At 44.1% G+C, this 115,343-nt stretch carries 93 protein-coding genes (1 of these 93 cut by a window edge); 44 read left to right on the top strand and 49 right to left on the bottom strand.

Annotated elements, in window-relative coordinates; translation table 11 throughout:
• From FKN08_RS03625 to FKN08_RS03615, 3 genes are all read left to right on the top strand, one after another.
• Positions 1-628: the 3' portion of an MFS transporter gene (locus tag FKN08_RS03625; protein ID WP_114322429.1), read on the top strand. The gene continues 596 nt to the left of window position 1, outside the view; the window shows 628 of its 1,224 coding nt (coding positions 597-1,224); its start codon lies off the left edge, out of view; its stop codon occupies positions 626-628.
• An 89-nt stretch (positions 629-717) separates the two neighbouring features.
• On the top strand, positions 718-1,290 hold the full coding sequence (locus tag FKN08_RS03620) for a DUF1415 domain-containing protein (protein ID WP_053807305.1): 573 nt from the start codon (positions 718-720) through the stop codon (positions 1,288-1,290).
• Between the two features lie 110 nt (positions 1,291-1,400).
• Positions 1,401-1,976 (top strand): nucleoside triphosphate pyrophosphohydrolase family protein, encoded by a 576-nt coding sequence (locus tag FKN08_RS03615; protein WP_005377875.1) that lies wholly within the window; start codon positions 1,401-1,403, stop codon positions 1,974-1,976.
• A gap of 68 nt (positions 1,977-2,044) precedes the next feature.
• Here the strand turns inward: FKN08_RS03615 and btuD are convergent, their stop codons facing one another.
• The 8 genes from btuD to cobT all read right to left on the bottom strand — a co-directional run bounded on the left by btuD (position 2,045) and on the right by cobT (position 10,110).
• Positions 2,045-2,812, bottom strand: coding sequence for a vitamin B12 ABC transporter ATP-binding protein BtuD (btuD, locus tag FKN08_RS03610; RefSeq protein ID WP_170891363.1), 768 nt, complete (start codon positions 2,810-2,812; stop codon positions 2,045-2,047).
• The gene (gene btuC, locus FKN08_RS03605) at positions 2,799-3,794 is read right to left on the bottom strand and encodes a vitamin B12 ABC transporter permease BtuC (protein WP_031780659.1); all 996 of its coding nucleotides are present in this window, start codon (positions 3,792-3,794) and stop codon (positions 2,799-2,801) included. Before btuC ends, btuD begins: the two co-directional genes overlap by 14 nt.
• 82 nt (positions 3,795-3,876) lie before the next feature.
• A complete protein-coding gene (locus FKN08_RS03600; protein ID WP_006741645.1) occupies positions 3,877-4,905 on the bottom strand; it encodes a succinylglutamate desuccinylase in 1,029 nt (342 codons plus the stop codon).
• A 274-nt stretch (positions 4,906-5,179) separates the two neighbouring features.
• On the bottom strand, positions 5,180-6,976 hold the full coding sequence (locus FKN08_RS03595) for a M3 family oligoendopeptidase (protein ID WP_170891362.1): 1,797 nt from the start codon (positions 6,974-6,976) through the stop codon (positions 5,180-5,182).
• Between the two features lie 128 nt (positions 6,977-7,104).
• Entirely contained in the window at positions 7,105-7,719 is a 615-nt protein-coding gene (gene cobC, locus FKN08_RS03590) for an alpha-ribazole phosphatase (protein ID WP_145532213.1), read from the bottom strand.
• Between the two features lie 11 nt (positions 7,720-7,730).
• Complete coding sequence (gene cobU / locus FKN08_RS03585) at positions 7,731-8,264, bottom strand: bifunctional adenosylcobinamide kinase/adenosylcobinamide-phosphate guanylyltransferase (RefSeq protein WP_170891361.1); 534 nt, start codon at positions 8,262-8,264, stop codon at positions 7,731-7,733.
• A complete protein-coding gene (locus FKN08_RS03580; RefSeq protein ID WP_170891360.1) occupies positions 8,261-9,067 on the bottom strand; it encodes an adenosylcobinamide-GDP ribazoletransferase in 807 nt (268 codons plus the stop codon). The genes cobU and FKN08_RS03580 overlap by 4 nt, the downstream gene beginning before the upstream one ends.
• Positions 9,067-10,110: a nicotinate-nucleotide--dimethylbenzimidazole phosphoribosyltransferase gene (gene cobT, locus FKN08_RS03575; RefSeq protein WP_170891359.1), complete on the bottom strand. Its 1,044-nt coding sequence runs from the start codon at positions 10,108-10,110 to the stop codon at positions 9,067-9,069. Before cobT ends, FKN08_RS03580 begins: the two co-directional genes overlap by 1 nt.
• A gap of 247 nt (positions 10,111-10,357) precedes the next feature.
• Between cobT and FKN08_RS03570 the strand changes: the two genes are divergently transcribed.
• The 7 genes from FKN08_RS03570 to purT all read left to right on the top strand — a co-directional run bounded on the left by FKN08_RS03570 (position 10,358) and on the right by purT (position 17,960).
• Positions 10,358-11,047: an NAD(P)H-binding protein gene (locus FKN08_RS03570; protein ID WP_005397784.1), complete on the top strand. Its 690-nt coding sequence runs from the start codon at positions 10,358-10,360 to the stop codon at positions 11,045-11,047.
• Positions 11,048-11,247: 200 nt separating this feature from the next.
• Positions 11,248-12,621, top strand: a complete 1,374-nt coding sequence (locus FKN08_RS03565) for an L-cystine transporter (protein ID WP_170891358.1) — start codon at positions 11,248-11,250, stop codon at positions 12,619-12,621.
• A 156-nt stretch (positions 12,622-12,777) separates the two neighbouring features.
• Positions 12,778-14,199 carry an exodeoxyribonuclease I gene (gene sbcB, locus FKN08_RS03560; RefSeq protein ID WP_170891357.1) on the top strand — a complete coding sequence of 474 codons (1,422 nt, stop codon included), beginning with the start codon at positions 12,778-12,780 and terminating at the stop codon, positions 14,197-14,199.
• A gap of 55 nt (positions 14,200-14,254) precedes the next feature.
• Positions 14,255-14,629 carry a CidA/LrgA family protein gene (locus FKN08_RS03555; RefSeq protein WP_005397786.1) on the top strand — a complete coding sequence of 125 codons (375 nt, stop codon included), beginning with the start codon at positions 14,255-14,257 and terminating at the stop codon, positions 14,627-14,629.
• A 1-nt stretch (position 14,630) separates the two neighbouring features.
• Positions 14,631-15,308, top strand: coding sequence for an LrgB family protein (locus FKN08_RS03550; RefSeq protein ID WP_164666165.1), 678 nt, complete (start codon positions 14,631-14,633; stop codon positions 15,306-15,308).
• A gap of 443 nt (positions 15,309-15,751) precedes the next feature.
• Positions 15,752-16,639 (top strand): cytidine deaminase, encoded by an 888-nt coding sequence (gene cdd / locus FKN08_RS03545; RefSeq protein ID WP_005397788.1) that lies wholly within the window; start codon positions 15,752-15,754, stop codon positions 16,637-16,639.
• A gap of 145 nt (positions 16,640-16,784) precedes the next feature.
• Positions 16,785-17,960: a formate-dependent phosphoribosylglycinamide formyltransferase gene (gene purT / locus FKN08_RS03540; RefSeq protein WP_104974217.1), complete on the top strand. Its 1,176-nt coding sequence runs from the start codon at positions 16,785-16,787 to the stop codon at positions 17,958-17,960.
• A 71-nt stretch (positions 17,961-18,031) separates the two neighbouring features.
• Here the strand turns inward: purT and FKN08_RS03535 are convergent, their stop codons facing one another.
• The gene (locus FKN08_RS03535) at positions 18,032-18,682 is read right to left on the bottom strand and encodes a thiopurine S-methyltransferase (protein WP_046874957.1); all 651 of its coding nucleotides are present in this window, start codon (positions 18,680-18,682) and stop codon (positions 18,032-18,034) included.
• Between the two features lie 316 nt (positions 18,683-18,998).
• Here FKN08_RS03535 and FKN08_RS03530 point away from each other — a divergent pair, with 316 nt between their 5' ends.
• Positions 18,999-19,778, top strand: coding sequence for a RelA/SpoT domain-containing protein (locus tag FKN08_RS03530; RefSeq protein WP_006741655.1), 780 nt, complete (start codon positions 18,999-19,001; stop codon positions 19,776-19,778).
• Between the two features lie 124 nt (positions 19,779-19,902).
• On the opposite strand, the gene ihfA is transcribed toward FKN08_RS03530, so the two are convergent.
• Positions 19,903-20,199, bottom strand: coding sequence for an integration host factor subunit alpha (gene ihfA / locus FKN08_RS03525; protein WP_005377899.1), 297 nt, complete (start codon positions 20,197-20,199; stop codon positions 19,903-19,905).
• 533 nt (positions 20,200-20,732) lie between these two features.
• Between ihfA and FKN08_RS03520 the strand changes: the two genes are divergently transcribed.
• Entirely contained in the window at positions 20,733-21,614 is an 882-nt protein-coding gene (locus tag FKN08_RS03520) for an AEC family transporter (RefSeq protein ID WP_006741656.1), read from the top strand.
• A gap of 216 nt (positions 21,615-21,830) precedes the next feature.
• Here the strand turns inward: FKN08_RS03520 and pheT are convergent, their stop codons facing one another.
• The 12 genes from pheT to thrS all read right to left on the bottom strand — a co-directional run bounded on the left by pheT (position 21,831) and on the right by thrS (position 36,195).
• Positions 21,831-24,236 carry a phenylalanine--tRNA ligase subunit beta gene (gene pheT / locus FKN08_RS03515; RefSeq protein ID WP_170891356.1) on the bottom strand — a complete coding sequence of 802 codons (2,406 nt, stop codon included), beginning with the start codon at positions 24,234-24,236 and terminating at the stop codon, positions 21,831-21,833.
• Between the two features lie 18 nt (positions 24,237-24,254).
• The gene (gene pheS / locus FKN08_RS03510; RefSeq protein ID WP_005385470.1) at positions 24,255-25,238 is read right to left on the bottom strand and encodes a phenylalanine--tRNA ligase subunit alpha; all 984 of its coding nucleotides are present in this window, start codon (positions 25,236-25,238) and stop codon (positions 24,255-24,257) included.
• A gap of 192 nt (positions 25,239-25,430) precedes the next feature.
• Positions 25,431-26,606 carry a hypothetical protein gene (locus tag FKN08_RS03505; RefSeq protein ID WP_170891355.1) on the bottom strand — a complete coding sequence of 392 codons (1,176 nt, stop codon included), beginning with the start codon at positions 26,604-26,606 and terminating at the stop codon, positions 25,431-25,433.
• A gap of 10 nt (positions 26,607-26,616) precedes the next feature.
• Positions 26,617-27,408: an outer membrane lipoprotein-sorting protein gene (locus FKN08_RS03500; RefSeq protein WP_170891354.1), complete on the bottom strand. Its 792-nt coding sequence runs from the start codon at positions 27,406-27,408 to the stop codon at positions 26,617-26,619.
• 18 nt (positions 27,409-27,426) lie between these two features.
• Positions 27,427-29,805 (bottom strand): MMPL family transporter, encoded by a 2,379-nt coding sequence (locus tag FKN08_RS03495; RefSeq protein ID WP_170891353.1) that lies wholly within the window; start codon positions 29,803-29,805, stop codon positions 27,427-27,429.
• A 246-nt stretch (positions 29,806-30,051) separates the two neighbouring features.
• Entirely contained in the window at positions 30,052-30,840 is a 789-nt protein-coding gene (locus FKN08_RS03490) for a TetR/AcrR family transcriptional regulator (protein WP_005395898.1), read from the bottom strand.
• Between the two features lie 489 nt (positions 30,841-31,329).
• Positions 31,330-32,139: a helix-turn-helix domain-containing protein gene (locus FKN08_RS03485; protein WP_046874836.1), complete on the bottom strand. Its 810-nt coding sequence runs from the start codon at positions 32,137-32,139 to the stop codon at positions 31,330-31,332.
• 354 nt (positions 32,140-32,493) lie between these two features.
• A complete protein-coding gene (locus tag FKN08_RS03480; protein ID WP_005377919.1) occupies positions 32,494-32,811 on the bottom strand; it encodes a heavy metal-binding domain-containing protein in 318 nt (105 codons plus the stop codon).
• 190 nt (positions 32,812-33,001) lie between these two features.
• Positions 33,002-33,355 (bottom strand): 50S ribosomal protein L20, encoded by a 354-nt coding sequence (rplT, locus tag FKN08_RS03475; RefSeq protein ID WP_004727974.1) that lies wholly within the window; start codon positions 33,353-33,355, stop codon positions 33,002-33,004.
• Positions 33,356-33,395: 40 nt separating this feature from the next.
• A complete protein-coding gene (gene rpmI, locus FKN08_RS03470; RefSeq protein ID WP_005377932.1) occupies positions 33,396-33,590 on the bottom strand; it encodes a 50S ribosomal protein L35 in 195 nt (64 codons plus the stop codon).
• Between the two features lie 121 nt (positions 33,591-33,711).
• Entirely contained in the window at positions 33,712-34,263 is a 552-nt protein-coding gene (gene infC, locus FKN08_RS03465) for a translation initiation factor IF-3 (protein WP_074191168.1), read from the bottom strand.
• Between the two features lie 3 nt (positions 34,264-34,266).
• Complete coding sequence (gene thrS / locus FKN08_RS03460; protein ID WP_005395892.1) at positions 34,267-36,195, bottom strand: threonine--tRNA ligase; 1,929 nt, start codon at positions 36,193-36,195, stop codon at positions 34,267-34,269.
• A 410-nt stretch (positions 36,196-36,605) separates the two neighbouring features.
• On the opposite strand from thrS, the gene FKN08_RS03455 reads away from it, so the two are divergent.
• Positions 36,606-37,583: a DUF3187 family protein gene (locus tag FKN08_RS03455; protein ID WP_006743321.1), complete on the top strand. Its 978-nt coding sequence runs from the start codon at positions 36,606-36,608 to the stop codon at positions 37,581-37,583.
• Positions 37,584-37,589: 6 nt separating this feature from the next.
• Here the strand turns inward: FKN08_RS03455 and FKN08_RS03450 are convergent, their stop codons facing one another.
• On the bottom strand, positions 37,590-38,333 hold the full coding sequence (locus tag FKN08_RS03450) for a sporulation protein (protein WP_005385491.1): 744 nt from the start codon (positions 38,331-38,333) through the stop codon (positions 37,590-37,592).
• A 247-nt stretch (positions 38,334-38,580) separates the two neighbouring features.
• Between FKN08_RS03450 and hutC the strand changes: the two genes are divergently transcribed.
• The 6 genes from hutC (at position 38,581) to FKN08_RS03420 (ending at position 46,060) form a co-directional block, all read left to right on the top strand.
• Positions 38,581-39,288, top strand: coding sequence for a histidine utilization repressor (hutC, locus tag FKN08_RS03445; RefSeq protein ID WP_005395889.1), 708 nt, complete (start codon positions 38,581-38,583; stop codon positions 39,286-39,288).
• Between the two features lie 128 nt (positions 39,289-39,416).
• On the top strand, positions 39,417-40,667 hold the full coding sequence (gene hutI / locus FKN08_RS03440) for an imidazolonepropionase (RefSeq protein WP_005395887.1): 1,251 nt from the start codon (positions 39,417-39,419) through the stop codon (positions 40,665-40,667).
• 1 nt (position 40,668) lies between these two features.
• Positions 40,669-41,679 (top strand): formimidoylglutamase, encoded by a 1,011-nt coding sequence (gene hutG, locus FKN08_RS03435; protein ID WP_005395886.1) that lies wholly within the window; start codon positions 40,669-40,671, stop codon positions 41,677-41,679.
• Positions 41,680-41,752: 73 nt separating this feature from the next.
• A complete protein-coding gene (hutU, locus tag FKN08_RS03430; protein ID WP_170891352.1) occupies positions 41,753-43,450 on the top strand; it encodes a urocanate hydratase in 1,698 nt (565 codons plus the stop codon).
• Positions 43,451-43,461: 11 nt separating this feature from the next.
• Complete coding sequence (hutH, locus tag FKN08_RS03425; RefSeq protein WP_170891351.1) at positions 43,462-44,997, top strand: histidine ammonia-lyase; 1,536 nt, start codon at positions 43,462-43,464, stop codon at positions 44,995-44,997.
• A gap of 337 nt (positions 44,998-45,334) precedes the next feature.
• On the top strand, positions 45,335-46,060 hold the full coding sequence (locus FKN08_RS03420) for a DUF3581 domain-containing protein (RefSeq protein ID WP_005395883.1): 726 nt from the start codon (positions 45,335-45,337) through the stop codon (positions 46,058-46,060).
• A gap of 110 nt (positions 46,061-46,170) precedes the next feature.
• Here FKN08_RS03420 and FKN08_RS03415 read toward each other — a convergent pair whose 3' ends face one another.
• Both FKN08_RS03415 and FKN08_RS03410 read right to left on the bottom strand, forming a co-directional pair.
• Positions 46,171-46,632, bottom strand: a complete 462-nt coding sequence (locus tag FKN08_RS03415) for an isoprenylcysteine carboxylmethyltransferase family protein (protein ID WP_170891350.1) — start codon at positions 46,630-46,632, stop codon at positions 46,171-46,173.
• 73 nt (positions 46,633-46,705) lie between these two features.
• Positions 46,706-49,741 carry an FAD-binding and (Fe-S)-binding domain-containing protein gene (locus FKN08_RS03410; protein WP_170891349.1) on the bottom strand — a complete coding sequence of 1,012 codons (3,036 nt, stop codon included), beginning with the start codon at positions 49,739-49,741 and terminating at the stop codon, positions 46,706-46,708.
• Between the two features lie 264 nt (positions 49,742-50,005).
• Here FKN08_RS03410 and FKN08_RS03405 point away from each other — a divergent pair, with 264 nt between their 5' ends.
• From FKN08_RS03405 to FKN08_RS03375, 7 genes are all read left to right on the top strand, one after another.
• Complete coding sequence (locus tag FKN08_RS03405) at positions 50,006-50,686, top strand: DUF3334 family protein (RefSeq protein ID WP_006742601.1); 681 nt, start codon at positions 50,006-50,008, stop codon at positions 50,684-50,686.
• Positions 50,687-50,895: 209 nt separating this feature from the next.
• Entirely contained in the window at positions 50,896-51,591 is a 696-nt protein-coding gene (locus FKN08_RS03400; protein WP_005395879.1) for a DUF2786 domain-containing protein, read from the top strand.
• Positions 51,592-51,808: 217 nt separating this feature from the next.
• On the top strand, positions 51,809-52,468 hold the full coding sequence (locus FKN08_RS03395; RefSeq protein WP_005377956.1) for an OmpA family protein: 660 nt from the start codon (positions 51,809-51,811) through the stop codon (positions 52,466-52,468).
• A gap of 76 nt (positions 52,469-52,544) precedes the next feature.
• Entirely contained in the window at positions 52,545-53,522 is a 978-nt protein-coding gene (locus FKN08_RS03390; RefSeq protein WP_170891348.1) for a J domain-containing protein, read from the top strand.
• Between the two features lie 177 nt (positions 53,523-53,699).
• On the top strand, positions 53,700-53,882 hold the full coding sequence (locus FKN08_RS03385; RefSeq protein ID WP_005377960.1) for a hypothetical protein: 183 nt from the start codon (positions 53,700-53,702) through the stop codon (positions 53,880-53,882).
• A gap of 413 nt (positions 53,883-54,295) precedes the next feature.
• Positions 54,296-54,688 (top strand): SulA-like leucine-rich domain-containing protein, encoded by a 393-nt coding sequence (locus tag FKN08_RS03380; protein ID WP_170891347.1) that lies wholly within the window; start codon positions 54,296-54,298, stop codon positions 54,686-54,688.
• A gap of 203 nt (positions 54,689-54,891) precedes the next feature.
• The gene (locus tag FKN08_RS03375) at positions 54,892-55,995 is read left to right on the top strand and encodes a phosphoribosylaminoimidazolesuccinocarboxamide synthase (RefSeq protein ID WP_170891346.1); all 1,104 of its coding nucleotides are present in this window, start codon (positions 54,892-54,894) and stop codon (positions 55,993-55,995) included.
• Between the two features lie 78 nt (positions 55,996-56,073).
• Here the strand turns inward: FKN08_RS03375 and FKN08_RS03370 are convergent, their stop codons facing one another.
• From FKN08_RS03370 to FKN08_RS03360, 3 genes are all read right to left on the bottom strand, one after another.
• The gene (locus FKN08_RS03370; protein ID WP_170891345.1) at positions 56,074-57,747 is read right to left on the bottom strand and encodes an alkaline phosphatase D family protein; all 1,674 of its coding nucleotides are present in this window, start codon (positions 57,745-57,747) and stop codon (positions 56,074-56,076) included.
• A 330-nt stretch (positions 57,748-58,077) separates the two neighbouring features.
• Positions 58,078-58,455, bottom strand: coding sequence for a hypothetical protein (locus FKN08_RS03365; protein ID WP_005377965.1), 378 nt, complete (start codon positions 58,453-58,455; stop codon positions 58,078-58,080).
• Positions 58,456-58,743: 288 nt separating this feature from the next.
• A complete protein-coding gene (locus FKN08_RS03360; RefSeq protein ID WP_170891682.1) occupies positions 58,744-61,098 on the bottom strand; it encodes a helicase-related protein in 2,355 nt (784 codons plus the stop codon).
• A 213-nt stretch (positions 61,099-61,311) separates the two neighbouring features.
• On the opposite strand from FKN08_RS03360, the gene FKN08_RS03355 reads away from it, so the two are divergent.
• From FKN08_RS03355 to FKN08_RS03345, 3 genes are all read left to right on the top strand, one after another.
• On the top strand, positions 61,312-63,000 hold the full coding sequence (locus FKN08_RS03355) for an NAD-dependent malic enzyme (protein WP_005395857.1): 1,689 nt from the start codon (positions 61,312-61,314) through the stop codon (positions 62,998-63,000).
• A gap of 154 nt (positions 63,001-63,154) precedes the next feature.
• Positions 63,155-63,889, top strand: a complete 735-nt coding sequence (locus tag FKN08_RS03350; protein ID WP_031780501.1) for an ElyC/SanA/YdcF family protein — start codon at positions 63,155-63,157, stop codon at positions 63,887-63,889.
• Positions 63,890-64,108: 219 nt separating this feature from the next.
• Entirely contained in the window at positions 64,109-65,479 is a 1,371-nt protein-coding gene (locus FKN08_RS03345) for a DASS family sodium-coupled anion symporter (RefSeq protein ID WP_005395853.1), read from the top strand.
• Positions 65,480-65,621: 142 nt separating this feature from the next.
• On the opposite strand, the gene FKN08_RS03340 is transcribed toward FKN08_RS03345, so the two are convergent.
• Positions 65,622-66,959: a GGDEF domain-containing protein gene (locus tag FKN08_RS03340; RefSeq protein WP_114322450.1), complete on the bottom strand. Its 1,338-nt coding sequence runs from the start codon at positions 66,957-66,959 to the stop codon at positions 65,622-65,624.
• 336 nt (positions 66,960-67,295) lie between these two features.
• Between FKN08_RS03340 and FKN08_RS03335 the strand changes: the two genes are divergently transcribed.
• The gene (locus FKN08_RS03335) at positions 67,296-68,120 is read left to right on the top strand and encodes a DUF2797 domain-containing protein (protein ID WP_170891344.1); all 825 of its coding nucleotides are present in this window, start codon (positions 67,296-67,298) and stop codon (positions 68,118-68,120) included.
• An 89-nt stretch (positions 68,121-68,209) separates the two neighbouring features.
• Here the strand turns inward: FKN08_RS03335 and FKN08_RS03330 are convergent, their stop codons facing one another.
• Both FKN08_RS03330 and FKN08_RS03325 read right to left on the bottom strand, forming a co-directional pair.
• Positions 68,210-69,445, bottom strand: coding sequence for a cysteine desulfurase-like protein (locus FKN08_RS03330; RefSeq protein ID WP_170891343.1), 1,236 nt, complete (start codon positions 69,443-69,445; stop codon positions 68,210-68,212).
• Entirely contained in the window at positions 69,429-70,085 is a 657-nt protein-coding gene (locus FKN08_RS03325; protein ID WP_005393193.1) for a 2OG-Fe dioxygenase family protein, read from the bottom strand. Before FKN08_RS03325 ends, FKN08_RS03330 begins: the two co-directional genes overlap by 17 nt.
• A gap of 359 nt (positions 70,086-70,444) precedes the next feature.
• Here FKN08_RS03325 and trxB point away from each other — a divergent pair, with 359 nt between their 5' ends.
• The 4 genes from trxB to FKN08_RS03305 all read left to right on the top strand — a co-directional run bounded on the left by trxB (position 70,445) and on the right by FKN08_RS03305 (position 76,537).
• Positions 70,445-71,404: a thioredoxin-disulfide reductase gene (trxB, locus tag FKN08_RS03320; protein WP_005393195.1), complete on the top strand. Its 960-nt coding sequence runs from the start codon at positions 70,445-70,447 to the stop codon at positions 71,402-71,404.
• A 103-nt stretch (positions 71,405-71,507) separates the two neighbouring features.
• Positions 71,508-73,295 carry a cysteine/glutathione ABC transporter permease/ATP-binding protein CydD gene (cydD, locus tag FKN08_RS03315; RefSeq protein ID WP_170891342.1) on the top strand — a complete coding sequence of 596 codons (1,788 nt, stop codon included), beginning with the start codon at positions 71,508-71,510 and terminating at the stop codon, positions 73,293-73,295.
• Positions 73,288-75,009 carry a cysteine/glutathione ABC transporter ATP-binding protein/permease CydC gene (cydC, locus tag FKN08_RS03310; RefSeq protein WP_170891341.1) on the top strand — a complete coding sequence of 574 codons (1,722 nt, stop codon included), beginning with the start codon at positions 73,288-73,290 and terminating at the stop codon, positions 75,007-75,009. Before cydD ends, cydC begins: the two co-directional genes overlap by 8 nt.
• A gap of 580 nt (positions 75,010-75,589) precedes the next feature.
• Positions 75,590-76,537 carry a helix-turn-helix transcriptional regulator gene (locus FKN08_RS03305; RefSeq protein WP_170891340.1) on the top strand — a complete coding sequence of 316 codons (948 nt, stop codon included), beginning with the start codon at positions 75,590-75,592 and terminating at the stop codon, positions 76,535-76,537.
• A gap of 40 nt (positions 76,538-76,577) precedes the next feature.
• Here the strand turns inward: FKN08_RS03305 and FKN08_RS03300 are convergent, their stop codons facing one another.
• From FKN08_RS03300 to FKN08_RS03265, 8 genes are all read right to left on the bottom strand, one after another.
• Positions 76,578-77,543 carry an OmpA family protein gene (locus tag FKN08_RS03300; RefSeq protein WP_170891339.1) on the bottom strand — a complete coding sequence of 322 codons (966 nt, stop codon included), beginning with the start codon at positions 77,541-77,543 and terminating at the stop codon, positions 76,578-76,580.
• A gap of 52 nt (positions 77,544-77,595) precedes the next feature.
• On the bottom strand, positions 77,596-79,533 hold the full coding sequence (locus FKN08_RS03295; protein ID WP_170891338.1) for a fimbrial protein: 1,938 nt from the start codon (positions 79,531-79,533) through the stop codon (positions 77,596-77,598).
• Positions 79,534-79,643: 110 nt separating this feature from the next.
• Entirely contained in the window at positions 79,644-81,518 is a 1,875-nt protein-coding gene (locus FKN08_RS03290; protein ID WP_170891337.1) for a fimbrial protein, read from the bottom strand.
• 68 nt (positions 81,519-81,586) lie between these two features.
• A complete protein-coding gene (locus FKN08_RS03285; protein WP_170891336.1) occupies positions 81,587-84,094 on the bottom strand; it encodes a fimbria/pilus outer membrane usher protein in 2,508 nt (835 codons plus the stop codon).
• Positions 84,095-84,166: 72 nt separating this feature from the next.
• The gene (locus FKN08_RS03280; protein WP_170891335.1) at positions 84,167-84,880 is read right to left on the bottom strand and encodes a molecular chaperone; all 714 of its coding nucleotides are present in this window, start codon (positions 84,878-84,880) and stop codon (positions 84,167-84,169) included.
• 88 nt (positions 84,881-84,968) lie between these two features.
• Positions 84,969-85,517, bottom strand: coding sequence for a fimbrial protein (locus FKN08_RS03275; protein ID WP_170891334.1), 549 nt, complete (start codon positions 85,515-85,517; stop codon positions 84,969-84,971).
• A gap of 713 nt (positions 85,518-86,230) precedes the next feature.
• A complete protein-coding gene (gene serC, locus FKN08_RS03270) occupies positions 86,231-87,325 on the bottom strand; it encodes a 3-phosphoserine/phosphohydroxythreonine transaminase (RefSeq protein WP_170891333.1) in 1,095 nt (364 codons plus the stop codon).
• A 138-nt stretch (positions 87,326-87,463) separates the two neighbouring features.
• The gene (locus FKN08_RS03265) at positions 87,464-88,732 is read right to left on the bottom strand and encodes a DUF945 family protein (RefSeq protein WP_170891332.1); all 1,269 of its coding nucleotides are present in this window, start codon (positions 88,730-88,732) and stop codon (positions 87,464-87,466) included.
• 186 nt (positions 88,733-88,918) lie between these two features.
• On the opposite strand from FKN08_RS03265, the gene FKN08_RS03260 reads away from it, so the two are divergent.
• The 3 genes from FKN08_RS03260 (at position 88,919) to FKN08_RS03250 (ending at position 92,191) form a co-directional block, all read left to right on the top strand.
• Positions 88,919-90,859 (top strand): ATP-binding protein, encoded by a 1,941-nt coding sequence (locus FKN08_RS03260; protein ID WP_170891331.1) that lies wholly within the window; start codon positions 88,919-88,921, stop codon positions 90,857-90,859.
• The gene (locus tag FKN08_RS03255) at positions 90,856-91,353 is read left to right on the top strand and encodes a response regulator (protein WP_012841921.1); all 498 of its coding nucleotides are present in this window, start codon (positions 90,856-90,858) and stop codon (positions 91,351-91,353) included. The genes FKN08_RS03260 and FKN08_RS03255 overlap by 4 nt, the downstream gene beginning before the upstream one ends.
• A gap of 289 nt (positions 91,354-91,642) precedes the next feature.
• Positions 91,643-92,191, top strand: a complete 549-nt coding sequence (locus FKN08_RS03250; RefSeq protein ID WP_005393208.1) for a hypothetical protein — start codon at positions 91,643-91,645, stop codon at positions 92,189-92,191.
• 190 nt (positions 92,192-92,381) lie between these two features.
• Here the strand turns inward: FKN08_RS03250 and FKN08_RS03245 are convergent, their stop codons facing one another.
• Positions 92,382-92,969: a TfoX/Sxy family DNA transformation protein gene (locus tag FKN08_RS03245; RefSeq protein WP_005393210.1), complete on the bottom strand. Its 588-nt coding sequence runs from the start codon at positions 92,967-92,969 to the stop codon at positions 92,382-92,384.
• 369 nt (positions 92,970-93,338) lie between these two features.
• Between FKN08_RS03245 and FKN08_RS03240 the strand changes: the two genes are divergently transcribed.
• The 5 genes from FKN08_RS03240 (at position 93,339) to FKN08_RS03220 (ending at position 99,048) form a co-directional block, all read left to right on the top strand.
• Positions 93,339-94,259: an HDOD domain-containing protein gene (locus FKN08_RS03240; RefSeq protein WP_005393212.1), complete on the top strand. Its 921-nt coding sequence runs from the start codon at positions 93,339-93,341 to the stop codon at positions 94,257-94,259.
• Positions 94,260-94,411: 152 nt separating this feature from the next.
• Positions 94,412-95,317: a lysine exporter LysO family protein gene (locus FKN08_RS03235; protein WP_047008634.1), complete on the top strand. Its 906-nt coding sequence runs from the start codon at positions 94,412-94,414 to the stop codon at positions 95,315-95,317.
• A 206-nt stretch (positions 95,318-95,523) separates the two neighbouring features.
• Positions 95,524-96,036, top strand: coding sequence for a hypothetical protein (locus FKN08_RS03230; protein WP_012841922.1), 513 nt, complete (start codon positions 95,524-95,526; stop codon positions 96,034-96,036).
• 199 nt (positions 96,037-96,235) lie between these two features.
• Entirely contained in the window at positions 96,236-97,882 is a 1,647-nt protein-coding gene (gene panP / locus FKN08_RS03225) for a pyridoxal-dependent aspartate 1-decarboxylase PanP (protein WP_006742621.1), read from the top strand.
• A 311-nt stretch (positions 97,883-98,193) separates the two neighbouring features.
• Complete coding sequence (locus FKN08_RS03220; RefSeq protein WP_005378021.1) at positions 98,194-99,048, top strand: MurR/RpiR family transcriptional regulator; 855 nt, start codon at positions 98,194-98,196, stop codon at positions 99,046-99,048.
• A gap of 78 nt (positions 99,049-99,126) precedes the next feature.
• Here FKN08_RS03220 and FKN08_RS03215 read toward each other — a convergent pair whose 3' ends face one another.
• Positions 99,127-100,371 (bottom strand): iron-containing alcohol dehydrogenase, encoded by a 1,245-nt coding sequence (locus FKN08_RS03215; protein ID WP_170891330.1) that lies wholly within the window; start codon positions 100,369-100,371, stop codon positions 99,127-99,129.
• 377 nt (positions 100,372-100,748) lie between these two features.
• Between FKN08_RS03215 and FKN08_RS03210 the strand changes: the two genes are divergently transcribed.
• Together FKN08_RS03210 and FKN08_RS03205 are read left to right on the top strand one after the other, a co-directional pair.
• The gene (locus FKN08_RS03210) at positions 100,749-101,015 is read left to right on the top strand and encodes a GrxA family glutaredoxin (RefSeq protein WP_005378026.1); all 267 of its coding nucleotides are present in this window, start codon (positions 100,749-100,751) and stop codon (positions 101,013-101,015) included.
• Between the two features lie 174 nt (positions 101,016-101,189).
• On the top strand, positions 101,190-102,872 hold the full coding sequence (locus tag FKN08_RS03205; RefSeq protein ID WP_006742623.1) for an aspartate:alanine antiporter: 1,683 nt from the start codon (positions 101,190-101,192) through the stop codon (positions 102,870-102,872).
• Positions 102,873-102,948: 76 nt separating this feature from the next.
• Here the strand turns inward: FKN08_RS03205 and fabV are convergent, their stop codons facing one another.
• The 8 genes from fabV to FKN08_RS03165 form a co-directional block, all read right to left on the bottom strand.
• Positions 102,949-104,151 (bottom strand): enoyl-ACP reductase FabV, encoded by a 1,203-nt coding sequence (gene fabV, locus FKN08_RS03200; protein ID WP_145532240.1) that lies wholly within the window; start codon positions 104,149-104,151, stop codon positions 102,949-102,951.
• Between the two features lie 174 nt (positions 104,152-104,325).
• The gene (locus FKN08_RS03195; RefSeq protein ID WP_048626250.1) at positions 104,326-106,608 is read right to left on the bottom strand and encodes an acyl-CoA dehydrogenase; all 2,283 of its coding nucleotides are present in this window, start codon (positions 106,606-106,608) and stop codon (positions 104,326-104,328) included.
• Between the two features lie 62 nt (positions 106,609-106,670).
• On the bottom strand, positions 106,671-107,315 hold the full coding sequence (locus FKN08_RS03190) for a TetR/AcrR family transcriptional regulator (RefSeq protein ID WP_005393225.1): 645 nt from the start codon (positions 107,313-107,315) through the stop codon (positions 106,671-106,673).
• Between the two features lie 724 nt (positions 107,316-108,039).
• Positions 108,040-109,191, bottom strand: coding sequence for a Na+/H+ antiporter NhaA (gene nhaA, locus FKN08_RS03185; protein ID WP_006742626.1), 1,152 nt, complete (start codon positions 109,189-109,191; stop codon positions 108,040-108,042).
• A 329-nt stretch (positions 109,192-109,520) separates the two neighbouring features.
• Positions 109,521-110,645, bottom strand: a complete 1,125-nt coding sequence (locus FKN08_RS03180; RefSeq protein ID WP_046874817.1) for a lipocalin-like domain-containing protein — start codon at positions 110,643-110,645, stop codon at positions 109,521-109,523.
• On the bottom strand, positions 110,645-113,098 hold the full coding sequence (locus FKN08_RS03175) for an ABC transporter permease (RefSeq protein ID WP_005393229.1): 2,454 nt from the start codon (positions 113,096-113,098) through the stop codon (positions 110,645-110,647). Before FKN08_RS03175 ends, FKN08_RS03180 begins: the two co-directional genes overlap by 1 nt.
• Positions 113,079-113,750 carry an ABC transporter ATP-binding protein gene (locus tag FKN08_RS03170; RefSeq protein ID WP_005393230.1) on the bottom strand — a complete coding sequence of 224 codons (672 nt, stop codon included), beginning with the start codon at positions 113,748-113,750 and terminating at the stop codon, positions 113,079-113,081. The genes FKN08_RS03175 and FKN08_RS03170 overlap by 20 nt, the downstream gene beginning before the upstream one ends.
• 188 nt (positions 113,751-113,938) lie before the next feature.
• Positions 113,939-115,315 (bottom strand): MATE family efflux transporter, encoded by a 1,377-nt coding sequence (locus tag FKN08_RS03165; protein ID WP_005393232.1) that lies wholly within the window; start codon positions 115,313-115,315, stop codon positions 113,939-113,941.
• Positions 115,316-115,343: the final 28 nt, after the last annotated feature.

Here is a 115,343-nt window from a genome sequence, read left to right as displayed (position 1 = left end):
GCGCCATCAAAATCGTGCGCTTATTGGTCATTTTAAAAACCAACGCGTGTGGTTCGCGATGCTGATAGGAGGACTCAACTTTGCTTTGTTCGTAAACCTTTACTCCGTCATGGGTTTCCGTCTGGTGAGTGAACCTCACAATGTGCCCGTCGGGTTGGCCTCACTGATCTTTATTTGTTACTTGGGAGGGACTTTCTCCTCTCGTTGTGCAGGCCACTGGAGTAAACGTTATTCCTCAATCCTCGGTATGTTCTTGGGCGCGATAGTGAGCATGACGGGGATGTGGATTGCTGCGGTTGAAAGCTTGACTGCAATGCTAGTTGGATTGTTGCTGATAAGTTTTGGTGCCTTCTTTACTCATACCCTCGCCTACGGTTGGGTCGGTCAGAACGCCACTCGCGCCAAAGCCACCGCGACAGCGCTCTACTTAGTACACTACTACGTAGGCGGTAGCTTAGGAGGATTCTTACTTCTTTATTGTTGGCAGCATGGTGGTTGGTCGAGTGTTCTTATGGGGGGAAGCGCAGTCTACCTAGCGATGTTTGCTGCGATTGCGTATTTGAAACACATTGCCGAAAGAAAGCATACTGACCAAACACCTGACGCAGCGAGTTTAAAGAGTAGCTAAGGTACGCTCATTTGCGTAATACCTCTCTGGTTACTTGGATAACCAACTCTGCTATGCTTGCGCTACTTTAATAAAAACCAGAAAGTCGTATGTCAACGCGTTCAACACAAAACACAGATATCGAAGCGATCACTCAACAGGTCGATCAATGGCTCAACGATGTGGTAATCGGACTCAACCTTTGTCCGTTTGCTGCCAAACCGCAACGTAATAAACAAATCAAAATCTTTGTTAGTGAAGCGACTCAAGAAGAAGCGCTTCTTGAAGATATTTTATTGCAGCTGATTGAGCTGAGTAACACAGAACCCGAACAACTTGAGACCACGTTGGTTGTGGTTCCCAACATGCTACAAGATTTCTGGGACTACAACTTTTGTATCGATTGGGTTGAAGGATTAATTAAGCAACAAAACTGGGAAGGCATTTTCCAAGTGGCGACTTTCCATCCTGATTACTGTTTTGGCGGCGCAAGACCTGAAGACGACGAAAACCTGACCAATCGTTCTCCTTACCCAATCTTCCATTTGATTCGCGAAGAGAGTATGGAAAAGGTACTAAAACACTATCCTGATCCTGAATCCATTCCCGATACGAACATCGCTCGTGTTTCCGCCCTTTCAGAGGAAGAACGTAAAAAGCTGTTTCCTTACCTATTTCGTTAAGCACTACCATTACCCAAAGGCAGATTTATCACCAGTTGGATTCAATGCCCTTGGGGTTCAAAGTGCGGTTTGGTATCATTGCCGCTTCAATCGATTCAATGGAAATTAGAATGCAACTGTCAAAGCTAACCCAAGAGATTTTTGATCACTTATACCGTGATATCACCGAGTTCCGTAGTACGTTCGACTTACCAGTCGCAGACGCTGCAAGCCTTGATACGCAAGCAGATACACTACACACCTCTTTGGCGATCGAAGAGCTAACAGAGCTAGCAGAAGCAGATTGTAAAACTGAGCAAGCAGATGCCATCGTAGACAGCGTGTATGTATTAATGGGCCGTCTCGTTCATCTTGGCCACAGCAAAGTAGAAGACAACCTGGCGATCAGCTACTTAATTGATCTTCTATTAAACGTTGCGGTAAACCGTGGTATCGAATTTATTCCTTGCTGGGATGAAGTACATTCAAGCAACATGAGCAAAGTATGCCGTAACGAGCAAGAGTACTCAGAAACAGAGGCATTCTACGCGGAACAAGGCATCAAGTTGATGGCGGTACAGAAAGGTGAATACATCATCGCAAAATGCGCCGAAGATTTCGTATCGGAAGGTAAAACCATTCGTAAAGGCAAAGTACTCAAATCAGTTTACTACCGCCCAGCAGATCTAAAACCGCTAACTCAGTAAGCGTTGAGTGTGGCTATCTCGATTAAAAAAACGACCTCAAGTAGGTCGTTTTTTATTGTCCCTAAATACTAATCAAAGATTAAATAAGGTTGCTCATCTACGATGACCTTTTTGACTTGAGTATTGAACACTTCCCCGAGAGCTTCTTCCGTTAGCACAGTATCGGCACTTCCTGATGAGTGCAGCACACCGTTGTTAAGCAGCAATACTTTATCTGCGTGCTTTAATGTGCGATTGAGATCGTGATTAGCAACCAATACTCCAATTCCCTGCGCCGCCATAGCGTTAATCAATTGATAGAGCAGACCCTCTTGCGCAATATCTAACGGTGCTGCTGGCTCATCCAAAATTAAAAACTGCGAAAAAGGATTAATGGTACGCCACACCTGCAAACATACACCTGCTAATCGGACACGCTGCCACTCACCACCGGATAATGTTTGAATACTGCGATGAAGCTTATCTTGCAGTTGTACCAGCTCCACCACCATATTGACGGCATCACGCACTTTAATATCCGCAATCTCAGCACCACTAGGCAGAGATAAAGCGAGATACTGAAACACATCAACATTAAACGCTGGGCGCGATTGCTGACACAAATAACCTCGCACATGAGCTTGCTCTGACAACGGTAAAGTAAGCAAGTTTTTGTCGCCAACGTACACTTCACCACTCATACCCTCTCGGTAGCTTAACGTACCAGAAATCGCAGCCAATAAAGTACTCTTACCTGAACCATTAGGCCCAACGACATGTACGATTTCGCCTGCTTTGCATTCAAAAGAAAGAGGCAATAATCGACTACCAACCGACATATGTTTAACGTGCATCATGACTCTTCACCAGCATCCAGATGAAAATAGGTGCGCCAATCGATGTTGTCATGACACCTAAAGGTAGCTCTGCGGCGTCCAATAACAGCCTTGCGCCGATATCCGCAAATACAAGTAACGCAGCGCCAGATATTGCAGAAAGTGGCAATAAATAACGGTTTTCTGTACCAAAAGCCAAACGCAACAAGTGCGGTACCACCAAGCCAACAAAGCTGATGATGCCACCCAAAGCGACTGAACTCCCCACCAAAACAGAAATGGCGAGGATCAGTTTCCAACGCATTTGATGTACATCGACTCCCAATTGGGTCGCATGAATCTCACCAAGCATCAATTTATCAAGCGACTTGCCTTTACAACACAACCAGATAAGCACCGGCAGCATCACCAAGGTAACGGTATGTTGATACCAACTTGCACCACCAATGCTGCCCATTAACCAATACATCAGTTGGCGTAGGCTAAGATCATCACTGAAGTAAAATGCCCACGTCACAATCGCGCTCGATAAAATACCCAATGCGACACCAACCAAAAGCAATCGAGCCGTCGTCAGATGCATTGCCCTTGCTATCGCCACCAAAACAAACGTGAATACCATCGAGCCTGCAATCGCTGCCAACATAAAAACAATCGGGGTGGGAAGAACAGGTGACGCGAACATGATTAAGACCATTGCTAAGCTTGCACCACCAGATATACCAAGAACGCCGGGTTCAGCCAAAACGTTCCCAAGCAACACTTGTAACGTCGCGCCAGATACCGCTAACGCAGCACCAATAATTGCCGCAGACACCAACCTCGGTAAACGCAAGTCCACCAGTAGCTTATGTTCAAATGCAGATAAAGATTGAAAAGGAGAAAGGAAAATTTCTCCGACCATCAAGTGGATGGCAGAGAGTACAGCGAGCACAATCGACATAACCATCAGGTTACGTTGCCAGCGTCGTTCCTTGTTCAGGATAAGTTGTTGAAAATCCATAGCGGCCGATAAAAACAAACGAGGCTTAACCTTACAGTTAAGCCTCGGTAAATTGCAATTAACTTCTCAAAGCAATGTTGGATTAATCGTAAACCAACTCGCCCTCTTCAAAACGGGTTTTCACTTCACAAACCATCAGAGCTGCACGTTGACCTATTGCGACATGGCGGTTCGGGAAGACAATCGCTTCGTTTTCGTTCTTCGCCATTAATGGTTTGTCGCCATCATGACCAAACACTTCGCCGTGAACAAATGAGGTGAAGTTTTCAACATTGTCGTCGAACATAAAGTCAAAGTCTTCGTTCAAACGAACGATTGTGCGACTTACGCGATACTTAATGCATGGTTTTGGTAGGTGTTCTGGCTTCGTTTCCGCAATCAAATTGCGTAAAGACAAATCAAACGCAGTCAGTTTATCGAGGTCATTTTCACCAATACGAGCCACACGACCAAGCTCCATCGTCAGAGCCTGCGCACCAAAGTTCTCGGCACTGTACCAGCTAAACGTACTCGATGGTGAGTTTGACAAGAGCACAGCTTCAATGTGTGCACTGTCCAAGAAATCGATTAATGCCTTGCTTCGCACAGGATGACGAGTCTTAGGACTCACTGCAAACGTATAGTGCTTCGAGCCTCTAATCGCGCAGTGTAAATCAAGGTGCCAGCGTGTTGTCGGGTCGGTATCTTGATAAAAGTCTCGAACAAGCAGCTTAAGCGTATCAGCGATGACAAGCTCTTTTGTCTGTTTGTGTTCTTTTTCGTCAAACAGACGGTTGAGGTTTTCTTCAAGGAATCGCGTGTGCGCCAGAGTGGATTCTGGGTGAGCGATAATGAACAGACAACGGGTATCGACCGTCTGGAACCCAGATTCTATGTCTTGAATAATGGAATCCACCAGCTCCATCGGTGCGGTTTCATCTCCGTGAACCCCACAAGAGATGATGACGTTCTTCGTATCCTGAGTATAGTTCTCAGGGATCACTTCTAGTACACCACGCTGATAGAGTTTAAGTTTTACACCGTTAGAAAGCACCTGCTCCGCTGGTGCAACATCGATATGAACATCTAACGTGTCAGTTAAAAACGATTGGCGAAAGAGAGACTTCGTCATGCGTTACTCCTTAATAGCACGGCGGGTATGTTAATAAATTGTACAAAGGATTTTTGTTGCTGCGATCTCACTTATGAGTAGAAATCACTATTTCCCTCGAAAATCCGATACCTTTTCGCGCCAGGCACTCAAATCAAGCATTGAGGCGTTTAATTTTTAAACAATTACAAAGTGTTAGGGCTGTGAACTTTACCACAGCCCTGATTAAGATCATTATGATTTGATCAAATTTTTGTAGCTATAAAGCAGATTATGCATCAACACTGCGAAAAACTTAGCCGCGCTGTGCGAGCAAACGCTCAAACTCATCGACTTTTTCACGCACTAGCTCAACGCTCTGCTGCCAAAACGTTGGTTGAGTTAAATCCATCGATAGATGCTTTTCGACAACACCTTCCGCCATCATGCAGCCAGTATCGCGCAGCAAATTGATGTAATCGGTGTAAAACGCTTCGCCTTTGGTTTCTCGCTGTGCATAAATACCCTTACTGAATAAGAAACCAAACAGGTATGGGTAGTTATAAAAACTCACACTATCGATAGAAAAGTGCAGCTTGCTTGCCCAGAAGTACGGATCCGGCTCGCTCATTACGTCGCCATACCATTCTTTCCAAGTTTCAGACATCAACTTACAGAATTCATCTGCGGTTAACTCTCCATCCTGGCGGCGTTCATAGAACGATTTCTCAAACTCATAGCGGACCGGAATGTTGATCATTAAAGCTAGCGCAGATGACAACTCTTCCCACAACATCTCGAGCTTTTCATCGACGCTCTCCGCTTTCGAAATCAAATGTTCACGAACGATGTTTTCTGCAAAAATAGAGGCGGTTTCTGCTAACGTCATTGGATAGTAAGTTTGGCAAAGTGGCAAATCGCGAATAACCCAGTTATGGAACGCATGGCCAAGTTCATGTGCCAGAGTCATCAGGTCTGAGCGGCTACCACTCCAAGTCATAAACACAAGTGGTGTTCGCGTTGCTGGTAGTTTGGTGCAGTATGCACCAAGGCGCTTGCTGGCATTTGGCGCGGCATCAATCCATCCGTTTTGTACCATCAAACGGACAAACTCCGACATCTCAGGGTTTACTGTTTCAAATGCTTCACAAATAACATCAATCGCTTCATCAAAGTCGTAAACCTTCGCTTCACCGCTCAAAGCAGGCATAGCCGCCAGATGATTCCAAGGTTTCATCTCATCCAGACCATGTACTTGCGCCATCAATAAACCCGCTTTCTGACCAATAGCTCGACTGTCTTTGGCTACTGTCATCATCGCATTTAAAGTTTCAGCTTGGATTCGGCTACCATGCAAACTCGGCTCGAGGAAGTGAACTTCACGCTTCGTCGAACGCTTTTTGTTTTCAGTTAAACGCCATCCTGCTAACGCATTCAAAATTGCAGCGAATGATTCTTGGTGCGTTTGCATTGCATCTTGTACGCCTCGCCACGCGGCTTCTTGACGCTCGAATTCAGAACCATAAAGAATGCTTGCCGCTTGAGAAAACCCAAGCTCTTCACTCTTACCATCTGTGTACTCAAGCTTCACTTTCAATGAGCCAGTCAGGTTATCATATAGGTTACCCCAAGCCGATTTACCATCCACACTCATCGCAGCCAGTAACTGTTCTTCTGCGTTGCTAAGACGAGTATCCGCCAACTTTCTGGAGTTCAAGATAGAAAAAGCTTGCCCACTGATATCAGGATTCTCATGATCTAACACGCGCAAGATAAACTCTTCGTCGGCATGCGTTAATGTCAAATCAAAGGGACTGAACGCTTGGGAAAGCTCCGAAAAGATGCGGGTCATTTTACCAAGTAACGATTTCGCTTCGGCGTTTGTTGCATCAACAGAAGCATAACAACTCGCAAAATTTGCAACTGTGCCCGCTAAACGACTCGCTGCTTCATTGGTCAAAATCGCATTTTGCATGATCTCTACGTTGCCACAATCTGCTGATTGTTTATTCAAAAGATCAATACATTGTTCAACAAGAGCAATATCGTCTTGAATTCGTGGGTCAGAAAGGTCGTTATAAACGATGGACAAATCCCAACTCGGCGTTGTCATTTCTATATTTCCTTTTTATGTAACTGAGTCAATTTTCGCTTCCTGCACCTAGCAGATGGGCTTCCACTGACATCTTCCGTGACTATGCCCGTAAGCAATATCGTTCTGGGCATTTTAATATTTATAAATTAACGAGTTAAAAGAGGTACGCCAATCGAACGCACCGAGGCGTAAATTTGCTCATCGATGGTCATTGTTATATGCGTGACAGAAGCGTTTCCTATCGACAACGTCGAATACCACTTGGGGTTACGCCAATCTAACTCCAATACATGAGCAAGAATCATACGAATGACGCCACCATGCGTGACGATAAGTAGATTGTCATTGATATCGTTGATGATTTGAGACCACACGCGACATATGCGCTCAGAAAATGTGCTTAAGCTCTCAGCGTTCGGCAACGTATGTTGTGCTGGCGATTGCCAAAAAGCATCTAGCTTTTTCCACTGCTCAGTGAGCATATCAAAAGGCATACCATCAAAATCACCAAATGCCATCTCTTGTAAAGATTCATCCGTCATTACTGGTAATAATTGCTGTTCAGCAATTATATTTGCCAGTTCTTGACAACGTGAAAGAGGAGAACAAATCACTCCACCCACACCTCGTCCACTCTCGATCCAAGCCCGAGCAATGCTTTCTTGGTCAGCAGGCGTAACTTTTACATCTGTTTGGCCATGGAGTCCTGGTGGAGCATCTACTTTTCCATGACGCACAAGATAGATATTGAGTGTTTTCATTTTGTTCCATCCTACTCTTTAAGAACCAACGGCAAACCAGCAGCAACAAAGGTAACACGATGGCAAACACTGGCTAGTTTTTGATTCATCCGTCCTGCATTATCCACAAAGTAACGACTAACCGCCCCCAAAGGCACAATACCCATTCCAACCTCGTTAGAGACGAATATTAACGTCGCATCTGAACCACGTACCACCTGTATAAGCTTTTCAATTTCTGCTTCTAGCTTCTCATTGGAACATTTATCACCTAACTCAAATATCCAATTATTGAGCCACAAGGTTAAACAATCGACCAGTACAACATCGGTGTTAGCGAAATTTGTCAGTAACTCAGATAAATGAAGGGGGCATTCATGCTCTTGCCACTCGCCCCCTCGTTGCTTCTGATGATGCGCTATTCGCTCTCGCATTTCTTGGTCAAATGGCAGCGCGGTTGCAACATAATGTAATGAGTGTTGAGAAGTGGTCGATAATTGCTTGGCTGTTTTTTCCGCCAAATGCGACTTCCCAGAGCGCGCGCCACCGAGTATCAATTGCTTCATGAGATGTGATAAAACCCAATCATAGTGAGATAAACAAGCAGTTCCGATAGCTGCTGCGCTGCGCCAAGACAGTCCCCCGTAAAGCCGCCAATTCGCTTGGTTAACCAACGTTTGAACATCAAACGAAATACCACGAGAACAAGCGATATAAAGATCGCCTGCGTGATACCAAGCACAAGCAATGTTATGCCACCAGTAAACAACAAAATGGAGACTTCTAAAGAAGACTGGCTATTTGCCAGCGGTTTACTTTTCGACGTATCACTGTCACTGACATAAGGCATGTCATAAATAAGCGTCGCGGCTAGTGCTCGGCTTGCGGTATAAGCGACGACAATGACCAACCAAAACTGCGGCAAGTTAGCCAGTTCACTCCAAAAAACATACTTAGCCAATAACGCCATAATGAGAGTGGCTGCACCATAAGTGCCAATGCGGCTGTCCTTCATAATAGAGAGGCGTCGCTCTACGGTCATGCCACCGCCAATGCCATCCGCCATATCAGTCAAGCCGTCTTCGTGAAATGCCCCTGTTAACAATAAGCTAAACACCATCGTTAATACTACGGCAACCGATTCTGGGAAAAGAATTGAGGTGAGCGAAAATACCAGAGCACAAAGCGCTCCAAGCACGAGACCAACTAACGCGAAATAACGTCCGGCCTGATTCATGCGTTCTTCACTGTATGGCAACGCTTGGGGTACGGGTAAGCGACTAAAAAAACTGATAGCTAATAGAAACAACTCCCACTGGTATCTTAACGATGATGGCGTGACGTTCTCAGAATTAGCAGGGACTGACACTATACTGTAACTCCTGCACTCTCAAAGCTCGCCATCTTGTTGTAAAACTGGGCAGCAGCTTTTAACAAGGGTAAGGCAAGAGCGGCTCCGGTTCCCTCCCCTAATCGTAAACCAAGATCGAGTAGAGGTTCTGCTTTTAGGTACTCTAATACAAACTTATGTCCATTTTCTTCGGAGCGGTGGGCAAACAACATGTATTCGCGTGCTTCTTCGTCTAGCAACGTTGCAATATACGCAGCAACCGATACGATAAATCCATCCACTAAAACTGGGGTTTTAAGCCGCTTGGCTTCTAAAAATGCGCCCACCATTTGTACGATTTCAAAGCCTCCAACCTGTGCGAGAATCGCTTTAGTATCAAGACCTCGACATCGGTTCACGCCCTGTGCCACTAGTTTATATTTACGGCTCAACTGCTGTTGATTGATTCCTGTACCGACACCAACACAATAATCAATATCTAATGAACTCAGCGCCGATAACAGTGCGGAAGCCGAACTGGTGTTACCAATGCCCATCTCACCGAACATCAATAGATTTGAGCCAGACAAAATGGTTTGCTCAGCAATCTTCGCACCATACTCTAAACCTAGCGCCACTTGTTCTGTGGACATCGCTGATTGTTTAGAAAAATTAGCCGTACCGTTACCCAACCGTTGTTCAACCAAGTTTGGATGAAACTTAAATTCTGGAACCAGCACATCAATAGGTGCCAACATGCCGCAATCTATTACTTTGAGTTGGATGCCATTGATGTCGCAAAAGCAGTTGATGGCTGCGCCGCCGGCGAGAAAGTTAGCCACCATTTGCTGAGTGACTTCGCTTGGCGCAATGCTTACGCCTTCCTCTGCAACGCCGTGATCTCCAGCAAATACCAGCATGCTCGGTTTACAGATAGCGATGGAATCAACTGGCTGAGGTTTATCCTGACTTTGAATAAGAGCTAGCTGTAGTGCCACCTTTTCCAATAAGCCTAAAGAACCGACGGGTTTGGTTTTGTTATCTATGCGCGCTTGTATCTCCGCTGCAAAAGAGTCATCCATTTTTTACGTTCCTTTGATGTTGTCTGGGTGAGAGGTGTTCCATTGATTAAGAAATCTTGCTCAGCCCCAGTTTTGAGCGTCCACTATTGTATACCCTTGCATCCGCTTGGGGCAGCGCTAATCAGATTTCTGTTAGGAAAGTCTACTGAGTTCGCAGAGCGTCTCACCTTTCGAGCATTCGATTATAAGTAACTCCTTGAAATCCGCTACAATAGCTTAGGCTATATTCCCATATAGGAGAAAGGACATGGATAACAACACCTGCGCCATCATCGCTGGGGCGACTGGCTTAGTCGGTTCAAAAGTCATTACAAACCTCATAAATCAATCAGGTGTTGGTACCTTATATTATCTTTCTCGCCGCCCACTCGATGGCGTCCTAGATGCGGACAATAAGCTTGTTCCTCTCATTGATGCCGACCTCTCTATCCACCAATGGGATGATAACCAACCAACACCGACCATCGGCTTTATTTGTTTAGGCACAACTCTTAAGCAAGCAGGCAGTAAGGATAATTTACGTAGAGTAGATGTTGATCTGGTGTGTAAAGTCGCCCAACAGATGAAAACGATCGGAGTCAAACGCCTTGCGGTTGTTTCTAGCCTTGGTGCAAATAGTAAATCACCATCCCATTACTTAGCCTGTAAAGGACAAATGGAACAAAGAATCGAAGCTATGGGTTTTGAGGAAATCGTGTTTGTTCGCCCAGGCCCGCTTGTTGGTCAACGTCAAAGCCCAAGAACGGACGAGAAGTTAGTGCAAACTCTGTTTAAGGTAATTCGCCCATTCATGCTTGGCAAACTGTCCAACTTTTTACCTATTCGAGCGGAAGATGTCGCCAAAGCGATGATTTATCAACTTTTCAGTTATCAAGAAGACTCGGTGGTTTACTTACAAAGGCAAGAAATGCGTGACTTACTGCATCACTACGAATAACCATTTTGTACATTTAACGTGCTAATTCACACTCTCACGCGACTTAGATCTCGTTTTTATATTCATTTTAGATCTAGCTAATACCCGTTTGTCATTTTTAAAGTTATATCGCGAGCGTTATCTTACGCCCCATAAACAAATCCGTATAAAACCCCGTATAAAAAACAACCGCCATTTCGGCAGGTTGATAAGGTCAGATTATGAATTTTGCAGTGATAGCCTCTCTAGCCGTTTTTGTTGGCATATTGTTCTTTCTATTTAACCAACAACAAAAGAAACACACACTTTCTGGTCTCGTTTTAATCGGTCTTGTTACTGGTTCTCTTTTTGGTCTTGCTTTGCAACTCATTCACGGTGAAGGCAACAGCGCAATTGCTCAAACACTTGAATGGGTAGGCATTGTAGGCAGTGGCTACGTTGGTCTACTGAAAATGGTCATCATGCCACTAGTATTGGTATCGATGATCTCTGCAGTTGTTAAATTGGAGAAAGGTGGATCATTAGGTAAAATTTCTGGCCTGACCATCTCTGTTCTTCTAGTAACGACTGCAATTGCTGCACTTATCGGTATCTTGGTGACAACAACATTTGGCCTGTCAGCAGAAGGGTTAACTGAAGGTGCTCGTGAAACCGCTCGTATCGCCGTTTTAGAAAGCCGTGCTGGTACAGTAAGTGACCTGACTATTCCTCAAATGCTAGTTAGCTTCATTCCAACCAACCCATTTGCTGATCTAACAGGTGCTCGCTCGACATCAATTATCGCTGTTGTGATTTTCGGCGTGTTAACTGGTATCGCCGCTCGTAAAGTGATGATGGAAAAAGCAGAGTTGGAATCACCGATTCGTACTTTCGTAGAAGCTGCTCAATCTATCGTTATGCGATTAGTGAAGATGATCATGGCCCTAACGCCATACGGCATCGCAGCACTGATGGCAAAAGTGGTAGCGACATCAAGCGCAGGCGACATCCTAAACCTACTTGGCTTTATTGTGGCGTCTTATGTTGCTATCGCACTGATGTTTGTTGTTCACGGCGTATTAGTCTCTTTTGTCGGCGTTAGCCCTGCGGAATACTTTAAGAAAATCTGGCCTGTACTGACCTTCGCGTTTACATCTCGTAGCTCAGCAGCAACAATTCCACTAAACGTAGAAGCGCAAATCACCAAGCTTAACGTTCCACCAGCGATTGCAAACCTATCAGCATCGTTTGGTGCCACTATCGGCCAAAACGGCTGTGCTGGTATCTATCCTGCAATGCTGGCAGTGATGGTAGCTCCGACAATGGGTATCAACCCTCTGGATCTTCACTTTATCCTGTCATTGATTGCGATTATCACCATCAGCTCATTTGGTATTGCAGGTGTCGGCGGCGGTGCGACGTTTGCAGCCTTGATTGTTCTTCCTGCAATGGGCTTGCCTGTAACCATCGCGGCACTGCTTATCTCTATTGAACCATTGATTGACATGGCACGTACCGCACTAAACGTTTCAGGTTCAATGACTGCGGGTACGATTGCTAGCCGAGTGCTGAAGTCACCAGAAAGCGAAACAGCATTGGAAGAAACACGAGCGTAAAGCTCAAACTACTTCCCAAGCTATAAAACGTAAAATATCAAGCCGATGGTTCGCCATCGGCTTTTTCATTTTCAAAAATTCAACTTGCATCTTTCGTTGCTAGTCAAGGCGTTGAATGGTCTAATACTGTCATCGGTTTTGTAAACGGTAAGCAGAATGCACCAAGATAATCAGCCCACTTTTTTCTTTTTTGATTATGAGACATGGGGAACAAACCCCGCGAAAGATCGCCCAAGCCAGTTCGCTGGTGTTCGTACAGATGAAAACTTTAATATCATCGGCGAGCCTTTAGTCATGTACTGCCAGCCACCTGCTGATTATCTTCCGTCTCCTGAAGCTGCGCTTATTACTGGTATTACTCCGCAAAAAACGGTTCAAGAAGGCCTTTCTGAGCCTGAGTTTATCGCTAAGATTCACGCTGAACTCGCGAAACCAAATACCACCAGTTTAGGCTACAACAGCATTCGCTTTGATGACGAAGTGACCCGTTATACTTGTTATCGCAACTTTATCGATCCATACGCATGGAGTTGGCAAAACGGTAACTCGCGCTGGGATTTACTCGATGTGCTACGCGCATGCCACGCCCTTCGCCCAGAAGGCGTAGAATGGCCAGAAAACGAAGATGGCTTCACTAGTTTTAAATTAGAGCACTTGTCTGTTGCTAACGGCATAGAACATAGTAACGCGCACGATGCGATGGCAGACGTGATTGCGACTATCGAAATGGCGAAAAAAGTCAAAGCAGCGCAACCAAAATTGTTTGACTACTTCTTTTCTATGCGCCAAAAGCGCAAGCTCAATGAATTAGTCGACATCGTCAACATGACGCCGTTGATGCACGTTTCAGGCATGCTAGGGCGCGAATGCCAGTACACTAGCTGGATTGTGCCTGTTGCTTGGCACCCAACCAATAATAACGCCGTTATCACTATCGATTTAGCGAAAGACCCTCAACCTATTCTAGAGCTATCCGCAGAAGAGCTACACGAAAGACTCTACACTAAGCGAGAAGATCTTGGTGAATTGCTACCAGTGCCTGTTAAGTTGGTTCATTTGAACAAATGCCCTATTCTCGCCCCTGCCAAAACGTTAACGGCTGAAAATGCGGAGTCTATTGGCATTGATCGCCAGCAATGTCTCGCTAATCTCGCTTTGTTGCGCCAACATCCTGAAATTAGAGAAAAGCTGATTAGCCTCTTTTCAGTCGAGCGTCAATTCGATAAAAGTGATGACGTCGATACGCAACTTTACGACGGATTCTTCTCTCCGGCCGATCGCGCAGCCATGGATATCATTCGCGAAACCGACCCGAATAATCTTGCCGCATTGGACATTGAATTTGATGACAAGCGCATTAAACCTCTATTGTTCCGCTATCGTGCGCGTAACTTCCCAGGCACATTAGACGAGCAAGAACAGAGACGCTGGGCATTACACTGTCGAGAAGTGTTTGAAAGCCAAATTGAAGAGTACATGCTGAATTTAGAAAACTTAGTTCACGAACATGAAAGTGACGAAAAGAAGATTGCGATATTAAAATCCGTGTACCGTTATGTAGAGAGCTTAGCTTCTTAACTCCTCCCAATACAAGCGCACCTTATGGTGTGCTTGTTGTTTATATACTGTCAAAATGATTAAAGAACGATTCTTACAACTGATCCAACTGCTCATTTCAATCTTCCTCATCATGGGGGCACTTGGCATCGGAATTACCATTCAAAAGTTCACTGGCGTTTCCGTCCCAGGAAGTGTCATCGGTATGCTCGTACTGTTTTTCTCCATGACTCTTGGGCTTGTAAAGGTCGATTGGGTCAAACCGGGCGCCACGCTATTTATCCGCTACATGATTTTGTTGTTCGTTCCTATTAGCGTCGGATTAATGCAACATTTCGATATGCTACTCGCTAATGCCCTCCCTATCATTGCTAGCGCAGTTGGAGGCTCACTCATTGTACTGGTCAGCCTCGCTTGGCTGCTGGACTACTTGCTAAAGGAGAAGCACTGATATGTGGTTAGTTGTTACCATTGCGGTTTTTCTTGTCGCGCGCCAAATCGCAATCAAACTGAATAATCCTCTAGCAAATCCTTTGCTGATCAGTATTGCAGTGCTCATTCCTTTGCTTACTTACTTAAATGTACCGTTTGAAACGTATTATGCGGATAACGAAGGGATCAGTTTTTTACTTCAACCAGCCGTAGTTGCTCTGGCTTACCCGTTATATGAACAACTACCACAAATTAAAGCAAACTGGCGAATCATCACTTTTGCTTGCACAGTAGGCAGTGTGATGTCGATGATGACAACCACCTTGATCGCAGTCGCTTTCAAAGCGGATATCAGTTTAATCGCAAGTCTAGTGGGTAAATCCGTCACTACGCCAATAGCAATGGAAATTTCGAGTCACCTCGGTGGTGAAGCTGCCGTTGCGGCGATCTTGGTTCTGATTGTTGGTTTATTGGGCGCGATTTTGGCATACCCAATTTACAACTTAATTGGAATTAAACACCCGATTGCACGTGGCCTAACAATGGGTACCGTGTCTCATGCCTTAGGCACCGCGACATGTGCAGAGAAACAGCCCATTGATGCCGCGTTCTCATCACTCGCATTGGTTTTATGCGGCATCATCACTTCTATTTTGGCACCAAGCTTTTTTGCTTTGGCTGTCTGGCTATATCAATAGTTAAGCGCTCTCGGTCTGCCCTCCTTCCGGCAGGCCGTGGCCTTCCCGTTTCTTCCTTATCCCTTCCAAAATTCTGTATTACCTCATCTAACAACCCGTTCTAGTAAGATCGTTAAGGCACTCTGACGAGATACACACTAATAACTTCAACATTCAGTGCAATATTACTGACTCAACGTTGCTTAGATATCTAGGAATAACGTTGTGTGGACATGTAGGCATCGTAATTAACATATCCCAGCGTCTTGGTCATATGAATATATACTGATATGGTTAATTGTGAGACGGAGATAACGCTTCACGTCAGTGCAATCGAATACATGTGTGAGCTCACTCTAATTATGTAACAGAATTATCAATTGCATTATTTATCGTGATCTAACGCACGGAACATTTCTATCCTTCACATAGAATAACTGTCCATGCAATAACAAGGATTCAACATGAAAAGTCGCATTGAACAGGCGCTAGCAGGCGCTCCAGAAGCACTTTCCAAACAACTTGCTCCTATCATCCAAGCTGATGATTTTGATGCTACGCTTTCAGTTCAACAGTTTGAGCAGTTGCTTTCAGCTACCGGTCTATCAGATAAAGAGCTTCGTGTTGCTCTACTTCCTTTTGCCGCAGCATATTCCTATGCTCCTCTTTCTGAATTTTATGTCGGTGCTATCGTTCGTGGTCTCTCAGGTCGCCTTTACTTCGGTGCCAACATGGAATTCTTTGGTGTTCAGTTAGGTCAAACAGTTCACGCTGAGCAGTCTGCAATTAGCCACGCTTGGATGAAAGGTGAACGTGGTATTAAAGATATCACTATTAACTTCAGCCCATGTGGTCACTGCCGTCAGTTCATGAACGAGTTATCTACCGCAAACGAGCTTAAAATTCAGCTCCCAGAACGCGAAGAAAAGTCGCTGCACGAATACCTACCTGAAGCCTTTGGACCAAACGATCTCGGTATCGAATCCGGCTTAATGGCAGAAGTAAAGCATCAGTTCTCATGCGATGATGAAGACACTCTAATTCAAAGCGCTGTTGAAGCGATGAACATGAGCCACTCACCATATACCAACAACTTGAGTGGCTTAGCATTAGAAATGGCTAGCGGCCGTGTATTCCAAGGTGCTTATGCGGAAAATGCGGCGTTTAACCCTAGCTTGCCGCCATTACAAGTTGCGCTGATCCAAGTACTACTTGCGGGTGAAACTTTTGACAATATCAAAGCCGCTGCTCTGGTAGAAAACTCAGAAGGCAAGATCAGTCATTTGGCTGATACGCAATCAACGTTAGAAGCGTTGAATCCAGATATTCCACTTAGTTTTGTCAACGTATAAGCGACAATTTCAGTATAAAAAGCTCTACGGCATGTAGAGCTTTTTTATTGCCTAAAAACCAAAAGCAAACGTTTGCTTTGTCATGAAACTTCAGTATGATCTCCTGCAATTTCTGTCTCACCACTCTATTTTGTAAGGGAACACTATGTTTGGCACTGCAACCAGCGCAAATGCTACCCGTGTATTACTTTTAGGCTCTGGCGAACTCGGTAAAGAAGTCGCAATTGAATGTCAGAGACTTGGTTTAGAAGTGATTGCTTGTGATCGCTATGCTAATGCTCCAGCGATGCAAGTTGCTCACCGTAGTTACGTCATCGATATGTTAGATGGAAGCGCCTTAGAAGAAGTTATTACAAAGGAACAACCTACTTACGTCGTACCTGAAATCGAAGCTATCGCAACCGACAAACTGGTAGAGCTTGAAGAAAAAGGGCTGAATGTTGTTCCAACCGCTAAGGCAACCAAGCTAACAATGAATCGTGAAGGTATCCGACGTTTGGCTGCAGAAGAACTAGAACTGACGACATCACCTTATCGTTTTGCAGATACTTTTGAAGACTTCAAAGCCGCGGTTGAGCATGTAGGCATCCCGTGCGTAGTAAAGCCAGTTATGAGTTCTTCAGGTAAAGGGCAAAGTGTCATTAAGACCGAAGACGACGTAGCAAAAGCATGGGATTACGCACAGGAAGGCGGACGTACGGGGGCAGGTCGCGTGATCGTGGAAGGTTTTATCGACTTCGATTACGAAATCACTTTATTGACCGTCAGAGCCGTTGACGGTGTTCACTTCTGTGCTCCAATTGGCCATCGTCAGGAAGATGGCGACTACCGCGAATCATGGCAACCACAAGCCATGTCAGAAAACGCAGTAAAAGCAGCAGAATACACGGCAGAGAAAGTAGTCAACGCACTCGGTGGCTACGGCATCTTTGGTGTAGAGTTATTTGTTAAAGGTGATAAGGTCATTTTCAATGAGGTCTCTCCTCGCCCACACGATACAGGCATGGTCACTATGATTTCTCAGGAAATGTCAGAGTTTGCTCTCCACGTACGTGCATTTACCGGAATGCCGATTAATAATATCGTACAATATGCTCCATCTGCGTCGGCCGTTATTCTTGGTCAAGGGACTTCTACAAACATTCGCTTTGACAACCTAACCAAAGCCTTAGCTCAACCTCAAACGCAAGTTCGTCTATTCGGCAAGCCAGAAATCGATGGTCGCCGTCGTTTAGGTGTTGTCCTTACGCGACGAAAAACCACCGAAGAAGCCGTTCAAGATGCTGTTGAAAGTGCTTCAAAAGTTAATATCACTTATTAAATACGAACCACTTATACAAAAATAGCGCAGCTCAAATTGCTGCGCTATTTCGTTTTACAAACCAAAAAAACCTATTCACTCTCGATTAGGTACACTTCTTCAGAGAAGCGACTTAAGCCTTTTTTCGCAATTTTAGGATGGTTTTCATCAGCTTCATCTACGTTCAAACAGGTAACTTTGTAACCTGAAAATAACTGCTCAATCTCTTCGACTGGCACACTAAATGGAGGCCCTGCCATCTCTTCTTGAGGATAGTTGAGTGTAACAAGCAAAATACGACCGCCTGGATTCAAAAGTTGCTTGAGACGCTCTACATACTCCTCTCGCATATCTTGCGGTAAAGCAACCAACGCGGCGCGATCATAAATGATATCGGCTTGAGATACTGGTGCAGTGAAAAAGTCCCCAGTATAAATAGAGAGCTCATCAAATTGATAAAGCTCGTGCATACCATTAACAGGCGTCACGGTTGGCGTATAAAAATGTTCAGCAAAAAAGGCACGAACAGCGATATGGCTCAGCTCAACACCTTCAACTGAATCATGCTTCATCGCTAACCAAATCAAGTCTTCTGACTTTCCACACAAAGGCACTAACACTTTGTCTTCACGCTTTGGGTTTGTGTGTTGCCAATATGCAGGTAATAGCGGGTTTACATCTTCCAAGTGAAATCCGATTTGATTACTGGCCCATTTATTATGCCAAAACTCTTGGTCTCTCATTTTACTTTCTACTTGTCGGCTGATTTTCATTTTGAGAAGTAAGACTAACGATTTTTTTCAATTTGTCTATGCCGTTCATCTTTGGTTAATACAGCGGTGATAGGATGTAAACGTTCTTATAGGAACCACGCCTTTATCTGATAAACAGAATAAAGAAAAGAGAAATGGTGATCTAACGCACGATTCCACTTCAAGACAAAACTGAAACCTTGGAATCTTTCGTAATGACCCCATTAATAAGTTAGTACCTGATTTGCCGAACTTAGCGACCTTTATGTTCCCTATTTTCTAAGTACAAGCAAGTTAAGGAGAGTGAATGAGCTTATTTCTTCGTACTACAGCATTGATGCTTTTGGTACTTAGCCGTGCACCGGCATTTGCCGCACTTCCAATTACCCCAGCGCCGAGTGGCGATCAAAATCGTTCAACAAGTCAAAACGAAGTTTGTTCGAAACTCTTTAAACATAGCCTTAGCGGCTTGTATGGTATTCAGTCAATCGACGCAACTCCAACTCAGCCATACACTGACTTCGACATTCTTTACAGCAAAGCTCACCAAGCACAATTTGAGCTTGAAACTATCTGTAAAAGTACCGCACTTCTTAATGATGCTCAGCCATACTTCGCAGGCGTAAAGTCCAAACAACGAGCAGAAGAAAAAATAGCTTTGGAGTTAGATGGAAAAGTCGAACGCATTACTGACCTAGCCCGTGCCACGATTGTTGCTGAAGACGTCGCGAGCTTAGTCTCCATTTATGAAACCTTAGAGCGTGAAACAACAATTGTTAAAGTAAAAAATCGCTTCAAAAAACCTGGTCCTTCAGGCTATAGAGACTTGAACTTACTCGTTCGTTTACCAAAGACAAATCTAGTTGCCGAAGTTCAACTGCACTTAAAAGCCATCGCAGATGTGAAAAGCGGTCCTGAACACGACCTATACGAAAAAATCCAGAAACTAGAACGCCAAGCGATGATGGAGAAACGCGAACTAAGCGAACTAGAACTCGCTTCTATTCGCAACATGCGTGCACAGTCTAAAAACTTGTACCAACAAGCATGGCAACCATACTTAACAACGCACCTAGAAGCAGCGTAATCCATATCATTAAGATATACTCAAAAACAGAAAAACCACCGCATTGCGGTGGTTTTCGTTTATATGCGACACAAGTTTTACGCAAAAAAAAAGACCACGCCTTAGCGTGATCCATTTATTCGGCTTACTGTACTTTCTTCAGGTTTTCTACACGAGCTTTTAACTTCTGACCCGGGCGAAAAGTCACTACACGTCGAGCAGTAATTGGAATATCTTCACCGGTTTTCGGGTTACGACCAGGTCGTTCATTCTTGTCACGAAGATCAAAGTTACCAAAACCTGACAGTTTTACCTGTTCGCCACTTTCCAGTGCCTTACGAATCTCTTCAAAGAACACTTCCACCGTTTCCTTGGCGTCCCGCTTACTAAATCCTAATTTATCAAACAGGTTTTCTGCCAGTTCGGCTTTTGTGAGCGCCATAAAACTTTCCTCAAAGCTATGTTAAACAATGCTACGTTAGTGTAGCGCCAGAGCAGTTTTACCCTACCAATTCAACAACATATCGGGGTTACATCAGGAAGTGTATGACAAGCTTATGATTTTCGCCAACTTTTTTCTTGGCGAACAAAAGGAATAGCACTATGTAAATTATTGTTAAACGCCAACATTTTGATATTTTTGTTTTTGTTTTCTCTTTAATAGGAAAAACATCCAGCTGATAAAACTAAAAGTAGTTAAAATATCAACATTAATCACTATTTAATAAAAATATCAGAGATTGGTTATTTAACAGACACTTGACATAGAACTTGTCGTAAATTCAGTGATTTGTATGTAACTCGATACGTAACAATTGAACTAAATGGTATGACCACCTGGCTTTGCAACTGTGCTTAGAAAGCTTGATTAAACCCACGCTTCTCACTGTTCAGCGATGACGCAATATATAAAGGTTGATAATGTGGTTCTTCATGTATCTCCACATTAGCTCCTTACACTTCATCTAGGCGACCATGATTAATCAAATCATAAATATTCTTTTCCCTGTTTTTGCTCTTGTCGGCGTCGGCTATTTGGTAGGTCGTTACATCAAGCCTGACTTTCGTCCAATCAACCGCATTAACATTGAGGTTTTCACACCTGCGCTGGTGTTTTCTTCGCTCGTTAGCATGCCGTTAGACTCGAATCAGGGACCACTCCTTTTTGCAGCAATTGTCGCGGTTTTGGTTCCCGCAATACTCATGATCCCTGTATGTCGATTGACGTCACTGTCGTTTAAAACCTGGGCACCACCACATATGTTTCGCAATAGCGGAAACCTTGCTATTCCTTTGTTTACCTATACGTTTGGAGAAATTGCGCTATCCTCAGCAGTACTGCTATTTGTCGTGTCAGCATGCTTGCACATTAGTTTAGGTGTAATGCTACTTAGTCATGGCAACCCTTTTAAGCAAATAGTCAAGATGCCAATCTTTTTAGCTGCGTCGTTGGCTCTGTTTCTCAACGTGTCAAATGTAGGGGCATGGGCACCTTTATACGAAACGACTGCTCTACTTGGGCAAGCGGCAGTACCCGTGATGCTTTTATCCCTAGGGGCGCAAATGTGTCATTTAAGAGTGGACGGTTTAAAGGTTGGTGTATTGTGTACCGTGCAGTCGCTTGCAACTGGGGCGGTTGCATTTGCACTTATTTATTGGTTAATTCCCCTTCCAACGATGCAATTGCAAATGATGGTACTCTTCACAATGCTGCCACCAGCCGTCATGAATTACCTATTTGCGGAAAGGCTGAATATAGAGCCCATGAAAGTGGCGTCAATGGTACTATTTGGCAACTTTTTCAGTATTCTTACGCTCCCACTTCTGCTTAGCTATACCCTCTCACTCGCCGCCTAGCTGCCAATAAACTTGCGTTAGCGTCTGTTGGCGGAAAAACGATATATGCCAAGTCTCGATTAAGCGTTACCTCGAGTTTGGTTCAGATTTTTGAGGTTGTTGGAGGTGACGTAAACGGCCTAGTACGTGAATCACAATAAGATAATGCTCAACATAAAAAACCCTGCCGATTTGACAGGGTTTTTAGTTTCTTAAGAGAGATAGTTCGTCTAACGCTTAGTCACGTAGAGACGCACCAAACTTCTCAGAAACGTGAGCAACGATAGCGTCAACCGCACCAGCTATATCTGCATCTTCAAGCGTACGCTCAACTGACTGTAGAGTCAGAGCGATTGCTAGGCTCTTCTTACCTTCTTCAACGCCTTTACCTACGTAAACGTCGAACAGCTTCGCATCTTTAAGGAACTCGCCACCTTGCTCTAAACAAGCATTAACGATGTCACCAGATGCTACCGCTTCGTCCACAACTACAGCGATATCACGACGGTTTGATGGGAATTTAGAAAGCTGAACCGCTTCTGGGATCACTTTACTGTTGATTGCAGACCATTCGATTTCGAATACGATAGTACGACCGTTTAGACCGAACTTACGCTCAAGCTCAGGGTGAACGGTACCGATCACGCCCACTTCTTTGCCATCTACGATGATTGCCGCAGATTGACCTGGGTGAAGTGCTGGGTTAGCTTTTTTGCTTTCAGGTGACAGTGCAGCGAAAGAGTACGCTTTTTCGTTCGCAGATAGCTCTAGAACTGCTTCTAGGTCGCCTTTAAGGTCGAAGAAATCAACAGTGTTAGTTTCGATATCCCAGTGCTCTTCACCACGAGTACCAGCAATAACACCTGCAAGCATAGGCTCTTGGCACATGCCGTTTTCTGCAGATTCACATGGGATGAAACGTAGGCCGTATTCGAATAGACGAACGCGTGGCTGTTGACGTTTCTGGTTGTGAACAACCGTGTTCAACAGCCCTTGGATAAGACCAAGACGCATTGCTGACATGTCTGCTGAAATTGGGTTTGGAAGCACTAGAGGCTCAACACCAGGTACAACTAGCTTTTGTTGCTCAGGCTCAACGAAGCTGTATGTAATTGCTTCGTGGTAACCACGGTCAACAAGAAGATCACGAACGCGTTTCAGTGGAAGATCCGCTTCAACGTGGTTGTGCATCTTAAGTGCTGCAGCTGGGTGTTGGTTAGGAATGTTGTCGTAACCGTAGATACGGCCAACTTCTTCAATCAGGTCTTGCTCGATAGCAATATCGAAACGCCATGTTGGCGCTACTGCCACCCAACCTTCTTCTGAAGCTTCAACAGTCAAACCTAGGCGCTCTAGGATTTCTACTACGTCAGCATCAGCAATGTGGTGACCTAGTAGGTTGTCTAGCTTCGTACGACGTAGAGCAACTTTGTTTGGCTTAGGTAGGTCTGCTTCAGACTCTACTGCAACAACAGGTGCTACTTCACCGCCACAAATTTCAACAAGAAGCTGAGTTGCACGCTCCATTGCGCTCACTTGCAGTGCGTAATCCACACCACGCTCGAAACGCATTGAAGAATCAGTGTGAAGACCGTAGCTACGAGCGCGACCACGGATGTGGTCAGGTGCAAAGAATGCACACTCTAGTAGAACGTCTTTAGTCTCGGTTGTTACACCAGACTCTTCACCACCAAAGATACCTGCGATTGCAAGTGCTTTGTTGTGGTCAGCTACAACTAACGTATCTGCGTTTAGTTCTGCTTCGCTGCCGTCAAGAAGTGTTAGCTTCTCACCTTGCTCAGCCATACGAACTACGATGCCGCCGTCGATCTTCGATAGATCGAATGCGTGCATTGGTTGACCTTGCTCTAGAAGCACGTAGTTAGTGATGTCTACTACAGGGTCGATAGAGCGAATACCACAACGACGCAGTTTCTCTTGCATCCATAGTGGCGTTTCAGCTTGAACGTTTACGTTCTTAACCACACGACCCAGGTAACGTGGACACGCTGCTGGCGCTTTCACTTCAATAGACACTTTATCGTCGATTGAAGGCGCAACTGCTTCTACTGATGGCTCAGTCACGTCAGCACGGTTTAGTACGCCAACTTCACGAGCTAAACCACGGATGCTGAAACAGTCAGCGCGGTTTGCTGTTAGATCTACGTCTACCGTTACGTCATCTAGACCTAGAAATTCACGGAAATCAGTACCGATTACTGCGTCTTCTGCTAGTTCCATGATGCCGTCTGACTCAACATCAATGCCTAGTTCAGTGAACGAACAAAGCATGCCGTGAGATGGCTGGCCACGTAGTTTCGCTTTTTTAATTTTGAAATCGCCTGGAAGAACAGCACCAACTGTTGCTACCGCTACTTTCAGACCTTGGCGACAGTTAGGTGCGCCACAAACGATGTCTAGAAGCTCTTCTTCGCCTACATCTACTTTAGTAACGCGAAGTTTGTCTGCGTCTGGGTGTTGACCACATTCAACAACGTGACCCACTTTAACGCCAGTGAAAGAACCCGCTACAGGAAGAACGTCGTCTACCTCTAGGCCGGCCATTGTAATTTGATGAGTGAGTTCGTCAGTAGTAACCGCTGGGTTTACCCACTCACGAAGCCATGATTCGCTGAATTTCATGTTGATGAACCCTCTGGATTACTTGAACTGTTTTAGGAAACGAAGATCGTTTTCGAAGAACGCACGTAGATCGTTCACGCCGTAACGAAGCATCGTTAGACGCTCAACACCCATACCGAATGCGAAACCAGAGTATTTTTCAGGATCGATGCCTACGCTACGTAGTACGTTCGGGTGAACCATACCGCAGCCTAGTACTTCTAACCATTTACCGTTTTTGCCTTTCACGTCTACTTCAGCTGAAGGTTCAGTGAATGGGAAGTAAGATGGACGGAAACGTACTTCTACTTCTTCTTCGAAGAAGTTACATAGGAAATCGTGCAGGATGCCTTTCAACTGTGCAAAATTTACGTTCTCATCAACCAGCATACCTTCCACTTGGTGGAACATTGGCGTATGCGTTTGGTCGTAGTCGTTACGGTATACACGGCCCGGAGCGATGAAACGGAATGGTGGTTTACCATTTTCCATCGTACGGATCTGTACGCCTGACGTATGAGTACGAAGCATCAAATCTGGGTTGAAGAAGAAAGTATCGTGATCAGTACGAGCAGGGTGATCAGCGGCAATATTTAGCGCATCAAAGTTGTGGAATGCATCTTCGATCTCTGGGCCAGCTTCGGTGTTAAAACCAAGTTCGCCAAAGAACTTCTCAATACGCTCTACAGTACGAGTTACTGGGTGTAAACCACCGTTCTCAATACGACGACCTGGTAGTGTTACGTCGATTGTTTCTGCTGCTAGTTTCGCTTCAAGCTCTGCACGTTGTAGTGCGTCTTTACGAGCTGCGATAGCTTGCTGAACGACGCCTTTCGCTTTGTTGATCTCTTGACCAGCTTCACGGCGTTCTTCTGGTGGTAGTTTGCCTAGGCTTTGAAGTTGAGCAGTTAGCTCACCTTTTTTACCCAGATACTGAACACGCACTTCATCAAGTGCGACTAGCGATTCGGCAGCTTCAATTGCAGTGCTCGCGCTAGCAATGATCTCTTCTAGATGTTGCATCGTTTCCTCATCTACCTGTTGGTAGTGTCCATAAGGGAGTGATTGGTTTTTTGATAGCTGTACATAGTAGCCAAACCGGGCACCAATGCCAAATTGAATTACGAAAAGAAGAGGTTATTGAATAAAAAGAGCACAAAAACGTCAAAAATGTCATCTTTCATTAATCTGCCGTTAAGTTGTGCCCTTTGTGTTTTAGAAATAGTATTGAATAGATAGCTCGATAAAATCGTCATCTCGGGCGAAATAGAGCAAATCGTTTGGCGTTTCATTTTGGAACAACCAAGCATCAATTTGCCACTTAAAGTTATTCGATATTCGGCTCGAGGCTTCTAACTTGGCATTGTAAACATCGGCGTTATCTAAATCCTTTGTGATTCCCGTCAACACTTCCGTTCCGTCCTCGTCGTTGAGCGCCCAACGAATGCCTGCAAACACATCATTTTGACCGATAGTTTGTGCGTTATTCCCACGACTGTCGTAGAGGTACTCACCAATCACACCCACATCCCAAACCGTGTCAAATGCGCCAACGAAGGTGTACTCAAATCCCGTCACAAGACCGACATGATTATCAGCACTATCTCGATAAACACTTTCCAGCTTCCATAACCAATCGCCAACGATTCCTTGTACATCGAGACCGACATGACTCATCAGAGCGTAGTAAGGCTTTAATTCCCCGTACTCAAAACGAAAGTAAGGATCCCGGTTTGTTCCATATAAATAGCTCAGGCCTACGTCCCAATCGCCAAGCATTTTCGAATATCGAAAAGCCACATCTACCTGCTTTTCTTCTCTGCTTGATTCATAGATAGCATCATCTGAGACAACAGGTTCGGTTCGCAAGCGCCCGTCAGTACCCGCAAACGTTCGTTCCCTAAAGTAAGGTAATAACATTGCATGGACAGTGCCCCAATCTTTGAATGAGGTAAAATGCAACATCGGCTGACCGAGTTTATCTTCACCATCGACGGCTTCAATGGCGTCTGTCTGGTTTACTACATCAACCAAATGGGCGGATTCCGTCACTCCCCAAAAGACCTTACTAATCCCAACTCGAAGCTCATAATCATCCCAATAAGTCAGATAAAGCGCCTCTCTTACGTCTCCATGACTTCGCTCATCGTCTAGGCTATCCAAACGATAGAAAGGTGTGAGGGTAAAGCTCGCATCACCATTTTGCATCTCCCAGTAAAATTCTGGCTGCAAAACCAATGACGTTTGCGCTTTGCTCTGACCCTGAGAGCCAGTTTCAAAAAACTGACGATGCTCAATATTGACTTGCCCTGCAAGCTCAACGGCGGCAAGAGGCATCGAGTAAAGAGAGGTTGCTGCGCTAAGCAACAACCCAACATTTGATCGGTTCATTTCTTCTCCACTACCTCACTCGCTTTAACACATTCTTATGAAAATCATTGTCTTCTAGCCCAGTGTTAAAGCGCATTTCACTTGTTGTTAGCTCAGTGCTTTTTCCTGTTTGATGGTTTGTCATCGCCATAGTGTGCGCTCGCCAATATTGGTTGAGGTACTGCTTGTAACCGGAAAAAGAAAGCGTTTTTAACAACGACCCTTTGCGATCGTAAAACTCAACTTTCAGTGGGCGGTAATGCGCTTTATCTAACCACACCGTTTGCTTGGTATAACCTGAGTTCTTATCGGTCGGAATTTGCTCTACGACGAAAACATCTTGCCCGTTTATGGTGTCATCTTTTAAGTAATTGAAACGATACTTTTCGATCTCAAAAGAACTGAGATCCTCATACGCAAATTCACTACCCATAAAAGGGCCTGATTTGTTACGCGAGGAAATACGTTTCACACGCTTCAGTGCTGGAAGGTAAAGCCACTGGTCATCGGCACCCACTGTATGAGAGTGGTTGAGAAACGCGGTGCCTTTCACATCTCTTGGTTCATCAAATATTGTGAGTCCTTTATCACCATCGTCCTCAACTTCGAGTGATTGGAGGCGCATTAAACGTGTGCTGCTTTCTCCTTGTGCGTTCCGCAGAATCATTTTCATAGTAGCAACAGAATCCCCCCACCCTTCATCACGGGCTTTGCGCTCTTGAGCAATTTCTAATCCTTTCGCTTCATCCGCTAACACCGCATGACTCATAAAAAGCGAGACAGAAAGTGCAGATACTTTTAAGGCATTTTTTAGTAAATTCATGTTCAATCCTTTGATTCGTTATGACTGAATAACAGCCGTGGTTTGAGAGTCAGTTGATTTAAGCTTGTTTCGGCGGTCCACCTCGTCGTAGACGCCTTTGTCAAACAACATCAGTAGAGTCGGTAGAAAGATGAAATCCACAACAAGAGCAATGAAGATAACAATGGCACTCAACTGCCCCATATCGGCATTTAAGCGGAAGCTCGACATCGCCAGAACGGAGAAACCAGCAACAAGCACGACAGTCGTAATCCAAAGCGCGCGCCCCACGGTGCGAAAAGCGTAACGAACCGCTTGTTCCGCGCTATGGCCATCTTTACGAGCGTGTTGGTATTTAGAGAGAAAATGAACGGCATCATCAACCACAACGCCAAGCGTCAACGTCACAACAACAGACAACCCCAAATTAATTTCACCAGAAACCAACGCCCAAATACCAAAACCAATAAGCGCAGGGGCGATATTCGGGACCAGGCTGATTAAACCGAGCTTGAACGAGCGTAAGGCAAAGATCAGTAATGCCGAAATTAAGACCAGAGTGATAGGCAAGGTTGACAGCATGCTAGCCATATTCGTTTCGCCAATATGCGCAAACATCAGTGATGGACTAGAAGCAACAACATCATACTGAGGCGCGTTTTCGTTAAACCATTGGTAAATACGATTTTCCAAATCAACAAGCTCGACGCTGCCCAAGTTCTCCACAGTGAGAACCATCTTGATTGACGACTTATCAACATTGATTTGGTTGTTCAAATCTAAGCCATACGGTAGTGACATTTCATAAAGCAGCAGATATTGAGCCGCTAATTCTCTGTCTTGAGGGAGCGAGTAATAAGCCTGATCATCTCCATGCATGTTCTTGTTTAGACGCTTATAAACATCGCTCAAGGTCGCAACATGGTCCGTTTCTGGCTGCAACCTTAGCCAGTCAGTAAATTTACCCACGGTATTGAGAAAATTAGGATCCGCAATACCCTGCGATTCGTTAGTTTTTATCGCGATACTGATGTTCGCCATGCCACTGATTCGCTCTTCCATAAAATCAGCCGCTCGACGAAATTCATTGCTATGACCAAAGTACTCGACGGATTCATCGTTGACTTTGTTCAGCGGAATCAAACTCGCACTCGCGACAATAACAAGCACCGACAACGGCAATAACGCATGTCGCTTTGACACCACGAAATCCCCTAAGTGATCCATAAAGTGCTTTCTTTCATCAGCAGTGTCTGACTTCACCCTAACAGGAAGGATATGAAGTAACGCCGGAAGTAATGTGATGGAAAGGAAACAAGCAATCATGACGCCAAGGGCTGATAGGTTGCCGAAATCTCTCAGGATTGGAGAATCCGACATATTCATCATTAAAAAGCCGATCGCGGTGGTAATGGAGGTAATCAGGATGGGCATGAAATTGAGCGCAATACTTCGTTCAATAGAATGGGCTTTACTAAAGCCGTTTTGCATAGACTGACGCATCGTCGCTATAATGTGTACACAGTCGGCGACGGCAAGCGTCATCACCAAGGTAGGCACATTAACTGTCGCCGTGCTTAAGAACATACCAGCCCATCCTGATAATCCCATTGTCACCATAACTGAGCCGATAATAACGATGAGTGTCGCGATGACGCTAAGCAATGAGCGCAACATGAGAGTCAGGAAAACCAATATCACTAGTAGCATGGTCGGCACTAGCGTCGCGCTGTCATCTTGAGCTGCGGTCATAAACGCGTAGTTCATTGCAATAATACCGGCTTTGTGGAACTCAGTGTCCGGGTACACTTGCTGATAACGCTCAATCATTCCGTTTATGTAGACAACCACTTCTTGTACTTCAGCGGTTTTATCGACCTCAGGGAGTTGGACCGTAATATTCACGACCGTGACATCCCCTTTTTCGGAAATCAGTGAACTTTTCAAAACCGGCTCACTCAACGCAATACTTTTGACTTTCTCGATTCGCTGAGGCGTCAATTCATATTCGCTATACAGTAAATCTTCGACAAGAAGATCATCTTCAAACGCTTCGGTATGCTGGTAGTTGGCAAGGGAATCAACACGAGTGGAGTATGGGACTTGCCACGCCTCGTCAGTGATCTGCTGAATAAGAGATAAGGTGTTAGGAGTAAAAACAGTGCCACTTTTTGGCGCTATGACCAAAGCAAGACTGTCAGATTTTGCAAAGGTAGTCTGAATTTCATCAAACGCAAGTAACTGCTCATTTGTTCCATCAAAAAAGATGTCGTAATCCCCTCTAAAGTAAAGATTTTTTCCTCCAATAGTTGCTATAACAATCAATAAAACGGTAGCAAGCACAACCAACACACTGTAATTCGTTGGTAGCTTTACCCAGCCGATTCGGGCTTGTTGTTGAACGTTGTGATGTGGCATCACACTCTCCTTTTGTGACGTTTCGTCAAATTTAAAAACTAAAAAACAGCGAATGCTGTGATAACCAGATAACTTCAACATATAAAAGTCAGATCGAATTTATTTGGTTATATAAGTTAGTTTTTGAGTAACTTCCTATACTTCTCGAGATCGGTAACTTGAGTACCAATCTCTAATTTTTTTGACGATTCGTCACAATGGTGTAATAAAAAAGCCAACTAAAATATTAGATGGCCTCTATAACGATTAGCGATTCACAGACTCTAAATAAGCAAGCTCTTCGCTGAACAATTCCTGTTCCACTCGACGCCACGTTTTACGGTAATCCCACTCTGTCGATAAAGGTGACCACCCTAAACCATCAAGTAACATATTCGCGTTATGCAGTACTGAGAATGGATCTTGAATTCGCTGAATACATCGACTGTTCGATGCATTTTGCGCTAGAGCGTTTGAACCGAAGGCAATAGACCAGTTAGCAAATACGATGGCATCAGAACCAATTGCGGGAGAGAACTTAAGGTCTCCACATTCCACCGCATTATTCACCAACGCATCAGCACCATCTATTACTTGTTCTTCTAAGTTGTTCAATTCATTCACACGCTTAGGCGAAGCTTTCTCTAGGACCCAAGGCGTCTTTGCAACAATCGCACAGGTTGATAGTACAGGCTCCATACGAGCGTAAATACGATAACCTACATGCATAGCAATGATTTTTTCTCTGGTATTGCCATTGAACTTAGCGGTACGTTCGAAAAATATTGCTTCGCTTCTCAGCGAGTGAATACAAAGCGCAAGAATCACATCTTCTTTGCTGCAAAAATGATTGTAGATCGTTCCCTTCGAGTAAGGGCTTGCCGCTGTGAGCTTGTCCATCGTTAAGTTGGCAAAGCCTTGCTCTTGAACCAGAGACTTAGCCAATTGAATAAGCTCTATTTCACGATCAGCAATCGCCTGTTGTTTTTTAGTTAGCCCTGAAGACGTACGACATCCGTCTTGCTTGCTATCTTTTTTACAGCGAAAGTTAAACATAATCCTTTGATCCGTATACCAACACACTCCCAATAATTGTAACACGATTCTTGAATACAGGAACGCCACTAAATTTGACGAACCGTCATAAATGACACTTCGTCATAATAGATCAAAAAACAAACATTGCAAGTGTGAATTTATAGCTAACCGAAAAATAAGTTTTAATTATATATAACCAAGTAACATCAAGATGCTTGGTTCAGCGAGAATGATTTGATTGTAAGGAAAGGCTAGAGTGGAGTGCGGGGACATAACCCCAAAAATCAGAACCTTAAAAATTGGACAACGAGTGATATTGAAATGATGTTATTCAAAAAAGCCCAAAACACTTAAAGTTTGGATTCAAAACAGCAACTGATAGATGCTCTATTTACAATAGTGTGCTCTGTCTTGGGCTTTTCTTTTACTGCTTCCTTTCAATATTAGAGCTGCAAAACTCAATAACATAGTGAGAAAGCGATTCTCTTTAAGTAAAAGACTGAATTTCTAAATCGAGAGGCTTGGTTTATCACCTGCAGATGCAATGGCATAACGAATATCGTCAATAAATCGCCCTTCTGTCTCGATAATTCCATCAGAGAATGTGACTGGTTGATGTGGCCCTGCAAGTAGAACAATATTAGTAAAATCAGAGACGTTGAAGTTCTCTGCCACAACATTTTGGGAATGAAAATCTATAACCGTTTTTGCGACTTGATCTTCCAATTGCAAAAGCTGCTCTTCGGTAATTTTCATGCGTGCCAAAGCCACACGAACGCATTTATCGTGGGTTGTTGTCTGTTCTTTTATGATTTCCGTATATTTATCATTGAGCTTGGAGTTTTCTGCATAGCTGTAATATAACGGCCCGTGCAACGTTATATTTTTATCTTCATCAACGTAAACAAGATCCAATAACTCCAAAGCTTTTAGGTAATCAGACATGCTCTGCTCAGACAAATCATACTTTTTCTTTAAAATGGAATATCCATCTTTGCCTCGCAGCATTCTCAATTCACGATAAAAATCGTAAAGATGGGGAAATTGAAAAAAGACTTCATCTTGCGTACGGCTAAAGTAATCCTCGTCTTCGCCTTGTAATTGATTTGCAAGCTTTTGTAGTTCATCTAACGTGCAATCAACAGCTCTACAATATTCAAGCAGTTTATCCAAAGCGAGATTTGTGCTTGTTAAGTGTCTCTTAAAAGTGGACAGCGGCATGCCCATTTTCTCAGATAGCTCTCGATATGTTAGCCCTTTTGTTTTAATCGCTTGGCGTAATGCGGCTAGCAAGTATTCGGGAGTCAGATCTCTCATCTACAATTCCTTTTGGCAATGTTACAGCTGTATAGTATTTGTAACAATTTAGAACCGCTTGGCAAGGTATAAGTTCATATTTTTATAAGAAAAACATGAATTAATATATCGAAATCAAAATTCACACGATAAATGGAAAATTTAATATGAATTCAATTTCATTATGAATATAAAATGATACACAAAACAAAAGTGAAGCAATTACTCTAAATTATTAGGATTAATTTTAATAGTAACGTAAAGTTAAGAATATAAGCCTATTCGCTCTGCGAAAATCTAGAATAATTAACCTAAAAAGAAAAAACGAAAAATGAATAAAAATTCACCATCCCTAGCAACGCTTTTCCTCGTATATTAGTCCGCCAGTTTCACTGCAGTACCAAATGCCAAAATTTCCGAAGAACCATCTACGATTGAGCTTGTGGTAAATCGAATCCCTACAATTGCATCGGCACCTTTAGATTCAGCGTCTGCTACCATGCGCTGTATAGCTATATCACGCGCGTCGGTCATCATTTCCGTGTAACCGCGAATTTCACCGCCAACAATGCTTTTGATACCCGCCATGAGGTCACGACCGATGTGTTTTGATTGAACAACATTACCAGTTACAACCCCTCTTATTTCAGAGATCTGCTTGCCCGGAATGCTTTCTGTCGTTGTGTAGATCATTTTTAGTCCCTTATAAACGTAAAATATATACCCAAGCCATTTTATTACCAACAGAGCAGTGATCACTAATCAAATCGGGAAGACTGATAGACAAGATTCTGAATGGCAAAACTGAAAAATATTTGGGTATATATTTTAGCAATAAAAAAGGAGAGCTAATGCTCTCCTTCTCTTAATCCTAAACTGCTAATTAAAGAGCAGCTTTCGCTTTTTCAACTAGAACTGCAAATGCAGCTTTGTCGAATACTGCGATGTCCGCAAGGATCTTACGGTCGATCTCGATAGATGCTTTCTTAAGACCGTTGATGAAACGGCTGTAAGATAGACCATTTTGACGAGATGCCGCATTGATACGTGCAATCCATAGTTGACGGAATTGACGTTTCTTAGCGCGACGGTCACGGTAAGCGTATTGACCAGCTTTAGTAACTGCTTGGAAAGCTACGCGGTAAACGCGTGAACGCGCACCGTAGTAACCTTTAGCTTGTTTTAGAACTTTCTTATGACGTGCACGAGCTTGTACACCACGTTTTACGCGAGGCATTATGCTTCTCCTAAACTAAACGATTGATAACTAAAAAGAATTAAGCGTATGGCAACATACGGATTACTGCAGCCACTTCACATTTTGGAAGGATTGCATTCGGACGTAGTTGACGCTTGTTCTTAGTAGTACGCTTAGTCAGGATGTGACGTTTTGTAGCGTGCTTGTACTTAATACCACCAGCAGTTTTCTTAAAACGCTTAGCAGCACCTTTGTTGGTTTTCATCTTAGGCATGATGAATAACTCCGCATTGAGTAGGTTTAATAAACAACGTAATTAGGGCGAACAAAACCCAGCCGTTATGCCTTTATCGAAAGGAAAGCGGCTAGGTTTTAATTACTTGATGAGCCGTTAATTACTTCTTTTTAGGGGCTAGCACCATGATCATCTGGCGACCTTCAATCTTCTTAGGGAAAGATTCAACCACAGCAAGTTCTGCAGTATCTTCCTTAAGACGATTTAGAACGTCAACACCGATGTCTTGGTGTGCCATCTCTCGGCCACGGAAGCGAATTGTTACCTTCACTTTGTTGCCTTCTTCAAGGAAACGCGTCAGGTTGCGTAGTTTTACCTGATAGTCTCCAATATCAGTTCCAGGACGGAATTTTACTTCCTTGATCTGGACCTGCTTTTGCTTCTTCTTCTGCTCTTTAGCAGTTTTGCTCTTCTCGAAGAGGAACTTACCATAGTCCATCACACGACAAACAGGTGGCTCGGCGTTAGGACTGATCTCAACGAGATCCATACCAGCTTCTTCAGCAGCTGCAATGGCTTCTTGAATCGATACAACACCAACTGATTCACCGTCAGCGCCTGTTAGTCGAACTTCACGAATACCACGAATTTCACCGTTGATACGGTGCGGGTTTTGTTTTACCGGCTGTTGGCCACGTCTTCCGCCTTTAATAGCTTATTCCTCCAGATTGAGCTTACGGCTAGAGATCTCGTCTTGGATGTATGCAATAAAATCATCCACTTTAAATTTACCAAGATCTTTACCTTTACGAGTACGTACTGCAATTTCGCCAGCTTCCATTTCTTGGTCACCAACAACAAGCATATACGGTACACGCTTCAAAGTATGTTCGCGGATTTTAAAGCCAATCTTCTCATTTCTCAAGTCCGCTTTAGCTCTAATTCCACTTTTTTGTAGTTTTTGTACTATTTCTTGAACATAACCTGACTGTTTATCAGTAATGTTCATAAGAACTGCTTGTTCTGGCGCCAACCAAGTTGGGAAGAAACCAGCATATTCTTCGATAAGGATACCAATGAAGCGCTCTAGTGAACCTAGAATCGCACGGTGAATCATTACCGGTACAAGACGTTCGTTATTTTCACCTACATAAGTAGCGCCTAGGCGACCTGGTAGGTTGAAGTCTAGCTGGACAGTACCACACTGCCAAGCGCGGTCTAGACAATCATATAGTGTGAACTCAATCTTAGGGCCGTAGAACGCACCCTCACCTTCTTGAATTTCGTATGGGATATCCATCGATTCAAGAGACTGCTTCAATGCTTCTTCAGATTGATCCCAGATTTCATCTGAACCTACACGTTTCTCTGGACGAGTAGACAGTTTCACTACGATGTTGTCGAAACCAAACGTTTGGTACGTATCGTACACCATCTTGATGCAGTTTGTTACTTCTTCTTGGATTTGGCTCTCAGTACAGAAAATGTGAGCATCATCCTGAGTAAAGCCACGTACACGCATAATGCCGTGTAGTGCACCAGATGGTTCGTTACGGTGACATGAGCCGAACTCTGCCATACGTAATGGTAGATCACGGTACGATTTTAGACCTTGGTTGAAGATCTGTACGTGACCTGGACAGTTCATTGGCTTAATCGCGTATTCACGGTTCTCAGAAGAAGTTGTAAACATTGCATCAGCGTATTTATCCCAGTGGCCAGAGCGTTCCCAAAGAACACGGTCCATCATTAGCGGACCTTTTACTTCTTGGTAACCGTACTCATCTAGCTTAGCGCGGATGAATACTTCTAGATCACGGAAGATAGACCAACCATTGTGATGCCAGAACACCATACCCGGTGCTTCTTGCTGCATGTGGAATAGGTCTAGTTGCTTACCAATCTTACGGTGGTCACGCTTCGCTGCTTCTTCTAGGCGAGTTAGATGTGCTTTCAGTGCTTTCTTGTCGTGGAAAGCCGTACCGTAGATACGTTGAAGCATTTTGTTGTCGCTGTTACCACGCCAGTAAGCACCTGCCACATTCAATAGAGTGAAGTGTTGACAGAAGCTCATGTTAGGAACGTGAGGACCACGACACATGTCGATGTATTCTTCATGGTGGTAAAGACCTGGACGATCATCACGAGATACGTTTTCGTCTAGGATTTCCACTTTGTATGGTTCGCCACGTGATTCAAACGTATCACGCGCTTCCTGCCAGCTTACTTTTTTCTTAACAACTTCGTACTTGGTTTTCGCTAGCTCTTTCATACGCTTTTCAATCTTTTCAAGATCTTCTTGCGTTAGAGACTCATCTAGATCGATATCGTAGTAGAAGCCGTTGTCGATGGTCGGACCAATCGCCATTTTAGCTTGTGGGTAAAGCTGCTTAAGAGCGTGACCAAGAAGGTGAGCACAAGAGTGACGAACGATTTCTAAACCGTCTACTTCATCTTTTACTGTGATGATTTCAAGGCTTGCGTCTTCTTCAATTAGGTCACACGCATCAACGCGGTTACCGTTTACACGACCAGCGATCGTTGCTTTTGCAAGACCAGGACCGATCGATTGCGCAACTTCCATAGTAGAAACTGGGTTGTCAAATTGACGCTGACTGCCGTCAGGAAGAGTAATAATAGGCATGCTATGTCCTTTACAGTGGTGTTGCACACCAAGCAACACATGTTATTCAAATTAGAAGCTATTTGTTGAAAATAGTTGAGAGTCAATAAAGGCCTCTCGGTAACACGAATACCGGACCGTTATCGAAAATGGGATTGTACCTAGCTCACATTTAGATTGCAAAGCGCGATTTTGTTTTATCATAAGAACTTAACCTCAGGCCCCGTCACGACAATCTGATGATTGTTCTTAAGGGCTCACATCATTTGTAAACGGAGTTACCCCCTCCCAATAGAACTTGAATACACAACTGGTATAATAGTTCCTGATACATATTAACCAACACAGGACCCAGCACACCTAGTTCCACCTCAAAGTGCAATTTAGGTATATAGTTGTTTTATTGAGTAGTTTGCATGTAGGTGTTCATCATGATCTATTTCAAATCGCGCTTTATGGGGCTTCTAAGCATTTCGATATGCTGTGTACCAGCCATGGCATCAGATGACCTGTATGGGCCGCTACGTTCTTACGCACAATCTCCGATGCAAGTGGTTAGCCATACCAATATACTGCGCTCAGGACATAGCCTTCCCTCTGACTTTGTCGAAACCTATGGCTCAGGAACCGTGGCTAGTGTTTGGGCTCATACTGATGAATACGCACTGGATTATTACCACAACCAAATCGAAATTGGCAGCAAGTGGCAAATCAATAGCCGTTGGCAATGGGAACTCAATTATCGGTGGGTTTTTGCCGCTGATAACCATTTAGATGGACTGACTAAAAGCTTCCATAACCTTTTCGGTATCGGACAGAATGGCCGAGACAAAGTAGACAGAGATCGTTTTTACATTTCAATGCCGCAATATGATGTGCTAGAAGATGATTTCGAAGGACAAACGCTTGCCAATAACTTATCTACTTATTTGCAATATCAAGTGTTTCAGAATGAACATCACGGCCTATCTATTGGTGGCAGCTTATATTTTAATGATGTTGCTCACGGGACTTTTCAAGGCAGTAATTTCGAGCAAGGTTTCCAAGTAAATTACAGTTATTTGAGTGACGCCCATGCATTTTACTCGATGGTTGGCATAACTTTTCGCTCAGATGATCGCGCCTTACTGGATCTACCCTATCGGCATAATACGATTGCCGTTGCAGCTGGGTACCGTTATGCGTTGGAAGATCACCACCACCTGATGTTTGAATACCATTGGTATCAAGGCTCAACAGAAGGACCCGCAGAGTTTGCTGATGCCTCTAATGAACTGGTATTAGGCTATCGATATCTAATGGAAAACTCCGCGCTTGAGTTTTTAGCCGTAGAGAACGCACGAAACATGGATAACAGTACCGATATCGCTTTCACAATAGGATATCGGTACATATTCTCATCAAGTTGATGAGAACTATAGATTTAGCGTTGGTGCAACCGCGGCAGCGACTTGAGCATCAGTTGCATTGATCGGCAACGTAAACGAGCGATATTGGTCACCAGCCAAGCTGAGCGAACGGTCAATCTCCGCCAAACAATGCATGACCTGCCCTTCCAGAATAAAAGAAAGCTCAATTTCTTTTGATGAGATAAAGCCGTTATTTCGGAACTCTAGCTCTTGATAAATTCCAGAGCGAGAAGCAAACGAGCCACCGCGCAAAAAGCCTTTTTCAACATCGGCTTTAACCATAGTGAAGCCAGCTTGCTCGATCGCTTGAATAACCCGAGATGCTACTGGTAGTGGTTTCACTTCAATATAGTCACGGTCACGCGGGTCAATCGCAAAATCAATATCTAACGTCGTTTCAACCCAAACATGGCATTGATTCTTAAGTGCGCTAACCGCCGTAATTGGCGTTTCATCATGCAGTTTTAACTCAAACGGAACCTGCTTCTCTTCATTAGGTTGAATCACAAAGGGGTCTACCGCCTTCAGCTGATCAATAGTGAACGTTTGGTAACTTACGCTATCATCCACTTCGACTTTCATCTCTGTGTTCAATTTAATCGTAATAGCATCAATTTGTTGTTCAACGTCTCCGCCTTTGATATGAACATGCCCTTTCAGCGTCGCTCCTTGAAACACGCTCATTTCGTCTAAAATCGTATCTACTTTTGCAGAACCGATCCCCAGTGATGCTTTCAATTTTTTAAACATGTTTTTCCTTTTTAGCGACTTTTCTTCTAATAATCGTTTGTTTACACAATTGTTTTATACTCTGCAAGCAATAGACCACAAGAAAATGTTCGAATTCCATCATCAATCCAAATAATACTCAGCAGCAAGAATTATTCAGCCCCACAATAGGATTGTTCTGTCACTAAGTGGTGCATTCGTCGAGAAATGTTTGCAATTTGTACCTAAATTAAGCAGTATTTGTATAGTCAAATAAAAGGGAATCATTATGTCTGCACCACTCTACATTCAAATCAAACAATTTATCCTCGATAAAATTGATTCCGGAGAGTGGATAGTCGGTCATCGTATCGCCACAGAGATTGAGCTTACCGAGCAATTTGGTGTCAGTAGAATGACAGTGAACAAAGCAATTCGGGACTTAGTTAATGAGGGCCGATTACAACGTCGTCCCCGCTTAGGTACGTTTGTGTGTGATCCTGGTGAAAAGTCAGAATCTCCTCTGTTAGACATTCGAAACATTGCCGAAGAAGTCAGCGACCGAGGGCGACAATATAGCAGTAAAGTGCTCAAACAAGTTGCCATAAAAGCAGATGACAGCATTGCGACAAAACTCGGCGTCATGCTTGGCACAACGGTGTTTTACAGTGAAATCATTCACTATGAAGACCAAACGCCTATTCAATTGGAACTCCGCTGGGTGAACAGCCAATATGCCCCGAGTTATTTAAATCAAGACTTCACACAAATCACTCCGAATCAATACCTGTCAGATAATTGCCCACTCAGCGCTATTGAACATACCGTAGAGGCAATTGTGCCTGACGGCCGTATTAAGCAAGACTTAAAAATGCAAGCCAATGAGCCTTGCCTTCTCTTGAATCGCAGAACGTGGAGCCAAGATAAGTTAGTCAGTACCGCCCTACTTTATCACCCTGGTAACAAATATAAGCTGAGCTCAAAAGTGCTCATTTAATGACAAGATTGGTCCTATAGATCTACGTTTGATCACATTTTAGCAACATCAATCTTGTCAGTGTTCTTATTTTGCTCTATTTATTTGTATATACATTTAATGATACAAATAAACACAGGGACACAAACATGGATTTGCTGATTGAAAACGCACGTCTGGTCACCATGCAACCGGGAGAGCGCGGTTATCTGCCAACGTCTCCTGCTCGTATTGGCATTCAATCTGGAAAAATCGTTGCGATCAGCACCTGTGCAATTGGTGAAGACGAACCGCAAACCGAGTCTCTGCTGTCTGCCCAACATTACGCTCAGAGTATCGACCTTCAAGGCAAGTTAGTTCTGCCAGGTTTGATCGACTGCCACACTCATCTTATTTATGCGGGCAATCGTGCCAACGAATTTGAAATGCGCTTAAACGGCGTACCATATCAAGAAATTTCCAAACAAGGCGGTGGGATACTTTCAACGGTGCATGCGACGCGTTCAGCAACCGAAGCGCAATTAGTTGAGTTAGCGTTGCCACGTTTAGACGGGCTACTCGCGAGCGGCGTCACTTCTGTCGAAGTGAAATCAGGCTACGGATTGACACTGAATGATGAAGTAAAAATGCTCCGTGCAGCCAAAATGCTTGAACAAGAGCGTAAAGTTAAAATCACCACTACACTTCTCGCCGCTCACGCCATTCCGCCAGAGTTCCAAGGCCGTGCAGATGATTATATTGAGCACATTTGTCAGGACATAATCCCTGTTGTCGCAAAGGAAGAATTAGCCACAAGTGTCGATGTTTTTTGTGAATCGATTGGTTTCAATCTTGAACAAACAGAAAAAGTGTTTGTAGCTGCAAAACGCCACGGCTTAAAGGTTAAAGGGCATACAGAGCAACTTTCGAATCTCGGTGGTACAGCCCTCACTGCGCAATACAACGGTCTGTCAGCGGATCACATCGAGTTTTTAGATGAGCAAGGTGTTAAAGCACTTGCTCGATCAAACACTGTCGCCACTCTATTGCCTGGCGCTTTTTATTTTCTAAGAGAAACTCAGTTACCACCGATTGAGTTGTTGAGAGAGCATAACGTGCCGATGGCAATTGCTACGGACGTCAACCCAGGTACATCACCGTTTTCTGATCTCACACTCATGCTGAATATGGCGTGCACACTATTTCGCCTTACACCGCAAGAAGCACTGCGTGGTGTAACGCAACATGCAGCCAAAGCTCTGGGTTATCAAAATTCACGTGGCGAAATCAAAGTAGGGTTTGATGCGGACTTCTCTATCTGGGATATCGAAAGCCCTGCAGATTTAAGCTATCAAGTCGGAGCAAAACGTCTGGTAGGTCGTATAGTAAATGGTGAATACATTTCACACGGAGGCCAATAATATGTCTCAATTCGACTTACACTCTCCCCTATTTCATTGGCAAGGCCGTCATGATGCCGAGGACGGCAAACTTGGTCAGCGAATTCATCACGTGGTTCAACGCCAGAAAGCAGATGAGTTGGGGGGCGTTGCGCATGGCGTCTCATTACTGGGTTTTGCTACCGACGCTGGCGTAGCCAGAAACAAAGGACGCATTGGTGCGAAAAAAGCGCCAGATTTAATCCGACGAGCACTAGCTAATTTAGCATGGCACCAAGACGTCCCACTATATGACTTAGGCACCGTGGTGTGCGAAGACGACTTACTGGAAGAGAACCAATCTCTATGTGCGGCAACCATTTCAAGCGCACTACCTCATACGCCAGTCATCGTGTTAGGTGGTGGGCATGAGATTGCGTGGGCCTCGTTTTCCGGCTTAGCGGAGTATTTTAAAGCGCACCATCCAGAAAAGAAGCCTAAAATCGGTATTATCAATTTCGATGCGCATTTCGATTTACGCGCATTCGAGAGCAGCATCGCCGACATCAAACCAAGCTCTGGCACCCCCTTCAACCAAATTCATCATTTTTGCCAACGTAACGATTGGGACTTTCATTACGCTTGCATTGGCGTAAGCCGCAGCAGCAACACTAAAGCGCTGTTTGAAAAAGCAGATGCGTTAAATGTTTGGTATGTAGAAGACAATCAGCTTTGCTACCTAAACCACAGTTATCACTTAACCCAGCTTCAACACTTTATTGACGACTGTGACTACCTCTATTTGACCATTGATCTGGATGTATTTCCTGCGGCAACCGCACCTGGGGTCAGCGCACCAGCAGCTCGGGGAGTTAGTTACGACACTATTGCCCCCTTTTTAGATCGAATTCTTCATTACAAAAATAAGCTCATGCTGGCTGATATCGCCGAATACAACCCTAATTATGACGTCGATAGTCAAACTGCACGCTTAGCTGCCCGTTTGTGTTGGGATATCGCCAACGCGATGGCGGAAAAGCAACACAAACCATAACGCATCCTAGATGCCACTTATTATTACGACCAAGCAAGTACTTGGTCATCACGAGAAACTAAAGGAGTCTGAAATGACACAGCGCCAGGGACAAGATCCACGACTTGATACAAGCAGAACAATTCGTGCACCTCACGGAGATAAACTGCGCGCAAAATCTTGGCTAACCGAAGCCCCTCTTCGTATGCTGATGAACAACCTCGATCCTGATGTTGCAGAACATCCACATTCGCTGGTTGTATATGGCGGCATTGGCCGTGCGGCACGAAACTGGGAATGTTACGACAAGATTGTTGAAGTACTTGAAAGACTCGAAGATGACCAAACGCTTTTAGTTCAATCAGGCAAGCCTGTTGGTGTTTTCCCTACCCATAAAAACGCCCCACGCGTGCTTATCGCAAACTCAAACCTCGTTCCTCATTGGGCAAACTGGGAACACTTCAACGAGCTCGATAAACAAGGCTTGATGATGTACGGCCAAATGACCGCTGGCAGCTGGATATACATTGGCTCACAAGGCATCGTCCAAGGCACATACGAAACATTCGTATCTGTTGCGAAAAAGCACTTTGACGGCGAAGCAAAAGGCCGATGGATTCTAACTGGCGGTCTTGGTGGTATGGGTGGTGCTCAGCCTCTAGCTGGTACGATGGCGGGCTTCTCCATGATTGCGGTAGAGTGTGATGAATCGCGTATCGATTACCGCCTACGTACAGGCTATGTCGATAAGAAAGCGACATCTTTAGATGAAGCGCTTGCTATCATCAAAGAATCAGACACACCAGTATCGGTTGGTCTACTAGGTAATGCAGCAGACGTTTTCTCTGAGTTGGTAGAACGTAATATCACGCCTGATGTAGTAACAGACCAAACATCTGCACACGACCCGCTCAATGGCTACTTACCACAAGGCTGGAGCATGTCTCACGCGGCAGAAATGCGTTTGCAAGATGAAGCAATGGTTGTTAAAGCAGCCAAAAAATCCATGGCAGTGCAAGTTCAAGCCATGTTAGAGCTACAAAATCGCGGCGCCGCAACACTCGACTACGGTAACAACATCCGCCAGATGGCCTTGGAAGAAGGCGTAGAAAGCGCATTTGATTTCCCTGGCTTTGTTCCAGCCTACATTCGCCCACTATTCTGCGAAGGTATCGGTCCTTTCCGTTGGGCTGCTCTCTCTGGCGATCCTGAGGACATTTATAAAACCGACCAAAAAGTAAAAGAGCTAATTCCAGATAATCCGCACTTACATAACTGGCTAGATATGGCTCGCGAGCGCATCCAGTTCCAAGGTTTACCTGCGCGTATTTGCTGGGTTGGTCTTAAAGATCGTGAGCGTCTTGGTCAAGCATTCAACGAAATGGTGAAAAATGGCGAACTTAAGGCGCCTGTTGTCATTGGTCGTGACCACTTAGACTCTGGCTCCGTTGCAAGCCCGAACCGAGAAACAGAAGGCATGATGGACGGTTCTGACGCCGTATCAGACTGGCCACTATTAAACGCACTACTCAATACGGCGGGCGGCGCAACTTGGGTTTCACTGCACCACGGTGGTGGCGTAGGTATGGGCTTCTCGCAACACTCAGGTATGGTTATCTGCTGTGACGGCAGTGAAGATGCCTCAAAACGTATTGCCCGCGTGCTGCATAACGACCCAGCAACAGGCGTGATGCGTCATGCTGATGCGGGATACGATATTGCTAAACAATGTGCAGCAGAGCAAGGGCTAGATTTGCCAATGCTCAACGAAGAACTGAAGAAGCTCAAGTAAGGATGAAAGAGATGTTAAATTTAACGCTAAAGCCAGGTCATATTAGCTTAAACGAACTACGCCAAGTGAGCCGCTCACCAGTCAACCTTACTTTGGATCCTGAAGCCATTCCGGCCATTGAAGAAAGCACGCAAGTCGTGGAGCGTGTCATCGCGGAAGATAGAACGGTTTACGGAATTAACACTGGTTTTGGTCTATTGGCTAACACACGAATAGCACCAGAAGATTTAGAAACTCTGCAACGCAGTATCGTTCTTTCTCATGCGGCAGGTATCGGTGAGTTTATGTCAGACGAAACGGTTCGTCTGATGATGGTATTGAAAATCAATAGTCTGTCTCGTGGTTTTTCTGGTATTCGCCTAAAAGTCATTAATATGCTGACCGACCTAGTTAACGCACAAGTTTACCCTTGTGTACCTAAAAAGGGCTCTGTTGGCGCATCAGGTGACTTAGCTCCTCTGGCCCACATGAGCACAGTATTACTAGGTGAAGGACAAGCTCGTCACAACGGTAATATCATTTCTGGGCAAGAAGCGTTAAAAATCGCAGGTCTAGAACCCATAACTCTGGCGCCGAAAGAAGGTTTAGCGCTGCTAAATGGTACCCAGGCATCAACAGCGTTCGCATTAGAAGGTCTGTTTATCGCGGAAGATCTTTTCGCTTCGGCTACAGTATGTGGGGCAATGTCTGTCGAAGCCGCTCTCGGCAGCCGACGTCCATTCGATCCGCGCATTCACCGTGTACGTGGTCATCGCAGCCAAATGGACGCTGCACTGGCCTATCGTCATCTATTGGATACATCAAGTGACATTGGTGATTCGCATACTAACTGTGAAAAAGTGCAAGACCCGTATTCGTTGCGCTGTCAGCCTCAAGTAATGGGGGCGTGTTTGCAGCAAATCCGCAACGCTGCAGAAGTATTGCAAGTAGAAGCGAACTCCGTATCAGATAACCCGTTGGTGTTTGCTGAAGATGACGACATCATCTCTGGCGGTAACTTCCACGCTGAGCCTGTTGCAATGGCAGCTGACAACCTAGCACTTGCGATTGCTGAGATCGGCAGCCTGTCTGAACGTCGTATGGCATTGCTTATCGATAGCGCATTATCAAAATTACCACCGTTCTTAGTTGATAATGGCGGTGTGAACTCTGGTTTCATGATTGCCCAGGTCACCTCTGCTGCGCTAGCAAGCGAAAACAAAACGCTCGCTCACCCAGCGTCAGTAGACAGCTTGCCAACATCAGCAAACCAAGAAGATCACGTGTCAATGGCAACATTCGCGGCTCGCAGATTGAAAGAAATGGGCGAAAACACTCGCGGTATTCTAGCGGTCGAATACCTCTCAGCAGCACAAGGCCTAGACTTTAGAGCACCAAACAAGTCCTCTGAGCGTATCGAGATTGCCAAACAAATGTTGCGTGAAAAAGTATCGTTCTACGATAAAGATCGCTACTTTGCGCCGGACATTGAACAGGCGAATACTCTGCTTAAGCTGGCTATCCACAACACGCTCATGCCAGAGAGTCTGTTACCAAGTATTCAGTAATCCAGCATTACCAGCACTTAATCTAAAAACCGGATGATAATTTGAAGGCTCCACGTTTCGCGTGGAGCTTTTTTATCTCCTCATTAAACGTATTCCCAGCGATCTTTATGAACACTTGCATATTGTTATTGCTATACTTTTAAAAATAGCCGACGTAATAAAGTCGCTGTTTATTGCTTTCACAAATAAAAGCGTTGCTAAAGTATGCGTTTTTAACGATTTATCCGCCGAAATAGTGTCTTATTGTTAGGATACGGTGAAGTTTTCACTGGATGGACCATTGCTACGTAGATATTCGCATATAATCCCACACAGTTTTGGTTACTACGTAAAAATTATGTTTCTAACACCTTATTTTTCAAACACTAATCACCAGTTTCAGTTCACTCGCGAACAAGCAAGCCACTTTGCAAAACGTGTCGCAGGTGACTACAACCCAATCCACGATGAAGACAACAAACGCTTTTGTGTCCCTGGGGACTTACTTTTCGCAGTGCTTCTTAGTAAAGAAGGCGTCAGCCAAAAGATGCGTTTTAACTTCTCTGGCATGGTAAACGATGGTGTAGCACTTCATATTGAAAATAAGTGTGAAAAAGAAAGCGCCGTTGTTGACGAGGCCGGTAAAGAATACTTACACATGTCCCGTGAAGGTGAGACTAACCACGATCCCGCATTTATTGAGCATGTCGTAACAAATTACGTGCAATTCTCTGGCATGAACTTCCCTCACATCATGGTTCCTCTTATGGAAGAGAAGCAAATGATGATCAACTGCCAACGTCCATTGGTTATTTATGAAAGCATGGAAGTTGAATTTTCACGCTTAGACCTTACGCATCCAGAAGTGGATTTCACTGGCGCAACGTTCGACGTGGAAGGTAAACGTGGGGTAGTCACCTTAAACTTTGCGTTCAAAGAAGACGGTGAAGTCGTTGGCAAAGGTATTAAGCGCATGGTTGCAAGTGGCTTGAAACCATATGACCAAGAAGCGGTTGACGACCTTGTACGCCGCTTTAATGAACGTAAGGATGCATTCCTAGCAAAGTTCGTTAAGGCAGCCTAGTCGACTGCCCTATCAGAAGCGCACAAAAAACGTGTTTACTAAAAGAAAGCCCAACGTCGATCGTTGGGCTTTCTTTTTATGTCTCATCCAAATAAAACTAAACGCAATGCTTAGATCCAGCGGCGGACGTGGTTTTTGTAATCCACATACTCTTCACCAAACAATCGCTCTAGAACACGTTCCTCTGGCTTGATTTGAAATCGATTCATATAACTGACAAATACAACGCTACAAAGCACCACACTCAAGTGCTGCCACCACAAACCAATTGCAATGATTAGAAGCAGTAGCGCCATATACATCGGGTTGCGCGAAAAAGAAAATACGCCAGTTCTCACCACGGAAGAGGCCGTGTCAGGCTTTACAGGGTTAACCGTCGTTTTTACTTTATGGAATTCATACACACCAGCAATGCCCATATAACCAGAGAGCAAAGTTAACCCGCCAACCACAACCTCGACAAAGGGCACACTAATATTCAGGCTCGGCACCAGAACTGTCAGTCCATACATGAGTAGTATGACTAACAAAAACACCACAACAGGTGGGACTTTGAGTTCAAGTTTTCTCAAGATTCATATCCTTTGAAAGGGTCTAAATACGGTTTCTAAAAAGCCCAGTAAAACTGGGCTTGATTTAGCCCGATTACAACAAAGTTAACAATGCTTGAACGGGATGCTTGGGCTTCGTTCCTTCAAAGCGTTTCACTTGGCTGCGGCAAGAATAGCCTGTAATCAAACATCTCTCGTTATCCAACTTATCTAAGCTTGGCTTCCAGCTTAAATTGTAAATGTCTTTCGACATCGACAACTTATCGACCTCGTGACCAAACGTACCCGCCATACCACAACAACCAACCGGTACCGTATTTAAAACCGCACCAAAGTGAGCAAAAATAGCGCCCCACTCTTTTTCCGCATTCGGCATTTTGGTTTTTTCAGTACAGTGCGCAAACAGATACCAAGGTTCCTGCGCGTTATGCTCTCCGCTTTCAAACGCTTCTAGTCTTGGGTAAAGCCATTCGTGGGCCGTTAGTACATCGAAATCACCTCGCTTACTGCCAAGTACTTCAGCGTATTCATCTCGATAACACAGCACCAATGCAGGGTCGACACCAACTAAAGGAATACCCAGATCCGCTACCATCGCCAAAAACTTCGCTGTATCGGCTGCTGTATCCTTAAACTGACGTAGAAAGCCTTTAATGTGTTGTGCTTTACCATTCGGCTTAAATGGCAGAAGTACCGGATTCATGCCCAGCTTTTTCAATAATTTAACGAAGTCTTCTACAACATCGGCGTCGTAGTAGCTAGTGAATGGGTCTTGAACAATTAAAACATGCTTGCTCTTTTCAGACGAAGACAAACCGCTGAGCGCTTGCAGATCATAAGGCGTTGTCAGCGACTCTACTCGTTGTTTCAATGTAGGTACTGATAACAACGGCGCATCGACATACCCAACTGTTGAAGCCGTTAAGCTCTTGACCCACGACTGCTTCAAAACACCGTTTACGACACCTGGCGCTTTCGCCATCATCGGCAGCATAGTCTCTATGTTCGCAACCAGATAATCTTTTGCTGGACGTTGGTAACGAGAGTGATAAATGTTTAAAAAGCGTGAGCGGAAGCTCGGAACGTCGACTTTAATCGGACACTGGCTCGCACACGCTTTACACGCTAAACAACCATTCATCGCTTCATACACTTCGTGGGAGAAATCGTATTCGTGACGACGATTGATAGAATGACGTACACGGTCAATCATGGTTTTGATTGATGTTCTGTTTTCTAGCGTTTGCTTTTCTAAGTCAAGAATATCAATGCCTTGTTCAGTGAGCTGACGCAACCACTCGCGAACCAAACCCGCACGACCTTTCGGTGAATGACGACGATCGGCTGTTACTTTCATCGATGGACACATTGGCGAGCTGGTATCGTAGTTAAAACACAAACCGTTACCGTTACACTCCATCGCTTGCTTAAAGCTGTCACGTACTTGAACGTCAATCTGACGATCGAAGTAACCACGTTTGGTATCGGTAACTTTTACTAACTCTGCATCACTATCAAGCGGCGTACAGATTTTGCCCGGGTTCATTTTGTTGTGTGGATCGAATGCCGCCTTCACACGTCTCAGCTCAGTAAACAACTCATCACCGAAAAACTCAGGGCCATATTCTGAACGGAAACCTTTGCCGTGTTCACCCCACATCAAACCGCCGTATTTCGCCACCAGCTTAACCACTTCATCAGAAACTTCGTGCATCAATGCTTCTTGGTGCGGGTCACACAAATCCAACGCAGGACGTACGTGAAGCACCCCGGCATCGACGTGACCAAACATGCCGTAATTCAGAGACTTGCTGTCTAACAGCTCTCGAAACTCTACAATGAAGTCCGCCAGGTTTTCTGGTGGCACACAGGTATCTTCAGCGAATGCGACCGGTTTAGCGCGGCCTTTTGCTGCGCCTAACAAACCCACCGCTTTTTTACGCATGTTGTAAATACGCCCGATACTCGCTACATCGTTACAGACTTGGTAACCGATGATGCCCGCTTCTTCTGTTTCCAGCATGGTATCAAGCTTGGCGGTCAGCGCTGCAACCTGCGCAGCAACTTCTTCTTCGTCCTGACCTGCATATTCCACCATATTGATGCCAAGCATCTCTTTATTTGGAACATCGGTAAGCAAATCACTCACGGTGTGCCAGACGATATCTTGCTTCGCGAGATTAAGCACTTTCGAGTCAACGGTTTCTACAGATAGCGCTTTCGCTTCGACCATCAACGGTGCATTACGGAGCGCAGAGTCAAAGCTGTTGTATTTAACGTTAACCAAAGTACGTGCTTTCGGAATTGGCGTCAGGTTTAGCTTCGCTTCGGTAATAAATGCCAATGAACCTTCCGCGCCACACAGCACTCGTGTGATGTCGAAACGGTCATCGTCTTCATTCAAAGCATTTTTTAAATCGTAGCCCGTTAAAAAGCGGTTGAGAGGAGGAAACTTATCTACGATCTGCTGGCGTTTTTCACGACATACGGATTCCGTTACACGTAGCGCCTTGGCAGCAAACTCGCCTTCTTTTGGGTAGCCGTTGGACAGATCTGATTCTAAAACTGAGCCATCAGCAAACACCGCTTGTAGCGACAAAACATGATCGGATGTTTTTCCGTATTTCAGAGAACCTTGACCAGAAGCATCGGTGTTGACCATGCCGCCAATCGTTGCACGGTTACTGGTAGATAAGTCTGGAGAGAAGAAGTAGCCATAAGGGCGAACCGCATCATTTAACTGGTCTTTCACTACACCAGTTTGTACACGAACCCAGCCTTCTTTCTCATTAATCTCAAGCACTTTGTTCATGTAGCGAGACATATCCACCACAATACCTTTGGTTAGAGACTGACCATTGGTCCCTGTGCCGCCACCACGAGGTGAAAAGGTGATTCGTTCGTACTTTTCTTTATTGCTTAGTTTCCCGAGGAGAGAAACATCTTCTGTCGTTTTAGGATGGACGACAGACTGAGGAAGTTGCTGGTAAACACTGTTGTCAGTGGCAACCGCGAGTCGGCTTGAATATTGGCTTTCGATATCACCAGTGAATCCGGCGTGCTCAAGCTCTTTCAGAAAACTAAGAACAAGAGGATCGACATCAGTTTGCGAGTGTAATCTTGGTAACATTTGCTTCCTGCCCCTACGACGCTGAATCCGATCAGCTGCGGGTTATGTAATTATTTGCTCACTTCTCATACAAGTTGGCGTTCAGCGAAACAAAACACCACAAAAGAGTAAGTGAAGTAATATTCTTTGAATTTCGTCACTTTACAACATTTAAAAAGACGAGCAAATCAGAATCTCGATACAATAATTAAACTTATGCTTTATTTTTTCACGCTTGATGCCTTACATTGGGGAACGAATCGCGTTTCTAGATGAGTTTTCAGAATGAAAAAAAATAAAATTGTGACCACTGAAGATATCCTTCTCAAACTTTGCCAGTCTGTTTCTGGCGTCCTTACTTCGGCGACATCTTCTCAAGTAAATTACTCTGCAATGGTGCAAAAAATCCACAAGACTAGCCTCAAGCCAGATTTTGGCTGTTTTGTTCTGTTTGATGGCGGGTTTACCGGGCTGGTCGTAATTAACTTTACGGCAAAAGCCGCATTAGAGATCTACACCAACTACATGCGTAATATGGGTATGCCAGAAGAAGAACTGGCAATATCTCATACTTCTGACGAGGTGGGAGATGTTCTGGGTGAGCTAATGAACCAACTGGTTGGAGATTTCACCAATAAAATTCGTAAAGAGCTGCAAACGAACATCACACAAAACCAGCCAAAAATGATGGCGCTGAATAAGCAAGTCATCCTACAAGTGGATACCAACCTTGATCGCCCTCAAGCTCGCCGAGTGACGTTCTCCACCGAAAATAACAACATTTTCTATCTGGAGTTAGCGATGGACAAAACTGAGTTCATCCAACTAGAAGAGTTTGAAATCGCAGAAGACGAAAATCCAGACGATATTTTAGAAGCAACACGTAAAAATATGGCTGAGAAAGAATCTAAATCGTCGAGTTCGAACGATGACGCCGATGATTTACTCAACCAGCTCGGATTGTAATTCCAACTAATCTTAATGAAGAATGGCTTCTTAGACACAAGTACGACTTCATACTGATTATGACGAACTAAAACGCCTAGCCTCGCCTTCCGCGGGGCTTCTTTTTATGTCCATAAACCACCTTCACTCCCACCTTGTATTTCGTTTTTATGTCAAAAAAGGTAATATGTCTGACTTCATAAATTTTCTGCTTTCGTTACTGGTTGTCGATGGATAAACAAAAAGCTCTGAAAAAAATCGCCAAGTGCTTAGAACTGGGCAATTCCGCTAATGTTAATGAGGCTGCCAATGCTATCAAAATGGCACATCGCCTCATGCTCAAATATGGTCTGGATAAAGACGATATTGAGTTTATCAGAATGGGGAAAACACAATCTTCCCACCTACTACCAGCGAATATCAGTTCTACCATATTGCGAGTGATTCGCGGCATTAACACTAAATTCGGTGTTGAAGCGGTGTTGTTGAATCACAAAGGGCTCAAACGTGTCGAGTTTATCGGTGAAGCAGATCGCGCGATTTTTGCTGCATTTGCTTTCGATATTATTTATCGCGAGATGAACGAAAGTACCGGACAATTCCGAAACAGCTTCGCAGGTACGGGCACCTCTTCTCAAGAGGTGACTCGCCGCGTGAACTCATTTGTATCTGGTTGGGTAGAGGGCGCGATAGAGAAACTTCCAGTCATTTCCCCAGACGAAGAGTCGGCCAACAAAATCAATGATTATATTGATAAAGAATTCCAAAACATTGACCGCGAAACCTTCAAGAAGCAACTGAAAGAAGCGATGAAAAACCTAACCGAAGACTACGAAGTGGGCTTGAAAAAAGGTAGAAGAGTCTCCGTTAACCGTGGTGTTGGCGGCGAGCAAGCGCGTAAAATGTTGGGCAATCCATCGAAATAACCAGAGCAGCAATTGATTGACGTAGGTTCCAATATTCCAATGTTATTGGGACCTACTTTTTGAAGTTGTGATAGTAACGATAAGAATTTTCTTACAGAAACTCTTATCAATCTTACTTTCTCATAACAAATATCAATGCTTACTTATTCATAATTCGCATCCCATTATGAGGCATGGTTTCGCCTCAGTTTTATACGGAGATTTTCCCTTGAAAAAGATGCCTATTGCACTAGCTCTAGTGCTAGCTCTTACTGGCTGTCAAGCCACTCAACGCCAAAATGCAACAACGGGTGAATACGAAACTAACTCAACCACGCAAGGCGCGCTTATTGGTGCTATCGCTGGTGCAGCAATCGGTCTAGCAACGGGCGATGACGCTAAAGAACGTCGTCAGCATGCACTCATTGGTGCGGCCGCAGGCGGAGCGACTGGCGCTGGCGTTGGTTACTACTTTGACCAACAAGAAGCAGAATTGCGTCGCGCTTTGCTAAACTCTGGTGTACAAGTTCAGCGTGTTGGTGAGAACCAGCTTTTACTGCGTATGGAAAATGGTATCGGCTTCTCTTCAAGCTCTTACCAGCTTGATGCTAGCATTCATAATACGCTACGCGGTGTTGCTCGCATCTTGGTTGAATACCCAGATACCAGCCTTGTTATCGACGGTTACACTGATAGCACGGGCAGTGAGTCATACAACCAAACGTTGTCTGAGCGTCGTGCAGAGTCCGTACGTCAATTCCTAGTATCTCAAAACGTTGCACCTGGTCGTGCAATTGCACGTGGCTACGGCGAACGTAACCCAATTTGCTCAAACCAAACTTCTGAAGGTCGTGCGTGCAACCGTCGTGTTGAAATCCAGATCTTGCCACTGAAGTAATTTGGTTGCACCATAGCGGTAATAATAAAAAATTACCGGAGCAGGCCTAACAATAATCGTTAGGCCTGACATATCAATGTCTGTCAAAACGTCTGCCCTAATCTGCTTATTTAGCCTCAGCTTTTCTGGTTACTCGCTTGCCTCTCAAGCTCCAATTGACCCCATCGAACAATATGAGTATGCACAGCAATTATTGGCATCAAACAAAGCTGAAGCCTCACCAGAAACGCGTTACTGGCTAGAGCAATCCGCCAACCAAGGTTACCTCCCTGCGCAAAAACAGCTCGCGAACGACTTTGCTAAAGGGATAAATGGCGAAAAAAATGAAACACAAGCGTTATATTGGCTAACCTCTATCGCACTCAATGATCCAACCGATCGGGGCTTTCTTCTCGCTAACTTTATTCAGCGCAATCAAGATAAGGTCACAGCTTCTCAATTGACTGAAGCTTTGTATCAAATGGCTTCTCAGCATAATCCAGCAGCAGAACAGGCTTATAATCAACTGTTAGAGCAGCGCTTCAATCAACTGCGAGCTAAACAAGTCTCGCAAATAAAGTCGCTCGATAAAAAGGCGGAGCAAACACAAGAAGAGAAAAGCACAACAATTGCAAAACCCAACGTAGAATACTCGCAGTTTTTATGGCTGATCTGGCTAGCGGCGATACTCATCATCAGCGGCTTAAGTTTTCTCGTAATCAAGAAACTTAAGCAGAATAGAAAAGCGCTTGAAGCCAAAGAGGAAAGCCAAAATCAACGAATGGCGAAAAAAATAAAAGAGCTAGAGTTTACGAACAAGCAACTGAAACGCCAGCTAGAGAAAGTATTCAAAGAATTTAAGAAATCCAAAACCCAGGCAGAAAACCATAAGCTAAGCGTCGCATGCGCCATGTTTGGCTACACACCACAACACATCCCTGATTTACAAGCAATCAAGCTACGCTATAGACAGCTATCAAAGCTTTATCATCCGGACACAAGAGGCAGTGAAGAAGAAATGAAGCGACTCAATCATGCCTTTAAGCTCGTCTCACAAAATGTTACAAAACAGTAAAAATAGGTCAGGATACTTTGGCTAGCATGCTTTTAGACCTATATAATCAAGCGCCGCAATCGATCTCCCTCTCAAACAAATTAACAGACATTTAACTTAAGTCGCGCTTTTATGCCATAATGCCCGGCGCAAAATAACACCTAACGACTCAAATTAATCTAGGTGGGGAGAAAATCAATGTTCACTGAAGAAGGCACCTGTGATTGGTGTAAAAAACCTAGTCTTGTAACTCGTCACGATTATTTAGATGGCAAGCACCATTACTCATGTAAAGCTTGTTACGACATGGCAAAAATCGACGTGCGCCTATTTAACCAAGGCGAATTGCAAATGCGCGAACGCTTGCAACGAGCGAGCTAAGCAAGACGGAATCAACGGAACTGATTTTCAAAGGCGCCTTTTAAGGCGCTTTTTTGATCGGCCAAGCCCTATTTCCAATCTCTATCTCGTATTCCCTCCTATCCTACATAGCATGTCGCATCGGTTATCAGCCCCCCTCCTACTGTATACAAACCACTTTCCATGAAAAAACACCTGTATATACAGTAGTGAACCCCTGTATGTATCTCGTCCAATTTTCTACTCATCTCACATTTTTAAATTGATGTTAGACATATCAGAAATGAAAAATAACCGAATAAATTCAACTATTTAAAATGAAATCCTTTGATTTTACTCTCAAAAAACCGCAAATAACTTTTGAGAAACGGGTTGATCAGGTCGTCAAAACAAACTACTGTATACACATACAGCATGTATAAAGGAACAGTAAGATGCAGTTACAAAGTCAATCCCATACATACTCTCGTTACAACGTATTGGCACAAGCAACTCAGCCCATGGCCGTTTCGGATCAGCTTCTATCTAAGCTGGCTGTTTTATCGCAGCAGAAACAATGGATTTTGTTTACAGCAGACTGCCCTCGCCCAGACTTTGAACAACTCACTGCTTCTAATATTTGCTGTAGAAACGTGATTCAAATGAAGCCTTCTCAACAGCTTTCAGAAGTCGAGATCGTGATCAAAGCCATCCGATCAGGCAATGCCAGTTCTGTTGTCGCATCAAATAAAATTGCACTTATGAATCAATCTATGTTGCGCGACATGGCGCAGCGCTATCAGTGTGAGGTTTTTTTCGTCGAAGGCAGAGTTAATAAGTACCACTAATAAGTTCGACGTTATCCATCCTGCATCTCGCCTCCTTTTTAAGGGGGCTTTTTTTGTATTAAAGAAAACAAGCAAACGTTTGCTTTTTCTCTGGCGAGTTAAAATAGTTCTGGTATGATGCCCACATTCGATTTATTCAGCGCCCACATTTTGCTGAATATCTTCTCTTTCTGACGTTTGATTAAGATGATAGGAATGTCGCAATGAGCCTTGCTAATCAAGTACTTGCCGTCAATGACGACCTGCCAATTCGCACCCATAAACCCGTTCATAGCGGAAAAGTTCGTTCAGTTTACTGGTTAACTGAAGAAGACAGCGCCCGACTGATCAAAGAAAAAGGATACGATGTCGCTCCTGATGCGCCTTTGGCTATCATGGTGATTAGTGACCGAATCTCTGCATTCGATTGTATTTGGCATGCTGAAGGTGGTCTTAATGGTGTCCCAGGTAAAGGGGCTGCGCTTAATGCGATTTCTAATCACTGGTTCAAACTGTTCAAAGAAAATGGCTTAGCAGATAGCCACATTCTAGACATTCCTCACCCTTTTGTTTGGATTGTACAAAAAGCCAAACCGGTAAAAATCGAAGCCATCTGCCGCAAATACATCACGGGTTCGATGTGGCGCGCTTACGCAAATGGCGAGCGCGAGTTTTGTGGAATCCAACTTCCTGAAGGGTTAGAAAAAGACAAAGCACTGCCAGAGTTGCTCATGACCCCATCCACAAAAGGCATTCTAAAAGGCATTCCCGGTGTGCCAGAAGCGGACGACGTGAATATTACTCGTCAAAACATCGTAGACAACTACGAAGCATTTAACTTCTCAAGTGCCGACGATATCGCACTCTACGAAAAACTGCTGAAAGAAGGCTTTAACGTTATCAGCCAAGCGTTAGAAGAAATCGACCAAATCTTTGTCGATACCAAATTCGAATTTGGTTATGTTCATGATGCTGCTGGCAATGAAAAGCTGATTTACATGGATGAAGTGGGTACACCAGATTCGTCTCGTATATGGGATGCTAAAGAGTACCAAGCAGGTCACATCGTAGAGAACTCAAAAGAAGGTTTCCGCCAGTTCCTACTTAACCACTTCCCTGACCCAGATATCATGCTAAACAAAGAACGTATGCCAGAGCGCGAAGCACTCGCTCGTGATAATGCTTTACCCGTCGAATCTTTGATGGCGATTTCGAGCACCTACATTGGTATTGCCGAGAAGATTACAGGCAAGCCGATTCATTTGAGTGAGAATCCGAAAGCGGAAATCATCGAAGTTCTGAGCAAAGAATACGGATTGATTGACTAGCACTGTCGCTAGATTGCTAAACGCTTTCCAATAAAAAGTCCGCACTAGCTTGCGGACTTTTTTCGTATTAGGCTCAGTTTAGCTGATGTTTAACGTAGTGCCATCTGTTGTAGAGGCTGACTTAGTCGTCACCTGATATGTTTTGTCTTTAATCGTTGATACGAAATACCAGGTCGACTCTGCTTTGTCGGGCGTAAAAGTAACGCGCATAAAGCCACGCTGTTTGATGTCTGCCCACTGTAATTCTGACACTAAGTGCGGCAGCGTGTATTCCATTTGAGCGATCGCGACAGGGTCTAACGCGAGGTAGGCCTCTAACCCTGGGGAACTCACAGAGCTAGTCGCAAACTCTACCCCGATAGGATGCTTAGATACGTCTTTAAGCTCACTTGCCCATGCGTTGTGCGTATCTCCGGCCAAGCAGACAAAGTTACCACTGCTGGCTTTGACCAGTTGATAAACTTTCTCTCGCTCAACGTAGTAGCCATCCCATGCATCTAGGTTATATGGCAAAGCAATGGTATCTAAACTTGGGTCAGAGAGATAACCCGTAATCGCAGAGTTTACCGCTAATAACGCCTCTGCTTTTTGTTCTTCAGTGGCAGTAAACAATTGAAACATCGCGGTCATAACCGAACTTGGCAACTCCATACGAGACATTAACACTTGTTGCCCTAGCACATTCCAAGTTGCGTCGTGCGTACTGAACGCATCCATCAGCCAAGCGAGTTGGTCACCGCCTAACAGCTCTCGGTCTTGACTGCGCGACTGAGCAACTAAACCGCCAATAGCTTCCATCGTTGGTGAGCTGAGCGAGAAATAATCCAACGGTTTATCACGCCCCACAAGTCGCGTGTCGAGCATCATCAAATTGACTAAACTTCCAAACGAAAACTGACGGTAAATCAGCATGTTTGAGAAAGTGTTTTCACGAACGGGCAACCATTCTGTCCACGCGGCAGCCGCAGCTGCACGACGATCATTAAAACTGCCTTCCTCTTCTTGATGGTTTTCCGCACCATTTTTCCAACTATCATTTGCAAGCTCGTGGTCATCCCAGACAGCAATCATTGGTAGGCTCGCATGTAACGCTTGCAGATCAGCATCTTGGCGATATTGCGCATACCGTTTTCGGTAATCATCTAAGGTAATGCATTCAGTGCCTTTGCTTGGCTCTCGCCCTAGTGCCTCAGCATCTTCACTAGCGTAGCCACCAGCACCATACTCATAAATGTAATCACCGAGATGAAGCACCACATCAAACGGGTCTTGCTCATGTTGATTTAAAATCTCTCGATACACATGGAAATAGCCTGCAGGATAGTTTGCACAAGATACAACCGCCATGGATGCCTTTTCTACACCATCCTCTGGTAATGTTTGAGTTTGCCCGACTTCGCTAGTGACATCTCCAACCATGAATCGATAGTAGTAGCGAGAATTTGCGTTGAGATTTTGAACATCGACTTTTACCGTGAAATCTCGGCTCGTGTCTGTGGCAAAAGTGCCACTTTGCACGATATCAGTAAAATTTTCGTTAGATGAAACTTGCCAGCTTACATCTGCGTAGCTTGCTGAGGTCGTAACACGAGTCCAAATGATTACTTGTGTTTGAGTAGGATCTCCACTCGCCACTCCGTGCTCAAAGGTAACCGCAACAGACTCACTAGCATCGCTACCACAGCCCACTAGCCCGGTAACAATCGCCGTTGAAGAGGCAACTTTCATAAAGTCTCTACGAGACAAAGACATATTGACTTCCTTTCTTATTGTGTTTGTTTTTATGCCCAAATGACGTGGTGACTCGATCATCCTTGTATGCCAATAATGGACGTTAATTTGAACTCACAGTACCAACCATTTAGTCGGTAATTTGTCCTAAAAACACAAAGTTAGAAGCTAGTTATGACAATTGCATTTCCAAACGTTACATTTTTGTTAATTTAAGTACAAATACTCTATATTCATCACATTTCCTAAGACCTGTGACAAAAACCTCAAAATAAAAAAGCGACCTACTTTGAGGTCGCTTTTCATCGCACCATTTTTAAGTGGTACATCAATGAAGCAGAAAGGTCCAAATTAAAACTTGATGTTCAGGACATCTTGTTCTGACGTATCCACCTTCAACTGACTGCGAGATTCTATGTACTCGATTTGCTGAACATCGAGCGAATATGGCATAACAACTCGCAATTCATTGATCCCTTCATGTTTAGCTAACTGGGTTAAGCGGACCAAATTGGATTCATCACTTTTACGAGAAGACATCGATTTTAATGCGGCATCCCACAACCGATCTTCAGGCTTGCTCAATTCCGCAATGTTCTGTTTCCACATCAAACCGAAAATAGGCGCGATGGTGGCAAATGCCTCTAAAAAGGTCCATTTTTTACTACCTGTCGCCCCTAAAAAGCTAGTGTAGTCGAATTCAATGCACGTCTTTCCTTGTTGATCCATTCTATGCCCCCGACACTCGAAAATGAGATATACCAAATATCGTTCAACTGTTTTGATATAGCAATGGGATATAAAACATTCGTCTTTTATGCACTAATTTACATGCAAAAGGAAATATTAAAACCAGCTTTGTAACAACTGATGTACAGCTTCGCCATATATAAGCATTCAATTGATTAATATTTCAATTAAGAAACTAAAAACAACACGTAAGTAACGCTATCAATATGAAATCATTATAGATTCACCAAAAAAATATCAATTCTTGTCACAACGTCATCCGCCTACCTACTTCACATCAATCACTCGACTGGCCTTTTTATACTGTATCTTCCAACCAGCCCAGCGTGGCAGCTCCCAACGCTTTGGATCCCCCTTACGGTTTCCCTCTCGATAAACGACCTGTACCAGCTTGCGAGACGCGTAATACTCAACATCCAGTTGGAGTTCTGGCAGCGCAAGTTCTAAAGGGTACTGCTCCGTGAAATCGTCGTATTCCCATTCTGGAACACCGTTAAATGTAAAGTCTTCCGGTTCAAACAACGCCATATCATCGACATTTTCAACGCCTAATGTTTCCAACTGATCCTTTAACCAGCTAGAAAATGTCAAGGAGGCCAAGTCGTTAACCTCTTCTCCTTCGACATTAAGGCCCAATGCGTTGTAGAGTTTCCAGTGCTGGATTTGTTGTTTTCTTTGAGAAGCAAAACCTGGTAACAGTGTCTCGTCTTCTATCATTTCGACAATAGACTGAACAGCAACATCACCTTGTAACGCTTGATGTTCAGAACAGATTGTTCGCCCGGCGTAGACCAAATGCATCGTTGCTCTTGGGGTCTCCTCTTCATAATTCGTCTCGCCTTGTTGCCACTCCCCTAGTTCAAGTTCGCGTAACAACGTCAGCGGGATAGGCATCATGACCGATGCGAGGTTTAGTGTTTGCTTAACGCCTCGTCCTGGCACGCTATGGCTATCTAGCACAATGGCCGCTTCTTCTTTATCAGGAAAGCGGCTGTTACGCCCAACCAGCATCTCGACTACGCCATTTCCTAGAGCATCTCTTCGACGAGCTCGTCGGACAAACACAAGCTCAGGGTGTAATGAGGCGATGGAGAAAAAGAGCGCTTCACGTTTATATCGAGAGGCAACGTCAAGTTCCGGTAATTCAAATACTTCTCGCATTTGTTTCGCTAAACCTTGTGCCTCTTCGAGTGCGCTGGCATCAATGACAATGCCCGGAAGTCGTTCCCCCCGAACCAAACGGATAAGCAAAGAGGCATCACATCCGTATGGTTCCTCTTGAGATAGAAGCTCAGCAACTTCACCACTTTGTCGCTGATAGAACTGCGCAGGCACAGATAAGGCGGCAGCCAAATCAATCATTGCTTCCTTCTCTGGCTTCGCTTGAATTCTGGTAACAAGATCGGCAAACAGTGCATCAATGGGTAGTGGGTATACTTTTCTCCCGTGCTGCGTGACATTGCCATCCTCATCAATCGCTTCCATAGATAACAACGTCGAATGAGATGCCTCTAGCGACTTTGGAGGAATTGAGTCGAGAAAATCGAGTGTTGAAAGACGGTATCCACAACAAGCCGCTGCCAGCATGGGCTCGACGAGCTCTTCTCTGTGCAATTCTGGAGGCGTCACTAATTCTAAAGGCGCGTGTTCACCATATAGACGAATACAAGCTCCTTCAGCAACACGGCCCGCCCGCCCCATTCGCTGCGCGGCGCTGGCCTTAGAAATGTGGGTCAGCGTTAACGCTGTGCGACCGTTACGTTGAATGGTTCGACGCTCTAAGCCGCTATCAATGACTACTCGGATGTTAGGTATCGTTAAGGAGGTTTCCGCAACATTGGTTGCCAATACGACTTTTCGTTGTTTTTGCGTAGTTAACGCGCGGTGCTGTTCTTCATCACTAACCGAGGCATGAAGTTTGACCACCATGACATCGCCGCAACTTTGTAACATCTGAGCACATTGGGTGATCTCTTTGCGTCCAGGCAGGAAAACAAGAATATCGCCATCTTCATCTTCCAATGCTTCTTTTACCGCTCTGAAAACCTCTTGTTCACATCCCTTCTTATTCGGTAAATAACGGCTGTCTAAAGAACGATGTGTCACCGTGACTGGAAAGCAACGCCCTTCAGATCGCAGACGCTTCGCATTCAGGTAACGCGCTAGCTTTTCGCCCTCCAGCGTAGCGGAAGTGACGATCAACCGATGCTGATTTTCTTGCTTCAAAATTGCGGTTAATAGATCAATATCCCAGCGTCGCTCGTGAAATTCGTCCACTATCACGATATCGAAGCCTGCTAGCTTGTTTTCCGCAAACCAACGCAGTGCGACTCCCGGAGTCACAAATACAACTTCGGTTTTTTCATCAAAGTAGGCATGAAGCTTGATCGCGTAACCGACTTTGCGACCTATTGGCTCACTAGATTGCTCCGCAAGAAATTCAGCCAGCGAGGTACAAGCAATTCGACGTGGTTCAATAACCAGAACGCGTCCGTGTTTTGCCGCCCACATGGGCAAGCGGGTAGATTTACCTGACCCGGTTTCGGCTTCCACCACGAGATGGTTTTGGTTCACATGTTGGTCAAACTCAGCTTGCAGGCTGTCGATAGGTAGTTGAAACATAGAAATTGGATTTGATTTGATGATGCAGAACATTATACCCAAGTAAAAAAATCCTGCTTTAGGTATCTCTAAACAACCAATATTGCCGATATTTTCGGCGGTATCTGAATTTTTTTGCGACATTACATTGATGTGCATCAACGCATGTTTACAACTAAATGGTGAACCCGTTAAAATTTGGTGCGCATCCTTCAACCCTACATAAGGCACCCAATGAACAACGATAAACGCCCACTATATATTCCATATGCGGGTCCGGCTCTTTTAGCAACCCCTCTTTTGAACAAAGGCAGTGCATTCTCTGCTGAAGAACGTAGTTCATTCAACTTAGAAGGCTTGCTTCCAGAGTCTACCGAAACAATCCAAGAGCAGGTGGAACGTGCCTACCAGCAATACAAGAGTTTCGAAAGCGATATGGATAAGCACATTTATCTGCGTAATATCCAAGACACCAACGAAACACTGTATTACCGCCTAGTGCAAAACCACATTTCTGAGATGATGCCTATCATCTACACGCCAACTGTCGGCGCAGCATGTGAAAACTTCTCTAACATTTACCGTCGTGGTCGTGGTCTATTCATTTCATACCCGAACCGTGACCGTATTGACGACTTGCTGAATAATGCAGCAAACCACAACGTTAAAGTGATTGTTGTGACAGATGGCGAACGTATCCTTGGCTTGGGTGACCAAGGTATCGGCGGCATGGGTATTCCAATCGGTAAACTGTCACTTTACACTGCGTGTGGTGGTATCAGCCCTGCTTACACGCTACCAATCGTGCTTGATGTGGGTACCAATAACCCGCAACGCTTAGCTGATCCAATGTACATGGGTTGGCGTCATCCTCGTATTACGGGTGCAGAATACGATGCATTTGTAGAAGAGTTTATCCAAGCAGTACAGCGCCGTTGGCCTGATGCCTTGATCCAGTTCGAAGACTTTGCTCAGAAAAATGCGATGCCTCTTCTTGAACGTTACAAAGATCGCGTGTGCTGCTTCAATGATGATATTCAAGGCACGGCGGCCGTTACTGTTGGCTCTCTACTTGCCGCCTGTAAAGCAGCAGGCACTCAGCTTTCTAAACAGCGTATCACCTTCCTAGGCGCAGGCTCTGCTGGTTGCGGTATCGCAGAAGCGATCATCGCACAAATGGTATCGGAAGGGATTTCTGACGAGCAAGCTCGCTCACAAGTTTACATGGTTGACCGTTGGGGTCTGTTACAAGAAGGCATGCCTAACCTTCTTGATTTCCAACAACGCCTGGTGCAGAAACATACCAATACGAAAGAGTGGGAAAATGAAGGAAATGGCTTCTCACTCCTCGACGTTATGCGTAACGCCAAACCAACGGTACTAATTGGTGTTTCTGGTGCCCCAGGCCTATTTAGCCAAGAAGTCATCGAAGAAATGCATAAACACTGTAAGCGTCCGATTGTCTTCCCACTGTCGAACCCAACAAGCCGCGTAGAAGCAACACCTAACGACATCATTCGTTGGACAAATGGTGAAGCACTGGTTGCAACAGGTAGCCCATTTGAGCCTGTGGTTCATGAAGGTCGCACTTACCCTATTGCACAATGTAACAACAGCTACATCTTCCCTGGCATTGGCCTTGGTGTACTTGCTGTAAACGCAAAACGTGTCACCGACGAGATGCTAATGGAATCAAGCCGTGCGCTCGCAACATGCTCACCTCTAGCAATCAATGGTCGTGGTGCGCTACTTCCACCGTTGGAAGAGATCCACTCGGTATCGAAAAAGATCGCGTTTGCTGTTGGTAAGAAGGCAATCGAGCAAGGTGTGGCGTTAGAAATTACTGATGAAGCATTGAACGTGGCGATTGAACAATCGTTCTGGCAGCCGGTTTACCGTCGCTACAAACGCACTGCGTTTTAAGCTTGAGACATTTCGTTTAATAATTAGCCCCTACCATGTAGGGGCTTTTATTTTTTTATCATCCTAACCAGATTTTGGCATAAATGGGCTTCTCTCTTTTTGTTTCTATCAGATATGATGAGAACTACATTTTTAGTTAAGGATATAAAACGTTTTGTTGTTTTCTCGCATAAGATCAAAGTGGAAGCTGAAATTTTCCTGGAAGCGACTTGCTTTGATTTTGTCGATCTCTGTACTTAGTCTGCTTGTTTCTGTTATTGCCATCGACCGGTGGGTGGTTTTACAAGCCAAAGAAAGCATTTTCACTGAATACGAACAAATACCTCAACATGAGGTTGCTGTGGTTCTCGGTACCAGTAAATACATCGGTAAGATCCTCAACACTTACTACACTCATCGCATTAATGCAGCGATTGAGCTTTACAACCAAGGCAAAGTAAAACAGTTTTTATTGAGTGGCGATAACGCCCATCGCTCCTACAACGAACCGTGGACGATGAAACGCGACTTACTTAAAGCCGGCGTGCCTGAGGAAGTGATTCACCTTGATTATGCTGGCTTTCGTACTCTAGATTCGATTGTGAGGGCGAAAAAGATTTTTGCTTCGGAGCGCTTTCTGATTGTGACTCAGCGCTTTCATTGTGAGCGAGCGCTGTTTATTGCCGATGCTTACAACATTGATGCGCAGTGTCTTGCGGTAGCAGGACCTACGACAAACAAACAAAAAACATCAATGCGTATTCGAGAGTTGCTCGCCCGTGTGAAAGCCTTTTTAGACCTCTACATTATTAATACGCAGCCCAAGTTTCTTGGTCCTCAAGAGCCTATCGTTGCAGTAAAAGAGCCTGAAAAAATCTCTAATGAGCCTCTGCAAGTTCCCGTCGAATAGAGGAATCACGCAGCTCACAAGGCTAATAACATTTCTATAAAACAAATGGGTAGTTTTCTACCCATTTCCAATTCTCAACATCACATTTTCTAATTTGCTCTACGATTCAGGCAAAACTCTTTTTTGCATTCCAAGTAACATTTAATCAATAAATAACTACAAGTCAGTTACTTTGCCATAAAAAAACCGACAAAAGGCAATGCAAAAGGAGCACTACCCATGACCGCACTCGCTGTGACATTGAAGAACTGGTTCTTCACTCGCAACAGCATGATTTTGAACGCGAATATCGTATTGTTCATTATCTTGTTTAATACCCTACCCTTTGAGCCACAAGTAGTAACCGGCCTGAGCATCTTAGTTTTTGTTGCTATTCTTTGGCTAACCGAAGCGATTCACGTCAGCATAACCGCGCTACTCATACCATTACTTGCGGTATTTTTAGGCGTGTTTAACACTCAGACCGCACTGAACAACTTCTCCAACTCCATCATCTTTCTATTCTTAGGTGGTTTTGCACTTGCTGCAGCTTTGCATAAACAGAAGTTAGACCAAGCTATTGCTGATAAAGTGCTGTTACTCGCACGAGGCAAAATGTCTGTCGCTGTATTCATGCTATTTGGTGTGAGTGCTGGCCTGTCAATGTGGATTTCAAACACCGCCACTGCCGCTATGATGCTGCCCCTTGTACTGGGTGTGATGACAAAGCTAGACGCGAAGAAAAATCACAATACCTTTTTGTTTGTTCTGCTCGGCATCGCTTACAGTGCTTCGATTGGTGGTATTGCAACGCTGGTTGGTAGCCCACCAAACGCCATTGCAGCAGCTGAAGTTGGCCTAAGTTTTACTGAGTGGATGAAGCTCGGTGTGCCTATCTCATTAGTACTAATGCCAATCGCTATTCTCGTGTTGTACACCATGACTAAGCCTGACCTTAGCCACAAGTTTGATCTTGACCATCAACCAGTCGAGTGGACAAACGGCAAAATGATTACGCTGGCGATTTTCTTACTGACGGTCACGCTTTGGATTTTCAGTAAGCCTATTAACGCTATGCTGGGTGGCTTCGCTAAGTTCGATACCCTTGTCGCAATAGGTGCGATCCTTCTGCTTGGGGCTTCTCGCGCTGTAGAGTGGAAAGATATTGAGAAAACAACCGACTGGGGTGTGTTAATCCTATTTGGTGGTGGCATCTGTTTGAGTAACGTCCTAAAAGCAACCGGAACAAGCGTATTTTTGGCTCATAGCTTGTCAGGCTTCCTTGAGCAAGCCGGTATTCTTCTAACGATTCTTGCAGTGGTTGCTTTTGTTGTCTTCTTGACTGAGTTTGCAAGTAACACCGCTAGTGCTGCACTGCTGGTCCCTGTATTTGCAACCATCGCAGAGGCCTTAGGCATGTCTCCGGTCATTCTCTCTGCATTAATTGCCGTCGCTGCATCTTGTGCATTTATGTTACCAGTTGCAACACCTCCAAACGCGATTGTGTTCGGTACGGGTCATATCAAGCAAAAAGAAATGATGCGAATTGGTTTCGTCTTAAACATTGCCTGTATTGCTGCACTAACGCTTTTCGCTTGGTTGTTCTGGTAAAAAATAGCAAGTTCGATTAGCACTACACTGCTGCTCACGGTAATCACATCGATGCCCCAAACTTCCCCCTAAGTGGTGTTCAGCAGTTTCCCTCTTGGTGGCCCGTTGGCCACCTTTTTTAATTCCTTTGAGTGACGAATCGTTAGGCTTGCTTCTTTTCGCAGGCAAGCAAACCATAATGAACCTCGACCCGGTTGCGACCATTGCGCTTCGCTTGGTAAAGCACTTCGTCTGCTCTCGCCATGGTTTCTGAGACGCGTTCATTTTGCATTTGGGCAACGCCAATGCTGCATGTTAATGATTCACCGTGTACCCACAAATGACTCTCCACATTTTTGCGAATCATTTCCGACTTCTTCACAGCTTGATCAATATTGGTGTCAGGGCAAAATACAACAAATTCTTCTCCCCCCCAACGAACAAGTCGGTCATCTGGGTAGATGGAACTAGCCACCACCATGACAAATTCGCGCAATATGTCATCCCCCATTTGGTGCCCAAATTTGTCATTCACCTTCTTAAATTTATCCAAATCCATATAAAGGATACTGAATGTACTATGCCCCCAGCGAACTTGGCGTGATTGCTGCTCAAGCCAGTGCTGAACTGCGTGACGGTTCATCGCTCCCGTCAACGCATCGCGATGCGCCAACTCTGCAAACTCATAGTTTTGAGCTCGCAACGTACCATTCACCTTCTCTAAATGACGATGACGTTTTTTCGCTTTTTCATAAGCGACTCGATTTTTTCGTAATTCGTGCAGCGAAAATGCAAGTCCAAGCGCCATCCAAGAGAGTAAGAGCGCATACAGTAACGTTTCTTGTGCAAGGTAAGCGCCTTCAAACTCAATTTTATCAATCACAATTTTGTGCTCGCCAAGTGCCGCACCAGATCCGGTCGCGATATCAATACGTGTGATGTTTGAAAATTCAGGTGCAGAGTGTTCAATCGCGACTTTGTTGTCTACTAACCACCACGTCATCACCTGTAAATTTTTAATCGGAATTTCGATGATGTCGTTTGAACCGGACGGAGAAAACTGCATGCCATTGTATTTAATAGTGTACTCGTCGTCTGGTTTGGAATACTCAGGGTTATAGTTGCGCAGATATAAACGCAAATCATGGCTCGGATTGGGCCCCACCCCCGCCTCTTCATATCTCACTTTCAATCGAATCGTATGGTAATTGGAAAGGTCAATCCCCTGTGTTGGCGTTGTGGAATCGGTATAAACAGAGATTCCGCAATAAGGCCAAGCATACGAGCTTTGCTTTAAGTCACAGCTGAGAACTAGGCTTTGCTTATCGTAAATAATATCAGCCTCACTCAAGCCACCTTCGCTGGCGTCTTTAGTCGCATAGATATTGAAATGTTCTGGTGTAATGGTCAGCTTTCGTGTATCGCCAAGAACACTATAAAGCGCAACCAAACTAATAGTGCAAATAGAGAGGGCAAAGATAAATTTATGGATCCACTTCATGGGCGAGTGACCTGCTCAGCTTATATACAACACAATGTACTCAATAATTTTTCGAACTTCAAACAAAGTCATTTATCAAGAAACAAAATTACTTTTAGTCTTCGTTCTTACTTTCGATACATGGTAACGTGTTTTGAACCGTTATCACGTTTTTAAATCTCTCAAAAATGCGGTTCACTTGTTATTTGCGAAGCATTTCACAGCCGTATTTCCTAACCCATGAAGGCCAGTGCATAACATTTCAGAGCGATACATTTCGCTTTAATGTGCCTGTCAACCCTGCATCTCATCACCACTTCGGATATACTGTGCAAAAACACAATAATGAGTAATGTCATGTCATTAATTGCAACTGGTACGCTAAATAAAATGCGTGCATCTCTGGACGGTGCTGTCAGTTACCGTCTACCTGTTGGTGAGGAAGAAATTGATCTATCGCCGTTTCTGGGTAAAACGCTCACACTGACTCACACGGGCAATATTTTTTGTTGCTCATGTGGTAAGAAAACGAAAAAGAGTTATTCGCAAGGCCATTGTTTTGTCTGTATGAAAAAGCTAGCAAGCTGCGATATGTGCATCATGAAACCAGAGACTTGTCACTACGACCAAGGAACTTGTCGCGAGCCACAATGGGGCGAAGAGAACTGCATGGTGGATCACTTTGTCTACCTATCCAATACATCCAGCTTAAAAGTTGGTATCACTCGTCATACGCAAATCCCAACTCGTTGGATTGATCAAGGTGCGACTCAGGGTTTGCCAATTTTTAAGGTAAAAACTCGTCATATCTCCGGTTTAATTGAAGTTGAACTGGCGAAACACATCGCAGATAAAACCAATTGGCGCACACTGCTGAAAGGCGATGGTGAACCAATGGCACTGCAAGAGCGTTTTGCTGAGCTATTGCCTTTAGTCAAAGACAAGATTGCTGAGATAAAACAGCAATTCGGTGAAGATGCAATTGAAGTATTAAGCGAAAGCATTACCGACCTTAGCTATCCGGTGCAACAGCACCCAACTAAGATCACCTCGCATAATTTCGATAAAAACCCGGTTGTTACTGGTACTTTGCAAGGCATCAAAGGTCAATACCTCATTTTTGACACTGGCGTGATCAACGTAAGAAAATTCACTTCCTATGAAGTGGAAGTAAGCGCCTAGTTTTATATGTAGCTGGTTTATTGAAATAAAAACGAAAAAGCTCGAGTTTGACTCGAGCTTTTGTTTTTCTATCAGGAAGATATGATCAGTTACGCATCAAGGATGTTTTCTAGTACATCGAACAACATATCGACTTCTTCTATTGTGTTGTAATGCATGCAACCAATTCGTACCACACCACCCGACTCTTCTAGACCAAGTTGACGAACTAAGCCCAGCGCATAAAAGTGGCCGTTCCAAACACAGATGTTGTGTTCACCCAGCGTTTTCGCGATGAATTCTGGAGAATATCGGTCGAATGTTAGCGCAAAAGTTGGTGTGCGGAGTTGGCTATCTTCTTTCGCAATGCCAAATAGATTGACACCATCTAGTGCACTCAGACGCTGTAAGAAACGCTCACTCAAGCGTTGCTCATGTTGTTTATACAATTGGTAACTTTGCTCCAATCGTTGACGAAGAGGTAGACCGGCTTCACCAAATTGAGCCAGATACTCAACCGCAGCAACGACACCAGCAAGACCTTCAAAACTTTGCGTTCCCGTTTCAAATCGGCCTGGGCCAATATTGGTAGCAGGCTCAACTTTGTACGGACGAATACTGTGCAGCCACTGGTCGGCAATGTAAGCAACACCAACGTGCGGTCCAAAAAACTTGTAAGCTGAGCAAGCTAAAAAGTCACAACCTAACGCTTGAACATCAACCAAATGATGAGGCGCATAATGGACGGCATCCACATAAACTTGTGCCCCAACATTGTGCGCCATGCTGACTACTTGCTGTACATCCACAATAGAGCCCGTCGTGTTCGATGCATAAGTCACAGCGACAAGGCGCGTTTTATCAGAAAGAAGGCGGCTTAAATGCTCCATATCCAGCGTACAATCTTCTTCGTTGATACGAACTTGATGAACCGTAACGCCTTTATCTTCTGCCGCTTGCTGCCAGCTGGATACATTTGAATAGTGATCCAAAGCGGAAACAATGATCTCATCTCCTGCTTGCCAATCTCGACTAATCGCGCGACTAAGCTGAAAGGTTAGTGAGGTCATATTGGCACCGAAGACAATATTGCCAGACGACGGCGCGTTTAGCAGAGCTTGCGCTGACTCGCGTGCATTTTGCATCACGTCAACCGTCTTTTGGCTAGAAAAATAATGCCCGCCTAAGTTGGCGTTGAAACGACCTAAATATCCCACCATGCTGTCTAGCACTGATTGAGGTACCTGTGACCCGCCTGGACCATCAAAAAACGTCACAGGTTTGTCGTTATGGTATTGAGCGAGCGCCGGAAACTGCTCCCTGATCAGATTAAGATTGAAGTTCATTGCGCTTATCCGTAGCCGTGAGTACAAACACATCCATATGACCCGCTTCATCATCAATGACAGAACGGATTGGGCACGCATTGTGCCACAGTTTACTGTCTGCCAATATTGCAACCTCACCCGTTTCTAACACCTTACGGAAAAATGGGGCTTGGTTATGACTGCTGTACAGCATGATGTCACCACCAATGATGTTATGACGTCCTACGCCAACCATTGCAATGTGATCAAAACCGTCTTGGTGCACACCTTCAGGTGCCACTTGAGTTTCTTCTTCTAGCGCTGTGATTCGGATTTGGTGAATTTCTATTTCCTGGCCGTTAGGCAAATGATTCGCATTGACAAACAATTCGCACATTTCTCGGAAACCATCACTGGTGAGAATATCCTTCTCAATCGGCTCAAATTGTCTTACAACATCACCTTGGAATCGGTTGATATCAGACGATTGAACAAAGCTGTTTTTGTTTAAGTCAATGACTTTGCCGTTATCAAAACCAACCACAGAATAACGTCTTAGTCGATACTGACCATCTGCATGCTCGGTACGAGGCAGTTCTTCAAACGATGGGGAAAGCTGCTCAATTGCTGCCATGCTGAGCTGTGTTAAATGCAGAGTATTCTCACGTGAATGTAACATCATTGTCTCCTTTAATGAGGCACATTAATTAACATTTAATTTACACACTAGGTTACGCAAATATTCTGTAATTGCCAGCTTTTAACGTTGATAGCTTCAACAAAACAACAAAAACAACACAACAAACCAATCCAAAGCAAAAATACAGAACCATGTTTCAGTTTTGCGCTTTGGCGATATTTGAAACTAGACTTCTCTACTACGAATAGAATTTTATGCTAGAAGTCAACGTTCTTTATCAATCTTTAGTGGGTTCTAATCTATAACCAATTATTCGATCACAATCGTTGTTTATGCTTTTAAAGCACTAAGAATTTCCATACAATCGAGGGAAATGTTCAGCCCTTTTTGGAGCCATAATGAGCGACGTAAAACATTGTAAACTATTAATTCTTGGTTCTGGTCCAGCAGGATACACAGCTGCCGTCTACGCAGCGCGTGCCAACCTAAACCCTGTGCTTGTGACGGGAATGCAACAAGGTGGTCAGCTAACCACCACTACTGAAGTTGAAAACTGGCCCGGCGACGCTGAAGGTCTGACAGGTCCTGCATTGATGGATCGCATGAAAGAGCACGCCGAGCGTTTCGAAACTGAGATCGTGTTTGATCACATCAACGAAGTAGAACTATCACAACGCCCATTTCGTTTAAAAGGCGATTCTGGCGAGTACACATGTGACGCATTGATTATTTCTACGGGTGCATCAGCAAAATACCTTGGCCTTGAGTCTGAAGAAGCATTTAAAGGTCGCGGCGTTTCTGCTTGTGCAACCTGTGACGGTTTCTTCTACCGTAATCAGAAAGTTGCAGTTGTGGGCGGTGGTAACACTGCTGTTGAGGAAGCACTTTACCTATCTAACATTGCGTCAGAAGTTCACCTGATCCACCGCCGCGATTCATTCCGTGCAGAGAAGATCCTTGTGAAACGTCTGATGGATAAAGTTGAAAGCGGTAATATCGTTCTTCATACCGATCGAACTCTCGATGAAGTACTTGGCGACGACATGGGCGTAACTGGCGTTCGTATTAAAGACGTCAACACAGGTGCGACTGAAGACCTTGAAGTGATGGGCGCGTTTATTGCGATCGGCCACCAGCCAAACACACAAATCTTTGAAGGCCAAGTAGACATGAAAGATGGCTACATCATCGTTAAGTCTGGCCTAGAAGGCAACGCTACACAAACTAGCATTGAAGGTGTATTTGCAGCAGGCGACGTTATGGACCATAACTACCGTCAAGCTATCACATCAGCAGGTACAGGTTGTATGGCGGCATTAGATGCTGAGCGTTTCTTAGACTCACTTGGTGACAAATAACTTTTCACATTTGTGTCATATCCTTAAAGCCCAGCGGTATTCCCGCTGGGTTTTCTTTTGTATACTACCGCCTCATTAAAACAATTATCATTAAGCCTTCACGATGGATAAGAAAAAGCAAAGCAGCTTGAATAAGTGGCTTAAGCAACAAAGTAAGTTAGCCAAGCGCTGGCTTATGATTGCGATAGGCCTAGGCGTACTTTCAAGCGTGTTTTTATTGGCTCAAGCAGCCCTGATCGCCTCCATTCTGCACCAGTTAATCATTGACCAAGTCGACAAAGCCGACCTCATTTGGCATTTTGTTGGGCTTGGTGGCACGGTTATCGGTCGAGCTGCTTGTACCTGGGGTCGAGAGCTTGCCGGTTACCGTTGCGGTGAGCAAATTCGAGTTTATATTCGCCAACTCATTTTAGATAAAGTTCATAAACTTGGGCCTGCTTACATCAAAGGCAAACCTGCCGGCAGCTGGGCGACGCTCATCTTAGAGCAGGTAGAAGATATGCAAGATTTCTTCTCTCGCTACTTGCCTCAGATGTCATTATCGGTACTAGTGCCTTTCATTATTTTGGTTGTCGTATTCCCAGTAAACTGGGCGGCAGGCTTGATCTTCCTAGTCACTGCACCACTGGTGCCTATTTTCATGGCACTGGTTGGGATGAAAGCCGCAGAAGCAAACCGTAAAAACTTTAAAGCGATGCAGCGTTTGTCCGGTCACTTTTATGACCGCTTGCAAGCAATGACGACCATTCGCTTATTCGATAGAACAAAATCTGAAACTGAAACTCTGAAGGGTGCTTCGGAAGTCTTTCGTACTCGTACCATGGACGTTCTGAAAATCGCGTTTCTATCTTCTGCGGTTTTAGAGTTTTTCACTTCCATTTCTATCGCAATTACCGCCGTCTACTTTGGCTTTAGTTATATCGGAGAGCTCGATTTCGGCTACTACGGCACTGGTGTTACGCTGTTTGCTGGTTTGTTCATTCTGATTCTTGCGCCAGAGTTTTATCAGCCATTACGTGATTTGGGCACTTTCTATCATGCGAAACAGCAAGCGGTTGGCGCAGCAGAAAGCATTGTCGAGTTTCTGGATTTAGAAGTCGATCAAGTCAAAGATGGCACCCAAGCGTTAGATAAGAGTAGTCCCATCCATGTTGAAGCGGACGAGTTAACCATTTTTAGTCCGGAAGGTAAGCAGCTCGCAGGTCCCCTATCCTTCTCTCTTGAAGCCAACAAAAGTACGGCTTTAGTTGGACCAAGTGGCGCAGGTAAAACAAGCTTGGTCAACACCATCCTCGGTTTCATGCCTTATCAAGGTAGCTTGAAGATTAATGGTTGTGAATTGTCACAACTGGATCTAGCCACATGGCGAGAGGTCGTAAGCTGGATTGGTCAAAACCCGATGCTATTACATGGCAGCATTCGAGATAACGTCACGTTAGGCAAACACAACATTCAAGATGCAGACGTTCATTCTGTTTTGAATGACTCTCATGCTGCTGAATTTGTTGAAATGCATGGGTTGGATTACCCGATATCTGACCGCTCTGGTGGTTTATCTGTCGGCCAAGCCCAGCGTTTAGCGTTGGCTCGCGCTATGCTACAAAATGGTCGTTTTTGGTTATTAGATGAACCGACCGCAAGCTTAGATGCTCGTAGTGAAAAACTCGTCATGGAAGGCATTAACAAGTACGCACATGCCACAACGAATTTGATAATTACTCACCAGTTGGCACCTTTACAAAGCGTATCGCAAATTCTTGTTATGCAGGACGGCCAGATTGTTCAATGTGGTGATTACGACACACTGTCGACAGAAGATGGCTTATTTAAAGACATGTTGGAAGCGAACCTCGCACAACGTGAAACAGACAAGGGGAACTTAGATGCGTGATTTACTCCCTTATCTAAAACTCTATAAGAAACATTGGTTTGGTCTTTCTCTAGGTATGCTATTGGCATTTCTGACCTTAGCTGCATCTATTGGCTTATTAACGCTATCGGGTTGGTTTATTTCAGCCGCAGCGGTGGCAGGCTTGACGGTTGCTCGTGAGACCTTCAACTACATGTTACCAGGTGCCGGGGTACGCGGCGCTGCAATGGCTCGAACCGCAGGTCGATGGGGAGAACGTGTCGTCAGCCACAATGCGACGTTCAAGTTACTTACCGATCTACGTATCTTCTTCTTTAAGAAACTTGCACCACTGATTCCGGGTCGTGTCTCTACGATGCGTGATGCTGATCTGCTCAACCGCCTAGTGGCGGACGTTGACGCGATGGATCACGTTTACCTTCGACTTATCAGCCCTGTCGTGATTGGCATTTTTGGCATATTGAGTTTAACGGCTGTCCTGGCGTTCTTTGATTGGCATCTCGCGCTGCTGCTTGGCTCGATTCTTACCGTCATGTTGTTTGTATGGCCAGTGTTGTTCTATAAACTTGGTAAAAGTAATGGCGAGAATCTCACTCATCATAAAGCGCAATTGCGAGTGGCGACTCTGGACTGGCTTCAAGGCTACAGCGAACTGAGTATCTTTGGAGCAGAAGAGCGTTATCGCAATCTCATTCTAGAGAAGCAAAAGCAGCTTTTGTCTAATCAGTTTGTGAACGCGAATTTAACGGGCATGGCTTCAGGCCTGCTTATGCTTGTGAACGGTCTTACACTGGTTGTGATGCTTTGGTTTGCTGCAGACGGCGTAGGAGGTCGTGCTCCTGATCCTTGGATTGCGTTGTTTGCATTTGCAACGATGGCAAGTTTTGAAATTTTGATGCCTATTGCGGGCGCGTTCCAGTACCTGGGTCAAACGTTGACTTCTGCTCGTCGTTTAAATGAAGTAATTTTGGCTGAACCTGACGTTGTCTTCCCTGAGCAATCAAAATATAAAGACACAACGTTAGACATTGAATTCGACAACATTGACTTCACTTACCCTGACGGTCAGCAAAAGGTGCTGAAATACTTGTCACTCTCACTACCGTTGGGCACTAAAACAGCGATTGTAGGTCAAACAGGTTCAGGTAAATCAACACTGATTCAGCTTCTTTGTCGCTACTGGGATGTAAACCAAGGTGAAGTTCGAATCGGTGGTACAAAGCTGCAAGATTGGAGCGAGTCTGACCTGCGAGAAGCAATGACAGTGGTAAGTCAACGCGTTGATGTACTGAATGGAACACTGCGTGACAACTTACTTATGGCCGCTCCAGAAGCAAGTGATGAGCGACTGTCTGAGATTCTTCAAAAAGTCGAACTTGGTGGCCTTCTTGAGGCTCCAGGGTTAGATGCTTGGTTAGGCGACGGTGGTCGTCAGTTATCTGGTGGTGAGAAACGCCGAATCGGTATCGCTCGCGCATTGCTACGTGATGCCCCAATCCTACTCTTAGATGAACCGACTGAAGGCCTCGATAAGCGTACGGAACAAAAAGTGATGGCGCTTTTCAATGAGCACTTTGCTAATAAGACAGTGGTATTCATTACACACCGACTTATAGAATTAGAAAACATGGATAGCATCTGTTTGATGGAACAAGGTGAGATCATCGAGCAAGGCGATCATCCAACGCTACTCGCTCAGAAAGGTCGTTACTACCAGCTATTACAGTCTCTATAACACCATTCCTACATTTAAGACAACTAAAGCCAGTAGCGACCCCTATCGTTACTGGCTTTTCTATCTTACTCCAGTATACCTGTGTGCTTATCACCGTGAGTTAAACTGCAGGACAACAGAGTTAACTATCCATCACAAAAAATCAAATTGTAATATAAATTTATCAAAAATCTGGTGTACTCTCAAACTTTTTCTGATCTACTTCTGAGCACTTATATACTACGATTAGTACACACAACTTAGATAACACTCCTTGAACTATGTCTCTAAGCGCATATATAGCCACAAAAAATTCTGCAATGCTCATCCAACTTGTACGACCACTTTCCTAGCTCATAGTTTCAAAGCTGAGAATAAATATAAATTTATTCTTCAAGACTTTTTATTTACAATAATATCATTAACTTAGACTCAAGACGTGCAAAAAAATACACTCAACAAAACCGTTAAAATACATAGACAATAATTAACAAGGTATAACAATCATTACTAACATAAAAACTACGCTTTACTTATAAATAACCATTCAGATAGAATCAAATAATTAAAGCCAGTTCAATTTTAAGTCAGAGTCATTTCTATGAAGTTTTCTTCTTTTATAAAAAAAACAAGAGCTAATCTTTCACTTTCACAAAACGAAATCGTAGATAAATTGATATCCGGACACAGTAAATTTTATAATTTAAATACGACGACCTATAACAGATGGGAAAATGATCACACAACACCTTCAACATTTAAGATATATTTAATTTTAAGAATATTAGAGTTGGACGTGATCGACTCTTATAAGAAGCTATCGTTAAGGTTATCAAATTCAAAATTAAAGCCATTCATTGATCTTATTAACTATTTAGATAATAACCAGAATCGATTTAGATTACTCTCCTCAACTCTCCCTCAACTTGAGGAGTTCAAAACATTTGATAAGAGCAACTATTCAGATAGCACCGAGCTTTTAACTAAAATCAAAGGTTCTATAAATAATATTATCCGTCAGTCTGAAACTAAAGCAAGTGAGAAAGACATAGAACATATTATAGAAATGCAGAAGGCAAGAACCATCGTCATTACTGCATGCAAAAACCATGATACCGATACCTATACTGCACAATGTGCATGGATATACTTAAATACCTCATTTGAAAAAGATTTTATATCTATTTTCAAAAAAAAAGAGTTACGATTAAGAGATTTAAATTTCGGAAATAGAGAACAAGAGTCATTCATATTTTCTATCCCAACATCTCTACACAGTGGTATTTGGAATCACTACTTTATAAAGGAGTTAATAAAAGAAACCATAAATAACCCTCCTAAAAGGATCTATGTTTTTTGCTTAAACTCTGAGGCATTAAGATTATACTTAAACTTGGGGTTTAAAACGGTAGCATCGATATCTAACCGAATTAAAATTAATAGTAACATTAATGAGATTGTTCAATATGGCAAGACATATCTATTGAGTATCGAATACGAAGATTTTATTTCTCACCACGGCGTAATCCAGTTTATCAAAGAATCATAACCACTCAAAAAAATAGCCCTCCATATGAGGGCTATTTTTATTAATCATTATATTTTGTTAAAATTTCAACATGCCTGTTTTTTTTGCGGCCACTTTTCGAATCGTTAGAATATTTAGGCTCTAATTCACCTTGGCCGACCGCAGTAATTAAACTCTCATCTAAGCCTAGCTCAACCATGTACGTTTTGACAGCCAGAGCGCGTCGCTCAGACAGTGTTTGGTTGTACTCTTCACTGCCAGAATTATCAGTGTGTCCAATAACACTGATTACCATACCCTGTTTTTTCGGCATTCTGCTAACAAAATCGCGAATGGTCTCTTTGCCCTGATCTGTCAGTTGCGCGCTGTCCAAATCGAAAACGGTATCTTCATGCAGTTCAACGAAGACATAACTATGAGGCAACACTTGTTCTTCGTGTTGCGCCAATGCATATGACGCCACTTTCTTGTTGTTATCAAACCCATAAGTTAATGACAAATTGATGCTGTGTGCGTCGATATCTAAGCTAGGAGCCGCTTCAACTCCTCTGGTGTATTGGTAGCTGACACCTGTTGACCAATTTTTGGACAGCCAGTAATGTCCACCGACTTCAATTAAAGGCACGATATTTGATGAGCGACTTGAACCTGAGATGGCACCACTTGTTTCTGTCCACGCATACCCTAAGCCAGCACGTGCAAACAAGCTGGTGTTTTGAGTAATGTAGTGATCATAACGAAGGCCGGTTTCGAGAATATCAACAGAATACTCTTTCTCATCCAATTGCGCATCGCCCCAATAATGATAACCGATATCCCAACTTACATTGTCGGTAAGCTGAAAGCCCGTAAAGACGCCTAGGTTGTAGGCATTAGGGCGAATTTGATGCGACTGGTCATCATCCAAAATCTGATAACCACTTTTTACGCCCACAAATAGATCATCAAAAAGAGAAGCGGTGTCATCTTTTGCCATCACATTGTTTGCCATCAGAGCAACAAGCAACGCCATGCTGTGTTTTGTCATACTTTATACCTGTTAGAAAAATAGACACCTCCCTCAGGAGGTGTCGTCGTGATTATGGATAGATAAGTTCGACTGTCATCTGTGCATCAAACTTGCCGGGCTTAATTGCGCCGCCCGGGTAAGCAGGTTTGAAAAAGGACGCCCAAAACTGCATTTTAGGTTTGGCATCCGCCGACAAATCAAAACTGAATAACTCCGCAATCGGCGAGTTAAAAGTCGGCACAGGCATCACCCCGTCTTTCCCATCAATAACAACAGAAACCGCAACATTGTCAGCGGCATTTGCGCCGTCGTTTTGATTCAGCAATAAGCCATGAGGTTTGCCGTCATAGACTTCGAAGGACGTCGCACCTGACGTGAAGAACTTCACCGTCGGTTTGTATGTCCCACTGACTCCGGTGCAATCCATACCGATTTCAAATGGTTTGGTGGTTGAAGGCAAAGGGCCTGTTGTTGAAAACTCTTTGGTGTGCACAGTACCAAGATCGACGGTTTGTGTCGGTTGGGTAATTTCACAAGATGCGGTCCAGCCCCCAAAGTTAGTGACAATGTAGTTTCTCGCCGCAGGTGAGCTCAGCATATGCACCAAATGCGTGCCACCGTCACCGCTGCCAACCGTTTTCCCGTTGTCGTGATACACAAACTTAAACGGGTACAAGTTATTACGAATGCTGTCTATTACATTGCGCGGAGCTGACGCTTTTGCTCCAGGCACTTTCTTCCAGGTGATATTGACATCTACGGGTAACGTCCCTTTATATAGCCCCGTACCTTTTGGCTTTTTACGTGTATTTTCATCTTTACACGTTCGGCTGCCGTCAGTAACCAGCGGGCCATCACCAACTTGATGCGCACCAGTTAAAAGCCCTCCGTCTGCACAAACACTCAAGAACTCACCAAAGTTAATGTTGTCCACTTTTCCTTGTTCAGGACTGAACACATGGCCTCGGAACGTGACTTCTGCTCGTACCGCCGCCTCTGGCACCAGCAGTTTGTTGTAACAATATTGCGTGCCATCAATCGCAAGCGGCTTCCATCCCATATCTTCTGAGCATTGCATTTCTATCCCCACACCTTGGGACTTAATCATGTACTCAGCCCATTCTGGTTTTGGTGTGTAAAACGCCGTTTGTGTACTTTGAGTTGTGCAGGCCTGAGTCACACCGGATGTCCAGCCCACTCTGCTGCCAGATGTATTGTGGTTGCGACAATCCGCACCATCGGGACTGGTCAGCAGTAGCGGCATATAGAGCTTATTCCCACCAAAGAGGATCTCGTTAATGCCGTTGACCAAGCTGCCTAATCCTCCGACCAAGCCACCTACAACATTATCGCCTAATGCATCACCCAAGTAGCCTAAACCATCTCCGATACCATTTAACAAATCTGTAACGGTCACGCCTAATGCTTGGGCAATTTCACCCAGAATGTTACCTAACCCACCCAAAACGCCACCTAGAATCCCACCGACTAAGTCACCTAAGCCCCCTAAAATGCCACGTGGGCCACCTAGCAAATCGCCTAGAATACGAAACTGCGCTTCCTCATTGGGCGCATTTTTTAGTTGCGTATACAGCTTTTGACGCTCCTGAGGGCTAAGAGAACGAATTTTATTTTGAACCATATCGATCAAGCGTTGCCGGAACTCGATCTTTTGTTCCACCGTTAAGCTTGCTGCCCATTCACGCAGTGCCTGACGTTTATCGCTGATGCTTTGACCAAGTGCTTTTTTAAGGCGAGCTTTATCTTCTTCAGGCAGTGTACGTAACTCCTCTACCACTTTGTGACGCAGCTTTTTCTTTTGCTCTGGCGTCAGGGATTCCAGCCTTTTCCTTAATTGCTGTTTGTCGTCTTTACTTAACGTTTGATATCGTTTCTGAAGTTTTTCCAGCTTAGATTGATTATTTTCCAACGCGAACGTGGTTTGAGATTGAAATATTAGCGTCATTGCGATTAGCAACGATGCCTTATAACGATTATTAATTTTCATAGACATTCTCAAAAATTATTTAAATCATTTTCGTTATTATAATTTTCGCCCCCTCTCCGATAAGAAGAGGGGGGATGATTTATAGGTAATTATATTTTATTTGTATCCGGCTATGGATAAACCATTTCTATGGTAATATCCGCTTCAAATTTACCGGTGGTAATAGGATCGGCGGGCCAGATTGGCTTATAAAATGCCGCTAAAAACTTCAAATTAGGGCTATCATCTTCTTCTAGATTAAATTCCTGAGGATATTCACTAGGCGGGCCATAAAACGCAACCGGTTTTTTCCCTGTTGGTAAATCATAATACACCGCGATACCGACGTTTTTTGCAGCATTGGCGTCGGTTAAACGGTTATGTAAATACCCTGTATTTTCACCATTATATAATTCTCCCCCAGTCGCCCCTGCTGAAATTATCCTTATCGCGGGTTTATAATCTTTTTGTGTTCCGGTGCATGACAAACCAATTTTAAATGGTTTAAACGTCGATTCTAACGGGCCCGGCGTTTTGAAATCTTTGGCATATACGGTGCCTAAATCGACCGTTTGTTCTGGTTGATTGATTTCACAGCTTGAAGACCAGCCCGGAAAACTGGTTACGATGTATCCTTGTGGATAGCCGGGATCGAGCATATTTACGTGTAGCACCCCACCAAACAACTCGTCTTTTCCATCTTGGTATTCGACCTGAAACGGGTGAAGGTTGTTTTTTGCGATATCATCAGCGGTGTTGCTCGTCGCCTTCCACTGGTAATATTTCATTGGGTCTAACATCTTCCACTCGACAGTTACATTAACAGGCAGATTACCTTTGTAATAGCCATCACCTTCATAACAGTCGCCGGATGTGCCCGCACCAGCGCAGTTATCATCAATCCACTGACCGCTGCCCCCAGTTAAGCCCGTCAAACCCTCAGCTTTGTACATTTCCCCCATGTCCATATCTTGCTGACCATTGTTCAATGTTAAAGAATAATGTTTACGACCAAAGGCCGTTTGAATTTCAGCTTTAACACCCGCGCCCGGAATGTCTGGGCTAGTACAATACTCACCTTGCTGAGTCCAGCCCGGAGCACAGCTCAGCTTGGCTTTAATATGTGCATAGCGCACCATATAAAGTGCCCAATCCGGGTAACGCACATACATGGCATTGGTGAAATCTTGTGTTCGGCAACTGATCGTTTGCCCTGATGTCAGGAGTTGCTGCTCACCACTTTCGTTAACACTGCGGCAGTCTGCACCATTTGGGTTACGCAACAACATCGGCATATATAAACGTGTACTGGTGTCTACATTCGTTACTTCGTTCAGATCAGCTGCGATATCACCTAAGCCTGTAAATAGTGCCGCTAACTCGCCGCCTAATAATGTTTCGCCGTATCTTTCCTCGATTTCTTGGCCAAGACTAGTGAATAGCTTCGACCATTGGTCAAGGGTCAAGTTATTTAATAGATTTAAAACCTCTCCCCCACTCACACCATAAGTAACATTGTCTAATCGGCCAATAGCGCTACTGATTAAAGCAACACGTTCTTTCGGTGATTTGGATTTTTTAATGTTATTATAGAGAGTGACACGTTGGCTTTCTGACAGTGCTTTTATTTTATCTTCAACACGCTGAAAAATTTGTTGTTTAATTCTAAATTTTTCTTCATTACTTAGTTTAGAAAACGCTTTAAACATTGACGACACTTTAGCTTCAGGCAAGTGAGCAAGGCCATCTAGTAAGCGTTTTTTATCTTCCGCAGATAATGTGTCAAATTTTTCTTTGAGCTTACCTTTAATATTTTCTTTTTGTTCTGGTGTTAAACTCTTTATTTTATTTTTTATGTGTTCTTTTTGCTCGGGAGTCAATTGCGATAGCTTTTCTTTGACGACCATCATCTGTTCATTATTCAATGGAGCAGAATGAGAGACAGACGTTACAGCGAGGCAACACAAACCCATTAATGCTAAAGCGCGACTTTTAACTAATATCATTAGCGACACCTAATACACGTTTATTTGTATTTATGGAGCCGGTTATCAGCTCCATATTCAACTAGAGGTTATTGACAATGAACGGTCTTTTTAACAATGCCTGATGAGTCTGCGTTTAACTCATTTGATAGGTCATAGTTAATTGTACAAATATCTTTGCCCCATAGAACATTCAATGTGCCTTGCTTCTCTAGTCCAGATAGATACACAACGCCATCGTTACCTACGTAAGATATTTCGTTATTCACATCTTCTGGTGTTTTAACAATCGAACCAAATGGAACGGCTTTCCCTTTATTCTCTACCGTGAATAGCGCTTTATAGCCTGTTTTAACGTTAAACTTGGCTTTAACAATCGCACCTGCCGTTGGAACAACTTTAGTGATTGTGTTTGTCGCTTCCATGTTTTTGCCTAGTGAATCAGAATCAATCGCGACCTCGTTCGCTTGATAACTGTTCACATAAGGGACCACCGCATAACCTGACCCATTGGTGTCAATGCCAGTGCCGTTTTCGATATGAACGTCTTCTGCCTGGTTCGTATCCACTAACACTACGCCATTGTAATCCGCGCTGTTAATCGGTTGAGACATGGTCACCCCGTCAGAGTGGACGATTACAGCACCGCTCGCACCATAGCTGACTTGAGTACTGTCTTTACGGTGGCTGACTGTCGCGTTCAGATCAGCATGATTACCAGTGTAACTGGTCGATGCCGAGATGCTGTCATTACCTTCGCCATCTTCTGCTGTTGCAACAATGCTGTAAGATAAATTGTCGTCCTCTAACGCTGTATTTGTGTACCCAGCACGCTGAATCGTATGATCATTGCTGTCGTTACTGATGGCGTAATCAACATAACCACCGTCGAACCATCCCTCAAGAGGAACACTTACATTCAACATTACTTGACTGTCATCAGAGTAAGCAGTCGAATCCATCATCGAGTAGCTTAATGAATATGAGACTCGATCAAAATTATTACTGTAGCTGGCCGTTAAATTACGGTCGATATTATCACTGTCCCAGTACTCTTGTTGGTAGCCGTAAACCGATAGACTACCCCACTCACCATCATTGATCTGTTGGTTAAAGCTAAGCTGTAATTTTTGTTTTTTACGCTCATCAAGGCCCCACCAGAAAGTGTTTGAGCCTTCATTTTCAATCAGTAGATCTTCTAGAGTGTAAAAATCCTCCGTTGAATAGCGATAACTAGCTAAGTTGAATGAAGCGCCAATCTCCTCAATGTCTTTCGAGTAGTTAATACTGTACGATTGACCTTGCGTGTAGCCTTGGCCTTCGACATCAGCAATGGAGTGTGTTACGTCGCCAGTTAATGCACCAAAACGCCCCAGACTCAAACCAAGCCCTAATGCAAAAGCGTTGTAATCTTCGGAGGTTTGTGCGCCACCATACACAGTCAAACCATTTGAGATACCATACATCGCACTTGCTTCAGCGACAATCGCATCAGAATCTACGCTACTCGCATCATATTGACCAGCAGCAACTGTGTATTTAAATTGACCTTCACGAACCATATTCGGAACGCTGGAGAATGGTTGAATAAACGTGCGCTCTGAACCATCTTCTTCTCTGATTGTGACAACAAGGTCACCACTTAAAGAGGTTGGGTAAAGATCATCAATCACGAATTGACCCGGAGACACAACGGTTTGATAAATGACCGAACCGTCCTGCTCAACGGTTACCTTAGCGTTGGAATTTGCGATACCGTGGATAACAGGAGCAAAGCCTCGTTGACTTTCCGGCAGCATGGAATCTTCAGTAACAAGCTGAGCACCAAGAATTTTGACGCTGTCAAAAATACTGCTACGAGTACTGATGTTACCTGCTTCAAATCGGCTGTTGAGACTTTTTACATCGTGAAATACTTTTGTTCCTAAGTCATTCCACTCTTCAGTATCGTTATACGCATCGTAGTTATAAGTACTATAATTACGAATACGCCAGCCTTTATAGTTAAAGCCTGTTCTTAAGTTCGCATAGTAACTATTATTTGTGCTCTCACCGTCATACCAACCATTAATACCTTGTAGGTTATAATTGAGCATGAATGCCGTAATACCATCATCCCAAGATTCTGGATTCACCCAACCTTGCTGCTCGCGTTCCATGTAGATCTGAGGAACATACAAATCCAGTCTTTGCTTTTTGGAGTTAAACTTATAAATAAAATTAGGAATGTAGTTTTCCCAATCTGTTATTGTTTGTTCATCTGCTATTTTTTTAGTCGAGGTAATATCATCAACTTTTACGCCAAAGTTTCTTAATGACTTTTTATTGATGATTGGTCTCAACTCTACCGAATCACTAATAGACTCAAATTCAATGTCAGTTGTCGATACATAATGATTATTTACATATAAGTCAACGTTATATACACCAGGCAACATACCACTATCGGCATTTAGAAACACTTCTAAGTTTTCCGCTGAAGTCACTGTATCATTTAATTCCAGAGCCCCTAAATTAAACCTCCCTACTTCAGCATAGGAAGATAAAGAATAGCAGCAAATTGCAACCGATATTGCAACCTGAGTCATTTTAAACATGATTTACTACCTTCGAAAAAGCACAACTAATATAGCTGTGCTGATTTTATATGACTTTACGATTATTATTAATTAAAGAACTTGTTCTTTTTCTTCGGTAATTGCACCGTAATCATTAATGGCTTTCCAAGTAACCTTGCTATTATTATTCACCGTATCGTTACTAATAGGAAATGCAATATGACCTTTTGGTGGTACCATTTCATAACTCGTATCAACGACGATACCATCCACTTTTAACTCAAAAAGTGACACATAAAACGGCGATGGATTGCTTATAACCAATTCATCATTTTTGTATTCAAATGTAATTTTTTCAAAACCGTCGCTGCCATTTGGATACTGTTCAATGAGCATAGCTGGACGATAAAATAATTTGACACGGCTCTTAACCGCGATATTAAGGCTATTTCCTGAGCGAGTTTCATGAACACGAGGAATAGACTTTACGTTAACCCAATAAACTGATTCTCTGTCCTGAGGTAAATCAGTTCCGGCTGCGACAACGCGTAATTCGTTTTTTGTTCCGGCTTCAGACTTTACTAACGGAGGAGTGACTAAGAACGGGGCTTTGGTTATTTCTTTTTCTTCACCCGACACTCCTTTGTTATCAACCCATGACTGAACTAAATAATCGCCATCTTCAGTGGAGTTGCTCACAACAAATTTTGTTTGATCTTGGTTCCCATCAAAAATAATACGGGTGGTGCCAACACTAAAACCACCGGCATACGTTAGCGAACTAAACAAAATCATAAATGCTGATATTAGTGTTTTACATTTCATCACATATTACCTTGAGTTATTTCGCCTCCATGCGAACAGTGTCTTCACTGACCAATTAAATAATTAAACTACTGAATATATTTCTATATTATTTGTAGTTGATTGAAAAAGTAGCGTCCAGATCAGCATGACCTGCTGTCATTTCAGAGCCTGCTTTAGTTGCAACGTATTGTGCGTTTATATCAACTGCACCAGTACCTGCAGTCACTGTGTATTCTTTACTTTCTTTACCGAACGCAATTGTATCACCAGCATCATCAGTCAGACGGATTGCCACACCTTTTGCACCATCAGCTTTATCTGTAATTGCGTAGTCGCCAGCAGAGTCAACAGACTCACCAACCACAGAAGTAACACGTACTGTCACAGCTTTGATAGACTCCGGACAGTCTGTAAGCTCTAGGTGTAGAGGTACTGACTGAGATAGGTCACCTGTTGCAGCAAAATCTGTTTTAATGAAAGTACCTAAGTCTAGGCTTTCTTCAAATGGGTTGTCTTGCGTGTTCACTTTACAAGCCGTATCCGTGATAAAGCCAGTAAAGTGCACTGAACCACCAACTGGAGCTACTGGCTCAGCCGCGAAAGCAGAAGTTGAAAGAGTAAGAGCGATTGCACTAGCAGTTAATAGAGTTTTCATTGTTTTTCCTCTTAAGGTGAAACTTTAAAAATGACTTAAATTAATCAAACAAGTTGGCAACTATAGTCATTGTCTTCTTCTCGTTATATTCGAGATTACAACCAATAGTTCTGTATAAGTTGCTTCCAAGTGGGACGAAGTTTCACATTAAAATTGAAAGAAAATATTATCACTTTTAAATTATTCACAAAAAGGTGATAAGTTCCTCTCAAAACAAACAATTTATGTTTCACAAAAGAGACAAAAAAAATAACCTTACGTGTTTTTTGCAAAGCAATGACAAATACACAAGTAACTCAAGGTGACTGACATTAGCCCAATAAAATCATAACCTTACAACCAAAAAACATGGAGTAAGCTTAGAAATTCATTTTAATAAACAGCTATGTCTGTATGGGTAAGCACTTCATAAATACATCTCTTTCCTAGATGGATCCAGAAATCGACAGTCCTTCTTAAGCATAACCCAATGCAATGTTGACGCATTGCATTGGGTTTCCAACGAAGCTTTTATCTTCGGAAGGCTCACCACTGCTGACTCAATAATTCAAAATGAAGAACTGGTTTCAGGAAAAGCCTTCATTCATTGGGTGGGGAGGAAAGCGTTTGAACCTATCCTGCTACTCGTTCTCTAAAATCATATACTCGATTGGTTACACACATAAAAAAGCGCCGCAATTGCGACGCTTTCATGAATAACAGTGAATTTGATTTTATGCGTAGTTTTTCTCAAACTCTTGCATAAAATCGATTAACGCTTGTACACCTTCTAGCGGCATGGCGTTATAAATGGAAGCTCGCATACCACCAACGGCTCGGTGCCCTTTTAGTGATTTCAGCCCTTTGGCATCTGCTAGTTCAAGGAACGTCGCATCCAGTTCAGGTTTCGCAAGTTGGAATGGCACATTCATCAAAGAACGGTTTGCTGAGTGCACGCCATTACGGTAGAAATCAGACTGATCGATGTAATCATACAGTAGTGCGGCTTTAGCGCGGTTCACTTGCTCGATCGCTTTTACCCCACCCTGCGCCTTTAACCATTTGAAAACGAGACCAGACAGGTACCATGCAAAGGTTGGTGGCGTGTTGAACATTGATTCTTTCTCAGCCAGAACAGTGTAATCCAAGATACTTGGCAGTACCTGCTTCGCCATACCTAACAAGTCGTCGCGCACGATAGCGATAGCAATGCCTGAAGGACCAATGTTTTTCTGAGCGCCCGCATAAATCACACCGTATCTCGATACATCAATCTCACGAGAAAGAATCGTCGAAGACATGTCAGCAACGATTGGTTTGTCGGTGACAGGAAGATCGTTAATCTCGATACCGTCAATGGTTTCATTTGGACAGAAATGCACGTAAGCCGCTTCTGGAGCAATTTTCCATTCGTTTGCAGGTAGAACGGCTACTTTTCCGTTGATTTCTGTTTTTGCATCAAATACGTCTGGCTCGCAGTATTTCTTCGCTTCAGCTACCGCACTTTCAGCCCAATAACCGCCGTCGATGTAAGTTGCCGTCTCGGCATCACCAAGTAAGTTTAGAGGAACAGCAGCAAACTGAGCACGAGCACCACCTTGGCAGAACAGCACTTTATAGTTGTCCGGAATATTCAGAAGATCACGTAAATCTTGCTCGGCTTCTTCTGCAACTTTGATGAACTCTTTGCTTCGGTGGCTGATTTCCATGACCGAAGTACCAAGACCTTGCCAATCAATTAGTTCCTGTTGTGCTTGCTGCATAACTGCTTTAGGCAGACCTGCTGGCCCTGCACTGAAGTTAAATACGTTGTCCGTATTTTGTTCCATGATGCTCATTGCTCCTGCTATGTAAATATTACGAAATTAATATCACGTTTTCGCAGCGATAAAAACAAGAAAAGAGGTCTTACGACCTCTTTTTAAAGACTAAGCGTTAAATTGGATTAATTCCGCAACAATACTTGGCTACTGTTGTTGCATCAAGGCAGGCATAAGTAGCGCCACCAATGGGAACTCATGTCCATTTTCGAACTTCAATTTGCCTTCACCGATTTCTGCTTTGAGTTGATAACCGCCCTCAACTTTCTCGATGAGCTCCATGATGAGAAGCTCATCGATTCCTTCTTGAATAAATGGGTAGTGCGTCACTAATTCGTCAGAGAAGTAAGTGCTGAGCTCACCAGTAGTCGCCGTCATCAACTTCATTGGGTCTTGAGTAATGTGGTCAGTACCTTCAGGAATGGACAATTGCCACTCGTTATGAAACTTACCGTCACCAAATGCAAGTGAAAGCTCATTCACGGATAAATCAAAACCTTTGCTAAACAGCGTGTCAACATGCGGCAATAAGCTCGCAATTTCCTGCTCGTCTAACATTGGAGAGCTTTGATAGATAGACATAATTTGGTCAAATGACTGGCTATCCACATCTGCAATTGAGAAATCCAACTTAAAGTTATCGACATCCGTACCATCAGTTAAACGCAGTTTCTTAGCATCTAGGTTCAGCTGACTGTTCAGCTTATCACCAGACTCATTCATCGTAGTGTTGCCGCGGTAACTTGCATTCTCAATCAAAAAGACAGGCGTTAAGTTCGAATCAACCACATCCAGCTTCTCTAGAGAAAAAGATTGCTCACCCAGCCAATAGCCTTTTGCTTGCTTACCTTTACCCTGACCTGTCAATGCATTCAGATGAAGCTCTTCACCGTTTTCAAAATCCACTTGAACAGAAGGAACAGAAACTTGGTAATTGAGATCACCCAATACCGTCACATCCCCTGTCACTTTTGCAGGGCTTGTAGAAACAGAAACACCTTGCGCTTCGTTACGATAATGCCAACTGTCTAGGTCAAGGGTGAATGCCGTATTGCCATTTAGTTGAGTCTGACTATGCATCGTGAGAGGCAAAAAGTCATTGTCCACCAATTTTGAATCTGCTGTTAGGCTTGTTAGACCGTGGCTTACATCACTGGTTACGTCAAACGTCGTTGGCATACCATCACGCTCTAGCTGCGTTTTAAGCTCAGTATCAACAACTGAATAACGAGTCAGCACGACTGAAGACAAATAGCCACGCTGATACTCAACCACCTCGCCTTTAATCATTTCATCATTCATATTGGTAATACCATCTTCAATGATGGACTGACCAATTTGTCCGACAGCCAATGGCCAACACAGCGCTAATGAGATAGCACCACCAATGGCGCCGATTTTTTTAAGATTTTGCATAACGTCACTTATTAGGTATTTTCGGTCAGTCTACCCCAAACCACCTGCGGAGAAAACATTGAGACAAATCAGACTATTGATGCTTATTCTAGTCCATTAATCAGGAATCATACTTGGCTCCCACTCATCATGTCCTTTTATTGTTAAAGTTTGCGTGGCGAAGTTTTAACCGGAGCTAAAACATCTGTGAATCGTTATGCTGTGTTGTGTCTCGACAACAACCCAATCAGTGCTGAACAGTTTCGATTGGAGCTGTCTGCCTTCTCAAGTAAGTTTGATATTTTTTCTGTCGAATCGATAGAAGAGGCTCAAAGCGCTTTAGAGTATCTAGAGGAAAGAGAGCAGACTGTTGCTTTAGTTATAGCGAGCCATCACGCTCATTTTAATGGCGTGGATTTTCTTATTGGTTTAGACCGGATGCCGCATACCGAGCAAGCAAGAAAAATTCTCATTAGCTGCTCGTCTGATATAGAGGCAATTCTCACTGCTGTTAATGAAGGCAGGCTCGACCACTGCCTCACAAAACCTTTGCCAGATCACGTCTTATTTAACACAGTGCAAAAAGAGCTGACCCAATTTATCTTGCGAAACGGTAAAGAAGACCTGCTAAGTTACAGTCAGATATTGGATCATCACAGCTTGTTGCGAGCGCACATCAATAATCAGATGAGCCATTATCAAGCGGGCTTTTTACACGACTACCACTCGATGTCTGATGCTGAGTTAGCCGAGCAAGTGATCTCCGCTCTCCAACAGTTTTTTAAAGACAATGACGAAACAAGAGCCTGCCGCACCTATTCAACTGAACACTTATTAACCGTAGAAGGCGAGCCAAATAGCTTCTTATGGTTTATCACCGATGGTGAAGTGGCTCTGTACAAGCGCGATGAACAAGGCATGCAGCGAGAGGTTGTACGCCATAACAAAGGTAATATTGTCGGAGGCATGTCGTTTGTTACTGGAGAATGTTCTTTCTCGACAGCCCTAACGCTGACAAAGACAGAGGTCATCAAACTCGATCGCAACGTATTCAATAAAGTGATGCAAAGCGACTCAAACTTGCTGCCTCTTTTTACAAACTTGCTCTTACGCCACTTCAACCGCCGATTACAAAGAAGCATCAATACCAAGTTGCAACTTCAAAAAACGCTCGAATCGCTGGAGTCTGCCCACCAGCAACTCATTGAAAGAGAAAAAATGGCGATGCTCGGCCAGTTGGTTGCGGGCGTAGCGCATGAACTAAATAATCCGATAGCAGCGATATTGAGGGGCGTAGAGAATTTAACGCATACGCTAGAAAGATTACTTAACGAAGTACCCAGTTCCGATATACAAACCAAAGGCATTGAGTTGTTGAGCAAAGCTCAAACCGTAAAACCCGCTTCAACCGCTGAGCTCAGATCACGCGTTAAAGCACTTAATCATGCCCTTCCAGACCGAACATTGGCAAAGAAAGTGGTGAACCTTGGGCTAGAGTCAGATCACGAGTTACTCACTCAACTAACGAAAAAACAGCAAGTATCTTCTCATGTTCTCGATACTCTTGAGCAATACCACAAAGCAGGTTCTACTCTTCGCTCAATTAACGTCTGTGCTGCGCGAATTGCAGATATGGTGAAAAGCCTTAAAGGTTACGCACGCTCAGATGATGAGACCCTGCAATATGCTGATATTCATGAAGGTATTGAAGACACCTTGGTGATCTTCGAAAACAAACTAAAAATGCATCAGGTTTCCACTGATTATGCGGATTTACCTCCTATCCTTTGTCAACCAATCGCACTCCAACAGGTATGGACGAATTTGGTCTCTAACGCCATTGATGCATTTCCGGAAAAAGGCGTTTTAAAAATACAAACACGTCTTGCAGAAAAAGATCATACACATTACGCCGTTATCTCATTTGAAGATAATGGGTGTGGCATTCCTGAATCGCAAAGAGATGCCATTTTCGAGCTCAACTTCACGACGAAAAAAGAAGGCAACTTTGGTTTAGGCATTGGGCTGTCCATCTGCCAGCAAATCGTGACCGCACATAAGGGATGGATTGACGTCGAATCAGAGCTCGACAAGTTCACACGAATGACAGTCTGGTTACCAGTCATCGAAAAAGGAGATGAAATATGACCAAGTATTTAATTTTATGTGTCGATGACGAACGAGAAGTCTTGGATAGCGTGCTCCAGGATCTCGCTCCCTTTGAGGAACATTTTATTGTCGAGGGAGCGGAATCAGTCACTGAAGCAAGGCAAGTGATCGAGGAGATGGCGGAAGAGGAAGTTCAGCTTGCGCTCATTTTATGCGACCACATTATGCCGGAGCAAACTGGGATTAGCTTCTTAATCGAACTCAGTCAAAATGGTGACACAAAAGCGGCCCGCAAAGTCTTACTTACAGGACAAGCCGGCTTAGAAGACACCGTTGAGGCCGTCAATAACGCAAGTCTGGACTATTACATAGCCAAACCATGGAGAGGTGAAGAGTTGAGAAAAGCAATCGTGTCTCAGCTTACTGCTTTTATGATTGCAAACGATGATAACTTATTATCTTGGACTCAAGTCCTTGATTCTGAGGCGATCCTCAATGCCATGGCTGAACGCAGAGCAAGCTTCGGCGAGTAATATGCGTGGCTCTAGCTTGAATGTCACCAAAGCCAGCTGATCCACGTTATTTCGCGCAATAGCGCGAGTATGGAAAAGCATCACTATTTATCCGATTGATGCTCTTAGACGTTATGTATATGGCGTAGTTTTTGCTTAAACCAACTAACTATTAAGTTAATTGACAAAACATCGACACATTTTTGTTGGTCGTGGACCTTCCTTTTTATTATGATGTCGGACAAATCAGATTACGGTTCAAGTGGTTGCTTGAATCCATGGAAATAATGAACAAGGTTTATCGTTAGTTATGCGTAAAACACTATTAGCCGCAGCCTTACTAGTGGCATCAAGCCATGCCCTAGCCGCAAACGACCGCAATGCGCCAGCAACTATGAGCAACTTTAGCTACGACTATTTCGAAGCACGTATTGGCGCAAGTCCTGTGACATTTGGTGCTGGATTCAGCAAATCAATTCACCCTAACGCACATGTTATTGCTCGTATCGACTCTGAGTTTGAAAGTGATTTTGACTCAGCCGCTGGTTTTGGCTTTCATTCGCCACTAAACAACTGGGCTGACCTTACAGGTGAAATGCTAATGCGCGTTGTACAACCTTCAAGCGATAGCAGCACTGACGTAGGTATGGAACTGAACTTAGGTGTTCGTCAATGGTTAGGTCCTCAATTAGAAGTAGGCGGCAAAGTCGGCTACGTATCTATTGATAACGATGACGACTGGACCGGTGCAGCATACGCTCGTTTCCACTCAACTGAGCTTTTCTCTCTAGGTGCTGAAGCGCGTATCAACGACTTTTATGGTGATCAGGTAATGTTCACCACGCGTTTTAAGTTTTAAGATTTGTGCTTTAAGAAAAGAGCAAATTAAAAAACAAAAACCGAGGCCCATGCCTCGGTTTTTTGTCTAATCTAATGACTAACTCAATGAAGTGGTCAAAAACTTCAATGTCCTTTTTCCGCTTTCAACACTTGCCTTTACGACCCGCTAACTCCATCAAAACGAGTCAATCATCGTGCGTTTAGCTTGCTTACTCACACAGCGCCAATAACTGCTTTTTACGCGGCTCTTGAATCAGTTTCCAATGAACACCGTCAGTTGCACCAGCGAATTTCCAAAGCAACTTAACATCAACGTCATTGCCATAAGCCACTTTAACTTTGTTGAAGACTTTTACAGGTCCAAGTTCTAAAAAGGTTTCTACGTCATCAACACCTGCTTTCTTGACCATTCGCTCAAGAGTTAACTGCATATTTGGCAGATCTCTCAAACGTCTACTGGCAGAAGACTTTTGATATTTTCGTTCCTTAATTGAGTATTCAATTGATTTTTGTACCAGTTCGTCGAGCCCTGCGTATCCGGATTCAAATAAATCTGTTACGTCATAATAATTTACGGTTGCCGTCGTCTGTTTTTTGACGTGCTTATATTTTTCGCAATTCAGTTGAGTAAACACTTCGTCCAATCCATTACCACCACGTAAGTAGCAGCAATCATTGCTAACAAGCGCAAACATAGCGTCATCGGTGAATAAACCGATACCACCGAACATAGAACGTTTTTGATACTCACTAAAGTTGCGTACATATTTAAAAAAAGCTTGGTCTGTCATGTCCATTGACCTCTTTAATCTGAATAAATTACCCCGATTAGCGATGTCACCAGATAAACAGCAGCTTATAGCGAATTATAAATGTCGATTTGTTGGCGATATTTTTGTGAGTTGTGCTCACCAACTTGCTTAATCATACTTAACGTTGAAAAATAAGTTAGGACATAGGTCACATATAAAAAAGTATATATTCAGCATACGTGATTAGTTTCACACTTATTATTCATGTGGTGATATTTTTTTGACGCACGGCATGCCCAAAACACGCCATCATTATGATCTCGCTGGCAATTACGAGCACGTGATACGCATTTAATTGATAAAGAATACGCTGTAAGGGTACACTGTACGAAAGATCTCAAGTACAGCGTCACAATGGAACATTTATCATTTTTTTGGCTGCCAAATAATAAAGATAAGCTTATAAACGCACTGGAATCCGAGTTTGCTCAGCTGGTAGAACAGTCCATCTCAACGGGTAAGATTTCATTACCCCCTATTCCTGATGTCGTGCTTAAAATTCAGCAGTTATGTGTCGAAGAACACACCACTATTTCAGATGTTGCTAACTGTTTGTTAGAAGATCCCGGCTTGGCGGCGGTCGTTCTGCGAGTAGCAAACTCTGTAATTTTCAATCGCAGAAACATTACCTGCAACGACTTAACCACCGCGGTATCTCGCCTTGGTATACTGCGCGTGCGTGATATTGTTACCGCACAAGCGATTGAACAACTTAAACATTCAGTAAATTTAACCAAAGAATGTAATGCTATCTTGGTGAAAAGTGCAGCGGTATCCCGAGAACTCGGTGCCGTCATGGTGATATTAGTTCAAGCGTTTCGTAAACACGAGCCAGGTACTTATGGGCACTTGGAGCAAGAAAAAGCATTGCTGGTTGGTCTGCTAGCCGATATCGGTTTGTTTTGTCTAATTAACGAGTACCACCTGTACTTAGATAGAGGCAATTACCTAGATCCTGAAATTGCGTTGCAAATCTTCCAAACTCGTTGTTCAGCAACAAGCAAACTGGTGCTCGAGCGCTGGGGATTTGACAATGACTTTAGAGAGGTCTCCTCAAACGAGAAGTACGAGCAAACGCGGCCGGAAGTGAGTTATTTAGACATTGCAAGAATCGCGCATCACCTATTGATGTTCCGCAATCATGATGAACGCATTGATGAACACGAAGTTGAATTCAACTTAACAGGTGCAGAGGTCTTGTATGAACTCAGCAATATGAGTGATACTGACTTCAATGACCAAATACGTGCAGTGCTAAGTGCTAGCGGCTTGTAATTTATCGTTTTCTCACATCTAATTCGCGATAAACGATTCGCTCAAGGCTGAGCAGCGTTTGGTATTTGGTAAAATATCTCTCTAATTTCAACCGATAAATAATTTGATTTATGTGTGTTGGTATTATCTCAAAAAAGGAATCATAGAGCTTTATGTTCTCAGGGATGCTATTTATTTTCGCTCCACTTGTTGTGGGGTATCTAATTCCTATATCTCGAGCCTCGTTACTGGAGAAGATCAATCAATCAACGTCCTACCTTATTTACGTCATTTTGTCGTTGATGGGACTTAGCCTAGCAGCGCTCGATAACTTAAGTAGCAACTTACAAAGTATTCTTCTCTATGCGAGTACTTTCTTTTTATGTTTAAGTACCTGTAATCTGTTGGCGCTGCCTATTATCGATAGGATTATTCCTCTCCAGACCAATCAGAATCAAAAGAAGCTGCCGCTATCCTCGATGGCTTTAGAATCAGTAAAGCTGATTGTTGTCGTTGGTGGCGGGCTAGTAGTTGGTCTGCTGTTACCCATCGATTTAAGTTGGGTGGATACAGCGAGCGAATGGATACTCTTCCTGCTCCTATTTTTTATTGGTATTCAGCTTCGCAATAGTGGTCTTACTCTTCGCCAAATTCTATTAAATAAACAAGGTATGGCCATTGCGGCAGTTGTGATCGCAACATGTATGCTTGGTGGCGTTATTGCAGCGATACTTTTGGACCTTCCTATCTATCAAGCCCTCGCGATGGCTTCAGGCTTTGGCTGGTATTCACTCGCAGGAATTTTGATGGGAGACGCTTTTGGCCCCGTGTTTGGGGGGGCATCTTTCCTGATCGAATTGATGAGAGAGCTGGTCGCGCTGGTAGCCATTCCTCTCTTTATTCGTAGCTATCCGTGCACAGCAATTGGTTATGCAGGGGCAACAGCAATGGACTTTACCCTACCTGTTATTCAGACTACAGGTGGTGTGCGTTGTGTCCCAGTTGCCATCGTTAGTGGGTTTATTTTGAGTTTACTGGTACCAGTTATGATGCTTTTCTTTGTATCACTTGCTAGCTAGATCTCAGGTTTTCGCTTTAACATCCATTACAATACGGCAAAAATTCAAATACCCAGTTAACGTCAAAGTGATCAAGATTTTGGCAATAATCCGCTTTCTTTTTATCAATTAGCCCAATGATTTATCACGACTAAAGAGAAAGAAGGGTGAAACATCAACTTATGTGCCTTGCGTTAATAAAGGGATAACAACCAGAAGGAAGAAGAATGAAACGCTTTGTCGTTGCAGCGCTCCTCGCTACAAGCTCAACTTTTACGTTTGCCGCAGATCAACAATGTCTTGCTAGCAAATACGACGGCTATGTTGATGCCTCACTACAGTGGTATCAAGATCTTGTTGATTTGACGGTTACCCAGTATCCAGATCTAAAAGAAGTTAGCCAGTGGTTCTTGGACGGCCGTAAACATCACTTTGAATTAAACCGTGAAGCAGTTCACTATTTTCTAGAGAACGATCCTAGCCGTGTTGCAACAGAACAGCCAATCGAAGCATGGCTAAAATTGGAACAACACGACGTTAAGCAGCTAGCAAGCCGAAGTGATAAGTTAGGTGAAGTCGCAAAACAAACGTTTAGTGACCGTCAATCGACTAACCATCCCAAAAACTACGAACTCCGTTCAGCATTCGCCGACCTGCTTAGCCATCCACAACAAATTGATACCGCGCTTAATAAGTACAATCAGTCAATAGAGAAGATTGAAAAGCAGAAGTGTGATTAATTAATCGTTGGGGATGCTCGAAAACACCGAGTGTTTTAACACATTAAAATCAACGATTTTTTAATGCGAAGATTGTAACCCTCACCTAAAATTTTCATTTCAGCAACATGGGTTTCAACAATTAAAACGGGACTTTGCGCCCGTTTTAGTTTAGATTGTGCCGCTCGCATTACCAAAATAACTACAAAGATTCTTTGCTATGGTTAAGGAACAAAAAACCGCTGACGTTAGCTTTGAGAGCTTGCTAAAGATCTTCACTGTCCCAGAAGGTCCTGACTCAACGTTAACCAAAATTGACGAGAGCCTCTCGCGAAATCTAAATCAATTTCTTCGTGAACACATCGTGGCAGAAGAAAAGCCTTTACGCGAAATCGAAAAAGACTTTTCTTCTGCTCAGATTCCTGAGCAGCCAGAGTTCGTGTCAGATCATACAGAACACTTACTCGACACTTTGGTGTCGCACTCCGTTCACACTTCTTCACCAAGCTTCATTGGTCATATGACATCGGCGCTGCCTTATTTCTTGATGCCACTGTCAAAGATCATGATCGCCTTAAACCAAAACCTGGTAAAGATAGAGACTTCTAAAGCCTTTACCCCGCTTGAACGTCAAGTTTTGGGCATGCTACATCGCTTGATCTATGGTCAGAGCGATACGTTTTACGATCAGTGGATGCATAGCGCAAACCACTCATTGGGCGCATTTTGCTCCGGCGGTACCATTGCCAATATCACTGCACTTTGGGTAGCACGTAACAAGGCGTTAAGAGCCAATGGTTCATTTAAAGGCGTTGAGAAAGAAGGCCTATTTAAAGCCATGAAGCATTATGGCTACGATGGCTTAGCGGTATTGGTGTCTGAGCGTGGTCACTACTCCCTTAAGAAAGCAGCCGATGTACTAGGTTTAGGTCAAGAAGGCTTGGTTGCGGTTAAAACGGATGCCAACAACCGTATTATTGTCGACGACCTTAAAGCGAAAATTGTTGAACTAGAGAAACAAAACATCAAGCCTATTGCTGTTATTGGTGTAGCTGGTACAACAGAGACAGGTAATGTCGACCCGCTACCTGAAATCGCAGAAGTCTGCCAAGCTCACGGTTGTCATTTCCATGTGGATGCCGCATGGGGTGGCGCAACACTTATGTCTAATCACCACCGTCACCTTCTTAACGGTGTGGAAATGGCAGACTCAGTAACCATTGATGCGCACAAGCAACTCTACATCCCGATGGGCGCTGGTATGGTTCTGTTCAAAGATCCTGACGCAATGAAATCCATAGAGCATCACGCTCAATATATCTTGCGTAAAGGCTCAAAAGACCTAGGCAGCCATACATTAGAAGGCTCTCGTTCGGGCATGGCAATGTTAGTCTATGCCGCAATGCACATCATCAGCCGCCCTGGCTATGAGCTGCTGATAGACCAAAGCATTGAAAAAGCTCGCTACTTTGCGGATTTAATCAAGCAGCAAGATGATTTCGAATTGGTTTCTGAACCAGAGCTTTGTCTCCTCACATACCGCTACTTGCCGCCATTCATCCGTGAGGCATTAGCAAAAGCGGAAGGTTCACAAAAAGAACAACTGAATGAACTGATTAATGAATTAACACAGTTTATTCAAAAGCGTCAACGTGAAACGGGCAAATCGTTTGTTTCACGTACAAGACTGAACCCAGACCAATGGCAGCGCATGAACACGATTGTGTTCCGAGTGGTTTTGGCAAATCCGCTGACGACCAAAGAGATTTTGAGTTCGGTGCTTGATGAACAGCGTGAAATCGCCAAGCAAGCACCAAATTTGATGGAAAGAATTCAGCAGGTGGTCACTGATATCCAATCGTCTTAATGACCCGAAAGAGTTACATCAATTTGAAATTTTTTTTCGTTTTGATGTAACTCAAACATCATTCTCGTGCGACTGGCGCAACAAAACATCGATTACACATCCAATTCTGTAGTTTTTACAACATTTTGTTTGAGGCCTGTCAAATTCTCACTAAATAGTATCCGTTATTGGTTTAGACTGATTGAAGATCAGGTTTATACTGATTCTATGGCGCTGGTTGTTTTCGTTAACGCCCCACTCTACTCTGGAATCTTCGTGTTTCCTTTCGTTAACAGAGCCAGCGAGTTGTTCTCTATACCCTCGTGAACACTATGAATACATTAGAAAAAATTCAAAAAAACCTGGAGAATTTCAGTAAGTCAGAGCGCAAAGTTGCGGAAGTAATTATGGCGTCTCCACAAACTGCAATTCATTCAAGCATTGCAACGTTGGCTAAAATGGCTGATGTTAGTGAGCCCACTGTAAACCGCTTCTGTCGTCGTCTGGACACCAAGGGCTTTCCAGATTTTAAGCTTCACTTGGCACAGAGCCTAGCCAATGGTACCCCTTACGTTAACCGTAACGTGGAAGAAGACGATGGCCCAGACGCGTACACCCATAAGATTTTCGAATCGACCATGGCGTGTTTAGATGTCGCGAAAAACAGCCTAGATCCAATGCAAGTGAACCGTGCGGTCGATTTGCTAACGCAAGCGAAGCGCATTTCATTCTTTGGCCTTGGTGCATCATCTTCTGTCGCCCGAGACGCACAAAACAAGTTTATTCGCTTTAACATTCCAATTACTTGTTTTGAAGACATTGTCATGCAGCGCATGAGTTGTATTAACTGCAGTGATAATGATGTTGTGGTTCTTATTTCTCACACAGGTCGAACGAAGAGTCAGGTCGAAATAGCAAACCTTGCTCGTGAAAACGGCGCGACGGTCATTGCGATTACAGCAAAGGACTCACCGCTAGAAAAGGCAAGTTCACTCGCTATTACGCTTGATATTCCTGAAGATACCGACGTTTATATGCCAATGGCGAGTCGAGTTGTACAGATGACGGTGATTGATGTACTGGCAACTGGCTTCACACTCCGCCGTGGTACAGGTTTCCGTGAGAACCTAAAACGCGTAAAAGATGCGTTGAAAGACAGTCGCTATGACAAGCTAAGTCAGTACTAAGTCCTGCTGTTTAGTGAAAGATTTAATAAAGGGGAGCTCGACGCTCCCCCTTTTTTCAATGTGCTTTAGATCAATACATCAACCCAAGTCGTTCACACTCGATAAGTCCGTTCTTGATTCAAGCACTTCTACAGAGCTCACGTGTTGTGTGCTCCCTGCCACACACTCTCCACTGCAATCACAGACTTGCTGCAATATGTATATCAAACGTTCTTGATTAAGGGGGAACGGGTTGCCTTTGATCGCCATCGACTTAAGCGCATCGTTCGCCACTTGTTCAAAAGAAGTTTGGCATACTCCGAATTGGCCAAGTAACGGCAACGCTAACTTATCTAACACCATATTTACCCAAAGAACCCCATCGTGCTCATTCGCGTTCGCACGATCGGTAACCAATTGGGCAAGTTTACGATAACGACTTATCACATCATTCCTGCCAGCGAGCTTCGCGGCGTTAATATTTTCCTGCATCACGTGCGGTGCAAGACGCGCCGTGATCACGCTGTGGGGTGCATCTAACTTACCTCCTAACGCCGACGCAAGCCCATGCGCAGCACCTAATTTGGCATTAGTTATGGCCATACCACCAAGCAACGCAGCGAACGATAAATCCGACCGAGCCTTATGATTATCTTGCTTACAAGCAGCAATCACTGAACGGCTTAAACGACGAAGTCCCTCTTCGCACACCATATCTGTAAGAGGGTTTGGCTCACCACACACATACGCTTCCATCAAATGAGTGAACGCATCCATCGCGCCACGCCCGGATGTGTATTGATCGGTTCCATATGTGAGCGTCGGATCCACAATGGCAACGTCTGCCAACATATCAGGGCTTCGAAGACTCACTTTCACTTTATCTTGTCCAGACTTCAACACCGCATTTCGGGTTACCTCTGAACCCGTGCTTGCTGTCGTAGGAATTGCAATAAAATGAAGAGGTTTTGCCTTTAATGGTACGTTTCTTCCTACCACCTCGACGTAGTCGTAAACATTGCCTTGATTAGGAATAATAGCGGCTAGAGCTTTACCCATATCGATGACACTGCCACCGCCAATAGCAATCACCATATCAGGCTGGAATTTTCTACCGAGTACCGCGGTCTCTTCTACCATTGTGATATAAGGTTCGCCATTGATTGCTACGTGTTGGTAACGCATATTTTGAGCTTTAAGGTAGTTAATGATGGGCGTGGCTCGTTGGGTATCCTTCCCGGTTACCAGCAAAACACTGTAGCCAAATTGGTTGATAACGGATAATGAAGACTGAAGTGCACCTTCACCAAATATAATCCTTGTTGCAGTCATAAACTGAAACATACACATCCTCCCAAAATAATATACCCAAATAACCTCTTGCCCTCTGATTTAACACTTATGTAAGAGTTGAAGTCATTTGCGTATAGCCAGATTAGATTGCTATGTTTTTGAATAAAAAAAATTGACCAATTCCACCTTGCCATCATTAACCCCTTAAAATGTATGTTTTTTATGCGTCACTTCACATACTTTAGAGCCATAGAATAAGGGAGCGCGTTTAGTTTTTATTCGATAGATTTCACCTATAGAACCAAGAGGTAATTGCCGCTTTATTTCCGTATCTGGATCGGGCATAGTTACTGCAACAAAAGAGAGCGCACTCAGCCGCTATGTTTTGTACGCTTTCAAAAAAGAATAGATTTAGGAGAAATAAGATTATGTTCGTTGTTATCTTTGGTCGCCCTGCATGTCCTTTCTGTGTTCGTGCAAAAGAACACGCAGAAACGCTAAAAGCGAAGCGTGACGACTTCAACTACCGTTACGTTGATATCCATGCTGAAGGCATTTCTAAAGCAGATCTTGAGAAAACAGTTGGTAAACCAGTTGAAACTGTTCCTCAAATCTTTATCGACCAAGAGCACATCGGTGGCTGCGACGAGTTCGAAGCATACGCGAAAGAGCACCTAGGTCTATTTGACGAATAATAAAGACAGTTTTTAAGAAAGCCGCTTCATGCGGCTTTTTTATTATTTTTCAGTTGGTTATTACCTTACGTCAACTAATGGTAAAACCTAAAAAAATTCACTTATCTTTTTGCTATATTTAGTTACAATTCGCAATTCTTAATCTTTTTGGCACACACTTTACCGAGCCACACAGTGAACATAGACGTCGTATACCTTCTTGAGCAAAACCCTATCCTTCTAATCTTCGTCGTATTAGCCATTGGCCTTGCCATCGGAAAAATCCGATTTGGCAAATTACAACTAGGCAACTCCATAGGCGTTCTAATTACCTCGTTGGTAATGGGTCACCTTGGCTTCTCATTCAATGCAGAAGCATTAACCATTGGCTTCATGCTGTTTATCTATTGCGTTGGAATTGAAGCTGGACCAAACTTTTTTGGCATATTCTTCAGAGATGGTAAGCATTACTTTATTTTAAGTATGACCGTTCTCGTGTCCGCAGTCAGCTTAACGTATGGCTTGAGCCACTATTTCGGCCTCGATTTTGGCTTGTCAGCCGGTATGATGGCTGGCGCGTTGACAGCAACACCAGTACTGGTTGGTGCACAAGACGCTCTAAACTCCGGCCTTGCTACTATACCGCGCAATATGGATTTTTCTTTGGTATTAGAAAATCTATCTGTAGGTTACGCGATGGCTTATCTGGTGGGCTTAATTAGCATGATCATGTTCGCGAAGCTATTGCCAAAACTACAGAAGCAGAACCTGTCTGATTCTGCGCAGCAAATTGCTCAGGAACGTGGCCTTGGAAATTCAAGCCAAAGAAAAGTGTACTTACCGATTATTCGTGCTTACCGAGTCGGTCCAGAATTGATTGACTGGACAGACGGCAAGAACTTGCGTGAACTAGGCATTTATCGTCAAACTGGCTGTTACATTGAGCGAATCCGCCGTAACGGTATTCTCGCCCATCCAGATGGTGATGCTATTTTGCAAGAAGGTGATGAAATTGCACTGGTTGGCTTCCCTGATAGCCATGCTCGCTTGGATCCTAGCTTCCGCAACGGTAAAGAAGTATTTGATCGTAACTTGCTTGATTTGCGCATCGTTGAAGAAGAAATTGTCGTAAAAAGTGACGCTATCGCAGGCAAGCGCTTATCGGATTTAAACTTGTCTGAGTTTGGCTGTTTCTTAAACCGCGTGGTACGTGCGCAAATAGAAATGCCGATGGACTTAGACATTGTTCTCGCTAAAGGTGACGTCCTTCAGGTGAGCGGCGAGAAAAGCCGAGTACATGGACTCGCGGAAAAAATCGGTTTCATCTCGATCCACAGTCAAATGGCCGATTTACTCGCTTTTTGCAGCTTCTTTATTTTGGGTATTCTGTTTGGCCTCATCACGATGACATTCGGCCAGGTTTCGTTCAGCTTGGGTAACGCGGTAGGTCTTTTGTTATCTGGTATTACACTTGGTTTCTTACGAGCAAATCACCCTACTTTCGGCTATGTCCCGCAGGGGGCGCTGAATATGGTCAAAGATTTGGGTTTGATGTTCTTTATGGTGGGAATAGGTCTAAGTGCAGGCGGAAAGATGTTCGAGCACTTGACTCAAGTTGGTCCAAAAGTGATTGGTTTAGCATTCATTGTTAGTGTTGTGCCTGTGGTACTGGCCTATTTAGTGGGCGCACACATACTCAAGATGAACCGTGCCCTGCTCTTCGGTGCCATTATTGGTGCCCGAACTTGTGCCCCAGCTATGGATGTCGTCAACGACTACGCTAAATCCACCATCCCAGCTCTTGGCTATGCGGGTACCTATGCGATTGCCAATATTCTGATGACGTTGGCAGGTACGATCCTGATAATATTAAGTTAATAACTTTGACTGATGAAAGCAAAAAAGGCGCTCTATGAGCGCCTTTTGTATATCGGTTGTCTAATCAGTCATTCGATTAGATTTGGATAAAATCAGCTTCAACCGCTGGATTTACATCCGCTTCGTAATCTACGCCTTCAACACCGAAACCAAATAGTTTCAAGAACTCTTCTTTGTACTCTACGTAGTCAGTCAGTTCTTTTAGGTTCTCAGTCGTAATTTGAGGCCATAGCTCACGACAGTGCTGCTGAATGTCGTCACGAAGTTCCCAGTCATCCAGACGTAGACGGTTCATCTCATCCACTTCTGCTGCGCTACCATCTTCTTTGTACAGACGTTGGCTGAACATACGGTAGATTTGTTCCATACAGCCTTCGTGTACGCCTTCTTCGCGCATTTTCTTGAATACCATTGCAATGTACAGTGGCATAACAGGAATTGCGGAACTTGCCTGAGTTACAACAGATTTAAGTACAGCAACATTTGCACTGCCGCCTGTCGCTGTTAACTTGTCGTTTAGCGCTTTCGCCGCACGATCTAGGTCCATTTTCGCTTTACCTAGTGCGCCATCCCAGTAGATTGGCCAAGTTAGCTCAGTACCAATGTAGCTGTACGCGACTGTCTTACAGCCTTCAGCAAGAACACCAGCATCAGACAGTGCATTGATCCAAAGTTCCCAGTCTTCACCGCCCATAACGGTTACTGTGTCTTTGATTTCTTCTTCTGTTGCAGGCTCAACACTTGCTTCGATGATCACATCTTTGTTGGTATCAACAGCAGTTGATGTATAAGTTTCACCGATAGGCTTAAGCGCTGAACGAACTAGCTCGCCAGTTTCTGGCATTTTACGTACTGGGGAAGCCAGTGAGTAAACCACCATATCGATCTGACCTAAATCTTCTTTGATCAGTTCGATAGTTTTCTGTTTCGCTTCATTTGAGAAAGCGTCGCCGTTTAGGCTTTTTGCGTACAGGCCTTCTTCACGCGCTAGCTTTTCAAAAGCAGCCGCATTGTAGAAGCCTGCCGTACCTGGTTTCTTCTCAGTGCCTTCTTTTTCGAAGAAAACACCGATAGTTGATGCACCGCCACCAAATGCCGCAGCGATACGAGAAGATAGACCGTAGCCACTTGATGCACCGACAACAAGAACGCGCTTAGGTGCGTTTTTGATTGGGCCTTGCGCTTTAGTGTACGCAATTTGTTCTTTTACGTTAGCTTCACAACCAACAGGGTGCGTTGTAGTACAGATAAATCCACGAATTCTAGGTTTGATGATCATATTCAACTTCCTTTAAAAAACCTTGTTAGGATAAAAGTTTCGTCGGGATTTCGCATCTAATTTCTGTAAAAATGCTCTGAAAAGGCAAGTGGTTGGAGCACTATCCCAACATCCACTCTGCAAGAACACAAAAAAGCACCTCATTGAGGTGCTTTTCTTAGTATTAACGGTTTACTATGCCGCCGGGTTCAAATGCGACTTTTTTGGGCAATCGGTTCGGACTTCAGAAAAGTCATGACTAAAGTGGTCAACTTGAATCGCCTTGTAACGCAATTTGTCTGCCGCCATTATTTGGTCAATTTCTTGCTCAGTTAACACGCCAGCTTCAAATGCTTGCTGCAGACGGTCGTGTAGCAGACCTTTACGAGCCACTTTCCCATCCTTCGCCGCCTTCATAAGCTTACGCTCTAATGGTTTGATTTCGTACATTGCGAGGAAGGCATTCTCCATTAAGCCTACGCTGTCGTCGTCGGATTTTCCGATGTAGCAAAGATGCGTGAGTCGATCGCGTTGTGCTCCTGGCGTCATCATCGCTTCCGCCAGATTCACACACAGTTCATCGCTTGGCTTATTAAAATGATTACCAAGTGGGAATAATAACCCTTTCAGCACACCGCCAACGTATTTCACAGGGAAGTTGGTATAAGCCTCATTTAATGACTTAGATGCGTTATGCAAACAGTGTTGAACAGCGTAATGAACGAAGTCCAGATCGCCTTGTTGACGTCCTTCATCTTCATACTTTTTCAGTGCGGCAGACGCCATATATAGATAGCTTAAGCCATCACCCAGACGTGCGGAAATCATTTCTTTACGCTTCAAATCACCGCCTAGTGTTAACATCGCGAAGTCAGCACTAACGGCAAGCGCTCGGCTTAATCTTGTGATTTCTTTATAGTACTGCTGTGTTGGGCCACTCATGTGCGCTTTTACAAACCGAGAACCAGTTAGCGCCGCGCCAAATGCACCAAATGTATTGCCTACCGCATGTTTGATGTGTTTAAAGAGCAAGTTGTCAAATTCTTTCGCCCCTTGTTCAGAATCTGGATTCGCCGCGGCTTCCATTTCTTTCAGTACATATGGGTGACAACGAGTCGCACCTTGACCAAAAATCATCAGGTTACGAGTCAGAATATTCGCGCCTTCAACAGTGATCGCAACTGGAATACCGAGATAATGTTTAGCAAGATAGTTCATTGGGCCATCTTGAATCGCACGACCTGCATGAATATCAAACGAATCATTTAGAATAGTACGCGCAATTTCCGTCATGTGGTACTTGGCAATCGCGGTTACAATCCCAGGTTTTTCTTTCATATCGAGAGAAGTCGTCGTCAGCGTACGCGTCGCTTCTAGTAGGTAAGTAAGACCACCAATACGCCCCATAGCTTCTGCGACACCCTCAAACTTACCGATCGACATACCAAACTGTTTACGTACGTAAGCATAAGCACCGGTTGTACGTGTAGTAAGGTGGCCAATCGCTGTGCCAAGCGCTGGGAGAGAGATACCACGACCAGCAGAAAGACACTCAACCAGCATACGCCAACCTTTACCTGCGTAATCAGCGCCACCGATCAACCAGTCCATAGGGATGAAGACATCTTCACCACGAGTCGGACCATTCATGAATGCAGAACCCAGAGGATCATGGCGCTCGCCTATCTCGACACCTTCATGATCAGCGGGGATCAGCGCACATGTGATTCCAACCTCTTTCTTATCACCAAGTAGCCCTTCTGGATCCTGTAGCTTAAATGCTAATCCGAGCACTGTCGCCACTGGCGCAAGTGTGATGTAGCGTTTATTCCAGCTAACTCGCACGCCAAGCACTTCTTTGCCTTCGTGAGTGCCATAACAAACTACGCCTTGATCTGGTATACCACCGGCGTCAGATCCCGCTTCGGGCCCTGTTAATGCAAAACAAGGAATGTCGGTACCATCAGCCAAACGAGGCAACCAGTAATCTTTTTGCTCTTGCGTGCCATAGTGCGATAAAAGCTCACCTGGACCAAGAGAGTTCGGTACCATTACCGATACCGCGGTACTGATACTTCGAGTCGCAATACGAGAAACAATGGTTGAGTTCGCTAAAGCGGAAAATTCACGACCACCATACGCTTTTGAAATGATCAGTGAGAAAAATCGCTCTTTACGTAAGTACTCCCATACTTCAGGCGGTAAATCCCTGTCTTCTTTGACAATCTTCTGGTCATCAAGCATTTCTAGCAGGGTTTCAAGCTCATTATCCATAAATGACTGCTCTTCTGCTGTCAGTGTCGGCGTTGGATAATGGTGCAATGTAGTGAAGTTAGGCTTGCCTGAAAATAGTTCGGCATCCCACCACACACTACCCGCTTCCATCGCCTCTTTCTCGGTGCTAGAGAGAGGTGGCAATACTTTTTTGAACACTTTAAAAGCTGGGTCACTAATCCATTTTCTTCGTAGAGAGCTCATAGTTCAGATCCTTTTGTTCACGTAACCGCTCTGGGCATAATTTTATTATTGGTTTAACTTTCTTATTTGTCTTGTGCCAACTGCTTCGCTGACATTCCTGCTGACAAATAGGGAATCAGTAAATCGACGACAGATTTCACATCGACTTCCTTTTCAAATTTACTTTCAGCAAGCTCCGAAAGAGCCTGGCTTGAAGCCATCGTAAATACGCAGGTACCTAGTGTGAAGTGCAGTCGCCAAAACAGCTGCTCCTCACATAGTTCCGGGTTTGCCTTCATTATCGAGAAGGTGAAGAGGTTAAGTACCTCTTCATATCGAGTGGTGATGAACCAACGCAGATGACCTTGTACGTCTGTGTAACCACGGCCAATTAACAACATGAATAATGCAGTACCATTGGGGCGCACATCATTTAATGTACGCAAAGGTAAACGCAATGACTCAAAGACGTCGTCCATGTCGTAGCTATCACGCGTGTTTAACTCTATTAGTGAGGTTTTAATGCTCGGCATGAGCGCTTCTAGGTATCTATCTAAAACCGCTCTAACTAGCGTTTTTTTATCGCCAAAGTGATAATTTACCGATGCTAAGTTGACGTTCGCTTTACCTGTTATCGTTCTTAGCGAAGTATCATTAAAACCATGTTCAGCAAAGAGTCCTTCTGCGACATCGAGTATTTTTTCTTTTGTTGATGTTCTCGGGGCCATTTTAATCACTCGTATTAAACAACTGTTTGAAAATATACTCCTGAAACTTTAGATTAACAAATGATTAACATCACACTTTCACCAATTGGTCTGACCAGAACTTAGAAGGTGTGATCTAATCTTTTGAATTTAAGTCTAATAAGCAAATGATGCTCGCCTGAAGAAAATGACCAAGTTTCGCAAACCATCGTATTTGAAACGCTAGCAATGTCGTTGGGCGGTCGGAGCAGGAGGTGCGGGTTTGAAATGCAATTTAAGTTTATAGCTACTATAGAAAAGAGGGCTATCGAGTTTCAAACCGCCATTAAGTTGGTTACGCTGTTCGCCTCTTCTCTTACTTCTTTACGATACAAGCGGGCAGAAAGAATTAAATCGAATTTTTTTGAAAAAAAATGGAACTGTTTGGAAAAGGCTCGGTCTGAATAAATGTAACAACTAGGGCATTTTAAGTTTCACTGGCCGTCAAACTTGTTTCCATCTAATTGTTACGTTGCTGCTTTTTTCTTATTAACTCCTATGTTTGTATCCGCCCAGTCAAATTTTCGGCTGGGCTTTTTTTCGCCCGCAGATCTACCAACCTACCTTTTTCGATGATTCCGTTCATCTCCATGGTCTAGACATCCGCTCAATACGAAAGTGTCGCTATTAAGTCGCTGATGTACTGAACTATGGGTATAAAAAAGCCTCCCGAGTGGGAGGCTTTACAAAATAGCGCATTTTTATCTTACGCTTGCGCTTTCTTAGGCAAAGAAAAGTGCAGCAAGGCATAGCCAAGTAATGCTGCTGTCGTCGAACCCATTAAGATACCGAGTCGAGCATAGGTATCAAATTCAGGACTTACATTTCCGAACGCTAAAGAGGAAATGAAGATAGACATTGTAAAGCCAATACCACACAACACAGATACCGCAAAGATATGCTTGAAGTTAACACCTTCAGGTAACTTAGCAACGCCCATTTTTACCGCTGCCCAGCTAAAGGTAAAGATACCTAGAGGCTTACCAACCAGTAGACCCAAAGCAATACCGAGTGGCAGCATTGAAGTTAGACCTGACATCGATACGCCTTCTAACGAAATCCCCGCATTGGCAAATGCGAATAGAGGCAGAATACCAAATGCCACGTATGGGTGAAGCGCGTGCTCCATATGTTTAAGTGGAGAATGTTCGCCCTGCTTTCCCTTTAGTGGGATAGCAAAACCAATCACTACACCTGCCAATGTTGCGTGAACACCAGATTTAAGCACCGCGAACCATAAGATCGCACCGACGATCATGTATGGCGTAAGTTTTGTTACTTCCTTCGCATTCAACATGAATAGGACACCAGTCATGATGAAGCCAACAAGCAACGCCATGGTCGACAGGTCACCGGTGTAAAATAGCGCGATAATAACAACCACACCCAAATCATCGATGATAGCAAGCGCTAGCAAGAACACTTTTAGGCTTACTGGTACACGCTTACCTAATAACGCCATGATACCTAAAGCAAAAGCGATATCTGTCGCCGCTGGAATTGCCCAACCAGAAATCGCCTCAGGATCGTTGGCATTAAAGGCTACGTAAATAAGAGCAGGAGCTAACATACCGCCAACCGCTGCAATCGCAGGGAAAATTGCGGTTTCTTTTGATTTTAACGCACCTTCAAGTAGCTCTCGCTTAACTTCAAGGCCAATGAGTAAGAAGAAAACAGCCATTAGGCCGTCATTAATCCAGTGAGAAACTGACATACCAAATACATAAGTATGCAGTACAGATTGATAAGTTTCGCCCAGCGGTGAGTTAGCAATGGTCATCGCAATTGCCGCGGCAATCACGAGAAGAATACCACCAGCTGATTCCATTTTGAAAAAGTCACGAATGACATCGTTCATGGTTTCGTCCTTATATTTATTATCTTAATAAACGATTAACAAAGAATGATAAGAGTGTATAGCGGTCGAAAACTTTAGAATAATCGCTTCTTCAGAGTATAAACTTCGATTTTTCCGATATGAAGTTTACTATACATCGTATTTTCCAACATAACACTCAATTTTGATCACAGCGCGTACTTGTGGTTATCGCGCCAAATGTTTATCAAGATTATGAGAAAATCAGCATAACATGGCATGTACTGTCATGATAACCCCATACTTTTGAGAAAAATTCAGGAAGTTTCATCCACTAAAAAACCACCCATTGGGGTGGTTTTTATCAGAATTTAATAACCAGTGAGCTGCATAAAGCCCCAAGCCTCGTTGGAGCCAGAAGCTAAGGTAGGACCTTCCCAATACGGTATAACAAAAGGAAGCCACATATCTGATTTGATAATACGAGTGGTCAAGTTAATTTGATGCTTTGGAATATTAATAATCCACTGCAAAGGCAGCCTTCTTCCATTTGATAAACTGGTCACTTGCATTGGTTTAATACTGATATCATCATCTGAGAGATTAATGACTTTACCTGAGCGTGTGGACAAGGTGCCAAACACGTGCGGTGTTTGTCCATGGTGGCGGTAGCGGCTGACAGTCAGTGCTCGACCATCATCTAAATTGAATACAAACCAATCCCAACCCTGTTGCCCTTCACCAATTAAGCCACTGCCCCACTCTTTCTGAGCCCAAGCAGAGCCAGCAACAGAGAAGCGTTTGCCATTAATGTTCAAACTCCCTTTCACCTTTAAAAATGGCGCACTAAAACTGAAAGAGGCAACAGATTGCAACGCGTGTTTAACCTGAAAACCTTTGTCTCCATTCACGACAAAGGGGCCATTTGTCATAGTATTGAGATCTAAACCAAACGTATCGGTAGTCACATTCAAGTTACCAGGGAAAGGCGTTGCACCAAGTGAACGCCACGTCCAATTATCAATCCATAACCTGAAAGGACGATTAGTCATGCCAGCTTGGCCTATCCCGCCTCTCGCTACACGTTGCTCTTTCCAGACGTGCGAACCATGGCTAACGACAACATGTGAAATGTACAGTTGAGGGTTTTGCCATCCGCTGGTTTCTCGCTCATCCGTCGCGACCCTGAAGTAGCTCCATTGAACATTGTATATTTTCCCTTGTTCATCTTTCAGTTTCGCAAAGTAGTGCCACCATTCATGTTGGTACTCAGGATGAAAGCGAAAGTCTGACGGTAAAGAGACATGCTCGTCAGGTAATACAGGTTCGAAAATCGTTTGATTTTCACGCGTTAGAATAGAATTAAGCTCGCTTTCTTGTGTCGCTGTCGCTTCCAACCAAAAAGTTGAGTAAAAAGCAGCCCCAGTCAAAAAGGCAAACGTAATAACAATGATCGTTGAAACTAACAAGCGTTTTTTAGAGCCCACTTTTTTCATTACAACGCGTCCCTTAATGACTTCATTGGCGTACTCTTAATCATTCTAATAACTGGCAATGCGCCGGCAATCATGATGGCAAGCATCGCCCAAGCAATAGTTTGAGCGTATTCCCAAGGGATCGTTTGAAGCTCCAGAGACCAACCGAATGATTGCTTAATGATAATATCAACGATCAAGTGTGCAAGTGCCAGACCAAGTGGCACCGCAATAATCGCGGAAATGGCCCCGAAGACAAACAACTGCAAACCACCCAATGCGACAAGTTCCTTTCCGGATACACCCATACATCTCAGCAAAGAGAAGTGCCGCTGCCGCGACAGTTCGCCCGCCAATGTCGCGAAGAATAAACCAAACACAGCAATAATCAGCGTGATGTTGCCCAAGGTTCCTGCAATAGCGAAGGTATGATCAAATACCCTCATTGCCTGACTATAGATATTACCATTATCAAACACACGGTCTTGCGGGAGGCGGAATACATTTTCTAAGCGATTTTTCAGCCCCTCCCCATTAACGCTATCTTTTAACACCACACCAAGGCCAACATTGCCCGTCCCTGCAAATGCATACAGCCAATTCCGGTGCGACATCATCACCTGGTTATACGGGTTTCCATAATCGTAATAAACACCAACGACTTGCCAGTCTCCACCCAGTGGTTCCTGCAAGTTAATGAAGTCTCCTGGGCGAATATCCAACTTCAAGGCCATCGATTCACTCACCATCAAGCTCTTGGTTGCGTGCAGTTGATACCAGTAATTCGGGACACCTAGTTTTACCGTCAGTGCATCTAGCTCACCTTCAGAAGAGCCTGTACTCACCACTTGCAAAGCACCATGCTCGGTTGGCATATCTTTTTCCCAACGCCACCAAACCGAGTTGACTTCTGGTTGGTTTTGCAGCCACGCACTCATCCGAGCTGCTGAGTTATTTGTCGGATAGATATAAATATCCGCTGCTAATCGCTGGCTGAGCCATTTATCGGTTGTATCCCTAAAGCTGCCTACCATCGTTTCTACGCCGATATTTGCCGCCAGTGCCAACATAAACGCCATTGTTGCCACACCGCGATAACTCATGCTCGCAGCCGCATCGGCAAAAAACCAACGTACACGTACCCAACGCATGGTGTAAGAAAAGCTCTGGAACATATGCCACATAATAAATGGCATGAACAAGGCCACACTAACCAACATCAGCGCAATAATGGCAAAGCCAGTTTCTTGTGTTTTCGGTGCTTGATACACTGCGATTGCCGCGACACAAAACGCACACGCAGCAAGAGCCTGCCAAGAGAACTCACGCCCTGCAAATCGCATTAATGACAGTCGAGAAGATAGACGAATTGGCTGTGACTTCAACAAACGAATCAATGGCCACAAACACGATATTAATGCGCCCATCGCTGCCATGATCAGACTATATAAGCTGGACTGCCAAGACCATCCTATTGTTAAGCCTACGTTGGCATCGTACAAATCGCTCAGGCTCGATGAGACTGCAGGGATCAGTTCATTTGCCAAGATCAAACCAAAAAAGTTACCACACGCCCACGCAATAAAGACGAGCAACGACAACTCTAACAACAATGCTTGAGCCAACTGCGTTCCGTTGACCCCCGTCTGTCTCAAAATACCCACCAAACGTTGTCGCTGAATAAATGACAAAGACATCGCTTGATAAAAAATAAACAACCCGACCAAAAATGACAGCATCCCCATCGCGGTGAGGTTCATGTGGAATGCATTAGTTAGCGATTCCAGCTCCGTGCGCGTATTCCTAACGAGCGTCATGCCATTAGGTAGCATATTTTTCAGTGCTATTAGCTTTTCCTCTGGCATTTCACCACAAGAAATCGCAGATAAACCTGAGCTCCGCTTGAGCATACGCAGTAATGAGATGTCGGTAACCAGCCGAGTCCCTGAGAGCATTTTGTTTTTATCGACTTGAATCGGTCCGAGACGACTTCCGTCATTCATCTCAATAAAGTCCCCATCCTGCCAACTCATGTAAGCGGCCAAATCTTGACTAACTAGAATGGGATAAGGAGGTTTCATTAATGATAGAACGGGCATCTCACCCAAAGATTTGCCTTGCTGCAATGGAATCATCGCGACAGGATCAATCCCCACCAGCATCAAGCTCATATCGGTTTTAGCATCTAGATGCAGCACGTCAAACGGCGCACATTGATTAAACCCAGCTCGGCGCAACTGGATATAGAAACCTTGAGGAATTTTATTGGCAGAGTGTTTAGTTCGGATTCGGTATGGCAAAGGATTGGAGAAAAGCTTTTCTCCTGTCGCATAACTTTGTTTTGCATGCTGGTTGATAGAAGTAACACCAACAAGAAGGGACACGCCTAAGGTTAACCCTAGCCAGACAAGAATAATTTGTAGTGGGTAACGACGGTAATGACCGAGTAGTGCCTTAACTACGGGCCATAACATGCAGTTGCCCTCCTTGAAGTCGAATCTTACCTTCCATATGGGCCGCCACTTTTTCACTGTGCGTCACTAACAGCAAAGTACACTCCAGTTGGCGAGCGAGACTCGTCAATAAGCGCATTACCGCTTCTGCGTTTCGCTCGTCTAGGCTACCAGTTGGCTCATCAGCGAGTAGGATTTTAGGTTCCATATAGAGTGCGCGAGCAATAGCAGCACGTTGTTGCTGACCACCAGATGCTTCTTCCGGGTAACGACCTAGCAGAGGCATTAAATCCAGAGCAGAAAGAATTTGACGCCACAACTCTTTATCTTCTGGCAAACCTTTTAACTGACGACAAAAACGAATATTGTCGGCAATATTGAGCGTAGGAAGCAGGTTGAACTGTTGGAAGATATTACCAATATTGTTGCGGCGATAAAGGGTTCTCAAATGCTCTGGCGCATCATGCATGGCAAAATTTGGAAACTGAACTTCACCAGAGTCTGCAGTATCCAGTCCGGCAATTAAGTTCAGCAAAGTACTTTTACCCGAACCACTTTCTCCCATCAGAGCGACTTGGTCACCTTGCTGTAATGTTAATTCTGCCCCTTGTAATACAGGGTGAAATTCTCCCCCGTCTACATAGCCTTTACATAGGTCTGACAGTTTTAACATTGATTATGCCGCTCGGATGGTATTTAAAAATTGGGATCAGAATCTACACTAAAATCCTGTTAGTAGAAAGTATTTTGAATGCTTGATCACACTATGAGAGTACAAATGCAACTCGATTCACTTTCTGTTCCTAATTTTGTTGACGTATTGAGCAGATTTTTGCAGCTGCAGAAAGCTCTGTTTACCTCTTATTGACCGATAAGGTTTTTCATCCATTTTCGGCTCACCATTCTTGGCAGACAAATCGTCCACTTCACAACTTCCTCGGTCAAAAAGAGTAAGTAAACCCATTGTGGGTCCCAACCGAGCTGAATCGCTGCAAATGCCGCGAGTGGAATCCCGATCACCCACTGCGCAAGAATGTCTTGATACAAACAAAACTTAACGTCACCACCTGCACGTAATACCCCAACAATGACCATCATCGGCACCGAGCGTAGTACGACACCTAAAGCAAGAATCACCATAAACTGTTCAGCTAACTGGCGAGTATCCGCTGTCAGTGCACTAAACGCATTAAGGATCCATTGATTGGACACTATCAATACAACTGCGACCACAAATGCGATAAACACATTCAAAATGACCGTAGCCCAAGCTTGGTAATACACAGGTTCAAAGTTTTTCGCGCCGAGTTGGTTACCCACTAAAACCGCAGCTGCATTCGATAGGCCAATCATCATAGCGAGAGCGATTGACTCAACGGGCGTCATCACCGACAACGCTGCCAAACCTTGCACACCCGCTTGCCCCATGATGGCATGGTAAGCGAACAATCCACCAGCCCATGCCAAAAAGTTAAATGTGGTCGGTAAGGAAAGGCTCAAGAAACGCGTTATTTTGTCTAAAACCAAACCTGCGCGTATATCATCCCAACCAAATGCAATTATGTGTTTCTTTAGCCATAAATAGCCAAATAGACAACCGACTTCGATCGCGCCACTGATAACCGTTGCAATGGCTGCCCCTGTAATCCCTAAAGCAGGAAAACCTAAGTGACCAAAAATTAACACCCAGTTGAGGAAAACATTAGACAGAATGCCTATACCACTAAAAAATGTGCTCAGCCCCGGTTGGTGCATCGCTCTCAATCCCACCGACATACTAGCGACACACGCAACAGCAAACATGCTAACGGATGAAATAATTAGATAGCTGGCCCCTAACTCAATCACTTCTTGTGAGTCTGTCGTCAGTTTCATGACTGGCTGTGGGAAAATAACAAACAAAGCAACGGCAATGGCGGCAAACACCATGGCTATCATCCATGTTAAAGCCGTACTGCGACGTACCCCGACTTTATCGCCTGCCCCCCAATATTGTGCGGTCAGTAATGCACCACCCGTCGTCACCCCAACTAACATGATGGTAGTAACAAACGTCGCGCGCGCCGCTACCCCAACAGCGGCTATTTCAGCTTCACCAAGTTGGCCGAGCATAAGCACATCGACGAGGCTTCGGCTAGAAAACATCATGCTTTGCAGTGTAATTGGTAGCGCGATCGCGAATAAGCGACGTAAGAATGCTTTATCTGCATGTATTGAGAGTTGAGAGAGAAAAGTCACAAGCGCTCCAACGACAACTTATTGATAG

The sequence above is a fragment of the Vibrio sp. 1-2 (7-a) genome, from assembly GCF_013048515.1.
Lineage (GTDB): Bacteria > Pseudomonadota > Gammaproteobacteria > Enterobacterales > Vibrionaceae > Vibrio > Vibrio diabolicus.
The sequence above is the reverse complement of the archived record's forward strand: the minus strand, read 5'-3'. Positions and strand labels throughout refer to the sequence as shown.

Bases quoted from the DNA above. Each gene is read 5' to 3' on its own strand.
- FKN08_RS03620 (WP_053807305.1), top strand. From the start codon at position 718: ATGTCAACGCGTTCAACACAAAACACAGATATCGAAGCGATCACTCAA.
- FKN08_RS03385 (WP_005377960.1), top strand. From the start codon at position 53,700: ATGTTCACTGAAGAAGGCACCTGTGATTGGTGTAAAAAACCTAGTCTT.
- FKN08_RS03480 (WP_005377919.1), bottom strand. From the start codon at position 32,811: ATGATCTACACAACGACAGAAAGCATTCCGGGCAAGCAGATCTCTGAA.
- FKN08_RS03380 (WP_170891347.1), top strand. From the start codon at position 54,296: ATGCAGTTACAAAGTCAATCCCATACATACTCTCGTTACAACGTATTG.
- rplT (WP_004727974.1), bottom strand. From the start codon at position 33,355: ATGCCTCGCGTAAAACGTGGTGTACAAGCTCGTGCACGTCATAAGAAA.
- FKN08_RS03180 (WP_046874817.1), bottom strand. From the start codon at position 110,645: ATGAAAAAAGTGGGCTCTAAAAAACGCTTGTTAGTTTCAACGATCATT.
- hutH (WP_170891351.1), top strand. From the start codon at position 43,462: ATGTTAAATTTAACGCTAAAGCCAGGTCATATTAGCTTAAACGAACTA.
- hutC (WP_005395889.1), top strand. From the start codon at position 38,581: ATGTCTGCACCACTCTACATTCAAATCAAACAATTTATCCTCGATAAA.
- FKN08_RS03450 (WP_005385491.1), bottom strand. From the start codon at position 38,333: ATGTTTAAAAAATTGAAAGCATCACTGGGGATCGGTTCTGCAAAAGTA.
- FKN08_RS03265 (WP_170891332.1), bottom strand. From the start codon at position 88,732: ATGCAAAATCTTAAAAAAATCGGCGCCATTGGTGGTGCTATCTCATTA.
- hutU (WP_170891352.1), top strand. From the start codon at position 41,753: ATGACACAGCGCCAGGGACAAGATCCACGACTTGATACAAGCAGAACA.
- FKN08_RS03595 (WP_170891362.1), bottom strand. From the start codon at position 6,976: ATGACAACGCCGAGTTGGGATTTGTCCATCGTTTATAACGACCTTTCT.
- FKN08_RS03345 (WP_005395853.1), top strand. From the start codon at position 64,109: ATGACCGCACTCGCTGTGACATTGAAGAACTGGTTCTTCACTCGCAAC.
- cobT (WP_170891359.1), bottom strand. From the start codon at position 10,110: ATGGATGACTCTTTTGCAGCGGAGATACAAGCGCGCATAGATAACAAA.
- hutI (WP_005395887.1), top strand. From the start codon at position 39,417: ATGGATTTGCTGATTGAAAACGCACGTCTGGTCACCATGCAACCGGGA.
- cdd (WP_005397788.1), top strand. From the start codon at position 15,752: ATGAAAAGTCGCATTGAACAGGCGCTAGCAGGCGCTCCAGAAGCACTT.
- panP (WP_006742621.1), top strand. From the start codon at position 96,236: ATGGTTAAGGAACAAAAAACCGCTGACGTTAGCTTTGAGAGCTTGCTA.
- sbcB (WP_170891357.1), top strand. From the start codon at position 12,778: ATGCACCAAGATAATCAGCCCACTTTTTTCTTTTTTGATTATGAGACA.
- FKN08_RS03530 (WP_006741655.1), top strand. From the start codon at position 18,999: ATGAGCTTATTTCTTCGTACTACAGCATTGATGCTTTTGGTACTTAGC.
- FKN08_RS03520 (WP_006741656.1), top strand. From the start codon at position 20,733: ATGATTAATCAAATCATAAATATTCTTTTCCCTGTTTTTGCTCTTGTC.
- FKN08_RS03255 (WP_012841921.1), top strand. From the start codon at position 90,856: ATGACCAAGTATTTAATTTTATGTGTCGATGACGAACGAGAAGTCTTG.
- FKN08_RS03195 (WP_048626250.1), bottom strand. From the start codon at position 106,608: ATGAGCTCTCTACGAAGAAAATGGATTAGTGACCCAGCTTTTAAAGTG.
- pheS (WP_005385470.1), bottom strand. From the start codon at position 25,238: ATGCAACATCTAGAAGAGATCATTGCTAGCGCGAGCACTGCAATTGAA.
- FKN08_RS03565 (WP_170891358.1), top strand. From the start codon at position 11,248: ATGAATTTTGCAGTGATAGCCTCTCTAGCCGTTTTTGTTGGCATATTG.
- FKN08_RS03370 (WP_170891345.1), bottom strand. From the start codon at position 57,747: ATGTCTTTGTCTCGTAGAGACTTTATGAAAGTTGCCTCTTCAACGGCG.
- FKN08_RS03290 (WP_170891337.1), bottom strand. From the start codon at position 81,518: ATGATATTAGTTAAAAGTCGCGCTTTAGCATTAATGGGTTTGTGTTGC.
- FKN08_RS03215 (WP_170891330.1), bottom strand. From the start codon at position 100,371: ATGTTTCAGTTTATGACTGCAACAAGGATTATATTTGGTGAAGGTGCA.
- ihfA (WP_005377899.1), bottom strand. From the start codon at position 20,199: ATGGCGCTCACAAAAGCCGAACTGGCAGAAAACCTGTTTGATAAATTA.
- FKN08_RS03210 (WP_005378026.1), top strand. From the start codon at position 100,749: ATGTTCGTTGTTATCTTTGGTCGCCCTGCATGTCCTTTCTGTGTTCGT.
- FKN08_RS03190 (WP_005393225.1), bottom strand. From the start codon at position 107,315: ATGGCCCCGAGAACATCAACAAAAGAAAAAATACTCGATGTCGCAGAA.
- FKN08_RS03230 (WP_012841922.1), top strand. From the start codon at position 95,524: ATGAAACGCTTTGTCGTTGCAGCGCTCCTCGCTACAAGCTCAACTTTT.
- FKN08_RS03390 (WP_170891348.1), top strand. From the start codon at position 52,545: ATGTCTGTCAAAACGTCTGCCCTAATCTGCTTATTTAGCCTCAGCTTT.
- FKN08_RS03495 (WP_170891353.1), bottom strand. From the start codon at position 29,805: ATGCCACATCACAACGTTCAACAACAAGCCCGAATCGGCTGGGTAAAG.
- FKN08_RS03555 (WP_005397786.1), top strand. From the start codon at position 14,255: ATGATTAAAGAACGATTCTTACAACTGATCCAACTGCTCATTTCAATC.
- FKN08_RS03245 (WP_005393210.1), bottom strand. From the start codon at position 92,969: ATGGACATGACAGACCAAGCTTTTTTTAAATATGTACGCAACTTTAGT.
- FKN08_RS03490 (WP_005395898.1), bottom strand. From the start codon at position 30,840: ATGTTTAACTTTCGCTGTAAAAAAGATAGCAAGCAAGACGGATGTCGT.
- FKN08_RS03250 (WP_005393208.1), top strand. From the start codon at position 91,643: ATGCGTAAAACACTATTAGCCGCAGCCTTACTAGTGGCATCAAGCCAT.
- FKN08_RS03485 (WP_046874836.1), bottom strand. From the start codon at position 32,139: ATGAGAGATCTGACTCCCGAATACTTGCTAGCCGCATTACGCCAAGCG.
- FKN08_RS03570 (WP_005397784.1), top strand. From the start codon at position 10,358: ATGGATAACAACACCTGCGCCATCATCGCTGGGGCGACTGGCTTAGTC.
- FKN08_RS03220 (WP_005378021.1), top strand. From the start codon at position 98,194: ATGAATACATTAGAAAAAATTCAAAAAAACCTGGAGAATTTCAGTAAG.
- nhaA (WP_006742626.1), bottom strand. From the start codon at position 109,191: ATGAACGATGTCATTCGTGACTTTTTCAAAATGGAATCAGCTGGTGGT.
- FKN08_RS03340 (WP_114322450.1), bottom strand. From the start codon at position 66,959: ATGAAGTGGATCCATAAATTTATCTTTGCCCTCTCTATTTGCACTATT.
- FKN08_RS03330 (WP_170891343.1), bottom strand. From the start codon at position 69,445: ATGAACTTCAATCTTAATCTGATCAGGGAGCAGTTTCCGGCGCTCGCT.
- FKN08_RS03550 (WP_164666165.1), top strand. From the start codon at position 14,631: ATGTGGTTAGTTGTTACCATTGCGGTTTTTCTTGTCGCGCGCCAAATC.
- purT (WP_104974217.1), top strand. From the start codon at position 16,785: ATGTTTGGCACTGCAACCAGCGCAAATGCTACCCGTGTATTACTTTTA.
- FKN08_RS03395 (WP_005377956.1), top strand. From the start codon at position 51,809: ATGCCTATTGCACTAGCTCTAGTGCTAGCTCTTACTGGCTGTCAAGCC.
- serC (WP_170891333.1), bottom strand. From the start codon at position 87,325: ATGGAACAAAATACGGACAACGTATTTAACTTCAGTGCAGGGCCAGCA.
- pheT (WP_170891356.1), bottom strand. From the start codon at position 24,236: ATGAAATTCAGCGAATCATGGCTTCGTGAGTGGGTAAACCCAGCGGTT.
- FKN08_RS03535 (WP_046874957.1), bottom strand. From the start codon at position 18,682: ATGAGAGACCAAGAGTTTTGGCATAATAAATGGGCCAGTAATCAAATC.
- FKN08_RS03355 (WP_005395857.1), top strand. From the start codon at position 61,312: ATGAACAACGATAAACGCCCACTATATATTCCATATGCGGGTCCGGCT.
- FKN08_RS03295 (WP_170891338.1), bottom strand. From the start codon at position 79,533: ATGAAAATTAATAATCGTTATAAGGCATCGTTGCTAATCGCAATGACG.
- FKN08_RS03360 (WP_170891682.1), bottom strand. From the start codon at position 61,098: ATGTTTCAACTACCTATCGACAGCCTGCAAGCTGAGTTTGACCAACAT.
- FKN08_RS03505 (WP_170891355.1), bottom strand. From the start codon at position 26,606: ATGAACCGATCAAATGTTGGGTTGTTGCTTAGCGCAGCAACCTCTCTT.
- cobC (WP_145532213.1), bottom strand. From the start codon at position 7,719: ATGAAAACACTCAATATCTATCTTGTGCGTCATGGAAAAGTAGATGCT.
- FKN08_RS03420 (WP_005395883.1), top strand. From the start codon at position 45,335: ATGTTTCTAACACCTTATTTTTCAAACACTAATCACCAGTTTCAGTTC.
- FKN08_RS03285 (WP_170891336.1), bottom strand. From the start codon at position 84,094: ATGTTTAAAATGACTCAGGTTGCAATATCGGTTGCAATTTGCTGCTAT.
- rpmI (WP_005377932.1), bottom strand. From the start codon at position 33,590: ATGCCTAAGATGAAAACCAACAAAGGTGCTGCTAAGCGTTTTAAGAAA.
- btuC (WP_031780659.1), bottom strand. From the start codon at position 3,794: ATGGATTTTCAACAACTTATCCTGAACAAGGAACGACGCTGGCAACGT.
- FKN08_RS03405 (WP_006742601.1), top strand. From the start codon at position 50,006: ATGAAAAAAAATAAAATTGTGACCACTGAAGATATCCTTCTCAAACTT.
- trxB (WP_005393195.1), top strand. From the start codon at position 70,445: ATGAGCGACGTAAAACATTGTAAACTATTAATTCTTGGTTCTGGTCCA.
- cydC (WP_170891341.1), top strand. From the start codon at position 73,288: ATGCGTGATTTACTCCCTTATCTAAAACTCTATAAGAAACATTGGTTT.
- FKN08_RS03500 (WP_170891354.1), bottom strand. From the start codon at position 27,408: ATGAATTTACTAAAAAATGCCTTAAAAGTATCTGCACTTTCTGTCTCG.
- FKN08_RS03400 (WP_005395879.1), top strand. From the start codon at position 50,896: ATGGATAAACAAAAAGCTCTGAAAAAAATCGCCAAGTGCTTAGAACTG.
- FKN08_RS03275 (WP_170891334.1), bottom strand. From the start codon at position 85,517: ATGAAAACTCTATTAACTGCTAGTGCAATCGCTCTTACTCTTTCAACT.
- FKN08_RS03300 (WP_170891339.1), bottom strand. From the start codon at position 77,543: ATGACAAAACACAGCATGGCGTTGCTTGTTGCTCTGATGGCAAACAAT.
- FKN08_RS03375 (WP_170891346.1), top strand. From the start codon at position 54,892: ATGAGCCTTGCTAATCAAGTACTTGCCGTCAATGACGACCTGCCAATT.
- hutG (WP_005395886.1), top strand. From the start codon at position 40,669: ATGTCTCAATTCGACTTACACTCTCCCCTATTTCATTGGCAAGGCCGT.
- FKN08_RS03325 (WP_005393193.1), bottom strand. From the start codon at position 70,085: ATGTTACATTCACGTGAGAATACTCTGCATTTAACACAGCTCAGCATG.
- FKN08_RS03365 (WP_005377965.1), bottom strand. From the start codon at position 58,455: ATGGATCAACAAGGAAAGACGTGCATTGAATTCGACTACACTAGCTTT.
- fabV (WP_145532240.1), bottom strand. From the start codon at position 104,151: ATGATCATCAAACCTAGAATTCGTGGATTTATCTGTACTACAACGCAC.
- FKN08_RS03600 (WP_006741645.1), bottom strand. From the start codon at position 4,905: ATGACGAAGTCTCTCTTTCGCCAATCGTTTTTAACTGACACGTTAGAT.
- FKN08_RS03410 (WP_170891349.1), bottom strand. From the start codon at position 49,741: ATGTTACCAAGATTACACTCGCAAACTGATGTCGATCCTCTTGTTCTT.
- cydD (WP_170891342.1), top strand. From the start codon at position 71,508: ATGGATAAGAAAAAGCAAAGCAGCTTGAATAAGTGGCTTAAGCAACAA.
- cobU (WP_170891361.1), bottom strand. From the start codon at position 8,264: ATGAAGCAATTGATACTCGGTGGCGCGCGCTCTGGGAAGTCGCATTTG.
- btuD (WP_170891363.1), bottom strand. From the start codon at position 2,812: ATGATGCACGTTAAACATATGTCGGTTGGTAGTCGATTATTGCCTCTT.
- FKN08_RS03170 (WP_005393230.1), bottom strand. From the start codon at position 113,750: ATGTTAAAACTGTCAGACCTATGTAAAGGCTATGTAGACGGGGGAGAA.
- FKN08_RS03335 (WP_170891344.1), top strand. From the start codon at position 67,296: ATGTCATTAATTGCAACTGGTACGCTAAATAAAATGCGTGCATCTCTG.
- FKN08_RS03455 (WP_006743321.1), top strand. From the start codon at position 36,606: ATGATCTATTTCAAATCGCGCTTTATGGGGCTTCTAAGCATTTCGATA.
- FKN08_RS03235 (WP_047008634.1), top strand. From the start codon at position 94,412: ATGTTCTCAGGGATGCTATTTATTTTCGCTCCACTTGTTGTGGGGTAT.
- FKN08_RS03240 (WP_005393212.1), top strand. From the start codon at position 93,339: ATGGAACATTTATCATTTTTTTGGCTGCCAAATAATAAAGATAAGCTT.
- FKN08_RS03615 (WP_005377875.1), top strand. From the start codon at position 1,401: ATGCAACTGTCAAAGCTAACCCAAGAGATTTTTGATCACTTATACCGT.
- FKN08_RS03280 (WP_170891335.1), bottom strand. From the start codon at position 84,880: ATGAAATGTAAAACACTAATATCAGCATTTATGATTTTGTTTAGTTCG.
- FKN08_RS03305 (WP_170891340.1), top strand. From the start codon at position 75,590: ATGAAGTTTTCTTCTTTTATAAAAAAAACAAGAGCTAATCTTTCACTT.
- FKN08_RS03175 (WP_005393229.1), bottom strand. From the start codon at position 113,098: ATGTTATGGCCCGTAGTTAAGGCACTACTCGGTCATTACCGTCGTTAC.
- thrS (WP_005395892.1), bottom strand. From the start codon at position 36,195: ATGCCTATTATTACTCTTCCTGACGGCAGTCAGCGTCAATTTGACAAC.